This window comes from Methanobacterium spitsbergense (assembly GCF_019931065.1).
Lineage (GTDB): Archaea > Methanobacteriota > Methanobacteria > Methanobacteriales > Methanobacteriaceae > Methanobacterium_B > Methanobacterium_B spitsbergense.
In genome coordinates this window covers 178,969-294,311 of sequence record NZ_JAIOUQ010000007.1, presented here as the reverse complement: position 1 = coordinate 294,311, position 115,343 = coordinate 178,969, and the positions used below count along the sequence as shown (strand labels likewise).

112 protein-coding genes and 3 tRNA genes (1 of these 115 running past the window's edge) are annotated in these 115,343 nt (G+C 32.0%); 55 read left to right on the top strand and 60 right to left on the bottom strand.

The window, feature by feature from the left end; genetic code table 11:
- Positions 1–281, bottom strand: partial view of a M24 family metallopeptidase gene (locus tag K8N75_RS07120; RefSeq protein WP_223791384.1) — the beginning only. It extends 910 nt beyond the left edge of the window; only the first 281 of its 1,191 coding nucleotides appear in the window; the start codon lies at positions 279–281; its stop codon lies beyond the left edge, outside the window.
- Between the two features lie 532 nt (positions 282–813).
- Here K8N75_RS07120 and hisA point away from each other — a divergent pair.
- Together hisA and K8N75_RS07110 are read left to right on the top strand one after the other, a co-directional pair.
- Positions 814–1,536 carry a 1-(5-phosphoribosyl)-5-[(5-phosphoribosylamino)methylideneamino]imidazole-4-carboxamide isomerase gene (gene hisA / locus K8N75_RS07115; RefSeq protein ID WP_223791383.1) on the top strand — a complete coding sequence of 241 codons (723 nt, stop codon included), beginning with the start codon at positions 814–816 and terminating at the stop codon, positions 1,534–1,536.
- A gap of 310 nt (positions 1,537–1,846) precedes the next feature.
- On the top strand, positions 1,847–3,286 hold the full coding sequence (locus K8N75_RS07110) for a Mur ligase family protein (protein WP_223791382.1): 1,440 nt from the start codon (positions 1,847–1,849) through the stop codon (positions 3,284–3,286).
- On the opposite strand, the gene K8N75_RS07105 is transcribed toward K8N75_RS07110, so the two are convergent.
- Entirely contained in the window at positions 3,266–4,825 is a 1,560-nt protein-coding gene (locus K8N75_RS07105; protein WP_223791381.1) for a flippase, read from the bottom strand. The genes K8N75_RS07110 and K8N75_RS07105 overlap by 21 nt on opposite strands.
- Positions 4,826–5,147: 322 nt before the next feature.
- Here K8N75_RS07105 and K8N75_RS07100 point away from each other — a divergent pair, with 322 nt between their 5' ends.
- The 3 genes from K8N75_RS07100 to K8N75_RS07090 all read left to right on the top strand — a co-directional run bounded on the left by K8N75_RS07100 (position 5,148) and on the right by K8N75_RS07090 (position 7,931).
- Complete coding sequence (locus tag K8N75_RS07100) at positions 5,148–5,591, top strand: FAD synthase family protein (protein WP_255590845.1); 444 nt, start codon at positions 5,148–5,150, stop codon at positions 5,589–5,591.
- 233 nt (positions 5,592–5,824) lie between these two features.
- Entirely contained in the window at positions 5,825–6,922 is a 1,098-nt protein-coding gene (locus tag K8N75_RS07095; protein ID WP_223791380.1) for a thiamine-phosphate synthase family protein, read from the top strand.
- A gap of 4 nt (positions 6,923–6,926) precedes the next feature.
- Complete coding sequence (locus K8N75_RS07090) at positions 6,927–7,931, top strand: SIS domain-containing protein (RefSeq protein ID WP_223791379.1); 1,005 nt, start codon at positions 6,927–6,929, stop codon at positions 7,929–7,931.
- 98 nt (positions 7,932–8,029) lie between these two features.
- Here K8N75_RS07090 and K8N75_RS07085 read toward each other — a convergent pair whose 3' ends face one another.
- From K8N75_RS07085 to K8N75_RS07070, 4 genes are all read right to left on the bottom strand, one after another.
- Positions 8,030–8,461 carry an Hsp20/alpha crystallin family protein gene (locus K8N75_RS07085; protein ID WP_223791378.1) on the bottom strand — a complete coding sequence of 144 codons (432 nt, stop codon included), beginning with the start codon at positions 8,459–8,461 and terminating at the stop codon, positions 8,030–8,032.
- On the bottom strand, positions 8,439–9,437 hold the full coding sequence (locus tag K8N75_RS07080) for an NOG1 family protein (RefSeq protein ID WP_223791377.1): 999 nt from the start codon (positions 9,435–9,437) through the stop codon (positions 8,439–8,441). The genes K8N75_RS07085 and K8N75_RS07080 overlap by 23 nt, the downstream gene beginning before the upstream one ends.
- Positions 9,438–9,665: 228 nt before the next feature.
- Positions 9,666–10,226 carry a TIGR00296 family protein gene (locus K8N75_RS07075; protein WP_223791376.1) on the bottom strand — a complete coding sequence of 187 codons (561 nt, stop codon included), beginning with the start codon at positions 10,224–10,226 and terminating at the stop codon, positions 9,666–9,668.
- Between the two features lie 45 nt (positions 10,227–10,271).
- Positions 10,272–11,657, bottom strand: a complete 1,386-nt coding sequence (locus K8N75_RS07070; RefSeq protein ID WP_223791375.1) for a TldD/PmbA family protein — start codon at positions 11,655–11,657, stop codon at positions 10,272–10,274.
- Positions 11,658–12,131: 474 nt separating this feature from the next.
- Here K8N75_RS07070 and K8N75_RS07065 point away from each other — a divergent pair, with 474 nt between their 5' ends.
- Together K8N75_RS07065 and K8N75_RS07060 are read left to right on the top strand one after the other, a co-directional pair.
- Positions 12,132–13,676: a homocysteine biosynthesis protein gene (locus tag K8N75_RS07065; RefSeq protein WP_223791374.1), complete on the top strand. Its 1,545-nt coding sequence runs from the start codon at positions 12,132–12,134 to the stop codon at positions 13,674–13,676.
- A 1-nt stretch (position 13,677) separates the two neighbouring features.
- Positions 13,678–14,064, top strand: a complete 387-nt coding sequence (locus K8N75_RS07060; RefSeq protein ID WP_223791373.1) for a 4Fe-4S dicluster domain-containing protein — start codon at positions 13,678–13,680, stop codon at positions 14,062–14,064.
- Between the two features lie 73 nt (positions 14,065–14,137).
- Here K8N75_RS07060 and K8N75_RS07055 read toward each other — a convergent pair whose 3' ends face one another.
- Genes K8N75_RS07055 through cbiM form a run of 4 tightly spaced genes read right to left on the bottom strand, consistent with a single transcriptional unit; the run spans position 14,138 to position 16,821 of the window.
- Positions 14,138–14,977 (bottom strand): ATP-binding cassette domain-containing protein, encoded by an 840-nt coding sequence (locus K8N75_RS07055; RefSeq protein WP_223791372.1) that lies wholly within the window; start codon positions 14,975–14,977, stop codon positions 14,138–14,140.
- Positions 14,978–15,031: 54 nt separating this feature from the next.
- Entirely contained in the window at positions 15,032–15,808 is a 777-nt protein-coding gene (cbiQ, locus tag K8N75_RS07050) for a cobalt ECF transporter T component CbiQ (protein ID WP_048190100.1), read from the bottom strand.
- Between the two features lie 53 nt (positions 15,809–15,861).
- The gene (locus K8N75_RS07045) at positions 15,862–16,143 is read right to left on the bottom strand and encodes an energy-coupling factor ABC transporter substrate-binding protein (RefSeq protein ID WP_223791371.1); all 282 of its coding nucleotides are present in this window, start codon (positions 16,141–16,143) and stop codon (positions 15,862–15,864) included.
- The gene (cbiM, locus tag K8N75_RS07040; RefSeq protein ID WP_223791370.1) at positions 16,144–16,821 is read right to left on the bottom strand and encodes a cobalt ECF transporter S component CbiM; all 678 of its coding nucleotides are present in this window, start codon (positions 16,819–16,821) and stop codon (positions 16,144–16,146) included.
- A 325-nt stretch (positions 16,822–17,146) separates the two neighbouring features.
- On the opposite strand from cbiM, the gene K8N75_RS07035 reads away from it, so the two are divergent.
- Complete coding sequence (locus K8N75_RS07035) at positions 17,147–17,908, top strand: nitroreductase family protein (protein ID WP_223791369.1); 762 nt, start codon at positions 17,147–17,149, stop codon at positions 17,906–17,908.
- A 106-nt stretch (positions 17,909–18,014) separates the two neighbouring features.
- The gene (locus tag K8N75_RS07030; protein ID WP_048190096.1) at positions 18,015–18,293 is read left to right on the top strand and encodes an ATP cone domain-containing protein; all 279 of its coding nucleotides are present in this window, start codon (positions 18,015–18,017) and stop codon (positions 18,291–18,293) included.
- A gap of 49 nt (positions 18,294–18,342) precedes the next feature.
- On the opposite strand, the gene K8N75_RS07025 is transcribed toward K8N75_RS07030, so the two are convergent.
- Positions 18,343–18,591: a hypothetical protein gene (locus K8N75_RS07025; RefSeq protein ID WP_223791368.1), complete on the bottom strand. Its 249-nt coding sequence runs from the start codon at positions 18,589–18,591 to the stop codon at positions 18,343–18,345.
- Between the two features lie 192 nt (positions 18,592–18,783).
- On the opposite strand from K8N75_RS07025, the gene pyrF reads away from it, so the two are divergent.
- Positions 18,784–19,434, top strand: coding sequence for an orotidine-5'-phosphate decarboxylase (gene pyrF, locus K8N75_RS07020; RefSeq protein ID WP_223791367.1), 651 nt, complete (start codon positions 18,784–18,786; stop codon positions 19,432–19,434).
- Here pyrF and K8N75_RS07015 read toward each other — a convergent pair.
- From K8N75_RS07015 to K8N75_RS07005, 3 genes are all read right to left on the bottom strand, one after another.
- On the bottom strand, positions 19,369–19,974 hold the full coding sequence (locus tag K8N75_RS07015) for a hypothetical protein (protein WP_223791366.1): 606 nt from the start codon (positions 19,972–19,974) through the stop codon (positions 19,369–19,371). The genes pyrF and K8N75_RS07015 overlap by 66 nt on opposite strands.
- 102 nt (positions 19,975–20,076) lie before the next feature.
- Positions 20,077–20,982 carry a deoxyhypusine synthase gene (locus K8N75_RS07010; RefSeq protein ID WP_223791365.1) on the bottom strand — a complete coding sequence of 302 codons (906 nt, stop codon included), beginning with the start codon at positions 20,980–20,982 and terminating at the stop codon, positions 20,077–20,079.
- Positions 20,983–21,229: 247 nt separating this feature from the next.
- Positions 21,230–22,108 (bottom strand): CBS domain-containing protein, encoded by an 879-nt coding sequence (locus K8N75_RS07005; protein WP_223791364.1) that lies wholly within the window; start codon positions 22,106–22,108, stop codon positions 21,230–21,232.
- Positions 22,109–22,752: 644 nt separating this feature from the next.
- On the opposite strand from K8N75_RS07005, the gene K8N75_RS07000 reads away from it, so the two are divergent.
- Together K8N75_RS07000 and K8N75_RS06995 are read left to right on the top strand one after the other, a co-directional pair.
- Positions 22,753–24,738, top strand: a complete 1,986-nt coding sequence (locus K8N75_RS07000; RefSeq protein ID WP_223791363.1) for an FUSC family protein — start codon at positions 22,753–22,755, stop codon at positions 24,736–24,738.
- Between the two features lie 88 nt (positions 24,739–24,826).
- Positions 24,827–25,462, top strand: a complete 636-nt coding sequence (locus K8N75_RS06995) for a DUF998 domain-containing protein (protein WP_223791362.1) — start codon at positions 24,827–24,829, stop codon at positions 25,460–25,462.
- Positions 25,463–25,665: 203 nt separating this feature from the next.
- On the opposite strand, the gene K8N75_RS06990 is transcribed toward K8N75_RS06995, so the two are convergent.
- The 5 genes from K8N75_RS06990 to K8N75_RS06970 all read right to left on the bottom strand — a co-directional run bounded on the left by K8N75_RS06990 (position 25,666) and on the right by K8N75_RS06970 (position 29,821).
- Positions 25,666–26,109 (bottom strand): sensor histidine kinase, encoded by a 444-nt coding sequence (locus tag K8N75_RS06990; RefSeq protein WP_223791361.1) that lies wholly within the window; start codon positions 26,107–26,109, stop codon positions 25,666–25,668.
- A 96-nt stretch (positions 26,110–26,205) separates the two neighbouring features.
- Positions 26,206–27,660: a PAS domain S-box protein gene (locus tag K8N75_RS06985; protein ID WP_223791360.1), complete on the bottom strand. Its 1,455-nt coding sequence runs from the start codon at positions 27,658–27,660 to the stop codon at positions 26,206–26,208.
- A gap of 669 nt (positions 27,661–28,329) precedes the next feature.
- Positions 28,330–29,007, bottom strand: a complete 678-nt coding sequence (locus tag K8N75_RS06980) for a phosphoribosyltransferase (RefSeq protein WP_223791359.1) — start codon at positions 29,005–29,007, stop codon at positions 28,330–28,332.
- 170 nt (positions 29,008–29,177) lie between these two features.
- The gene (locus K8N75_RS06975) at positions 29,178–29,654 is read right to left on the bottom strand and encodes a BPL-N domain-containing protein (RefSeq protein WP_223791358.1); all 477 of its coding nucleotides are present in this window, start codon (positions 29,652–29,654) and stop codon (positions 29,178–29,180) included.
- Between the two features lie 2 nt (positions 29,655–29,656).
- Complete coding sequence (locus K8N75_RS06970) at positions 29,657–29,821, bottom strand: hypothetical protein (RefSeq protein ID WP_223791357.1); 165 nt, start codon at positions 29,819–29,821, stop codon at positions 29,657–29,659.
- Positions 29,822–29,948: 127 nt separating this feature from the next.
- Between K8N75_RS06970 and K8N75_RS06965 the strand changes: the two genes are divergently transcribed.
- Positions 29,949–30,485, top strand: a complete 537-nt coding sequence (locus K8N75_RS06965; RefSeq protein WP_223791356.1) for a CDP-alcohol phosphatidyltransferase family protein — start codon at positions 29,949–29,951, stop codon at positions 30,483–30,485.
- A 115-nt stretch (positions 30,486–30,600) separates the two neighbouring features.
- On the opposite strand, the gene K8N75_RS06960 is transcribed toward K8N75_RS06965, so the two are convergent.
- From K8N75_RS06960 to K8N75_RS06950, 3 genes are all read right to left on the bottom strand, one after another.
- Positions 30,601–30,819, bottom strand: coding sequence for a DUF2769 domain-containing protein (locus K8N75_RS06960; RefSeq protein ID WP_223791355.1), 219 nt, complete (start codon positions 30,817–30,819; stop codon positions 30,601–30,603).
- A 234-nt stretch (positions 30,820–31,053) separates the two neighbouring features.
- Positions 31,054–31,332, bottom strand: coding sequence for a DNA-binding protein Alba (albA, locus tag K8N75_RS06955; RefSeq protein ID WP_048190078.1), 279 nt, complete (start codon positions 31,330–31,332; stop codon positions 31,054–31,056).
- 135 nt (positions 31,333–31,467) lie between these two features.
- Positions 31,468–32,100, bottom strand: a complete 633-nt coding sequence (locus K8N75_RS06950; protein WP_223791354.1) for an exopolysaccharide biosynthesis protein — start codon at positions 32,098–32,100, stop codon at positions 31,468–31,470.
- Between the two features lie 214 nt (positions 32,101–32,314).
- On the opposite strand from K8N75_RS06950, the gene K8N75_RS06945 reads away from it, so the two are divergent.
- On the top strand, positions 32,315–32,947 hold the full coding sequence (locus tag K8N75_RS06945; RefSeq protein ID WP_223791353.1) for a hypothetical protein: 633 nt from the start codon (positions 32,315–32,317) through the stop codon (positions 32,945–32,947).
- A gap of 26 nt (positions 32,948–32,973) precedes the next feature.
- Here K8N75_RS06945 and K8N75_RS06940 read toward each other — a convergent pair whose 3' ends face one another.
- Together K8N75_RS06940 and K8N75_RS06935 are read right to left on the bottom strand one after the other, a co-directional pair.
- On the bottom strand, positions 32,974–33,549 hold the full coding sequence (locus K8N75_RS06940; RefSeq protein ID WP_223791352.1) for a flavin reductase family protein: 576 nt from the start codon (positions 33,547–33,549) through the stop codon (positions 32,974–32,976).
- A gap of 40 nt (positions 33,550–33,589) precedes the next feature.
- A complete protein-coding gene (locus K8N75_RS06935; protein ID WP_223791351.1) occupies positions 33,590–34,255 on the bottom strand; it encodes a nitroreductase family protein in 666 nt (221 codons plus the stop codon).
- Between the two features lie 212 nt (positions 34,256–34,467).
- Between K8N75_RS06935 and K8N75_RS06930 the strand changes: the two genes are divergently transcribed.
- From K8N75_RS06930 to K8N75_RS06910, 5 genes are all read left to right on the top strand, one after another.
- Positions 34,468–35,784 carry an L-cysteine desulfidase family protein gene (locus K8N75_RS06930; protein WP_223791350.1) on the top strand — a complete coding sequence of 439 codons (1,317 nt, stop codon included), beginning with the start codon at positions 34,468–34,470 and terminating at the stop codon, positions 35,782–35,784.
- Between the two features lie 299 nt (positions 35,785–36,083).
- Entirely contained in the window at positions 36,084–36,362 is a 279-nt protein-coding gene (locus K8N75_RS06925; RefSeq protein WP_223791349.1) for an ArsR/SmtB family transcription factor, read from the top strand.
- A 48-nt stretch (positions 36,363–36,410) separates the two neighbouring features.
- Positions 36,411–36,752 carry a DUF8036 family membrane protein gene (locus K8N75_RS06920; RefSeq protein ID WP_223791348.1) on the top strand — a complete coding sequence of 114 codons (342 nt, stop codon included), beginning with the start codon at positions 36,411–36,413 and terminating at the stop codon, positions 36,750–36,752.
- A 307-nt stretch (positions 36,753–37,059) separates the two neighbouring features.
- Positions 37,060–37,341 carry an ArsR/SmtB family transcription factor gene (locus tag K8N75_RS06915; RefSeq protein ID WP_048190071.1) on the top strand — a complete coding sequence of 94 codons (282 nt, stop codon included), beginning with the start codon at positions 37,060–37,062 and terminating at the stop codon, positions 37,339–37,341.
- A gap of 11 nt (positions 37,342–37,352) precedes the next feature.
- Positions 37,353–37,709: a DUF8036 family membrane protein gene (locus K8N75_RS06910; protein WP_223791347.1), complete on the top strand. Its 357-nt coding sequence runs from the start codon at positions 37,353–37,355 to the stop codon at positions 37,707–37,709.
- Positions 37,710–37,761: 52 nt separating this feature from the next.
- On the opposite strand, the gene K8N75_RS06905 is transcribed toward K8N75_RS06910, so the two are convergent.
- Positions 37,762–38,103: a peptidase gene (locus K8N75_RS06905; RefSeq protein ID WP_223791346.1), complete on the bottom strand. Its 342-nt coding sequence runs from the start codon at positions 38,101–38,103 to the stop codon at positions 37,762–37,764.
- A 212-nt stretch (positions 38,104–38,315) separates the two neighbouring features.
- Positions 38,316–38,400 (bottom strand) — tRNA-Ser (locus K8N75_RS06900).
- Positions 38,401–38,556: 156 nt separating this feature from the next.
- On the opposite strand from K8N75_RS06900, the gene K8N75_RS06895 reads away from it, so the two are divergent.
- From K8N75_RS06895 to K8N75_RS06875, 5 genes are all read left to right on the top strand, one after another.
- A complete protein-coding gene (locus K8N75_RS06895) occupies positions 38,557–38,871 on the top strand; it encodes a DUF2769 domain-containing protein (protein WP_223791345.1) in 315 nt (104 codons plus the stop codon).
- Between the two features lie 565 nt (positions 38,872–39,436).
- Complete coding sequence (locus K8N75_RS06890) at positions 39,437–40,120, top strand: nitrite/sulfite reductase domain-containing protein (RefSeq protein ID WP_223791344.1); 684 nt, start codon at positions 39,437–39,439, stop codon at positions 40,118–40,120.
- 108 nt (positions 40,121–40,228) lie between these two features.
- The gene (locus K8N75_RS06885) at positions 40,229–40,588 is read left to right on the top strand and encodes a hypothetical protein (protein WP_223791343.1); all 360 of its coding nucleotides are present in this window, start codon (positions 40,229–40,231) and stop codon (positions 40,586–40,588) included.
- Between the two features lie 71 nt (positions 40,589–40,659).
- Positions 40,660–41,787, top strand: coding sequence for a TIGR04083 family peptide-modifying radical SAM enzyme (locus K8N75_RS06880; RefSeq protein ID WP_223791342.1), 1,128 nt, complete (start codon positions 40,660–40,662; stop codon positions 41,785–41,787).
- Between the two features lie 241 nt (positions 41,788–42,028).
- On the top strand, positions 42,029–42,391 hold the full coding sequence (locus K8N75_RS06875) for a TIGR04165 family Cys-rich peptide (protein WP_223791341.1): 363 nt from the start codon (positions 42,029–42,031) through the stop codon (positions 42,389–42,391).
- Here the strand turns inward: K8N75_RS06875 and K8N75_RS14290 are convergent.
- Positions 42,357–42,452, bottom strand: a complete 96-nt coding sequence (locus K8N75_RS14290) for a carbonic anhydrase (protein WP_420830712.1) — start codon at positions 42,450–42,452, stop codon at positions 42,357–42,359. The genes K8N75_RS06875 and K8N75_RS14290 overlap by 35 nt on opposite strands.
- 554 nt (positions 42,453–43,006) lie before the next feature.
- On the opposite strand from K8N75_RS14290, the gene K8N75_RS06870 reads away from it, so the two are divergent.
- From K8N75_RS06870 to K8N75_RS06860, 3 genes are all read left to right on the top strand, one after another.
- Complete coding sequence (locus K8N75_RS06870) at positions 43,007–43,819, top strand: DUF368 domain-containing protein (protein ID WP_223791340.1); 813 nt, start codon at positions 43,007–43,009, stop codon at positions 43,817–43,819.
- Between the two features lie 190 nt (positions 43,820–44,009).
- The gene (locus K8N75_RS06865; protein ID WP_223791339.1) at positions 44,010–44,876 is read left to right on the top strand and encodes a cation diffusion facilitator family transporter; all 867 of its coding nucleotides are present in this window, start codon (positions 44,010–44,012) and stop codon (positions 44,874–44,876) included.
- Positions 44,877–45,156: 280 nt separating this feature from the next.
- A complete protein-coding gene (locus tag K8N75_RS06860) occupies positions 45,157–45,354 on the top strand; it encodes a hypothetical protein (protein WP_223791338.1) in 198 nt (65 codons plus the stop codon).
- Positions 45,355–45,558: 204 nt separating this feature from the next.
- Here K8N75_RS06860 and K8N75_RS06855 read toward each other — a convergent pair whose 3' ends face one another.
- The 3 genes from K8N75_RS06855 to K8N75_RS06845 form a co-directional block, all read right to left on the bottom strand.
- Complete coding sequence (locus K8N75_RS06855) at positions 45,559–45,732, bottom strand: hypothetical protein (protein ID WP_223791337.1); 174 nt, start codon at positions 45,730–45,732, stop codon at positions 45,559–45,561.
- Positions 45,733–45,995: 263 nt separating this feature from the next.
- Positions 45,996–46,376 (bottom strand): carbonic anhydrase, encoded by a 381-nt coding sequence (locus tag K8N75_RS06850; protein ID WP_223791336.1) that lies wholly within the window; start codon positions 46,374–46,376, stop codon positions 45,996–45,998.
- Positions 46,377–46,535: 159 nt separating this feature from the next.
- A complete protein-coding gene (locus K8N75_RS06845; RefSeq protein WP_223791335.1) occupies positions 46,536–47,942 on the bottom strand; it encodes a peptide MFS transporter in 1,407 nt (468 codons plus the stop codon).
- A gap of 437 nt (positions 47,943–48,379) precedes the next feature.
- Here K8N75_RS06845 and K8N75_RS06840 point away from each other — a divergent pair, with 437 nt between their 5' ends.
- Together K8N75_RS06840 and K8N75_RS06835 are read left to right on the top strand one after the other, a co-directional pair.
- Positions 48,380–48,547 carry a 4Fe-4S binding protein gene (locus K8N75_RS06840; RefSeq protein WP_081882567.1) on the top strand — a complete coding sequence of 56 codons (168 nt, stop codon included), beginning with the start codon at positions 48,380–48,382 and terminating at the stop codon, positions 48,545–48,547.
- A gap of 15 nt (positions 48,548–48,562) precedes the next feature.
- The gene (locus K8N75_RS06835; protein ID WP_223791334.1) at positions 48,563–49,750 is read left to right on the top strand and encodes an NAD(P)/FAD-dependent oxidoreductase; all 1,188 of its coding nucleotides are present in this window, start codon (positions 48,563–48,565) and stop codon (positions 49,748–49,750) included.
- A 27-nt stretch (positions 49,751–49,777) separates the two neighbouring features.
- Here K8N75_RS06835 and K8N75_RS06830 read toward each other — a convergent pair whose 3' ends face one another.
- Together K8N75_RS06830 and K8N75_RS06825 are read right to left on the bottom strand one after the other, a co-directional pair.
- Entirely contained in the window at positions 49,778–50,593 is an 816-nt protein-coding gene (locus K8N75_RS06830) for a UbiA family prenyltransferase (RefSeq protein ID WP_223791333.1), read from the bottom strand.
- Positions 50,594–50,719: 126 nt separating this feature from the next.
- Entirely contained in the window at positions 50,720–51,469 is a 750-nt protein-coding gene (locus K8N75_RS06825) for a P-loop NTPase family protein (RefSeq protein WP_223791332.1), read from the bottom strand.
- A 179-nt stretch (positions 51,470–51,648) separates the two neighbouring features.
- Between K8N75_RS06825 and K8N75_RS06820 the strand changes: the two genes are divergently transcribed.
- The 8 genes from K8N75_RS06820 (at position 51,649) to K8N75_RS06785 (ending at position 63,769) form a co-directional block, all read left to right on the top strand.
- On the top strand, positions 51,649–53,406 hold the full coding sequence (locus K8N75_RS06820) for a thiamine pyrophosphate-dependent enzyme (protein ID WP_223791331.1): 1,758 nt from the start codon (positions 51,649–51,651) through the stop codon (positions 53,404–53,406).
- Positions 53,407–53,448: 42 nt separating this feature from the next.
- Complete coding sequence (locus K8N75_RS06815) at positions 53,449–54,948, top strand: glutamate synthase-related protein (protein ID WP_223791330.1); 1,500 nt, start codon at positions 53,449–53,451, stop codon at positions 54,946–54,948.
- 82 nt (positions 54,949–55,030) lie between these two features.
- The gene (locus tag K8N75_RS06810; RefSeq protein ID WP_223791329.1) at positions 55,031–56,071 is read left to right on the top strand and encodes a histidine kinase dimerization/phosphoacceptor domain -containing protein; all 1,041 of its coding nucleotides are present in this window, start codon (positions 55,031–55,033) and stop codon (positions 56,069–56,071) included.
- A 300-nt stretch (positions 56,072–56,371) separates the two neighbouring features.
- Positions 56,372–61,417, top strand: coding sequence for a DUF3320 domain-containing protein (locus tag K8N75_RS06805; protein ID WP_223791328.1), 5,046 nt, complete (start codon positions 56,372–56,374; stop codon positions 61,415–61,417).
- Positions 61,418–61,577: 160 nt separating this feature from the next.
- The gene (locus K8N75_RS06800; protein ID WP_223791327.1) at positions 61,578–62,489 is read left to right on the top strand and encodes a DUF5591 domain-containing protein; all 912 of its coding nucleotides are present in this window, start codon (positions 61,578–61,580) and stop codon (positions 62,487–62,489) included.
- A 204-nt stretch (positions 62,490–62,693) separates the two neighbouring features.
- Entirely contained in the window at positions 62,694–62,984 is a 291-nt protein-coding gene (locus K8N75_RS06795; protein WP_048190056.1) for a metal-sulfur cluster assembly factor, read from the top strand.
- 2 nt (positions 62,985–62,986) lie between these two features.
- The gene (locus tag K8N75_RS06790) at positions 62,987–63,550 is read left to right on the top strand and encodes an adenylate kinase (protein ID WP_223791326.1); all 564 of its coding nucleotides are present in this window, start codon (positions 62,987–62,989) and stop codon (positions 63,548–63,550) included.
- Positions 63,551–63,696: 146 nt separating this feature from the next.
- A tRNA-Ile gene (locus K8N75_RS06785) sits at positions 63,697–63,769 on the top strand.
- Positions 63,770–64,107: 338 nt separating this feature from the next.
- Here the strand turns inward: K8N75_RS06785 and trpD are convergent.
- From trpD to trpE, 7 genes are read right to left on the bottom strand one after another with little or no spacing between them, the layout of a single operon-like run.
- Entirely contained in the window at positions 64,108–65,154 is a 1,047-nt protein-coding gene (trpD, locus tag K8N75_RS06780; protein WP_223791325.1) for an anthranilate phosphoribosyltransferase, read from the bottom strand.
- A gap of 39 nt (positions 65,155–65,193) precedes the next feature.
- Positions 65,194–66,036: a tryptophan synthase subunit alpha gene (gene trpA, locus K8N75_RS06775; RefSeq protein WP_223791324.1), complete on the bottom strand. Its 843-nt coding sequence runs from the start codon at positions 66,034–66,036 to the stop codon at positions 65,194–65,196.
- Positions 66,033–67,214: a tryptophan synthase subunit beta gene (gene trpB / locus K8N75_RS06770; protein WP_223791323.1), complete on the bottom strand. Its 1,182-nt coding sequence runs from the start codon at positions 67,212–67,214 to the stop codon at positions 66,033–66,035. The genes trpA and trpB overlap by 4 nt, the downstream gene beginning before the upstream one ends.
- A 51-nt stretch (positions 67,215–67,265) precedes the next feature.
- Complete coding sequence (locus tag K8N75_RS06765) at positions 67,266–67,982, bottom strand: phosphoribosylanthranilate isomerase (RefSeq protein ID WP_223791322.1); 717 nt, start codon at positions 67,980–67,982, stop codon at positions 67,266–67,268.
- Positions 67,972–68,841 (bottom strand): indole-3-glycerol phosphate synthase TrpC, encoded by an 870-nt coding sequence (locus K8N75_RS06760; protein ID WP_223791321.1) that lies wholly within the window; start codon positions 68,839–68,841, stop codon positions 67,972–67,974. The genes K8N75_RS06765 and K8N75_RS06760 overlap by 11 nt, the downstream gene beginning before the upstream one ends.
- On the bottom strand, positions 68,838–69,413 hold the full coding sequence (locus tag K8N75_RS06755; RefSeq protein WP_223791320.1) for an anthranilate synthase component II: 576 nt from the start codon (positions 69,411–69,413) through the stop codon (positions 68,838–68,840). Before K8N75_RS06755 ends, K8N75_RS06760 begins: the two co-directional genes overlap by 4 nt.
- Positions 69,410–70,822 (bottom strand): anthranilate synthase component I, encoded by a 1,413-nt coding sequence (gene trpE / locus K8N75_RS06750; RefSeq protein ID WP_223791319.1) that lies wholly within the window; start codon positions 70,820–70,822, stop codon positions 69,410–69,412. Before trpE ends, K8N75_RS06755 begins: the two co-directional genes overlap by 4 nt.
- A 130-nt stretch (positions 70,823–70,952) precedes the next feature.
- On the opposite strand from trpE, the gene K8N75_RS06745 reads away from it, so the two are divergent.
- Positions 70,953–71,456, top strand: coding sequence for a TrpY family transcription regulator (locus K8N75_RS06745; protein ID WP_223791318.1), 504 nt, complete (start codon positions 70,953–70,955; stop codon positions 71,454–71,456).
- Between the two features lie 183 nt (positions 71,457–71,639).
- Here K8N75_RS06745 and K8N75_RS06740 read toward each other — a convergent pair whose 3' ends face one another.
- Positions 71,640–71,891: a HypC/HybG/HupF family hydrogenase formation chaperone gene (locus K8N75_RS06740; protein WP_048190046.1), complete on the bottom strand. Its 252-nt coding sequence runs from the start codon at positions 71,889–71,891 to the stop codon at positions 71,640–71,642.
- A 162-nt stretch (positions 71,892–72,053) separates the two neighbouring features.
- Between K8N75_RS06740 and K8N75_RS06735 the strand changes: the two genes are divergently transcribed.
- Both K8N75_RS06735 and K8N75_RS06730 read left to right on the top strand, forming a co-directional pair.
- Positions 72,054–73,340 carry an FAD-dependent oxidoreductase gene (locus tag K8N75_RS06735; RefSeq protein ID WP_223791317.1) on the top strand — a complete coding sequence of 429 codons (1,287 nt, stop codon included), beginning with the start codon at positions 72,054–72,056 and terminating at the stop codon, positions 73,338–73,340.
- Positions 73,341–73,374: 34 nt separating this feature from the next.
- Positions 73,375–74,007 carry an FmdE family protein gene (locus tag K8N75_RS06730; RefSeq protein WP_223791316.1) on the top strand — a complete coding sequence of 211 codons (633 nt, stop codon included), beginning with the start codon at positions 73,375–73,377 and terminating at the stop codon, positions 74,005–74,007.
- 41 nt (positions 74,008–74,048) lie between these two features.
- Here K8N75_RS06730 and K8N75_RS06725 read toward each other — a convergent pair whose 3' ends face one another.
- From K8N75_RS06725 to K8N75_RS06710, 4 genes are all read right to left on the bottom strand, one after another.
- Entirely contained in the window at positions 74,049–74,213 is a 165-nt protein-coding gene (locus tag K8N75_RS06725) for a hypothetical protein (protein ID WP_223791315.1), read from the bottom strand.
- A gap of 73 nt (positions 74,214–74,286) precedes the next feature.
- Positions 74,287–75,348, bottom strand: a complete 1,062-nt coding sequence (locus tag K8N75_RS06720) for a glycosyltransferase (protein WP_223791314.1) — start codon at positions 75,346–75,348, stop codon at positions 74,287–74,289.
- Between the two features lie 428 nt (positions 75,349–75,776).
- On the bottom strand, positions 75,777–76,673 hold the full coding sequence (locus K8N75_RS06715) for a cell wall biosynthesis protein (RefSeq protein WP_420830714.1): 897 nt from the start codon (positions 76,671–76,673) through the stop codon (positions 75,777–75,779).
- A gap of 41 nt (positions 76,674–76,714) precedes the next feature.
- The gene (locus K8N75_RS06710; protein ID WP_223791312.1) at positions 76,715–77,776 is read right to left on the bottom strand and encodes an mRNA surveillance protein pelota; all 1,062 of its coding nucleotides are present in this window, start codon (positions 77,774–77,776) and stop codon (positions 76,715–76,717) included.
- A 1,176-nt stretch (positions 77,777–78,952) separates the two neighbouring features.
- Between K8N75_RS06710 and K8N75_RS06705 the strand changes: the two genes are divergently transcribed.
- From K8N75_RS06705 to K8N75_RS06675, 7 genes are all read left to right on the top strand, one after another.
- Positions 78,953–79,990, top strand: a complete 1,038-nt coding sequence (locus K8N75_RS06705; RefSeq protein WP_223791311.1) for a TolB family protein — start codon at positions 78,953–78,955, stop codon at positions 79,988–79,990.
- Positions 79,991–80,683: 693 nt separating this feature from the next.
- The gene (locus tag K8N75_RS06700; protein WP_223791310.1) at positions 80,684–81,043 is read left to right on the top strand and encodes a hypothetical protein; all 360 of its coding nucleotides are present in this window, start codon (positions 80,684–80,686) and stop codon (positions 81,041–81,043) included.
- A gap of 544 nt (positions 81,044–81,587) precedes the next feature.
- On the top strand, positions 81,588–81,761 hold the full coding sequence (locus tag K8N75_RS06695) for a hypothetical protein (RefSeq protein ID WP_223791309.1): 174 nt from the start codon (positions 81,588–81,590) through the stop codon (positions 81,759–81,761).
- 561 nt (positions 81,762–82,322) lie between these two features.
- Positions 82,323–83,627, top strand: a complete 1,305-nt coding sequence (locus K8N75_RS06690) for a prephenate dehydrogenase (protein ID WP_223791308.1) — start codon at positions 82,323–82,325, stop codon at positions 83,625–83,627.
- A 298-nt stretch (positions 83,628–83,925) separates the two neighbouring features.
- A complete protein-coding gene (locus K8N75_RS06685; RefSeq protein ID WP_223791307.1) occupies positions 83,926–86,115 on the top strand; it encodes a CDC48 family AAA ATPase in 2,190 nt (729 codons plus the stop codon).
- A gap of 246 nt (positions 86,116–86,361) precedes the next feature.
- Positions 86,362–87,615: an adenosylhomocysteinase gene (gene ahcY, locus K8N75_RS06680; RefSeq protein WP_223791306.1), complete on the top strand. Its 1,254-nt coding sequence runs from the start codon at positions 86,362–86,364 to the stop codon at positions 87,613–87,615.
- A 41-nt stretch (positions 87,616–87,656) separates the two neighbouring features.
- Complete coding sequence (locus K8N75_RS06675) at positions 87,657–88,262, top strand: DUF2119 domain-containing protein (RefSeq protein WP_255590837.1); 606 nt, start codon at positions 87,657–87,659, stop codon at positions 88,260–88,262.
- Positions 88,263–88,295: 33 nt separating this feature from the next.
- On the opposite strand, the gene fen is transcribed toward K8N75_RS06675, so the two are convergent.
- The 6 genes from fen to K8N75_RS06645 all read right to left on the bottom strand — a co-directional run bounded on the left by fen (position 88,296) and on the right by K8N75_RS06645 (position 93,780).
- The gene (gene fen, locus K8N75_RS06670; protein ID WP_223791305.1) at positions 88,296–89,285 is read right to left on the bottom strand and encodes a flap endonuclease-1; all 990 of its coding nucleotides are present in this window, start codon (positions 89,283–89,285) and stop codon (positions 88,296–88,298) included.
- Positions 89,286–89,346: 61 nt separating this feature from the next.
- On the bottom strand, positions 89,347–89,880 hold the full coding sequence (locus K8N75_RS06665) for a chorismate--pyruvate lyase family protein (protein ID WP_223791304.1): 534 nt from the start codon (positions 89,878–89,880) through the stop codon (positions 89,347–89,349).
- Position 89,881: 1 nt separating this feature from the next.
- Positions 89,882–91,126 (bottom strand): homoaconitase large subunit, encoded by a 1,245-nt coding sequence (gene hacA / locus K8N75_RS06660; RefSeq protein WP_223791303.1) that lies wholly within the window; start codon positions 91,124–91,126, stop codon positions 89,882–89,884.
- 89 nt (positions 91,127–91,215) lie between these two features.
- Positions 91,216–92,391, bottom strand: a complete 1,176-nt coding sequence (locus K8N75_RS06655) for a homocitrate synthase family protein (protein WP_223791302.1) — start codon at positions 92,389–92,391, stop codon at positions 91,216–91,218.
- 392 nt (positions 92,392–92,783) lie between these two features.
- Positions 92,784–93,311 (bottom strand): class IV adenylate cyclase, encoded by a 528-nt coding sequence (gene cyaB, locus K8N75_RS06650; RefSeq protein ID WP_338038035.1) that lies wholly within the window; start codon positions 93,309–93,311, stop codon positions 92,784–92,786.
- A gap of 58 nt (positions 93,312–93,369) precedes the next feature.
- Positions 93,370–93,780 (bottom strand): hypothetical protein, encoded by a 411-nt coding sequence (locus K8N75_RS06645; protein ID WP_223791300.1) that lies wholly within the window; start codon positions 93,778–93,780, stop codon positions 93,370–93,372.
- A 650-nt stretch (positions 93,781–94,430) separates the two neighbouring features.
- On the opposite strand from K8N75_RS06645, the gene K8N75_RS06640 reads away from it, so the two are divergent.
- The 3 genes from K8N75_RS06640 to K8N75_RS06630 all read left to right on the top strand — a co-directional run bounded on the left by K8N75_RS06640 (position 94,431) and on the right by K8N75_RS06630 (position 98,313).
- Entirely contained in the window at positions 94,431–94,976 is a 546-nt protein-coding gene (locus K8N75_RS06640) for a TATA-box-binding protein (RefSeq protein WP_048190030.1), read from the top strand.
- A gap of 34 nt (positions 94,977–95,010) precedes the next feature.
- Positions 95,011–96,774, top strand: a complete 1,764-nt coding sequence (gene serB / locus K8N75_RS06635) for a phosphoserine phosphatase SerB (protein ID WP_223791299.1) — start codon at positions 95,011–95,013, stop codon at positions 96,772–96,774.
- Positions 96,775–96,924: 150 nt separating this feature from the next.
- A complete protein-coding gene (locus K8N75_RS06630) occupies positions 96,925–98,313 on the top strand; it encodes an MFS transporter (protein WP_223791298.1) in 1,389 nt (462 codons plus the stop codon).
- Positions 98,314–98,426: 113 nt separating this feature from the next.
- Here the strand turns inward: K8N75_RS06630 and K8N75_RS06625 are convergent, their stop codons facing one another.
- The 7 genes from K8N75_RS06625 to K8N75_RS06595 all read right to left on the bottom strand — a co-directional run bounded on the left by K8N75_RS06625 (position 98,427) and on the right by K8N75_RS06595 (position 108,424).
- Entirely contained in the window at positions 98,427–99,611 is a 1,185-nt protein-coding gene (locus K8N75_RS06625; RefSeq protein WP_223791297.1) for a sensor histidine kinase, read from the bottom strand.
- Positions 99,580–100,023: a response regulator gene (locus K8N75_RS06620; RefSeq protein WP_223791296.1), complete on the bottom strand. Its 444-nt coding sequence runs from the start codon at positions 100,021–100,023 to the stop codon at positions 99,580–99,582. Before K8N75_RS06620 ends, K8N75_RS06625 begins: the two co-directional genes overlap by 32 nt.
- A gap of 18 nt (positions 100,024–100,041) precedes the next feature.
- On the bottom strand, positions 100,042–101,493 hold the full coding sequence (locus K8N75_RS06615) for a sensor histidine kinase (protein WP_223791295.1): 1,452 nt from the start codon (positions 101,491–101,493) through the stop codon (positions 100,042–100,044).
- Positions 101,494–101,972: 479 nt separating this feature from the next.
- Complete coding sequence (locus K8N75_RS06610) at positions 101,973–104,678, bottom strand: AAA family ATPase (RefSeq protein ID WP_223791294.1); 2,706 nt, start codon at positions 104,676–104,678, stop codon at positions 101,973–101,975.
- Positions 104,668–105,813 carry a metallophosphoesterase family protein gene (locus K8N75_RS06605; protein WP_223791483.1) on the bottom strand — a complete coding sequence of 382 codons (1,146 nt, stop codon included), beginning with the start codon at positions 105,811–105,813 and terminating at the stop codon, positions 104,668–104,670. Before K8N75_RS06605 ends, K8N75_RS06610 begins: the two co-directional genes overlap by 11 nt.
- Positions 105,813–107,360, bottom strand: a complete 1,548-nt coding sequence (locus K8N75_RS06600; RefSeq protein WP_223791293.1) for a helicase HerA domain-containing protein — start codon at positions 107,358–107,360, stop codon at positions 105,813–105,815. Before K8N75_RS06600 ends, K8N75_RS06605 begins: the two co-directional genes overlap by 1 nt.
- Positions 107,357–108,424: a DNA double-strand break repair nuclease NurA gene (locus tag K8N75_RS06595; RefSeq protein WP_223791292.1), complete on the bottom strand. Its 1,068-nt coding sequence runs from the start codon at positions 108,422–108,424 to the stop codon at positions 107,357–107,359. The genes K8N75_RS06600 and K8N75_RS06595 overlap by 4 nt, the downstream gene beginning before the upstream one ends.
- Positions 108,425–108,823: 399 nt before the next feature.
- On the opposite strand from K8N75_RS06595, the gene K8N75_RS06590 reads away from it, so the two are divergent.
- Positions 108,824–109,288: a hypothetical protein gene (locus K8N75_RS06590; RefSeq protein WP_048190021.1), complete on the top strand. Its 465-nt coding sequence runs from the start codon at positions 108,824–108,826 to the stop codon at positions 109,286–109,288.
- A gap of 387 nt (positions 109,289–109,675) precedes the next feature.
- Here the strand turns inward: K8N75_RS06590 and K8N75_RS06585 are convergent, their stop codons facing one another.
- The gene (locus K8N75_RS06585) at positions 109,676–109,993 is read right to left on the bottom strand and encodes a DUF2769 domain-containing protein (RefSeq protein ID WP_223791291.1); all 318 of its coding nucleotides are present in this window, start codon (positions 109,991–109,993) and stop codon (positions 109,676–109,678) included.
- Between the two features lie 283 nt (positions 109,994–110,276).
- Between K8N75_RS06585 and K8N75_RS06580 the strand changes: the two genes are divergently transcribed.
- Both K8N75_RS06580 and galE read left to right on the top strand, forming a co-directional pair.
- A complete protein-coding gene (locus tag K8N75_RS06580; protein ID WP_223791290.1) occupies positions 110,277–111,185 on the top strand; it encodes a DNA-3-methyladenine glycosylase family protein in 909 nt (302 codons plus the stop codon).
- A gap of 46 nt (positions 111,186–111,231) precedes the next feature.
- Positions 111,232–112,209 (top strand): UDP-glucose 4-epimerase GalE, encoded by a 978-nt coding sequence (galE, locus tag K8N75_RS06575; RefSeq protein WP_223791289.1) that lies wholly within the window; start codon positions 111,232–111,234, stop codon positions 112,207–112,209.
- 149 nt (positions 112,210–112,358) lie between these two features.
- Here galE and galU read toward each other — a convergent pair whose 3' ends face one another.
- Positions 112,359–113,204, bottom strand: a complete 846-nt coding sequence (gene galU / locus K8N75_RS06570; RefSeq protein ID WP_223791288.1) for a UTP--glucose-1-phosphate uridylyltransferase GalU — start codon at positions 113,202–113,204, stop codon at positions 112,359–112,361.
- A 583-nt stretch (positions 113,205–113,787) separates the two neighbouring features.
- Between galU and rfbB the strand changes: the two genes are divergently transcribed.
- The gene (rfbB, locus tag K8N75_RS06565; RefSeq protein WP_223791287.1) at positions 113,788–114,729 is read left to right on the top strand and encodes a dTDP-glucose 4,6-dehydratase; all 942 of its coding nucleotides are present in this window, start codon (positions 113,788–113,790) and stop codon (positions 114,727–114,729) included.
- Positions 114,730–114,766: 37 nt separating this feature from the next.
- Here rfbB and K8N75_RS06560 read toward each other — a convergent pair whose 3' ends face one another.
- Positions 114,767–115,066: a DUF167 family protein gene (locus tag K8N75_RS06560; protein WP_223791286.1), complete on the bottom strand. Its 300-nt coding sequence runs from the start codon at positions 115,064–115,066 to the stop codon at positions 114,767–114,769.
- A gap of 181 nt (positions 115,067–115,247) precedes the next feature.
- On the opposite strand from K8N75_RS06560, the gene K8N75_RS06555 reads away from it, so the two are divergent.
- Positions 115,248–115,330: transfer RNA gene (locus tag K8N75_RS06555), tRNA-Leu, on the top strand.
- Positions 115,331–115,343 lie beyond the last annotated feature (13 nt).

Genomic DNA, 115,343 nt, shown 5'->3' with positions numbered 1-115,343 from the left:
AGATTTTGAAAACTTTTAACAGCATCTCGGAAACTATTCATTGACTCTATTTTTTGAAATAATGATTCATTAAGCGCTCTTTCATAGCTCCGTCTAACCCAAAAAGTAGCCTCTTTATTCCTTGGTATGATTAGCATACCCTCCTGCATTGTTCCTGTAAAGTAATAGAGGTTTATTTTGCTAAATATAACTGCTATTTCCCATTCAGGATTAAATTCATCCATAAGAGTTCTAAAACGTTCCATACGATTTTCTAATTCTTTTACAGGAGTTTTTATCATAATTTGACCACTTTAGGATTTTAATTCATTTTTATAGAGGTTTAATAAAAGAATTTATTCAATGAGGTATAAAATTTTATTGAAATAATATAATACTAATATTTAATTAATTTTTATAATAATGCTAATAAACTTCTTTTGTGAACTACCCCTCCCTTTCGGAAGGAGTTTCTTCCTTCATTAAATCCACTAATGTGGTTTTTTTCAGAGAAGCTTTAATTTCCGTAGTTCCTACGGTACTGATTAGATTAAGTGTAGTATGCTTGGTTATCGCATACGATAATATTAATTATTGTTAAATTATTATTTATATGTAGTGGTTGGATTCATCCCCACCCTCACACATGGGGTATTCTCCAACATTAAGATAAACGTCGGTCAAGTAATATTACCTATTTAAGATAATTTTCATTGAATAGATTTTTAATATGGGGAATATACCTTTTATAAGAATGTTGTAAAGTCCAGGAGTTATTAGAAAACTTGTTTATATGGTTTAAAATTAGAAAAAATTCATTAGGAGGAATACTCAATGTTTATAATACCTGCTGTGGATATAAAAAACGGTAAATGTGTGCAGTTAGTCCAGGGAATACCAGGCACCGAACAAGTGGTCATTGAAAATCCAGAAATTGTTGCAAAAGACTGGGAAAATAAAGGTGCATCGATCTTACACGTTATTAATCTTGATGGTGCCTTTGGAAACAAATCAAAAAACTTGGAAGTTGTGGAAAAGATTCTTGATACTGTGTCAATACCTGTTCAACTAGGAGGAGGAATCCGTACAGTTCAAGATGCTATGGATCTATTAGATATTGGTGTTGAAAAGGTTATTTTAGGCACCATGGCAGTCGAAAATCCCGAAACAGTAGAGGAGCTATCAAATAAATATGGAAGCAATAGAATCCTTGTGGCACTGGATAGTAAGGATTCAAAGGTTGTTATCAAAGGATGGATGGAAAAAACTGAAAAAAATGCATCTGAACTCGGTGTTTCCCTCCAAAAAAAAGGTGCTGGAGGCATACTTTTCACTAATGTTGATGTTGAAGGAATGATGAGTGGATTTGACATGGATCCACTTTTAGAACTTTTAAATGCTGTTGATATTCCAGTTATTTACTCTGGAGGAGTGACATCTCTTATGGATATTGAAAATCTGAGTAAAACAAAAACATTTGGTGTTGTAATTGGTTCTGCTCTTTACAAAGGAAAAATAGATTTTATAGATGCCCTCAAATATCAAAAAATATTGTAACAGGATTATTAGTTGAGAATTTTACTGGAATTTCTTAAAATAATTTCATTTTCTTTTCTATCAACAAACTTCCTCATCTTAAGTATTTGTCGGATTGGTTGATATAGAACATATTCCATAGTCAACCAATTTATCAAAAATCGTAATTATCAAGAGTTTTAACTTGGCCTACCCCTATATAAGGACTCGAACCTATCCCTTTAAGAATTATCATGCATTTGTTTCTTTATTTTTTGTACTAGAAATATTTTGGGTTTTTTAAGTAGTATTTAGAAGAGTTTAAATACCTCTTAATCACACGTTACAGATCATGGGACTATATGGAAAAATTAGATGTAAAACCGCCAGAATATCGGGAAAATTTGCAAAGAACGTAGTTAAATTAGGTAAAGGTATGGGAAAAAGCTTTCCAGGTTATCTATTCTTAAACATAGGATCAGATGATTGTTTAAGAGAGTTAGCCAAGCAGCCACGCATTGGAAGTATCATAATAACTGGCACTAATGGAAAAACTACCACTACTAAGTTAATTAGTTTATTTTTAGCAAATGATACATCAATATCTTATAATTATGATAGTAACACTTTAAATGCTATTGCAACAGGATTACTTAGCGATAATATTGATTTGGGTGTTTTTGAGTACGGTATACGCGATATTATGCATGCTATTCCAGATGAGGTATGTAAGCTAGTGCAACCTATAGGGGTTGTTTACACCAATGTTTCAAGGGAACATTCCTTCGTAGCCGGGGTTTCAAATCCTTTCAATAGTTATTTAAAAGCTAAAGAACTTTTAAGTGCACCTATGAAAAGGGGAATTGTTATATGTAACGCTGATGATCCAAGAACTGCTTATATTGGGAAAAGAAAAGAAGCAGATACTCATGTGACATATTATGGTCTGGAAATTAACATGAATGATGAATCTTCAAATACTGATATTTATTGCCCATTATGTGGAGAAGTCCTTAATTATACCATTAAATATTCAAATCACAGAGGAGTATTCAGGTGCAGTTGTGGTTTTGAGAGACCCAAACCAGATATGATGCTAACTGAACTTTCAAAAGATTTTGATCAATGGACTGTAAAAATTGAAGGTAATGTATTCAATTACCCAACCGATGAGACTGTTCCTCTCAACTTAACTATAAAAACTCCTGCTTTTGGGCTTTACAATCTCTACAATTTATTATGTGCAGTTACTACCTACGCATCGTTTACACCAACACCTGAAAATGTTGAAAATACAGTTAAAAAAGTATCAAAATCACTTGATTTATCCATTTTACCTCCGGGAAGGTTTGAAATAATGAAAATAGAGGATAAACTTGTAGGAATGGGTCAAGGAGATAATGGAGATGCACTGAAGGCAAATGTCCAATTTATGGAAGACTATGTTAAAGGTGATCTTGGATTTATTTATACCACTCCTGATACTGGAGAAGATGATATCTTTGAAGATCATTTGGATGCATTGATCTCAGCAAAACCTAAAATGGTTTATGTTGTTCCAGGTAGAAGTTCTATTGAAGCAGCTAGGGAATATTATGACAAAATCAGCAAAGTACTTGATGCTGAGTTTTATCCTTTAGCATATGAATATATGCCCAAAAGAAGAGAGAAAATAATTGAAATAATCTACAAATCTCAATACAAGTATATGATTGTAACAGGTTGTGGTCCCGAGCATTATATGTGGGCTGAACTTAAATCTGAACTTAAATCAAACAGCGAATCTTTCTAAAATACCTATTAATTTTTTATATATACCCGAAAATGGCCCTAATTTATTACCGAGTTTGCGCATTATTCTTACATCTTCTAATTTTAATCCTCCAATCACTGCTAGAACTCCGAAATATATGAATGGAGATATTATTAAAGCCAGGAAAAAGAATGATTTAGTCTGTGGAAATGGAATGAAAACAATCCCCATGATTATGGAAGCTATGGTAATTTTAGCAAAATCCATTACAGGTAAACTGATTCTTGCTAGTTGAAGTGTTTTCCATACTAATGTCGACATAATAAATAGAGATGTGATGGTTGTGGCTATTGCAGCACCATTAATTCCATATGGCGGTACGAGAACTATGCTTAATATTATATCTATAGTTGTTCCAATTATCAGTACGTACATAGGTAATCTTGGATGTCCTAATCCTTGTGCAATGCTTGATGAAACAGTATAGATTGTGAAAAAAAGCATTCCCGCCGCTAATATCTGGAGAGCGGCAGATCCCGGTATGTACGCCTGTCCAAATAGTATTGATATGATTGGCGTAGCAAATACAATTGTTCCTATACAGAGTGGTACAACAAATAATGATACATAACGGTAAGATTGTAAAACATATGTTTTAAGAAGTTCCGTATTATTAAGACTCATAGCTTCTGCTGTTGCTGGAAGTACGGAAGTAGCAACTGCCATAGATATTATGAGTGGCAATCTTGCAACAGGACTTGCTGCATTGTAATATCCAACAAATTCACTGGCCATGTAATGACCAATAACTAGTGTCCCCATATCATATAGTGCCAGTTCTGCTAAACCCGTTATAACTACAGGTATTGAAAAGAAAAGTAACATTTTCGCTATTTTTAGCTCATCATTAAAAGTCAAAGTTTTTGATGCTCGTGAAAGTAATTTTTTTGGTTGGGATATTTTTCCTTGCACATCTCTCTGGAAGAGATAAACTGCAACTGCTAATGCTGCCATAAATCCCACTGCAGTACCTATAACTGCACCTGCAACATAAAATCCTGCAAAAACCAATCCCACTGCAAATATGACCATGAAAATAAGTTCAAATGCTCTTGTTATCAGTATATTTGTCATCTGATAAAATCCCTGGAATGTTCCTCTTATCGCCCCTACAATTACACTGAATGGTGTTATTAAAGCGATTAACTGAAATGGTAATATTGCTTCGGGTTTGCCGAATAATCCCATTGCAAGAGGTTCAGCTAAAAAAAATATGATAACACTGAAGATGAGACCAAGTGCAATCATCAACTTAGTGGATATGTTTATAACTGCTTTAACCATTTCAGTATCATTTTTTGCGTAATATTCAGACACATGCTTGGCAATGGCAGGAGGAAGTCCTGCTCCCGCAATTATTATTAAAAAACCCTGAAATGGGAGTGTAAGACCAAGAATACCATATCCTGCAGGCCCTAATAAATTAGCCATAAGAAATCTGTAAATGTAACCCCCTATACGGAATAGGAATGATCCCATTAGTATTACAATACTTCCTTGGGCTATTTTTGAACTCATAACTGTTACCACATTCGGATAAATGAAAAATATTCTAATTATTTATTTGATATAATCCTGTTAATAATTTATTTCTTTATTCCTTGTTTTAGATAATGGAATACTGATAGGAGATTAATATTATTTTAGAGAATTAAGATTTTATAGAATCTTATTAAAATAATAATACCATTAATGTACATATGCACGAGATAGTTTTTATTGTCTTGACAAGTATAAATACATGAACAATATAAAAAATTAACTTAAATATGTTGAAAGATTAATTTTTCATTTATTCACTAAAATAGAATTTAATAGGGGTGTAAACATTAAAATAGTTATGGCAACAGGAACATTTGACATAATACATCCAGGTCATGGATATTACCTTGAAGAATCAAAAAAAGTTGGAGGGAAAGATTCCAAACTTGTGGTAGTAGTTGCAAGGGATTCAACTGTAAGATCAAAGAAAAGAGTACCAGTAGTTGATGAAAAACAGAGATTAGAAGTTGTTAAAATGATAAAATTTGTTAATGAAGCCTATCTTGGAAATGAAAATGATATGTTCAAGATTGTGAAAGAAATTAAACCTGATATAATTACTATAGGTTCAGATCAGAACTATGATATAACCAATCTAAAAAAAGAACTAACAGATAGAGGGATACATACTGAAGTTGTAAAGATTGAAGGATATAAAAAAGGACAACTCGATAGTACTTGTAAAATAATAAAGAAAATTAAAGGAATGGAATTTGATGAAAACATTTTTAAAGAATGTTAATTTAAACAAGCATCATTATTAAATCTATTAAAGATAATATCATGTTGTTATAGAGTTAATATGCTGTTTCTGGAATTTTCAATTATAAAATGTATGTTTCCAATCCTGTTACATGTCTTTTGGTGCAAGAATAATAATATGACATTTATTCTAAGATAATTTCAAAAAAATTATTTTTAATATAACCACAAAAAACCAATATCTTATATCTGATCATGTGAAGATATTGTGCTATGGAAGATATCATGGAGAAAGATAAGGTTCAAAAGGCCGTTAAAATACTGGAAAACTCTTCAGAATTTGCTGAACTAATTCCGGAGGTTCGCAGCAATATAGTAATGGCAATTGAGGATGCTAAAACAATTGACCAAGTCGTAGGCATTCCCGGAAGGATTACAATTGTTAATGGTATGCCTAAAGCTGTAATGCCTCCTGATTTTATGAGTTCGTCCCATATGGCTAGATTAGTACTTACTATCATTAAACACGACCCATCCAAGAGAAGTGCAATAAACTTGAAGTACAACCCAATGATACTTGATATATGCAGAAAACTTGGATTGGAAGTATCATCCTATAACCGGACTCAAGAACCTGCTAAAGTTAAAGAAATTGAAGGCAGTACAATTCCATGGGGAGTTGAAACTGCAATCGAAAAATCAGGAACAGTTCCAGATGTGATATATCATAAGGGTGCTTGGGGAAAGGAACCAATGATATGTCTAATAGGTTCAGATGCTTGCGAAGTTGCGGAGATGGCAGTTTGTATTGCAAAATTATTTGAAATCCGTAAAAATGAAGTTGTTAAATCAACTGAAAAGATTGAAGAATCACTTAATAACTGTCATGATGTTATTTTTGCCCCATCAAGAAAATCCTGGAAGTATAAAAAACATGATGTACCTTGTGTATTTTGTGCAATAGCAGAGGGCAATCCAGATATAAAAGAAATGGTCTTATACAATGATAAAGAAAATATGGTTCTAATGAATATATTTCCATACAGTAGAGGCCATCTAGAGGTTGTACCTGTTAAGCACTTTACAGACTTAAATGAACTGAATTCAGAAGAATTGGAAAAATTGTTCTGTCTTGTTCAAAGATCAATATCACTTATCAGGCAGGTTATTAAACCCGACGGAATCAATGTTGGATTAAACCTTGGAAAAACTGCAGGAGCAAGTATAGAACATCTCCACGTTCACATAGTACCAAGATTTAAAGTTGAATCTGGTTTCATGGAGACAACTGCAGATACTAGGGTAATTGATGAAGATATTAATGTTACCTATAAGAAATTCACTGAAAAGCTTGATATTTTTGAGGGATGAATATATGAAGTATGATATGTACAATGAAGTTTTAGAACAGCCTAAATCACTGAAAAAGACTTTAAATGAAGAAGAATCTCATATGAAAGAGATTGCAGAGAAAATAAATGGAATGGATAGAATTTATTTGGTTGGTTGCGGGAGTTCACTTTCCACTTGTTACTCTGCTAGGGATGCAATTGGTTTTTTATCAGACATGAATATTGAAGTTCATACTGGCTATGAATTTGTGCATCATAAAAACCTTCAAAAATCAAATTCAGTACTAATATTAACATCACAATCAGGTGAAACTGCAGATACTTTAGCAGCACTCAGGAAAGCGCAAGAAAATGGTATTTATACTATTTCAATTACAAACGAACCTGAAAGCAGTATGAATAAAGAATCTGATGATTCAGTACTGACTCGTTGTGGAAGAGAAACCGCAATATTAGGTACAAAAACCTATATGACACAACTTCTATGCCTATATGAAATTCTGTTTTCAATTGAAGGATCAGCGGAAGCTGAAAAGATTTTAAACGATCTAAAACAAATTCCATCCATTATAGAAGAATTGATCAAGAGTACAGAGGAAGAAAATAGAATTTTAGCCAAAAAATATAAAGATGAAGATATCTTTTATTGTATGGGTAGTGGTCCAAACTTTGGTTTGGCCTACAAGGTTGCAATGACCATGTTAATGGAGGGAGCACTAAAACATGCCTGTCCACTTTACTCAGGAGAGTTTAGACATGGTTTAATAGAAAGGGCAGAGAAAAATGTTCCAATAATATTTTTAGATGCAGGTTTCCCTGGTGATGAGCTAACCAGTAAATCCATAGAATTTTCAAATGAAATAGGTGCAAAAACTATCACATTCAATATGAACGATTATTCCAACATACATCCCCTCCTAGCACCATTCATACTGATAATTCCGATTGAATGGTTTATTTACTATTTGTCCCACTACAATGGAGAAGATCCAGGAAGTACAAGGCACATAGGGAAAGTAAGATACTAATTTTCATATTGTTTAATTAAATATTAAAAGGGAATGGAATACTAAAATTGAATTGGGTATAATATTTCTTAATATTAAAAATCTTAATTCTTTGAAGCTCAATCAACTTTGACTTCAAATGTTTCTTTCTTTTCTAATTTAGGTAAAATAACAGTTAGAACGCCATTTTCTAATTTAGCTGATGATTCTGTGCTTCTTACTTTTACGGGAAGATTTATAATTCTATTTACTTTCCCATGATTTCTTTCCTTTTTCAGGAAATTTTTTCCTTCAGCTTCAGTATCTCCATCGAACTGAGCTGTAATTTCAATTGTATCCTCTGTTATGTCTATTGTAATGTCTTGTCTTTTAAAACCAGGTAAGTCTGTCATGACAGTTAACTGTTCTTCATCTTCAACAATATCCATATTGGGCTTTAGAGGCGAATTTGATGTATATTCATTGAGTGTTCGCCCTAAATCGTTTTGTTTTTCTTTAATTGTATAAATAACATCTTTAAACATTTCTTCAGCTGCGTTTCTTCTTTTCATTGTCAAATTCCTCCATTTTAGCTATTATTTCAGTAACACCAATCCCCTCGGATGCTGAGAGCATAAGAGGACTTTCCAATTGGTTAATGTAACCATTTACATATTCAATATTTTCTACAAGGTCCATTTTGTTAAAAATACATTGAATTGGAGTTTTGAAAACATGTTTTATTTCATTGTAAAGGTTTAATTGACTTTCTAATGGATATCCTGATGTTTCAGATGCATCGAATATGTAAAAAACAATATCTGCAAGATGTTCAAGTGCAACCATTGCATTTAATTCTATTTCGTTCATATCCTGTACTGGTCTATCAAGAAGTCCTGGTGTGTCTATGAACTGAAAATGTGTCCATTTATGTTCAAGATGACCAATTTGAATCCCTGTAGTTGTGAATGGATAATCAGCTACTTTTGGCTCTGCTGTAGTTAACTGGCGAAGTAGAGTTGATTTTCCCACATTAGGGAATCCTGCAATAACCGCGGTTGTTGCCTTGAAATCAATAGTTGGCATGTTCCTTAACTTCTGCTTTGCAAAATCCAGAAAATTTAGTTCATCCTCAATACGATATACAACCGATGCTAATCTTCCAAATGCTTCTTTCCTAACCTTTGAAGCATCTTCCGAGCTTGATCTGCGTATTTTGAAAACATATTGATTTTCAAATTTTGATATTAAATCTACTGCCCATTTAAGAGCCCCAAGGGATTTTTTAAATTGATCAACCCCTACCACAACATCTATGTAGTCCTGGTAAAACATATTCAAGGTTGAGATCTTAGGAATCTTTTCAAGTATGCTATTGAATGTTTCTTCAGTTACTTGACAAGCAGTTTTGATCCTTGCCTCTTCTGTCTTCTTTGATTTTTGATGACGAGGAATTTTTGAACTTCTGACTTTATTAGCAGCCTTCTTAGCCCTGCTAAAACTTTTGTCCAGAACCTCTTCTGGTGTTGGAATAGTTGGTATAAACATTTGATCACTTTTTTATAAATTTAATTTGTTATCCTTTTTTTTTAAATATATATCAGATAATATGACGATACGAACTGATATAACGAGTTTTAATGATTGAAACTTTAGTGAAATTTAATTGCACAATTAGAAACTCAGATAGTGTATTAAGGTAAGTATGTTCTATGATATTTAACCTTCGTTTAAATCATAATGTAATAAAAAAATTAATTATTTTGTTTAAATTCTTTATTCCTCAAATATTTGGGATGAAAATTTATAAATTTTTACATCATTGAGTTGCCAGCAATCCGATGAAAGTCCAGCTTTCATACAAGTATTTGAAAGTAGTTCTTCCACATTCCACCCCCAGTCTGTAGCAACTTGAGGCAATAATAATCCTCTGTATGGACCTCTTTCAACAATAAGCCCATCCTGACCAATATTTATCTTTTCAATATATTCTGTGGGATTTTTCACATCAATAAGAACGGGTTTAGTTAGAACACTTACTTCTACATTTATCTGATCAAGTTCAACAGGAGTTACTGGATTAAATCTTGGATCCCTTGTTGCAGCAGATATTGCAGCATCAACCACGGCATTTAAAAGAGGCATTACTGGTTCGGGGTAACCAATACATCCTCTGAGTTGATTTTCATGGTTTAATGTTACAAAAACCCCCATATTGTCCCTTAATTTGGGATCAGCATCTTCAGGAATTTCTATTATTTCTTTATCAACCAAATATGTAACAATTGCCTTTCTTGCAAGTTGAACAAGAAATTTTCCATCTTCTGAAGTTAACATAGGTTTCCTCCTAAATTTTATTCCATGATTCTTGTATAAGAATTATTATGTTGCTCCGCCCACAGTAGCCTTGGAAACTCTCACATGAGGTCCTCCGTCTCCAACAGGAACTGTTTGTCCGGATTTTCCACAGAACCCAACACCCATTTTAAAGTCTGATCCGAGTGCATCCACATTATTAAGAATTTCCATAATACTGCCTGAAAGTGAAACATCCCTGAGAGGATCTCTTATCTCCCCATCCTTTATCATAAAAGATTCAGCTGCATTGAATTGGAATACACCCTTTCCAGTATCTACTTGTCCCCCTCTTGATCCTTTGAGATATATTCCATCTTTCATACCTTCCAATAATTCTTCAAACGATTGATCACCTGGTTTTAAATATGTATTACTCATTCTGACAATTGGTTGTTCACCAACCGAAGATCTAGCATTTCCAGAGGAATTAATTCCAAGTTTTGATGCTGTTTCCCTTGAGCTTAGAAGTGATGTAAGAACACCATTCTTTACCAGAATGTTTTCTGATGTTTTAACACCCTCAGCATCATATGGATAATATCCGAATGCATCCATGCTTGCATCATCAATTATAGTTACTAGATTTGAACCTATCTGGGTTCCGAGCTTATTTTTTAATATCGAATCGTTCTGAAGTATTAGATCTGCTTCAGAGGCATGTCCAAGTGCTTCATGAATAAAAACACCTGTTAATTCCGGATCAAGGACTACTGGAAAACTTCCAGATGATGGTGATTTTGCATTAAGGAGCCTTACTGCTTTTAATGCAGCAGTTCTGCCAAAATTCTCGATATCCTGATCTTTAATAACCTCAAATCCTCTTGAACCACCAATACTTTTATGTCCAAACTGTATACCTTCTTCAGATGCTGCAACTGCATTTATAAACATTGCCACCCTTGATTCTTCCATTGTGAGACAAGTACCTTCAGAGTTTAAGTACAGAGTAGTACCTTCTCCATCAACATAATTTACAGTTGTGCTAACAATTTGTTCGATCTTGGCTGCTGCATCTGCATCGTGTACAATCTCCTTCTTTTCATCTAAAGATACTTTAGAGGGTAAAAGTTTGGCCTTGAATTTAACATTATCTTTGTAGGAATTTACTTCGTTTAATTCTACATCACTTTTTGTTGATTTTGCAAGTTTCAATGCTGATTCAGCCATTTCATTTAGTTTGGATAGCTGAGTGGTATATGCAAATCCCCAAGAACCATTCTTGAGAACCCTTACTGATCCACCGAAATCTGATCCAGAACGTATTTCCTGTATTTTACCATCTTTCATAACAATAACAGTATTTTTACTTTCATTAACTCTTAAATCTACATAATCTGCCATCTTATCGATGGAATCAATAGTTTTTTTAAATACATCGGGATTTAACTTATTTTCAATTGAAGATGACATGTTTAGCACTCCTTTAACTAAATACTAAATTAATGTAACATTTTTATGAAGAGTAATCTTTTCTATTATTTATATTATTTTTGCGTACGAAAAGAAATATTTTGTTATAACAAGCTGTTAAATATTTTTTACAAAAATAATTTCTAACTTAAAATACTAAGTTTTTATTATAATCTTATTGAGTAAATACAAATTTACATAATAAACATAATATTACAATAGAAAAACTAGTTAATCAATAAAGGTATAGTTATATAATCCAAGAAAATCAACCTAGTTGAAAAAGTCCAATCTAACTCGATCTGCAACAAATTCTTTTGTTGACCCCAAATGTTGTGAATTAGAAATTATTACAGTTAAATGGTAAATGCAGAGGGTTAATTTAATTCCTTTTCAAATTTCAACTTTTATTTTCTTTTTATATATTTTTTTGTTAATTGAATAATTATTATAATGGTACGGACGTGACTCATAATGAAGACCATTGAAGAAATAAATGAACGAATCAAAAACGGAGATGCAGTTGTTGTTACTGCTGTTGAAATGACCCAAATTGTTAGGGAAAATGGAGCTGAAAAAGCAGCGGAGGATATTGATGTTGTTACAACTGGTACTTTTGGTGCCATGTGTTCTTCAGGAGCTTTTTTGAACTTCGGTCATACCGATCCTCCAATAAAAATGACCAAAACTTATCTTAATGGAGTTGAAGCTTATTCCGGACTTGCTGCAGTTGATACTTATATTGGTGCCACCCAACCAAGCAGAAATCCTGAAATTGGAATTGATTATGGTGGGGCCCACGTAATTGAGGATCTTATTATGGGCAAAGATGTTGAATTGATTGCAAGTTCCTATGGAACAGATTGTTACCCTTTAACAGACCTTAAAACACATGTTAATATTGAAAACCTCAACGAAGCCATAATGGTAAATCCACGTAATTCCTATCAGAACTATGCTGCCGCTGTGAACTCCACAGATGAAACAATTTACACTTATATGGGCACTCTCTTACCTAACATGGGTAACGTAAGCTTTTCAAGTGCGGGTGGATTGAGTCCCCTTTTAAACGATCCATACTTCCAAACAATAGGTATGGGTACCAAGATATTCCTTTGTGGTGCAGAAGGATATGTAATAGGAGAAGGTACCCAACATAACACCGAAGTTCAAAGAAAAAATGGTGTTCCAACCGATGGAGCAGGTACGCTTATGTTGAAGGGAGATATGAAAGAGATGGATCATGAATATGTTCGTGGTGCAACTATGCCTAAATACGGTTCAACTCTATATGTTGGTGCAGGTATACCGATACCTATTTTAAATAGTGATATAGCTCAAAGAACAGCCATTAGTGACGAAGATATCGTTTGCCATGTCCAAGATTATGGTGTTGCTAAACGTAGCAAGCCAATCATATTAGAAACCAATTATAAAGAGCTTAGAAGTGGTAGTATTGAAATTAATGGCGTTGAAATTGAATCTTCACCATTATCCTCCTATAAAAAGGCCTTGAAAATTGCTGAAGAGCTTAAATCCTGGATCAATAATGGAAATTTCTTACTTACAAATCCTGTTAAATTGTTAGCATCTGAGGGTCGAAGCCCTAGACCTCTTAAGATTAGAAGACAAACGGTTCTGGTAAATGAAATTAAAGGAAAACCATTGATAATAGCAAGTCCTAACGATGATATAACTGATGTTGCTAAAAGATTGGTTCAAAATAATGTCAACCATCTACCTGTAGTTGATTCAGATAATAAGTTATTGGGAATTGTAACCTCATGGGATATTGCCAATGCAGTTGCAAAGGGTGAAAATAGATTAAAGGATGTTATGACCAAAAAAGTCGTGATTGCAAGGGAAGATGAACCTGTTGATGTTATTGCAAGACGTATTGATAAGCATGAAATATCTGGCCTTCCAATAATAGACAAAAATAATCGAGTGAAGGGTATGATAACTGCAGAAGATATTTCAAGGCTTATGTGTGTAAGGAATGTAGAGGAAGGTGTTTAATATGAAAGCCTGGCTTAAATTTTCTCCTAAAATGGTGAACCAAGCTGTAATCACCCATATGATAAAAAAATTTGATGTGAGTTTCAACATTCTCCGTGCAGATATCAATCCAAAGGGCGGTCAGATGCTTATAGAGATATCTGGTCCGGATGCTAAAGAGGGTATTGAATACATAAAAAAGGCAGGAATTGATGTTAGCCCTGTAAAGCGAGTTGTAAAAAAAGATGAAGAACTTTGCATCGATTGTGGTGCTTGCATTTCATTATGCCCGGTTAAGGCCATAGAAATAGAAAAAGACTGGACAGTTGATGTTAAAGATAAAGAGTGTATTGGTTGTAAATTGTGCACCTTTTCTTGCCCAACAAAGGCCATAAAAGTAGTAGAGTAAGATTGAATTATATGGCAGAAAAGCTGCCATTCATTATTCTTTATAAAAATTATTATTAAAAAATTATATTTGATTATTCATCAAATTCTTTTAATATTCGTTTTCTTGCCCCGCCGATTGTAAGAGGATATGGTTTATCAAATGGGAGTTTATCTTCCTTCTCAAGTATTTCCATTAGATGTGCTATTCTTGGTAATCTTAAATTAGCTCCTCTGATTGTTTTAACATCTTCAAACACTTCAGATGCAGTTCCCTGTTTGATTATCTTACCTTCGCTTATTATGTAGACCTTTGATGCGTAAATTGGTACAAGATCAACATCGTGTGTTGATATTACAATAGTCATTCCTTCTGTGTTAAGTTGGTATAGAAGTCTGAGTATCTGTGATGCTCCTTTAGGATCTAAACCACTTGTTGGTTCATCCAGAACCATGATTTTAGGTTTCATTGCAAGAATTCCTGCAATTGCAACACGTTTTTTCTGCCCACCACTTAGATGGTGAGGAGGTTTTTTCTCAAATCCCTCCATCCCAACTCGGGATAAAGCTTCTTTTACTCGTGATTCAACCTCATCTTTAGGAAGACCCATGTTCATTGGTCCAAATGCTACATCTTCAACAACTGTTGGTGCAAATAATTGATCATCAGGGTTTTGGAAAACTATTCCAACCTTCTGTCTTATTTTCATCAATTCTTTTTTGTTGTAGTTAACATTTTCCCCGTCTATAACAACAGCTCCGGAGGAAGGTCTAAGAATACCATTGAAGTGGAGGAAAAGCGTTGATTTTCCTGCACCGTTAGGTCCTAAAAGCGCAACTATTTTACCCTCTTCCGCCATGAAGTTTACCTTTTCAAGGGCTTTTGTACCATCAGGATATTCGTATGTAATGTCCTTAGTTTCAATGACTTTCATTTAAAAACATCTCTTAAGTGTATTATTAAAATTAAAACTATTATTATAAATTGTTCATAATATTTTAAAGCCAGCTGTCAAATATGTCCCGATTATAAGTAAAAACTCAAACGAAACAAGCAACGCCATGTTTTTGGTGCTTATAGAATTTTGAGTCTTAAAAGTTTTAATGGACCCATCATAACATCTTGATTCCATGGATATATAAACTTGTTCTCCCCTCATCCAAGTCCTTATAAATAAATTACTAGCCAGTATACCAAGGGACTTGAAACTTCCTTTGAAGCTTAAATAGCCGAGGCGTGTTTTCTGTGATTGATACATGTTGGTTGCCTCTTCAAGGAATACAAATATATAACGGTACATCATCATTGCAATTTCTAGTATCACCAATGGTATTTTAAATCCTTCAAGTAGCGAAAATATCTCGGTCATGGGAGTTGTAAGGGCTAGAAAACCAAGACAAGAAAATCCACCCAGTATTCTTGCAAAAACTAGGGCTCCTAAATTGAAACCATCTTTATAAACAATTACATTAATTAAATTTATTTTAAACCAGGGATCCACCATACCAAAAAATAATGCCATGAATAAAAAGGTCATAATACCAAAAAATAATGGAATTGATATAAATTTCAAATAGAATTTAAATGGTATTTTGGCCCAGAATATAATTAAAAACATCATTAAAAATGTAATAATGAGAGGTATGACTGGTGATGTTGATATAACACATATTATCATGGTCAAAAGTGCAAATAATACTTTAAATGATGGATTAGTATTTTTAAGACCATTTGAATGGGCGTAATCATCGAGTGTTCTTTCCATTTTCAATCCTCTTAAAGTATAACCTCATTGTGTTTAATAAAACGCAAAAATATTCACTTTCCTTGAATTTTTCTCTTTCCTGTGTAGTATCCCAGGAAGTAACCTATAATAAGTGCACCTATAGCAGCTTGCAGAGCAAAAAGTAGGATTTCCATTTCACTACTCGGTTCCCAAATAGATGAAAACCATGGATGATAACCTGTTTCTTCTATGGCTAAGCTTCCTTTATCATCTGACCCACTGAAGTAGCCCTCACCTTTACCATTATAAAGGAAAAATGGAATTGCAACTATTAAAAGTGCAATCAATAACATTATAACATGCCTTTTTTCCATTTATACTTTCTCCTCAACTTTTTTAGGCCCTATAATCTTCAGTGATCTAAGTATATCTGGTCTGAGTTTCAAAATATATTCAAATATTACGACTGTAAGAATTGCCTCTACAATTGAAAGTGGTATTTGGGTGTATGCAAACACAATCATAAACTTGAAGAATGAAGCACCAAAACTTGGAATTGGAAATGCCAAGGAAAGCTGTGATGCTGTTGTAATATATGTGAATATATCCCCTGCAAAAGCTGCAAAAAATACTGCTATTGATGATGACAAACCTGTTTTCATGATTGATTTATATATTAACCATGCTGCTAGTGGCCCAATAATTCCCATTGAAAAAATATTTGCACCCAATGTTGTGATACCTCCATGGGCCAGGAGAAGTGCCTGAAAAACCAATACAATAGCTGCTAATACGCATGTTACTGCAGGTCCAAAGAGTACTGCACTTAAACCATTACCTGTTGGGTGTGATGAACTACCTGTTACTGAAGGTAGTTTTAAAGAGGAGAGCACAAATATGAATGCTCCTGATACTGCCAGTAGTGGTTTTGATTCGGGATTTTTATCTGTGATTTCTTTGATCTGTTTTATACCGTAGGCAACTACAGGAGCTGCCAGCAGATACCAAAAAAGACACCATTGCCAGGGTAAAAATCCTTCCATTATATGCATTTAAACTCTCCTTGATCTTTATGTATACAATAATATTCTCCTTTAAAGTATTATTGACATATTTATGCTGTGATCAATATTATCTTGTTAAAGAATTGTTAATAGGGGATTATTGTCTATAAATTAGGTTACTGTAATCAAGGTTTATATATATTTCCATTTTGCTTGAGAAAAAATAAAATAAAGTTGATTAATTGTGGTATGAGATCATTTAAAACTTAATTTTTGTATGAGAATAATTATTGAGGTATAATATTATAATATTAATATGAGGAGTAGTTTTAGTTTGAAAGATAATATTGTTTAAGGTAAATGGTGAATTAACATGAAAAAAGATGATTATTATCCAATTATTTTTAAAAGAAAGTCCATTAGAAATTATGATCTCAATCCCCTTGACAATAATATATTAAAAGAGATTTCTGAAGAATTTGATAATTTAATTCCCCTTTACAGTAACATAAATACTGAAATAAAGATCATTTCCACAGAAGATGTTAAACAGAGATTTATGAAAAAAGCACCACATTATCTTGCTGTATTTTCAGACACCTCCGAAGGATACCTAACTAATGTTGGTTTTATGCTTCAACAGATGGATCTTTTTTTCTCGTCAAATGGAATTGGTTCTTGCTGGCAGGGAATTCCAATACCCAAGGCAGAAATATTAAATGGTTCAAATCTTAAATTCATAATATTAATGGCCTTTGGAAAACCTCTAGATCCGTTATACAGAGACAGTATGAATGAATTTAAGAGAAACCCCATTGAAAAGATAAGTAAAGTAACTGGGGCAGATAACTTGTTGGAAGCAGCAAAACTTGCGCCTTCCGCTACAAATAGTCAACCATGGTTTTTTACAGGAAATGATTCTGCAATTAATGTTTATTCTATCAAACCGAACTTTTTAAAGGCCATGGTTGTAAATAAATATATTCCCATTGACGTTGGGATTTCAATTTATCATCTGAAGGTTGCTGCAGAACATTTCGGAAAAACAACCGAAATAATATTTGATAAAGATGAAAAAAAGGATTCTCCAAAGGGTTATACTTACTATGCCACATTAAAGTTTTCTATGGAATAAAATAAATCACATAAGATACAAATATAAAAAGATTAAGGATTTTATAGTATTATGGACTTGTTTATAGTATATCGTTATAAAACCCAATTAATAGGAAGGTGAGTTAATGACCGATGTAATTAAAAGGAAAGGTACAAAAGAACCATTTAATCCAGATAAAATTAAAGGTTCTCTTCAAAAGGCAACTATTAATGCAGGTTATAGTTTAGAAGAAAAAAATGAAATTATAAATGAAGTATTTTCCAATATCAATAAAAAATTAGACGATAAACAAGAGATCAATACTGAAACCATTAGAATGTGTCTTTTAACAGAGTTAGACAAATGCGAGCCTTACATAGCCAAGTCAGTTCGAAGATTTGATAGTAAATACAAGTCAAGATAATTATAGCAAATTTTACGTCTCAATGAAAATTCAAAATAAATAAATAAAATTATTTTTTTTCTTCTTCCCCATCACCGTATAGCCATGATGATTTATCATCCCCTTGAACATAGGTGTAAACATATGAAGCAGCAATTATACCAATTAAAAATCCAATCGCTGCAAGAAACTGGTGTTTTAACATATCAGTTCCTGGTGGGTATCCCTTGAGGTAATACATTGCTTGAACAGCAAGAAGCCCTACAACTATAAATGTTAGAATAGCTGCTACTATGCCCTTTAATTTTTTCTGGTTCATCTTATCATCCTTTAATTTTATGATTTTATTAAATTGAAATTTAGAATATGTTTATTTTATTTATTTGAATTTTTATTGGTATTTGTCCATTTCTTATTTAACTTATTTAATATATGTCAAATCTGACAATTTTACTTCAATATTTATGAATGATTCAAAAACCATTTAAACAAATTCAACTTATTATTATTCATGGAAATAAAAAATCGGATAATACTTGCACTGGACCTTCAAACTATTGAAGAAGCAATGAAAGTTGCAGGATGTGTAAGAGAACATATTGACACTATAAAGATCGGTTATCCTCTTGTACTGGCAGAGGGTTTAAAATCAATATCTATTGTCAAAGAAGAATTTGATTGCAAAGTAATAGCAGATTTTAAAGTTGCAGATATCCCTGAAACTAACACTAAAATTGCAGATCTAACGTTTAAAGCTGGTGCAGATGCACTAATTGTACATGGCTTTGTTGGAGAAGATAGTGTGAAGGCCTGTGTTGATTCTTCACAAAAATTTGATAGAGAAATATTTCTATTAACAGAAATGTCCCATCCTGGAGCATCTAGGTTCCTTCAGATTGCAGCAGAGGAAATTGCTTCTATGGGTGTGGATATGGGTTTGAAAAATTATGTTGCACCGTCAACAAAACTCAATAGATTAAACAAAATAAGATCTATTGTTGGAGAAGATTCTTTCATAATATCTCCAGGTGTTGGTGTACAAGGTGGCGATCCAAATCAGACATTAAAATTTGCAAATGCTATAATAGTTGGACGTTCAATCTACTCTTCGGATAACCCTGAAAAAGCTATTAAGTCCATTATAAATGATATCAAATTTTAAACCTACTAGTTCATAAAACAGATCAAATAATATGAAATAAATAAATGTTTGAAATAAAAAATATTGAACACCAGGAATTCTTAGTGCTGGAAACATGTTTTGAAGAAATCCTAAAACAGCAAAGATCATTACTGTGATCTTAAGGCTAAATCTATATTTAAAAAATCTCTTTATTTTCTTCTTATTTTTGATCCATTTATTATCGTTTCCAATTTCATCAAGGAATGCTGCAAAAGAACAGAACAAAAGTGTTACTATCCCAATATTTGGAATTCCAATATAAACGATTATTAAAACAAATAATAATAAAGCTGCGATATGGTTTAAACTATCAACCTTCAATGATAGTAGTGTACCAATAAGGATTGCTATGAATATACACGCTGCATCTGCACTTGTAACTGCCAAATAGCCAATAAATAAACCACAGAATATCCCTGCAAAAACTGCAAGTGTTATATTCTTTTTCTTATCATAGGCATCATCAGAAAGTTTCATTAAAAATCCTGATAGTGAGTAAAGTATTGGTTCAATGTTCATTTTTTAAATCCCATAATAATATCTTAAAAAAAGATAATTAGCATTATAATGGTTTATGGTTGACCCATAAAGATTTTTTTTGTGTCAAAAATTTTAGGCCAATTATTTTTTGTTCATCTCCAGCGCACCCGCCAGCATCAATGGGAATATTATTGTTGCATCGCCTATAACAGTTACAAGATTTGAACCGGCCTTAGCCTTGGACCATGACTTGGCTTCTTCAAGTGGTGCTCCACTTAAACTTCCTGTCTCTCCTCTGTCCATTGTAATTTGTATGGCTGCATCAACACCACCCTTTAAAAGATTTGATGCCAATGCATAGTGTTTTGGAAGTCCACCACCAAGTATAACTGTTGCAACTTTTTTTGAACCAAAAACTATATCCGATAATTCACTCATATCTCCTGATGCATCCAGATGAAGTTTATTATCTTGTTTAAACATCCATAACTGCAGTCCAAGCATACTATCAATTAATCCTGGAGCATAAATTGGAATATTTCTTTTTGAAGCTGTCCTGAGTATTGAATTTTCATCTGTAATGGAATTTCCAATTTTGGTTAAGAATTCCCGTATGCTAAAATATTTATCTTTTTCTGTTATTTTTGTCAAAATTTCGGTGATTTCGTGTTCAAACACTTCGAAATCTTCAGATTTTGTATAAATATCTCCGATCCGACCTATCCCTTGTTGACATAGTGTTTCATCGTCCTCTTTCGTACCCTTGTAATGTCTTCCTCCAAAAGCTTCGAGAAGATCGTGGGTTATGTTTGCACCACTAGTTATTAGAACATCGATCATTCCATTATTAATCATGTCTCTTATAACTTTTCTAAGTCCTCCAGGCACCATGGGTCCTGCAACGCTCATGAAAACAGCTGTATCCTCATCCTCAAGAACTTCTGCAAGGAGTTTAGTTGCTTGATACATTCTTCCAGCACCAAGAACACCAGACCCTCCCATCTGTTCAATGAGTTCTAATACACTCATTTTCTCCTTAACTTCCATTTGCTCTATTTTCAGTTTTTCACAACCTTAATTTTATGTGTTATATGGAATATTTTCGTTTTCATCCATATCATTAATCTAAATATCGTTAATTTAAAAATTATATCTAGATTGAATCAATAAAATAAGAATATAATTTAAAATTAATTTTATTAAAATGGATTGATAAGACTATTTTGATACATAGAGTATTTAAAATTAATATTTTCAAATGTATCAGTAATTTTAGAAATTGTAGATAATAATCTTATCTGAGTCCAGCTATTTGATCAAGTAAATCTGTTCTTGTAACTATACCAATTGGATTCACATCTTCGTCTACAACAATTAGTCTTCCTATTTTATTTTTATTCATCATTTCAATAGCATCTGCAATCATAACATCTTTTTCTACTGTTATGATATGTTTGGACATTACATTAGAAACAGTGAGATTTTCTTTACTTTCTGCAATACCTCTGGTTATATCTGATAGTGTTAAAATTCCAATAACATGTCCCTCTTCAATTACAGGCGCACCCTCAATACCTTTATCCGTTAATATCTTTGCAGCCTTTTTTATACTGTCAGATCCTTCAAGTTTGATTAGATCTATTGTGGCAACTTCAAGAACTGTCTTTTTTGGTATGCTTCTTATTGCCGTAGTATCTAAAAGAAGAATATTGTCCATATCATCCCTTCCAACAACAACACCATCCACAACAAGTTTGTTGACAGGTGTTGGGCCTATCCTGATTTCATCTCCAAGATCAAGGTATTTAATGTTTCCTACAGCTTTTATTGCTGCTTCACATTCTCCAGGGTGAGTTATACTTGTAAATTCAATTTGGGAGACAGTTATATCTTTAACCTTTTTTCCATCCCTATAAATTGGAACTAATGTTTGATTATCAGATGCTTGAATATTCAAGGTGTGATATGCTTTAATAGTAGGCTTATAACCTCCTCTAGGGCCCGGAACACCTTTTACAAGACCTAAACTTCTTAAAGACTGCATTTGATTTCTTATTGTGCCCGGATTACGGTTCATAATCTCTGCAATTTCTTCTCCCTTAATGGAGGCATCTGCATTCCTGTACAAGTTTATCAAGCTCTGTAATATTTCCTTCTGGACGGATGTGAGCATTCAAATCACCTTTAATAATTTATTATTATTTATAATTATAATTATTTATTTGTTATGTTTATTCATGATATATAGGTTTTACTTTTTTATCTGCAATTATTACTGTGCATTATCGATAACCATGGTCCCACAACCCTCAAGAATACAACTTGTAAAAATTAACATTAATCCAAAGCATTATTCTCAATAAATTTTATTATTATACATTTAAACAATTACAATATCTCCAAAAATAATTCAAAATGTAAATTGACTACTTTTAGTTAATATACTATTCATAAAATAGATATTAATCCATATTTAAAGTTTAAAATATAAAAACATAGTAAATGGAATTATTTGCTTTTTTTTAATTACATTTATGGTTTTAAAGGATTAGTAATTATTATTTTGAAGATTATTGTTATTAATTTATAAATTAATATGTAAAAGTTTATATATTTAAAGATATCTATATGAATATATAATATTTTATTTACCCTCAAAGTTAATTTTAAAGTTTACAATTGATAAAATATATTTCATAACAAGATATATAATTGTATCATGATTATTCTACCCTTAAAATCAACTAATTTTGTTAGAAAGTTATAATAATAATAAAAATGAAAATCCTATTCAGAAAAAGATATTGGAGATTTGAATTGAAGAAAAAAGGATTTTGGAATAGATTTAAAAGACTTTCAAAACCAACAGGCAGACCTCAATGGGGACAAGCCTTCAGGGCCATTTTTTTAATGATCATAGCAGCCATAGTTGCCAAATTTATGGGTTTGGATAATGGTATAATGGCCATAGTGTTTGTAACTCTTATAGCTACAATAATAATTGAAACATCACTCCCACTTAGAAAAGTCGCTATTTTAACAATTTTAGGGTTTTTTATGACTGTACTAGCTTTCGTTAGTGCATCGTTATCGCTTTCAAATATTGGAATATTTATATTCTTTACAGTTATTTGGGCCTTTTTCGGTATTTCACTCTATATTTTTGGAAGCGTTGAAGGCTCTTTGGGTTTTACATTCTTCTTAATATATTTTTTAGCAGTATTATTGGTTAATAATCAATCTAATACTTTTGATTGGACAATATATGCATTATTATCCTATTTAGTTGCATCTGTGCTTTTTATTCCTAAGATATGGTTTGAAAAGAAGAAAATTCGTGAAATGGTGACAATAGGATTCAATCCTGAAACAAATATTCAAAATATTTTTTCTGTAAAAAATATTTTATCTGATATTCCACTTCGTATGGATTATATTAATATTTTTAAATTTGGAAGTTACTTTAAAATTTTAAGGAAATACAGCAATCTTATTGTTACAAGATTAACTCCTAAACAACATAAATACTTCAATAACTTTTTAAATCATTCAGATGAATTTGCTTTTAAAATTGGAGATCATTTCAATAATGATAAAGGTCCAGTCAATTTGAGTGCTATAGATACCGAACTTTTAACTCTTGAATCACAATTTGTAAAAAATAGTGACAATAGTGAAACTGTAATGGATATTTCTCATGGTATCCGGGATATCCTTTTTGAAAGCAATACAATACTATCCGGGGACAGGGGAAGGGAAAAGAAAATAATAAAAGCACATAAAAAATCTCTTAGAGAAGTTTTGGATGCTAATTTTCATTTAAACAATCTATATATTCGCCATGCAATCCGGTTTACTATAGCAATTACTCTTTCACTAATTTTTGTATATTTAACCCGAGAAAGAAGCGCAGTGTGGATAACAATGGGCGTTTTGATCATATTAAAACCCGATATCTCGAGTACAGTTGATAATTTAATTTCAAGAGTTGGATTTAATTTATTGGCCATAATATTGGCCATAATTTTTTCATTCATATTTCCACATAATTTATTAATTTGGCTAGCTTTTATTATGCTATTTTTATTTAGAGCTTTCTATCCTAATTATATGGGATTTTCTGTGATGGCAATTACTGTTTTCATAGTTTTAATATGGCCAACTGGAACTGTATTCGATAATGCAATATCAAGATTAGTGGATATTGCTTTAGGTGGGATTATTGCATTTATATGTGCATACATTATTTTACCCAGCAGAGTTAATGTAAATCTACCAAATCAGTTGTTTCGTACAATTCAATTCAATATAAATACTGCTAATCAAATTTTAATGGCATTTAAAAAGAAAATTAATAATAAAAAAGTCTCTAAATGCTTTAATAATTATATGAAAGAGGAAAATAATTTAGAAGCAGCAGTTAAAAAATTAGAAGATTCCTATAAAGATATAAACGACGATCTAGAGTTATATCAGGAGATTATAGCTTCAAATAATAAATTGGCTGCAGATTTACTTGCTTTATCTGCAATATTTAATAAAAATGAGGATGTATCAACAAGTTTTGAAACTAAGTTTATTGAAATAAAAAATATGCTCCATAACATTGAAAATTTTTTAAATGGCGATTTAGAACCTTTAAAGATATATTTAAATAATTTTTCAAAGGTATATGGCAATATTGAAGTTACTGATCTAGATCAAATTATTAACTGGATAATATCTGATCTACAATTAATACAAAAGGGATTAGAAATAGCTAATGAAACAGGAGCACTCCAAAGATATCGTAAATTAACCTAATATTATAATGTTTTAGGCAAACTAAAAATATATTAAATTAATACCATTAACTATAAACAAATTGTTAAGATATCAAATGGAGTATTCAATGAAAAAAATTTATCCACTATTTGGAATTGTTGGACCTATATTGTATATAATAGCAGTTTTTATTGGTGGGGCAATTAGACATGATTATAGTGCCCTTTATAATGCTATAAGCGAACTTACAATGGCCAATGCTCCAAATAAAATTTTACTAGACATTCTCTTTGGATTTTATAACATATCTCTCTTGATCTTTGGTTCAGGAGCATACCTTGATAGCAGAATTAATAGTAAAAAATATAACAGTGCCACAATCATGCTGGTTATCATAGGAATTCTTGGGTTATTGGTACTTGTTTTTACACAAGATCCGAGAGGTACTCCAGCTACATTATATGGTACTCTGCACATACTATTATCTGGTATAACAGCTGCATTAACAATAATATCAATATTACTTATTGGATTAAGTTTTAAAAAATATTCTAAAATGAAAATATTTACCTGGTATTCTTATACTACATCTATATTGATTTTACTTTCAGGAGGAGCTGGTGCTATTTCACTTGCAAGTAATAATGGCTTTGGAGGGTTATTTGAGAGAATTACCATCTTTTTATTCATGATATGGGTTATAACTTTATCATATATCCTTTATAATAACAAAATTATATTAGATGGTGTTAAAATTCAATGATTTTTTTTTATATTCTTTTTTTATATTTTAGTTCATTGAACACTATTTTGAATTCTGTTCCGATTCTATTATCTAACTCAATTTCTCCATCAATTTGACCTACTAGATTGTTCACTAGTTGCAAGCCTAAAGAATCTGTTTTTTTAAAATCAATATTTGATGGAAACCCAATCCCATTATCTCCAATAATTAACTCATATTTATCATCGTTTGAAGTTTAATGAAATGTAGACTTCTCCATTCTCCCCATTGGGAAATCCATGTTTAAGACTATTTGATACAAGTTCATTTATTATGAGACCACATGGTACTGCTGTTTCAATATTTAACCTTAAATTATCTACATTAATAATTGAGGATATTTCTTCTTGGTCAATAGAATATGAATAAAACAATCCATTAACCAAACTTTCTATATATTCTGTTAGACTAATCCTTGTAAAATCATTTGACTGATAGAGTTTTTCATGTATCATTGCCATTGATTTAACTCTATTCTGACTTTCTTTAAGCACATCTATGGCTTCATCATCTTTAATATATTTAATCTGAAGATTCAAAAGACTAGATATGATCTGCATATTATTTTTTACTCTATGGTGTATTTCTTGAAGTAGAATGTCTTTCTCTTTAATAGATGTTTTCAATTTATTTGTTGCAATTGTTTTTTCTGTTATATCTCTAGCAATTCCCTGAAATCCTTTAGTTTTTCCATTATCATCTGTAACTTTTGCAGAATGGATTTATATAACGATATGTCTACCGTTTCTATGTTCTGCAGGAACTTCAAGTACATTAAATTTCTTTGTCCCTTCAATATGGGTCTGGAATGACTTTCTGATTTTTTGTATATGTTCCGGTCTTATCATTGAAAAAATACTTTTTCCAATAACCTGCTGTGGTGACCATCCTAAAATAGAATTAGATTGCGGACTTATGTATGTGAAGATCCCATGAGTATCAATTTCCCATATAATATCGGGAGTTGTCTCAACCAGGTTTCTGAATTTAGATTCACTTTCCTTTAAAGATTTTTCAGCTAGTTTGCGTTCAGTAATATCTTGAGTTGTTCCAAACATGGATATGGGCTTGCCCTCATGGTTACGGATAATTTCTCCTTCGTCATGGATATAAATTAATGTTCCATCTTGCTTGTTTATTTTGTAATCAATACTGTACGGTGAATTTTTATTTATTGCTGCATCTACAGCTTGTTGGAAACGTTTAAATTCCTTTGGAGGGAATAATTTAGTGACATCAACTAAATTTACATGTGTATTTGGTTCGAAACCCATGATTCTATACATTTCTTCAGACCATAGAAGATCATTGGTTGATAAATCATTTTCCCAAATACCAATTTTAGCAACTCTTTGAGCACGTAGAAGTTTCTTGTTTTCGATGTTAAAATCCATTTCCCTCTTTTTTAAACTTTCTTCTATTTTTTTTCGTTTAGTAATGTCTGTTACAGTTCCCTCAATGGCTATAGGGTTACCTTCATTATCTTTTATGATAGTGTTACGCTGGTTTAACCATTTTTCTTTGCCAGATTTGGTAATTATTTTATATTCATATGCAGACTGTGTTTCGCCATTTACGAGTTTTTTCCATGTTTTCTTGTAGTAATCTCGATGATCAGGATGAATATAACTCTTTAATAGCCGAGTTGATTTATAAAATTCTTCAGGAGAGAATTCTATTATTTTTTCAACGGCTGGATTCACATACAGATAATTTCCATCTGGTATTGACATTACGTAAATCATATCCTTTGAATTTTCAGCTAGCCTTCTATATTTTTCTTCGCTGATCTTCAACTCCATTTCCATTTTATTCTTGTAGATTGCCAGTTCAATCGTATATTTAAGTTCGTTTCGATCGAAGGGTTTTATAATATATCCATAAGGCTCGGTAAGGAGGGCCCTATTAACTTTAGATTCTTCAGAATATGCTGTCAAATAAATTACAGGGATATTTAATTCTTTAATCTTGGCTGCAGCAGCTATGCCATCGGTATTTCCTTTCAGTATTATGTCCATTAAAATTAGATCTGGCTTAATATCTAATGCTAGTTCTACAGCATCTTCGCCACTGGTTGCTATATTGGGAACTTCATATCCAAATGATTCTAAAGCCTGCTTAATATCTAATGCTTCTATACTCTCATCTTCAACAATTAGAATTTTTCCTTTGGACATAACTATTCACATTAATTATTATGTAATTTAATCTATTAATTTTTATATTGACAAAACAAAAATTCTGTATCCAAAAAAATAATATTTCCCAATGGAAATATAACTTTAAAGCATCCCTTTCTTAAATTAACTCATATAAATATTTCATTGGTATTGTTATTTGATTTAATGTATAAAAAAACTCTAAAAAAAATAAAATGGAGAATAAGTAAACTTATTCTTCAGCATCTATCATTTCACCATAAACAATTTCTAGTTCGCACCCTTTAGGACCGCAACAGAAATGTTGTAAATCGAATTTTGCAAGCATTTTTTTCACTCTCGTATATTTAATTTAAACTAAATTTATTTGTTATTTAACAATTTTGATGTTTATTGAAGTAATACGATCATATATACTCCCGAACATCAAATTTATCTTTTGTATTTTATCCCATATAAATGTTCGGTTATTACCAACCTTTTATTTGATCCGAACTATTTTTATAAATGATTGATATGGCTCCTTAAATTATCTGTAGATTTCAAAAAATATTTTTAACAATTATCAGATGAAATTAAAATTTGGTTTAACATCCAATAAAACTGGTATTATACTCCATTATAAAATTAAGTCAAAGGTAAATTATTAATAATTATTAAAAATTGATTTAATTTAATGATAAAATATTACTTTAAAATTTCTATTACATCATCTTCACTTACATCATACCAGTTATGGTAAGCTTCTGCTACAGCAAAACCCCACCCTCCACGAATATTGGGACAGTAAACTAAATCAACCATTCCTGAAACCGTTTTTAATGATTTTAAATGTGCGGTAGGTACAGCAATTATTATTTTATTTGCACCTGTTTTTTTGAGAGCCTCTACCGCCACGAGCATTGTGAAACCTGAAGCAATTCCATCATCAACTAGTATTACTGTATGATTTTCAGTCTCAGGAAAGGGTTTTAGACCTCTGAATGTTTTAATACGTCTCTCAATCTTAAGAGATGTTTTTTCAATTCCTGCTTTGATTTGATCTTTATTGAGTCCTATCTGTGATAGTACATCATGATTTAATTCCACTGTACCATCAAATGCAACTGCCCCATAACCTGCCTCTGTATTCCATGGCAGTGTAATTTTACTTACAACTGCTACATCTAAATTTAGATTCAATTTTGATGCTATTGGCTCGGCAACAGGCACCCCACCCGCCGGAATTCCAAATATAATAGATTTCGTATCCTTGTAATCGATCAACATATCCGCGAGAATATTTCCAGCGTGTTTTCTATCCTTAAATATTCCCGTAACATCTCTGAATTCAGGAATTTCAACGACATTATTTAATTCATCCATTTTAAACACATTATAATCTTTGTTCATTTTGATATTTAATTTTTTTTTAAAAAGTATTAAAAATTAAGATAAAATGAGTGGTTTGATAATGAATCATCAGAAACAACAATAATAAATGCTGTTACTCTCCTATAAATCCATCCTTTAATCTAAGGATATAAATCTTAATTTTATATCCTTTTAGAAATCCATTGTAACATATTTGTTAGAAGTTGAGGGTTTTGAGGATCTGTTTCAGGATGTGGACCACTTAGTATAACCCTTCCAGATCCAAATGTATCGGCTACAATAGCTGCATAATTTTGGTAACCCGTATTATTATCTGCAAAAGTAGCCATTATGACTTGAGTATTGTTCGTATACATTGCAGGACCATTCTGCATATGAATGTTTGTTATAGATCCGTTGATAAGCTTAGATCCAGTTGATGTTGTTGATATCTGTAATAAACCCTCATAATTTTCATTTTTTGTATTTACATCTGATGTAATACCCCATCCCTGATAATATCCGTCTACATAATTGGATGCAGCATATGCCCCTGCACAGATTCCCAAGTAGCCCTTACCTCCTTGGACAAACAATTTTATTGAATTGCCATCAATATCATCATTTTCAAGATAGGTAAGAGAATTACCACCAGGCATTATTAACACATCATAGCCTGATAAGGTATTAGAATTGATCTTACTAGTAATTGAATATTCAAATTTGTTGTTGGAACATCATCTGCAACATTTTCAAAAAATTTGTTATTATCACCCATATGTAGGTAATTGAATAGATTTTCAATTTGTGCCATTGTAATTGACATTAGTTTACCTCCAATGATTTATTTAAAGGATATGATAAAAATAATGAAATAATATTCAAATTTATAATTAATTCATATATACTAATATTTGGTGAACAAAAATAGGTTATATTAACACGGAGTGAACATGCCAAAAAAATCCATCCAAATTTTAATTCCTTCGGGGATCACTTATATCAGGATTATTTTGGCACCTATACTATTTTTCACCGTAATAAATAATTTTATATTATATTCCATATGCATATTTGTTTTGGCAGTTGCAACTGATGCCATCGATGGTTATGTTTCCAGAAAATTGGACTTAGCATCTTCTAAGGGGGCATATTTCGATGTTGTAGCCGATTTTATTTTGATCCTATCTGCTTTTTCTGGACTGGTAATCACAGGTTTGTATCCCTTCTGGCTAATTATAATCATAGTTTTCATGTTTCTACAGTTTATAATCACTTCCAAATTCCAAATTCCTGTTTATGACCCCATAGGCAAATATTATGGTTCTTTCCTTTTCATAGTTATATTCATCAGCTTAATAATAATAAATCCCATTTTAAACCTTTTATTAACAATATTAATTGTTATATTTACCGTTATATCCATTACAAGTCGTTTTTTGTTTATGTTAAAGAATAAAGATGATAAATTAGATAAAAAGATTAGATAGAAGAATAAAAAATTGAATTCTTTAAAGATTAAATAAACAAATTATAATCTTTGATCCATTTCACTACCCCTAAGACAGAAAGTGTTATTTAATAAACCGACATCAAGCGATAGTGCTAATGAACATATAGGACACTCACATCCTTTCGGTTTAGTAATACATTCCACACTTTTCCAGTTACACAAAAAAGTTTTTCATTTGCATCTGCAGCACATTGATCATATGTTGCACAAGTATGACAGATACATGAACCTTTATAATGCTCTATAGCATTATTCCTGTCCCTATCTGACATTTCCATTACTTCTTGAATCTTTTGTTCAAATTTATCCATACTTTCACCTTTTTTTATGGATAATTATATATTCATTATTTTATTAATTTTTTGAAAATTAAAAATTTATGATTAAAAACTATGAAATCAATATAAAGGATTTCAATGTATTAAAACAATATTTTGTTCCTTTGAACTGATAAAGAGGAAAGAATTCTAAAATAATTGTAATTAAGTAAGTTATGGATTATTGAAAAAAATAAAAAAATAAAAAGTGGATTAAATGGATTTTATCTAATTTGTCTTACAAAGCTGTATTTCTATGGCTGAAACATTGCTATTTGATCCTTCTCTACTAGTCATTTCTTCTGTGCAGATATCTATGGAACCTACTTCTAAATCTGTCATAAATCTATTCCTTACGATTTCTGCTACATCCACTGCCCTGCTTATTGCTCTTCCTCTTGCCTTCAACATAACTTCGGGAACTCCACTATTCATCTGAGTTACTACAGCTAATACATAGTTCATTACTGGTTTGTTTCCAATGTATACGACATTTTCCTCTGACATCACTTTAACCTCCAAGAAATCCATTACCTAAATATTATTTTTGATAAAGTATTATATCCAATTATCCATTTGAGTTTTGATCTATTAATCGACTAAAAAAAAGATTAAATGATGATTACTCCATACAACAATATCTCACAGAGGGATCCCTAAAAAGGCTAAAATAGCCTTTATCCCACTTAACCCTAGAAATGCTATTAAAAAGAAGTATATCATGGTAATGGTTGCCATGGAATATCCTGCGAATATAAGATATCCATCACGTTCAATTGAACCAAGAGCCAAAAAAAGAATGCTATATGCTGGTATAAAATCTGTTAGTGGCACAGGTAATGGAAGCATTAATAAAAATGAACACAGTATCATTATTGAACTATTTAAGTTGCCCATCAAAGGTCCATCTATCATCAAAGTTAAACGTTGCTTTGTAATCTTATCTAACCTTGATAAAATACTACTCATCCCATTTAATATCTTTAACATATTATTTTGAGATATTTTGTAATCCATGATTCTTCTAGGAATTAATGGATGTCTTTTAGAAATTATCCCCACATTGATCAATAAAATTGCCAATCCAAATGGTATACTACTTCCAGGAAATGAAACTGGAAATAAAAATGGAGCAACAAGTATTATACATGATAATAACCCCCCTTGTTCCCCTATTAATTCTAAAAAATCTTTAAACGTAATACCTTCATTTGGTATTTCAGAAGATAATCTAGAAACAGTGGCTGAAGCTCTATCGGTCCGGTATTCTGTCATATGATAAACCTATTTAATTAATAATTAATTTCTTGTTCATAAATACGAGATTTCTGAGGATTCACAGTTTTAATAAATGTTATTGGAACTTTAAATATAACTACTGAAATTTAAGTTTTTTTTATAATTCCTTTGAAAATTTTTAATAAAAAGTTGCAACTTACATATTAATATAGAAATTGTCGATTTGTCATTAATATAAATGGGGTTTCATATGCAAGAAAATGAGAACATTGCTGGTGGAATGTCCTATAGAACTATGAAAGGAATTAATTTCAATCAAATAGGGAAATACTTAGATGGTAATGATAATATTTCTTCTACTGAAATATTAGAAAAAAACAAGAATTATTTCATTGCAAGTGCCAACAAAATCATAGCTCGAATAAAACTTGCTAAAAAAAGATCAGAATATGGATTGAATAATAATGACCATGTTAGATTGATTAATTTGAAGATTTCCGCTTCTCTAAGATGGCTCGAGAAATTAAAAAAAGATATAAAATCTGATATAAACTCTGAATTTCTGAATGTAAAACAGTACAAAAAATGGCACGCTGTTAAATTATTACCCTCTGCCATAGAAGGCATCATAATAACAAGCAAAATAAAATATAAACTGTTAAATATTGATTCATGTTACAGTGGATCAAGTAAACAAAATATTGAAGAAGCTAAAAAATATATAGAAAACGCGGAAATTAAATTTTTAAGGCTATTAAATTTAAATGAAAACTCTGATTTTAAACAAGCCGAAAGTATTCGCATATTGGCTTATAATGAATCTATTCTAGCAGATAAAAAGTTAGAATCATTTATAAAAAAAAAATGTAAATCAAAAATTTAACTTCAGTTAAATTCAGTATTTGTGTTTTATTGTTTTTTTATCTTTTTTCCAATATTGAATGCAGGACCAAGATTATTTCCTATACCATAGTAAGCCATACCTGCAGGATCAAATGTGAAAGGTTTAATTTTAGTAATATCTGGAAGCCCATTTGTGTCAGTTGCTTTTTCGTCAACCTTAACATCCATTATTTCACCTGTAAACTGAGTATGCCTGCCCAAATCAACTGTGTGAACCAACTTACACTCGAGTATAAGCGGAAATTCTTTGACATATGGTGCATCCACAATTTTAGATTTCACATGTGTAAGTCCACTTTCTAAGAATTTGTCTTCATCCTTTCCTGAAACAATTCCAAAATAATCTGATTCAGCTACATATTCCTCGGATGGAATACTTATTGTAAATGCCTCTCTCTCAACAATGTTTTTAAGGGTGTATCTCTGTTTTTGAAGTGAAATTGAAACACATGGAGGTTGTGAACATGAAATACCTCCCCATGCAGCTGCCATTACATCTGGTTTTTCATTCTTATCGTATGTTCCCACTATAAAAACAGGGGTTGGGTATACAATTGTTTTTGCTCCTAAAGATTTTTTCATAGCTAGTTCCTCTTAATTTTTTTTTAAACAAATTTATTTTTCATTTATCACCCATCCAAATTGTAACATCTTTGACTTCTGGACGATTTACAGAGGGTGTTTCAATTGCAGGATAACCCACAGCACATCCATTAATACTGTACTTACCTGCAGGTATGTTAAGAAGTGTGAGGAACTCGTTATCCTCCGCCATTTGTGATGTTAAAGAAACTAGATGAAATCCAAGTTTTAAGGCTGTTGCTTTAAGCCACATATTTTCAAGACAATGCGCAATAGATTCCTGTTCAACAGGCGGAATTCCCCTTACTTCAGCAACAACTATAAAATACGGTGCTGTTCCCACACCAAGAACACCATTATCTACGGTCATCTGAAGTTTATCCATGAATGGTTGGACTTTTGGTTTTAAAAAGGGTTTTTCTTTAAGTATACTCTTAAAATGATTTAACCCTTCCACCGCTTTATTTTTCATGAGTTTTTCAGCGATTTCGATACTGGGGGTGTCATTTTCAAATACAAAAAAGCGTCTGAAATCTTTAATTTCTCCAACAGCCTGCGCAGCAAATGGGGCCAACATTCCTGCATTTAAAATATCTTCAATATTCTCCTTTGGAGGTGATTGTTTCTTAAAAGATCTAACTGAACGTCTTGATTTTATAACTTCATCCAATAATTCATTAGTTTGTTTATCGATATTAATCTCCATATTAATGCTCCAAATTTTTTTTTAACTTGATATTTTAATGTAAAATAATCTATTTATGTTTTAGTTTTGTTAATTCTCTTAATTAGTTTTTTTCTTAACAAAATATTATTTATAAATTTAAAATATCCAAATGTTTATATGATTTAAATTTTACATGAAACATTAATTGGAATATAACTCATTTTATAAATTAATTATAAAAGTGGATTACAATGTACGATGAAAAATTCTTGGATCTTTTAGAAAGGGAGCTTGTTGTTGCATTAGGATGCACAGAACCTAATTCTATTGCATATGCAGCAGCTCTTGCTAAAAAATATGCAAAAGGAAATAAGATAAATAAAGTTGAAGTAATTGCATCTCGTAATGTTATTAAAAATGCTATGTCTGTTGGAATCCCTGGAACAGATAGCTGTGGTATAAATCTAGCAGCAGCATTAGGTATTTTTGCTAAGGATCTAGACAAAAATCTAGAGGTACTTGCTAATCTTAAAGATCATGACATTGAAAATGCCCAAAAAATGATCGAAATGGGTTTGGTTACTGTTCAGTTAGCCAATTCTCCTAAAAAGTTATATGTAGAAGTCATTGTTGAAACTGAGGACTCTAATTCCCGGGTAATTATTGAAGATATACATAACAATGTTGTTTTGATTGAAGTTAACGGGAAAAATATTGTAGATATTCAAAAGAGTACTGATAAGCAAATATTCAATTATGACCTGACCGAAGAAAATCTGGATTTTCTGAGTGTTGATTCAATATGGGAATTTGTTAATCATGTTAACATAAAAAAACTTGATTTAATTAGAGAAAGCATTAAACTGAATATGGAAATTTGTTTAGAAGGCCTGGATAAACCTTATGGTCTTCATGTCGGTAGGAGTATCAAATCAAATATGGAAAATGGATTTATTGCAGATGATGCGGCAAATTATGCAACAGCATTAACAGCAGCAGGATCTGATGCCCGTATGGCTGGTAGTATTTTACCGGTTATGAGTAATTCTGGAAGTGGAAATCAAGGAATTTCTGCCACAATTCCTGTTGTTGCATTTGCAGAGAAATTAGATTCTAATGAAGATACATTAATACGAGGAGTAGTTCTCAGTAATCTAATAACCATCTACATTAAAGCAATTTTAGGACGTTTATCCTCTTTGTGTGGTGCAACTATCTCCGCTACAGGTGCATGTTGTGGAATCACTTATTTGATGGGTGGTGGTGAAGGAGAAATAAAATCATCAATACAGAACATATTGGGAAATATAACAGGGATGATCTGTGATGGTGCAAAAGCAGGATGTGCCCTTAAAGTAGCAACTTGCACTACAGCAGCCATACAATCCACCATTGTTACATTAGAAGGGAATTCAATAAAATCAACAGAGGGTATAATTGAAAAAAATCCTGATGACACAATAAAAAATTTTTGCAGAGTAGGAAATGATGGTATGAAAGATGCTGACAAAATAATACTGGATATAATGCTTCAAAAAAGTAACAACAACTCTAAAACAATACTTTGAACACTCTAAGTTTATAGAAAATTTGATGTTTATTTTTTTATCCAATATTATTTTTTTAAGAAATTTTTATAAATGGAATAACGACTGTATGTTAATCCAAATTAAAGTTTAGGCTTTGATTTTTTGTAAAGTAGCCAGAATCTTATTGTAATATATGTGATCATTATTATTATACCTAACAAAGCAATTATTACTCCAATACTCATAAAACACCGCCCATAAAAGTTAACATATTATATTTATAGTTTTAAATTATAACTTAATAAAGTTTCAAGAGTTCAAAAGTTGGGATGTTTAATATGAGAAAACTGATTTGGTGGGTATTTGCTGGAACAGCAGGAGGGCCTAATCGAGCTAGAATTATTATGGCTTTGAAAGAAAGACCTTATAACGCCCATCAGCTCGCAGAAAAACTTGAACTCAACTATAAAACAGTGCGACATCATTTGAAAATATTAAACGAAAACAATATGATAACTTCTACAGGTAAAAATAAGTATGGGGAATTGTATTTTCTTTCACCAAAAATGGAAGAAAATTATGATATTTTCAGAGACATTTGGAAGGAATTGGTTTAAAATTATATATCAAGTTATTAGGGACAAAATTGGTAAGAGGATATAAAAATGGTAACCGAAGTAATAGGGCCTACAATATTAATAGTAATTTATCTTGCAGTGGCAATTGGAATTGCAAACGTTTGTTTGTTAGTAGGATTGCTGTATACTTATTGGAAAACATATAAAGAAGTAAAATCTAAATTCACTATAGGTCTTTTGTATTTTGCAACCTTCCTTCTTATCCAGAATATATTAGTAACTATAGCACTCATCATTCCATTAATACTTCCAGTTATACCATCTGAAATATCTCATTCTGATTTTGGAATGCCACATATTGCGTTGTTCTTCATAAATTTGATTCAATTGGTTGCTCTATCAATATTATATAAAATAACCAATGAATAATAACTATAACCTCTTTTTATTCTTTTATCAATGCAACCAGGATTTATTTCTTTTTCATTTTATTAAAACGTATTCTCGTTAAAATAATTTATTGTAATATTATAGATTTAAGTGTAAATGGAAAATTACTCTGTTATTTGTAGAACAATTAGCACATATCTGAACTAGGTTTACAAAAAATTTGTATGTTATTCTATATGGCTATAATAATACGAATACATGAAAATGGATCGATAAGTATATTTTTGCTGGTTATAAAACTAAAATATGATACTATAATAACTTCATAACCTATTTGGTGATGCCCATGAAGAAAATACTTTGGTGGCTTATTGCTGGTACAAAAGGAGGAGTTAATAGGGCCAGGATAATACACCTACTAAATCAAAGGCCTTATAACGCCCATCAGCTTGCTGAAAAATTAGAACTAGATTATAAAACAGTTAGGCATCACATCAAGGTTTTAGAGGATAATAACATAATAACAGCATCTGGAGAAAAATATGGAACCATGTATTTTCTCTCATCCTCGATGGAAGAAAATTATGAACTTTTCCAGCAGATATGGAAGGAAATTAGTGAAAATTAGAAGGTGATCATGTGAGTAATGAATTAGTTCCAGGAACAGGAAGTTTTAATGGGAATAAATTAGAAAGGGGACCCCCACTAGACGATCCTAATTTGGCTATTATTGCTGCCCTAGTTTGTGCTGCCAATATTTTACTGCTTCTAATACTTTTATTCACATATGTTGGAAGTTACAGGAAACTTAAATCCCAGTTCAGTCTAGGGTTAGCCATATTTGCAACATTATTAATAGTCCAAAACATCATGTTCCTAATTTTTTTACTAGTTGCAGAAGGGTTTCATGGTCCTGGAATGGGATTTCCAGTATTAAGTTTGAGTATTATTGAATTTGGTGCGCTTTTAGTACTTTTAAAGATTACATGGATTTGAATCATGCCCTCAGATAAAAAAATATGTTACAAAAAAAATTAAAAAAAATCTATTATTGAACTCTTTTACCTGTATCTGCATTGATGTATATATTGTCAACCGGTTTATTCAATCCGCTGGTTGAAACAGGCACTTTCCATACCTTAACACCTTTAAATGTTGTTAATGTAGGAGTTCCCAAAGTGACACCAATTCCTGTATATTGTGTTGCGAGTTCTTTGGCTTTATCAGCACTGATATCTGTTGTTGTATTCACATTATCGGTGTTATTCTTTTCAGTGATATTAGTTGTGTTGTTGGTTGTATTGTTCGATATACTTGTACATCCGCTTACTGCAATTAATATTGCCATTATAAAAACTACAGCAATCACATTCTTAAACTCTAATTCCATTAATAACCCCCCCCCCCCTTCATTTCCAAATATAATATTTAAAGAATATAATAGGGTTTTTATGATTAAATTTGATTTAAATTTTAATCAATTTTAACAACTTAGTATTAAAATATCTGAATCAAACAAATTCAGTGTTTATCTTACTGAATAATATCGATAATCAACAATTAATATTATCTATGAAAAACAATTACAATAAAAAAAATCTACGCCGGGACTGGGATTTGAACCCAGGACGAGCAGAGCTCAACAGGATTTCGAATCCTGCGCCTTACCTGGCTAGACTATCCCGGCAATTATGAATTAGTATAATTCATTATCTCTATAGTAAATTTGTAATGGAATATAATTATTGGTTTTATCAACAAAACATGTTGGTTCTGTTAGAAAAATTCAATAGTTTGATACTCCATAATTATTCTTGTTAATATTAAAATAGAGGAGGATAACATGGAAAATATAGATTTCAGCATGGAAAACATTAAAAAATGTCTTTGCATGCAATGTGCTGTCCAGATTGAAAGTCAGTGTGTGAAAGATAAACAACAAATCATGTTATTAATAAAAAATCAGGATTTAGATAGTCCTATGATGATGGGTCCAGATAGAGTGCCCGGACTATACTGTTCTACTGGTAAAGCTATTTGCAAAGATATAAATACCAAAAAAGTTTGTAAATGTAATGAATGTTTAATTTGGAACCAAAAATCCCTTAAAAGTTGCATACCTGGCCGTTATTTCTGTAAAGATGGGAAGGCCCATTAAAATTAAATTAAAAAAATTGATTGTATATATAGATTTATTAATTAGTAGATAATAATACCTCAATTAAACTTGATTTTATAGCATGAGCCTATAGTAATTATAATAAGTCCATATATCCTTTTAAACAGATTTAAATATACTTAATGTAAGTATTTTCAAGAAACTTTTAAAAAATTTTAATATTTATTGAATATCTTTTCCCTTGCAGGTCATGAATTTAATTTAAAATAATTTTGTTAATTATTTGTTTGGGTATTAAAAAACAATCCAGAAGAGCAGATTTAATCTAAATGGAAAAAATGTAGCTCATTTAATGTTTTTGGTTTACTTTTTGATCATAATATTTTTATGTTATCCACTGAAATGTTATGCTAGAGTGTCTGAAAGGAGGCGGTTATTACAGTGTTAATACCTTTCTATATCTCTATTTACAGGGGTTTGATGGCCATTTAACCAAATAATATCCCCTGTAATACTTTAATTTTATATTTTATCATTATAGATTGTTTATTAATTATATTTTAAACAGTTCTTTTAAATAAAAAAAATTACTAAATTTATAAAGGTGATCTTATTGGCGGAAAATATACCTGAAAAGGGAGCTTCACTTCAAAAAGACATGAAAACTTATGCAATCATTCCTTACATAGCTGGAGGTATAATAGATCCAGATGAATTAAGAAAGATTGCAGATATAGCAGATAAATATTATGTCAAAACATTGAAAATGACTTCAAGTCAAAGAATAGCAATGATTGGTATAAAACCTGAAGATATTGACAACATATGGGATGATCTAGATATGAAACCCGGAGGTTTTACTGGCGCTAGGGTGAGACCATCCAAATTATGTCCTGGATCATTGTACTGTAAAAAAGGTGTGCAAGATACAATTGAAATGGGTATGAAAATTGATGACATTTATTGTGGACTTAAAACACCTAAAAAATTAAAAATTGGAGTTTCAGGCTGTGTAAATTCATGTGCTGAACCTGCTATTAAAGATATTGGATTAATAGGAACTCCAAAAGGATGGAAACTATTAGTCGGAGGGAATGCAGGAATAAAACCTAGAATAGGCAGTTTAATGGCTAAAAATTTATCAGATGAAGATGCTTTAAATCTAATAGGCGGGATTATAGATTATTATAAAGCCAACTCTAATGAAAAACGTTTAAGTTCATTTATAGCAGAAATAAACTTTGATAATTTCATGAATGACATATTAAATAACCATAACTCTTCATAACTTATATGTTTAAGTTCAAGTATAACATTTATAATATTAAATAAATTTGGGGCTGATCCCATTTTAGATCAAAAAAAGGATGAAATAATTAATAAACTTGAAAGCGATTTGAAAACATTGGAAACCAAAAATCTTGAGTTAAAGTTCACAAACAAGAATCTAATTTCCACACTTTCAGAACAAAAAGTAATGTTGAAGACACTTAAAACTAAAATCAGTACACTTGAGTCTTCAAAAGATACATTAAATGAGTATGAACAGTTAAATCTAAAATATGAAAAACTGGTTGATGAACATAAGGAACTTATGATCAAATACAACAAATCTCTGGAAGAAATATCCAAGTTAAAAGAGTTGATTCCTAAATCTAAATCAGATAATAGTTTGTTTGGAAGGTTTTTGAAAAGAAAGAATTTGGATGATGATAAAACAGTTGATGATCCTGGAGAAGATAAACAGAAGAAATAATTTTTGAAGTAATTACTATCACATAAATAAACCTTGATTAAATTATTTATTAACTAAAAAATGGTGTTTTAATGGTTTTTCATGTTATGCTAGTCCCTACACTTGGTTGTCCTTCTAACTGCAGTTATTGCTGGAGTTCCGAGGTAGATTCAGATCTGATGAGCATTGAAACTGTGGAAGAAGTTGTTAAATGGCTTAAAAACTTCAGAGATGACACAGTTACATTCACTTTTCATGGTGGTGAACCTTTACTTGCTGGTTTTGATTTTTATAAAAAAGCTCTTCCACTAATAAAAAAAGGTTTAGAACATTTAAAACCTGCTCTTGCTCTTCAAACCAATTTATGGAATCTTACCCCTGAAATGGCAGAATTATTTAGTGAATATAATATTCCAATAGGTTCGAGTATTGATGGTCCAGAAGAACTGAACAACTACCAAAGGGGTGAAGGATACTATAAAAAGACTATGAAAGGTTATGAAATAGCAAAATCACATAATCTGAAAGTTAGTTTTATATGTACATTTACTTCACATTCAATTAATTATAAAGAAGATATCCTAAATTACTTCATTGAAAATGGATTAACACTTAAATTACATCCTTCACTACCTTCCATGAGAGATGAAAATCCTGAGGAATGGGCTCTTTCACCAGAAGAATATGGAGAACTTTTGGTTTACCTTCTTGATCAATACTTGGAACATATGGATGAAATTGAAATCATGAACATTGATAACCTTGCTAAAAGTGTTTTCCGGCGCAGAGGTACTGTTTGTACCTTCGTTGATTGTATGGGAGACACATTTGCCATCGGACCAGATGGTAGTATATATCCATGCTATCGTTTCGTTGGTATGCTAGAATATGTAATGGGCAATGTTTATGACCATCCTACCATGGATGATCTGGCCAAATCTCAACCATGGAAACTTTTACAAGAATTCAAGGAATATGTAGATGTTGAATGTAAAAAATGTACATATATCAAGTTTTGTAGGGGCGGATGTCCATATAATGCATTGGCAATTACAGATGCGGAAGTGGAAGGTGTAGATCCTCATTGCACAGCATATAAACGTATTTTTAAGGAGATTACTGACAGGGCAACAGTGGAAATGCTCTCTGGATCTGGTATGGTTGGTAATTCTAAAAGAAATAAAAATAGTATAATGTCTTTAATGCTCAAAGGTTCTTAAATTTTACATAAGATTGTTATATTTTATTTTTTTTGATTTCACTAAATGATACTTGAAAAAAAAATTATTTTTTAACTCACACTTTCATTTATTACAATAACATGCATTTTCAGCTTTATCATGATCATTTTGAATGTAAAAATCGTTTTTTCCATTTTTTTAAAGCCTAAATATTAAAAACATTTTTTTAATGTAAACATCATAAAATAATCAATGTAATATTATACTTGGAGGATTTATTGTGAACCTGGGTAAATTAGATGAAAAATGTCCTAAATGTGGTTGTAAGGATAAAATTCTCAAAAGAGATATTGAATCCGAACATCATGCACATGCCAAAACAGGAGCACTTCTGTGTAGTGAATGTGGATATGTATTTAAAAGCAGAGAAGATGAAGAAAGACTGATCTATCATTTAATAAAACTAAATTTCATACTTTTTTATAAATTTCATGAACAATTTGAATCTTTGATCTACTATCAACCCAAAGTCCTATCACATTGCAATTTAAATTTAATTTTTAATACGATAAACCGATTCAATTATCTGTTCTTTATGACTTCACTAGTTAAGAATTTGCTAAACAGTTATGATGGCCTATAATAAATATAAATGAAGTTGAATGTCCTTCATTTGATACTTTTACCTTTTTTCTGAATATCATCTATGTTAAAAGTCTCATCAGGAAATATCCCATCCATTCAAGGAGTAGTTATCAGTCCACATATTTCACCCCATAATTCTCCATGATCCATTTGATAACGGGTAACTGAACCATTCTATCATAAAGAAATAGAAAAACATTACTAAACTGGACTTATTCGTCATAATATCATACTTATTTTTAAATATATAATAATAAAATAATGTTAAAATCCGTTATTGAAACTTTATAAAAAAATGAAAAATCGATTAAAAATTTTAGATAAAAAAAATGTAATATGATTTATTTGGTTTGGAAAAATGTTTTTTCATAAGACAACAATATTCCAACGTTACACTGATTTCCCATTATATCTAATAAAATTGTTCAAGCCTCAATAATGGTTATATATAAATTGTATATATTTAAATTAACTAATATTATTGATTAAGACAATCCTTGAATTTAATTTCAAAACTATTAATTAAAAACATATTATTAGGAAAATGATTTTAATGACAAACAACTATGCTAAATTTAGAAATTTTTTTGCCATTTTTTTTAGAGGACTATTTATGGGAACAGCTGATGTGATGCCTGGGGTTTCTGGAGGCACAATAGCCCTAATAACAGGAATATATGAGCGATTAGTACACTCCATTAGTAAAATAAACTTTAAATTTTTAAAACCCCTATTTAAAGCCCAATTTAAAGAGTCATGGCAAATATTTCGAAAAGAAGTTGATTTAGAATTATTTATTCCTTTATTAATGGGAATAGGAATAGCCGTATTAACCTTATCTCGTTTAATGAGCTTTTTGTTGGCAAACTACGTAGCTTTTACCTATGCATTCTTTGCAGGTTTGATTATAGCATCAACGTATATTGTTTACAAAGAAATTGATGGTTTTTCAGTTAAATATTTCAGTTTTGGTATTGTTGGATTTGTATTTGCATTTATTTTTGTAGGTTTAAACCCAATTCAGGCTAATCACACATTGCCCATAATTTTCTTTTCTGGTATGCTTGCAATATGTGCTATGATACTGCCGGGAATATCTGGAGCATTCATTTTACTACTTATTAACCAATACGAATACATGATCAATGCCCTGAACAGTGTTTCAATTAGTGAAATCATAACCTTCATCCTGGGAGCACTGGTAGGGATAATTTCCTTCTCAAGATTACTAGATTATCTTTTACAGCATCATGAACATGTTACAATGTCTTTCCTTGTAGGATTGATGTTAGGTACATTAAGATTACCTTATCAAAAAATTGCTGTAACCGAAACCAACTCTATCATCGTTTCAGCTGTATTAGGATTAATAGCATTTGGAATAGTGATTATAATGGAGAAAAAATTCCGATATATTGACTATTAACTCTCGACAGTAGACTATAGTATTTTCAAATTAATATCCCATTGAAATTTCTCTTAAGATAAAACCTATTAATAAAAATTTAGACAGGTAATGCACTCAACATCACACAAGGACAATAACTTAAAAATATAAACTTTAAAATAAATTAATACATATTCAATAACTTAAAATTTTATATGGGTAAATTTTCATGAATGAATATTATCGTACTGTTCGGAAAGTTCTTATTATTATTTTGGTACTGAATATAGCTGTGGCTTTAGTTAAGGTTCTGTATGGGTGGTATTCAAATTCTTTAAGTATGATGACCGATGGGTTTCATTCATTTTTCGATGGGACTTCTAATGTTGTAGGAATTATTGGGATCACATTAGCATCAAGACCTGCAGATAAAGAACATCATTATGGGCATTGGAAAATTGAGACATTTGCATCAATAATAATAGCAGTACTCCTTTTTGTCGTATGTTTAGAGATCATTCAATCAGCAGTAAACAGATTTTTCAATCCCTCCCTGCCTGAAATAACTACAATCAGTTTTTTAGTTATGGGAGTTACCATATTGATAAACATAGGAGTTTCATGGTATGAATATAAAAAAGGAAGAGAAATAGACAGTAAAATACTTGTTGCAGATTCTTTGCACACTAGAAGCGATATATATGCTTCAATTGCAGTTATTATAGGATTCTTTGCAATTAAAGCCGGATATGTTTTCATAGATCCTGTTATTGCATTGGCAATAGCAGTATTAATCGCCAAAACCGGTATTGACATAATTAAAGAAAGTTCTGAAGTTCTGTTGGATAAATCGACTATTAGTAAGGAAACAATATCAAACATTGTAAACACCGTACCGGGTGTTATTCAAACTCATAAGATCAGAACTAGGGGTAAAAAATCCAAAACATACATAGATTTACATATAACAGTTGATCCTTCTTTTTCTATAGATAAAGCACATAATATCGGGAATGAAGTAGAATCAAAACTAAAAAAATCTTTCCCAGGAATAAAAGAGGTTCTAATTCATATAGAACCCGATAACGAAGATTAATCCAAAATTTTTAAAAAATTTCCACAATAAATGGAAAAAAAGCAGAAATTATAAAAAAAGTAAAGATTCACTTGTTTAATTTTTATCATTAGTTAATAATTCTATCTGTTCAAAAGAAGCTTGAAATATATTTAATTATATTATAAATATCTAAATATTCTTTATTTTCATTAATTCAGTTGTTAAAATCCTTTCCATTAGCGATGATAGCTAACTAATATAATAAGATAAATCAGGAAATTACACAATTGCGATAAAATATGGGTAGGTCGATACATATATGGGCGGAAATAGAAAGGTATACCCTAATATTAATCCTGAAAATATAATTAAACAAATTAAAATTGGAGGATTTAATATTTTAACATATTTGGTTTTACTGAATATGATTAAAAAAAAAACTGCTGTAGATCCCCATATCCAAGCTGATGGATTCCCTGTCCATGAAATAATTATAATTGATAAAAAAAACCAATAGCAAGGATAATGTGATACGCATAATCCCTGTAAATTTCAGAATAGTTCATGTATACACTTTTTATTAATTTATTAAATCCTCTAAACACGAATTATTAAATCTCATTCTAATAACTATTATTTTATTATATACTCTGTTATTTCAATTTTAATTAGGTTTTATTTAATAACATTACCGCATTGCATTAAATAGGCTTTCAAATCTTCAAATAAAATTAAATCCAAATAAAATCTCTAATATTCCCAATACAACGAATAAAAACATAATTATCATGTTGAATGTTGTTCTTTTAGCTTTATTTTGATGGATTTGATATAAATTTATAAAACCAATACCTATGAACGCTATTCCAAGTATAACAAATACCACATTATTCATATAATTTCTCCTTTCAATCAAATTACATTTATTACTGGGTTTTTTCATGTTTTTGAAATACAGTAAAGAAATAGAAAAAAATGACCTGACTTATTCGTTATAATATCATACTTATTTAAAATATTTAATAATAAAATATTGTTAAAATCACTTATTGAAACTTTACAAAAAAATGAAAAAATCTATTAAAAATTTAGATAAAAAAAATATAAATTTTTACGACATTACTAAGTTACAAAAAGATTTTCAATCTTAATTTGATACTAAAGTTCATAAACTACTTGGACATTGAATTTACTGTCTACCCATAGTCCTATTACATTACAAGGAGAATATGATTCTTTAATACGATCAACTGAATCAATTATCTGTTGATTATGTGTTTCATCTTTTACAGGATTTGCTAAACAATCATGATGCCCAACAATGAATAATTGATTTGTTAAATGTACATTTTTTGAAATACTTATCTTTTCAAGAATATCCTTAATATTAGTGCCCATATCTGCCATTAGACCATCTATTCCAGGAGCAGTTATCATGTCAACATATTTCACATCATAATTTGTTATTATCCAGTTGATTACAGGGAGTTGAACTCTACCATCAATACAGTTTAGGCATGTAACAAATTTTGTTTTCATATTTTTTCTCCAGAGTCTATCATTTTAACATTAAGTTACAAGTTTAACAGGACTTATTATTATGAACAACTTGATAAGAAATAGAACATTTTCCTTTTATTCTCATAGTAAAAATCAATATTTAAATGTTCCTACATTTCCTATTTTGGCCCTCAATTTTTATTCTATTCCATGCATCATAGTTTCTAATCTTTTCCTCATAAGGAATAATATCAAAGCAGCTATAATGGACATTACAACAAATATCATGAAAAATGATGTAAAGCTGTTAATTGGTATTCCAAGAATATATGGTGTTGGCTGTGTTGGATCTGGATAGAGTGCACTTAACTGTCCAGCAAGTATATTAGCAAAGGCGTTTGTCAAAAACCAAATCCCCATTAGCAGACATGTGAATCTTGCAGGTGAAAGTTTAGATACCATTGACAATCCAATTGGAGATATACATAGTTCGCCAAAGGTGAAAAGCACATAAGCAACAATAAGCCATAGCGGACTAATACTAGCACCACCATCCAGTGTTTTTGAAGCAAAAACAAGGATCATAAACCCTACGGACAGCATGAATAAACCACCTGACATCTTTAGAGGGATTGATGGTTCTTTTCCCTTATCTTTTAACTTTAACCATAGTGCTGCAAAAAATGGCGCAAATAACAGGATTGCAAGGGGATTTACAGACTGGAACCATGGAGCAGGTATTGTAAAGTTAATTGCAGTTATAACCCTATCAACATGTTGTTCGGCCAGGAAAGTTAAAGATACTCCTGCTTGTTCAAACGCCGCCCAGAAGAATATTCCAAAGAATGCCAGTATAACAATTACCATTATTCTCTGCTTTTCGACCCAAGTTAAAGTTTGATCATTACAGTTATCCGGGCCATACTGATGATTAGGAACATCCCCCACAGCACCACCCTCTGGATCTACCAAATACTTATTCTTACCCAATATGAAGATAAAAAGTCCCAGCAACATTCCAATTCCCGCAGCTAAAAATCCATACATGTAATAAGCAGGGTTATTTCCACCTACTAATAATCCAATGATAATTGGAGAAATCAATGCCCCTAAATTTATGCCCATATAAAATATTGTAAATGCTGAATCTCTTCGTCCATCATTATCTGAATATAAAAATCCAACCATCGATGATATGTTAGGTTTAAAAAATCCATTTCCCAATACAAGCAAAAATAACCCCAACAAGAAAAATACTGTCTGATTATTGAATACAAAAAATGAATTCGTTATAGCTACAGATTGGGGAGAATATAAATAACTGCTTGTTGCAAGTGAAAACTGCCCCAATGCCATCAATAAACCTCCGAAGATAATGGATTTTCGATTACCCCAATATCTATCGGCAATATAACCACCAATAAGTGGTGTTAAATATACCATGCCAGTGTAATAACCGTAAATACTTGATGTAAAGGCAGTACTGAAAAACATAGCTTTAATCATATAAAGCGATAAAATAGCCCTCATACCATAGTAACTGAAACGTTCCCACATTTCTGTTGTGAAAAGGAGATATAATCCTTTAGGATGTTGTTTAAGCATATTAGACTCCATTAAATCATAATAATTATAGAACTAATTAAAAATCATTAAGAATACTATTAATTAAAGTATAATGGAAAAATTAAAATATATAAACTTATTTATTATCAATCAATGACTTCATATTAATTTAATAGCGATTTTGGAATAATATTCTTGAAATTAACAGTGAAAACATATCTTGTTTCAAATATCATTGTCTTAAACTCTCAATACTATTATAGATGAGATTTATCTGGAGAATCCTGAACAATTTTAACTTGAAAATCACTGAATATTTATAAAATTTATTAAAAAATTAGTCATTTAATTATAAAAAATGATTCTACCATTCATTTAATCAAATGGTATTATATTTATCTGCTATGAATCTATAAATAGTAAGAAAGTTTAAAGAACTTAATCTGAATTAAAAATAATTTGTAGGTTGGTAAAATATGATAGTTAATGAATGGTGCATGTACTGCGGGGAATGTGCAGGTGTTTGCCCTCGCTGTTTAATCGAAGTCCGCGAGACAAGTTTAATTTTCAACGAAGAAGGATGTAAAGACTGCAGGATATGTGTTCAAGTATGTCCTGTCAATGCTTTAGCCAAAGAGGAATAAAAGGGAGATGTGGTTATGAAGTTAATAGAGACAGATGTGCTTGTAATAGGAGCAGGTCCTGCTGGATCATCCACTGCAAAACATGCTGCTTTAAACGGGGCAGATGTTATTCTGATGGATAAAAAATCTGAAATAGGAGCACCTAAAAGATGTGCTGAAGGTGTTTCGAAAGATGGCCTTAAAAAACTTGGAATTGAACCAAGTAGTAGATGGGTTACAAAAGAACTTAGTGGAGTAAGATTAGTTTCTCCAAATGGTACTGACGTCTGGATGAGGGAAGACCAAGTGAAACTTCCTGAGGCAGGTTACATACTTGAGAGGAAAGTTTTTGACAAGTTCATGGCAATGGACGCTGCAAGAGCAGGTGCAACCATAATGATTAAAACTCTTGCAAGGGGTATGAGAAAGGACTTTGATAGCTATGTTGTGAGCTGCGAGAGTATGGGAGAGGACTTTGAGATCAAAGCTAAGATAGTTGTAGGTGCAGACGGGCCAGAATCCCGGGTTGGAAGATGGGGTGGTCTAAAAACTGCTGTTAAACCTAAAAATATGGAATCTGGAATTCAATTTGAAATGGTTGGTCTTGAAATGGAAGATCCTGACTGTATCGAATTCTACTTTGGAAGTGTTGCACCCGGTGGATACGCTTGGATCTTTCCAAAGGGCGATGATATAGCAAATGTTGGTCTTGGAATAGTATCAACAGAAACAGATAAAAGCGCCTATGAACATCTACTAGAATTTGTTGCCAACTGTCCTGCAACCAAAAATGCACAACCGGTTGAACTTAACATTGGCGGAGATCCAGTGGGCGGAATGCTAAAAACACTGGTTTCAGATAATTTAATTATAGTAGGAGATGCTGCAGGACATGTAAACCCACTAACAGGTGGAGGAATCATTACCGCACTTGAAGCAGGTATGTACGCAGGAGAAGTAGCTGCAGCTGCTGTTAAAGAAGGAGATTATTCTGAAAAAAGATTAAAGGAATATCAGGATAAATGCAAGAAAGAAATTGGAGACTCCTTTGAGAAATACTTGAAAACAAAGGATTACATGCTAAGCCTTTCAGATTCTGATCTTGATTCAATAGCAGAAGCATTTAAAGATACAGAATTTGAAAATATAAGCACCACTGAACTAGTAAAATTACTTATAAAAGTATCTCCAAAGGCTCTTCTAAAATTAGGAAAACTTTTCTAGATACTTACTTATTTTATATTTATTTTTTTATAATGGAATGTTGTGGAAGAAAAGTATGTAAATTATACTGATCAAGAAAAACAGCATTGCTATTTGATGATAGAGAATATCTGCTATATCAAACATCTTATCCTTTTGTGTGAATAGAGAAAGATAAAGTGGTATGGTTGCCAAAAATGCGGGTAAAACTGCTACTGCAAACTGTATTAAATTCATATCTCCTACTAAAAATGCATAAACCAATATGACTCCTGAAATAAGTGTAAGGGCACTTGCTGCAGTTTGTTTAGATTTGTACATAATGTAAGTGCCCATGCTTGCTGTATACATAAAAATGTAAACACTCAATGGAACAATGAAAATATTTCCTAACAGCACTGCACAAGAAGCCATTCTGAGTATAGAATTGGTTGCAGTACTCGAAAAAGGAGCAAATATTGTATCTTTAAGTCTTATTGGTGGAACAGTATAAAGTAATTGATTCAGTAGCATTAATCCTAATATAATTGTAAATGAAAATCTGAGAGTTGTCACAGCAATAACAAATACAGAGGATATAATAATTGTACAGAAAAGTATTATCCATTTTTTTTCAACATGTTCCTGAATAAATGGTCTTTTCTGCTTTTCTTTATCCTTTCTGTCATATTCCAAGTCAGTAAGATCATTTAGACTGTATAAAGCTCCCCAAAGTGCAGATACCAGGATAAGACCTTCGAGTATTTCAAATGGATTGTTTATAAATATATCTGCAAAATAAGCATAGGTAAGAACCAAAAGATACATATTAAGGTTTTTAGCAGCCCATGATATTCTTGTGGACTTTATTAAAGTTTTTATCATTATTCTCCCTTGATAATTCTTTACAACTCATTAACGAACTTTTTTTAGAAATATTGCTCTGCATTAATTAATCAGTATCATTATTGGTACATTACCTTAAAATAAACCTATCTAATCATTAAAGTGCTATTCATTATTTTCCAATGCCTCACAAATGAATCTGGGTTTAGATCCATATTTATGAATGTATTGCACAATGAGCTTTTCATCAACATCAAAATGTTCTTTTACTATTTTAAGTGTTTCTTGGGAGGAGTAGGATATTTCTACCACTTCAAATAATATTTTCATAAAAGCAACAATAATACGTGACAGAATTCCTAAGTCTGTGAAAATATCGTATTTTTTCCCCAGGATATAAACCCTCCACGCTGTTTGCAATACTATGTTAATTTCTTTAAAAGATTTTCTTTCGTTAATATATTCCCATATACAATAAAGATAGAATTTTGTTGAGTTGAATCCTGCATGTTCAGTCCATATACTAAAACCTACATTATTGTCATTCAGTAAATGGGAATCATGAAACCTGTCTGCGAAAAGTACAACATCAAACTTTGATAAATTTTTATATACTTCTTCCTTAGATTTTGCATTGGTGTTCATCTTTAAAAAGTTGTAGATCTCTTTGAAAACTTCTTCTGAATTAGAATCAACATCTTTGATGGTGAATTCTACATCATAAACATTTAACCCCAATTCATCCATTGCAGCATATATGTTTGCAGATTTACCAGTACCAGGAGCCCCAATCACATGAATTATTCTTCCCCTACTATTTTTAAGGCTTTTGAATTTGTTGTACAAATTTTTATAGGATTCTGTAACAACAAATACACCATTGTCCGAGATAGAGTTAATCTTGTACTTTCCCATAGCTATTGATTGGACTTTTAAATATAATAATTAAACCAAATTCTGTTACAGTATAATCCTAAATTTTTATTTTAAACTAGAAAAGTAATGAGCTTACAAATTTGATACAATGATTTATTAACTTTAAATACCATAATTAACGAATATCGAAGTTTAAACAATTATAAGTAGGTGTTTAAATGGCTAAATATAGGTGTACTGTCTGTAATTATTTATATGATGAAGATGAAGAGGGTAAAAAATTTAAAGAACTGCCTGATGATTGGAGGTGTCCAGTTTGTAACTCTCCTAAGAGTGTTTTTGTTTTGCTTACAGAAGAAATTGAAGAATATGAAAAGGGTGGTACAACAGTTTCTGATATTCTTGTAAAACAGATGGTTGAATTGGGCCTCAAACATGTATTTGGTATTCCAGGAACCTCAATTTTAGGAGTGGTTGATGCAATCAAAAAGAATGATAAACTTGAATTTATTCAAGTGAGGCATGAACAGACAGCTGCATTTATGGCATCAGCATATGGTAAGCTTACAGGAAATTTTGCAGTTTGTTTAAGTGTTGCTGGACCAGGGTCAACCAACCTTGCCACAGGACTATACGATGCAAAGCTCGATAATTCTCCTGTAGTTGCATTAACAGGTATGGTTCAAAGGCAGCTGATTGGGCCAGGTTCTTTCCAGGAAATTGATCAGTACTCTTTTTTCGAGCCATTCACCGTTTTTAATAAGATTCTCATGTCAAAGGAACAGACAACAACTCTTTCTACACTGGCAATTAAACATGCAATTGTTGAACATGGTGTTTCACATATTGGAATTCCCAATGATGTGCAAAAACAATATTATTCTTCAAAAATTGTACCATTCCGGGGAAATTTTCCAAGTAGAGCAACCAAACCAGCAGAATTTATGATCAACAGGGCAGGAAGAGTAATTGATCATTCCAGTAGACCTGTGATTATTGCAGGTTTAGGTGCCCTTGATCAGGGCGAAATTTTATTAAAATTTGCAAATAAAATAAATGCTCCTATTACAACAACTTTCAAGGGAAAGGGAGTTGTTGATGAAGATGAACCTCTTTATGTTGGAAGTCACGGAGGTATAGGTTCAACAGCTTCAACTATACTTGTTGATAAAGCAGATCTAATTATTGTAGTGGGATCTTCATTTTCTGATATGACTCAAATACCCGAAAAGAAAACAATTCAAATAGACTTCAATCCAATGATGATAGCACGAAGGTTTCCAGTAGAAGTGGGATTGGTTGGAAACAGTTCTGAAATTCTCCCGGCATTGAATGATGTTGTCCAGAAAAGGGAAAGGGGAGAATATCTCATGGAAATTAAAAGTTTAAAGGATGAGTGGGTACAACTTTTAAATGAAGAATTTGATGATATAAAATCTCCTTTAAGGGCACCTTACATTATTAATGTTCTAAACAACATGATAGCCAAAGATGCCATTATAACTTTAGATGTTGGAGAACACTGCTGGTGGTTTGGAAGGAATTTTTGGATGAAAAATTCACAGAAGATTTTAATGTCTGGTAGCCTTGCTACAATGGGTTTTGGACTTCCAGCAGCCCTTGCATCACAGATTGTATTTCCTGATAGACAAGTTATCTGTATAACTGGTGATGGTGGCTTTTCAATGGTAATGGCAGATTTTTTAACCGCAGTTAAATACAGTCTTCCCATTAAGGTATTTATTTTTAATAACCAACAGTTAGGTATGATAATGCAGGAACAGAAAATGGAAGGATATCCAAATTGGCAGACAGAACTCCAAAACATGGACTATGCAACATTTGCCCGGGAATGTGGAGGGGTAGGAATAAGTGTCAAAAATCCAGATGAACTTCCAGATGCAGTATCTAAGGCTCTTTCATCTGATAAACCAGTAATTGTAGATATTGATACAGATCCTATGCGATTTGTCTAATAAGTTATTTGTAAAGGATAATAATTGAATTGGAGAAATAAAATGGTTCAGGATTCTGAAGAAAAATTAATCAACATTAAAAACACCCCTGAAAATCGTGATAAATGCCATTGTAAGGTGTGTCCAAGTTATCCCTATAAATGTAGTGGAGAGTCTCTTTACTGTAGTAAAGGACCCAGTAAATGTGATATTGATCCCGAAGTCTGTATATGCAATACCTGTCCAATTTTCTTTGAATATAAACTGAAGGGTATTTACTTCTGTAACAAGGATATGGTTGGTGAAAGCAGAAGTTTCATGCGTAAAAAGAAAATAAATGAAAATGATTCAATATACCAGACAATTGTGGATATTAAAGATTCCAGTGCCATGGATAAGAGTGTTATAGGATCTATGGGTTCCCTTAAGGAATTGCCATTCTCACTTGAAGATCTTTTCTTTGTGCCTGCACAAGTAAAGCATATTCCACTAAATCTGGAGGATCATGTTAATACTGAAATTTCTATTGGTGTTGAAGCAACTAAACCATTGAAGATAAAAAGCCCTATTATGATTTCTGGTCTTAGCTTTGGTGCAGTATCTAGAATAACCAGGTTAGTAATATCAGGAACCGCTTCAAAATTGAAAATTGGGTTTAATTCAGGAGAAGGAGGAGTTTTGACCGAAGAAATTGAAGATAGTATGGGAAATATTATTGTACAATATTCGACAGGACGCTTTGGTGTAGATGAAAAAATACTGAAAAATGCAGGTGCAATTGAAATAAGATTTGGACAAGGTGCATATCCTGGTAAAGGCAGTTACCTGCCAGCTGAAAAGATAACAGCAGAAATTGCAGAGAAGAGAGGTCTTGAAAAAGGTGAAGCATCCTACTCCCCCGCCCACCATCCAGACATTCTTAATCCTGATGATCTTAAAAATAAAGTATCTTGGCTTAAAAAAATCAGTTCAGGAGTACCAGTAGGGGCTAAAATTGGTTGCGGGAATGTAGAAGAAGATGTTAAAATATTAGTGGAATCCAGAGTTGATTTTATAGCTTTAGACGGTTTTGGTGGAGGAACAGGGGCCACAGATAAATATGTAAGGGATAATGTAGGAATCCCCATATTCATTGCCATCCCCAGAGCATTTAAACTGCTTAAAGACCTTGGAGTGAAGAAGAGTGTTTCACTAATTGCAGGAGGAAGGTTGCTTAGTTCAGCAGACTTTGCTAAATGTCTTGCATTAGGTGCTGATGCTGTTTATATTGGAACAGCTGCTTTAATAGCAATTAACTGTGAACAGTATCGTATCTGTAATACAGGAAGATGTCCAACTGGAATTACAACCCAAAATCCACAGCTTATTAAACAAGTTGATCATGAAGAAAGTGTTAAAAAACTAAGCAATTTCATTGGAATATCAACCAAAGAAATTGCCAACTTAACAAGGATTGTTGGTAAAAATGATGTGTCCAAGCTGGATAAAGAAGACATTGTCAGTATCAACAGAGATCTTGCAAGGGCAAGTGGGGTAAAATGGGTTAATGGTGAGTACTTGTAAAAATATTTATAACCCCTTTTTCTCAATCTTTAATTGAAAATGATACACTAACAAATATTTTTCAAATCAAAAAGGAGATTACATGTACAGAGAAAGGAATTTAATAATAGAAAAAAGCATTTTAGGTTCAGAAAAAGGATGCGAACTCATATTTGATGCAATTCCTGATTTAATTGCTATACTTGATACTGATCATAGGATTGTCAAAGTTAACAAGGCAATGGCAGATAAGGTTAATAAATCCCCCAATACACTGATGGGGACCATATGTTACCATGCAGTACATAACTCTGAAAAACCACCCGCTAACTGTCCACATGCACAGCTCCTAAAAGATGGGTTGGAACATTCCTCGGAAATTTATGAGGAAAATCTTGGAGGCTACTTCATTGTTACTGCATCTCCAATTAGTGACAATGATGGTAAATTAATTGGAAGTATTCATATTGCACATGATATCACCAAACGAAAAGAAATAGAAGAAAAACTTGAAAAAACACTTCAGGAAAAGGATATCCTGATGAAAGAAATATACCACAGGGTAAAAAATAATCTTATGGTAATATCAAGCCTTCTAAGCCTTCAATCTAGATATATTAAAGATAAAGACACCAAGGAAATTTTCAGGGAAAGTCAAAACAGAGCCAAATCAATGGCATTGATACATGAAAAGCTCTATAAATCAGAGGATCTTAAACATATAAATTTCACTGAGTACCTTCAAAAACTTTCAAATGACCTGTATAACACATACACCACCGATAAAAATCTTGTGAAACTTGTTTTAGATGTGGATAATATCATATTAGATGTTGAAATTTCAATTCCTCTTGGATTAATCCTAAATGAATTACTAACCAACTCCTTGAAGCATGCATTTCCAGATGGTAGAAATGGCGAAATAAAGGTAGAACTGCACTTGGAAGAGGATAGTCGATATTATCTTTCTGTAGCGGATAATGGAATTGGTCTTCCTAAAGATCTGAATCTCCAAAAAACAGGAACACTGGGAATGCAAATAATAAACAGTTTAACAGAGCAGATAAATGGGAAACTAGTCCTCGACTCAAATATGGGTACTAAATTTACCATATTTTTCAATGATCAAGAAGAAATTGATTAATTGGAATAATACAAATTCATGTTCTAATTTTTTATATCAAAAATAGATTTTTTTATGAATTCTTAGTTGATTAATATTGTTTTTGATCATAAACAAAATTCAGTCTTTTTCCAATATTATTCCATATATTCAAATAAAATATATTAGACTTCTTCATTTTGAAATATTGATATATTTAACTTTAGAACAATTACAAATTGGAAAGAATATGAGATAATTAATAGAAAAACTTATTCAATATGAGAGCAAGATACTTTTTTAAGAATATTATATCATCAAATGTGTTTTTGAGGTATCAAAATGGAAGAATCTGCAAATGTGAACATAGAGGTTAAGATAGGGGCACTTAGAAAAAATTTGTTAGATTTGACCATGAGAAACAAGCTTCTTAACTTCAAACCTCAAGCCAGATCAATAAGGGTAGTTGATGAAATTCCAACAGAGATATACCAGTTAATGGTTTTAGAAGACAAAAAATTACGATTCATGCCCAGACAGGCCAATGAATCCAATAAAAAAACAATTGTCAAAAATCTTGAGGAAAAAAATAACTTTGATCAAAATGCAATAGATGAAAATAATGTTGATATCGATAGCACCGATGAAACTCCAGTAAAATTAGACTCTGAAAGAATTGACAAAGAAGAATTAAAACTTAAAAAATTGGATATCAGTGATAAAGAAGCTTCATTATTATGGAAATTACCACTACCCAATCAAAAGGTAGGAAAAAAACATAGAAATCTACTTTTACAAACCAATCATGAAGCTGAAGAACTTCAAAAACGTCTTTTTTACATTAATCAACAGTCAAAATCTATGCTTGAAGAACAGGGATATAATATACTGTATCTGGCATTAGGATTCCTTGAATGGAATGAAAATAATGAACCTGATGTTATGAGGAGAGCACCTTTGATCCTCATACCTGTAACACTTGAGCGTAAAAAAGTAAGGGGCTCTTTCAAATTAGTTTGGACTGGTGAAGATATCATACCAAACATTTCTCTCCAAGAAAAACTACTTGAACATGGAATAGAATTACCTGATTTTGAAATGCCCGAACAAAAAGAAGGGATATATCATTACTTTGAATCAGTTGTTGAAGCTATAGAACCAATGAAAAACTGGAAGATTATTTATGATATATACTTGAACTTCTTCAGTTTCACTAAGTTTGTTATGTACAAGGATCTTGACCCTGAAAGCTGGTATGGGTTGTCAATTACAGAAAATAGTATTATTAGAGCTTTATTTGATCATCCTGAAGATTTGAATGGATCAGAGTTCCATGAAGAGGATGTGGATAAAAGACTTAGATCAGATAAAATTTATCATGTAGTTGATGCGGATTCTTCTCAGATAGCTGTTATAGAAGAGTCAAAATCTGGAAAAAACATGGTTGTAGAGGGTCCTCCAGGCACAGGAAAATCCCAGACAATTGTGAATCTTATTTCTGAGTTAATAGCCAATGACAAGACAGTTCTATTTGTTAGTGAAAAAATGGCTGCTTTAGAAGTAGTTAAAAATCGTTTAGACAATATTGGATTGGGAGAGTTTTGTCTTGAACTTCATAGCCATAAATCCAACAAGAAAAATGTTTTAAAAGGCCTTGAAAGAAGCATTTATAGTCATCAGGAGCCTCTTCGTTCTCTTGACGAGGAATTTGACGAACTTGAGAGACTGAAAATGGAACTGAATCAGTACAATCATGTACTGCATACACCTCTTGGAAAATCTGGTTTTTCACCTTTCAAGCTATTTGGTATGAAGGAAGAAGCAATTCAACACTTCAAAAAAGTTAAACGGAATATTCCAAGGGCACATATCATAAACCCTGAACAGCACAGCTCCAAAGAATGGAAAAGTGCTATTTCAACACTTAAAAATGTATCAGAAGTTATTAAACCCCTTAAACCCATTTCAAAAAATCCATGGTACAATACAGAACCAGGAACCATTCTTCCAACAGATAAGGAAGATATTATCGAACTTCTAAAAAATTGTGTTTCAACATTGAACGATGTTGAAGCTGATCTCTACGAACTGGTGGAATTGACAGGTATCAGAAAACCATTAAATAAAAGCGAAATGGATAATTCAATTAAAATAGCTGTTTTAATTGCTTCACCTGTCACAACAGACCCAGAAGTACTTAACAATCCACTCTGGGAAATTGGAAGAAGCGACATTATTAAGATTATAGATTTACTAGACGTTTTTAACTCCAACAATGAAAAACTTAAAAAAAGGTTTAAAAATGGAGTTTTAAATACAGATATCCAACATTTGATTGATGAATACATGGAAACCTCTACAAAATTCCTAAAAACATTTAGAGGCAGATATAAAAAATCCAAAGACAAAATTGCACAACTTTACAATGATACTGTTCCTGAAGAAGACCAGATTATAATTAGCGATCTGGAATCGTTGAAAGAATGTCAGCAAATTCTTAAAAAGATAGATGAACTTGATGCTGAAGCTAGAGAAGTATTTGGAAAAGAGTGGAAGGGACATAAAACAGATCTTGAAAAAATAAAAGAACTTGCTGAATGGGTATTGACTCTTAAAAAACTATTAAAAACGGGTAAAATAACAGAAAGAACCTTTGATATAATTACAAATGAACCAGATTCCGCTAAGATCAATGGTTCTATTCAAAAACTTTCCAAGGACTATAATAAATTTCTAAATGTTTACAATGAAATTAAAAAGTATATTAAAATAGATGAAGAACTGGTGTTTGGACGCAAATCAAGATTGGTCCAATTCCATGCATTAGAATCTAAAATGGAAGATTACCAAAAAGGAATGCCACTTCTACAAAAATGGTCTCAATTAACAGCAATTTTAGCTGAAAAACCTAGTGAGATTGTTAATCCTATAATAGAACTGATAAAAGCAGATAAAATTGAAATTGAAGATATAATTCCCTGTTTAAAGGCCAACTTTGCAGACGATCTTCTGAGAAATGCTTTCCTAAACAATCCTGTTCTAGCCAATTTCATTGGGGAAATTCACGAGCGCAAGATCAGCAGGTTCATTGATCTTGACAGGAATGTTATTTCCCTTAACCGAAGAAGAATAGCCAATATAATATCTGGACATAGACCCCAAATAAATAGTGTTGCTTCTCGTAATTCTGAATTAGGAATTCTTTTAAGTGAATTCAACAGGAAAAGGGGGCACATGCCCATTAGGAAACTTTTATCCAATGCAGGTGGACTAATACAGAGGATTAAACCCTGCTTTATGATGAGTCCTCTTTCTGTTGCACAGTTCATTGATCCAAAGAATTCGCAGGATCTGCGCTTCGATGTAGTGATTTTTGATGAAGCAAGTCAAGTAAAACCCGAAGATGCTCTTGGAGCATTTTTAAGAGCCAATCAAGCCGTTGTAATGGGTGATACTCGTCAGCTGCCACCAACATCATTTTTTGATATAATGTTAGAGACAGATGAAAATGAAGATTATGAAATTGCATCGCTTTCAGATATGGAAAGTATACTCCATCTCTGTAAGGGAAGATTTCCTACAAAAATGTTGAGGTGGCACTACAGAAGCAGACATGAATCACTCATAGCTTTATCAAATCAAGAATTCTATGATAATAATTTATTGATTTATCCTTCACCATGTCATGAAACAACTACCCTTGGTTTGAAGTTTGAGTATATGGAAGATACAGTATATGATCGAGGAAGAAGTTCATCTAATAGACAAGAAGCAAGAAGGGTTGTTGAAGCTGCAGGTGATCACTACAAAAAGTATGGTGAAAGTAAGAGCCTAGGTATAGGAACTTTCAATATTAAACAACAGCAAGCAATTCTTGAAGAAGTTGAACTTTACCTTAGAAAACATCCTAAACTCGAAAAGTATTTTTCAAGTGATATGGACGAACATTTCTTTGTTAAAAATCTTGAAACAATTCAAGGTGATGAAAGAGATGTAATATTTATTAGTGTAGGGTATGGGAAAGATGAAAATGGACATTTGAGTTTAAACTTCGGGCCTTTAAATAGAGAGGGCGGTGAAAGACGTTTAAATGTTTTAATTACACGTGCACGGGAAAAATGCATTGTATTCTCAAATTTCAGACACTCAGAAATGAATTTGAATGAAAATGCTGCCTTTGGACTCAGGGCACTGAAATCATTCCTTAAATATTCGGAAACTAAAAGACTGGAAAGCACTTATCAATCAGGAGAAGATACTGAAACTGCATTCGAAGATTCACTCTTCCAGTTTTTAAAAGCACACAAATATGATGTTCATAAACAGGTTGGTTGTGCAGGTTTCAGAATAGATCTTGCAGTTTTAGATCCTTCTGATAATGGGAGATATTTACTTGGAATTGAATGTGATGGAGAAAGTTATCATAGTTCACCTGTTTCAAGGGATAGGGACAGACTCCGCCAGCAGATACTTGAGGGATTAGGATGGCATATATACAGAGTATGGTCCACAGATTGGTACAGAAATCGTGCTGAATCAGAAAAAAGACTTTTAAAAGCTGTTGAGAATGCTAAGAATCTGAAACCCATTGTGAGTAATGTTGATGAAAAATCTGAGGTCTCGCTTGAAGATAGGTTATCAGAAGAATATGAACCAGCATATGAAAAGAATATTCCTGATCAAAAGAAACCAACAACAATAATCAATGAGCTATCCAATGAATTACCAGTTTTTGATGAAACCTACAACAAAGTAAATGAAATATCAGAAGACACATTGAATGAAAATCGAGAAGTAGCTGAAAACCTAATTGATAATAATGATTCCATGGAAGACCCCGATCCTGTTAAGGATTATACTACTTGTGTAGAACTTGGAATCCCTATAAGTGGCCAGATACATGAAAAATCAAATTCTGAACTTGCAAATGTGGTGTGTCAAATAGTTGATGTTGAAGGACCAGTTCATATAAGCGAAGTTGTAAGACGTATAAGGATAGCATGGGGGCTTAAAAGAGCAGGGAAAAGAATTCAAGATGCCATAATGGAAGGCATAATGCAAGCACAGGAAAATGGAGTTGTGACAGTTAAAGATGAATTTTTATACCCTAATAATCGTCCCATAATTGTACGTCGCCGCTCTGGAGATCCACCTGCAAAAATAAATCTGATATGTGATGATGAAATTGCTGAAGCAGCAAAAATTGTTATCAAAACTCAATATGCATCACCAATGGACGAAATAGTAAGACAAACCTCCAGACTATTTGGAATCAAAGTAACTCGAGGAGCAACAGCAAAGCGCATTGAAATAGTGGTTCAAAAACTTATTGATGAAGGTGAACTGGAAATGCAATCTAATAATATGGTAAATCTTTCAAAATCATAACATATAAGCTCATTTCTTAATATTTTAACTAATTTTTTTTATTCCAGAATTATAATATATCGTAAAAATAATAGAATTGATTTATAATGAAAATTAAAAGTAACAACATAATTAAGTTATATTTATTCTAAAAATATTTCTTTAAAATTGAGGAAATCTTATGAAAATCCCATGTATTACAGATGAATCACTTTATAGACCAGAAGCAGTTAGATGGAGAGAAAGAATGAACTTGCTCCAACCAGTTGGAGATGTAGTTGTTGTATTACCATGCAGTATGCGAAAACCCTATTCTTCGTCTAAATCCCACACCATTTTTATGAGAGCAACAAAAAATATTCAGGAAGCTATTTTAACCTCTCCGTTTGGTGTTTGTCCCCGTGAAATGGAACGTACATATCCTATACAATCATATGATACATCAACAACAGGAGACTGGTCAAAGGAAGAAATAGACGTAACAGGAGAATGTTTAAAAAATTATGTAGCAGGAAAAAATGTTATAGCCCATGTTTCTGGTGGTTACAAAGATGTGTGCGAAGCATATTTGGATGATGCAGTATACACCTGCAATGATGGGAGAACAACATCATGGGATTCTATGGATAATCTTAAAATGGAAGTTAAAAAATATCCCCGGGTTAAAACCAAAGAAAAACGATTAAAAGGATTCAGATCCATTGCAAGATACCAGTTTAGAACCTCCAAAGCAGATTTATTAATTCCCGAAGGAACCAAAGCTGTTGGAAGATTCACCAGGAGAATGTTATATGAAAAAGAACAATTAGCCACATTATCCTTTGAAACCGGTTTATATTCGCTTAATTTAAAAGGCGGTGAGAAATTAAAGGAAATTGGTGTAAACTGGGTGGAAATTGATTTTGATATGAAAACGAATACACTCTTCAATCCCGGTGTAATTAATGCAGACCCCAATATAATACCCAAAGATGAAGTTGTAATCTTAAGAGACAACGATGTGGTGGGAGTTGGTAAAGCTGTATTAAGTGGTGAAGAAATGATAAAATCAACCAAAGGTGTTGGTGTCCGTGTTAGGCACAGAGTTAAATAGTTAGATCTATAACCATTAATTTTATAAATTTTATAACATATGGATTGTACAAAGTATAAATAGCATAAATGTGAAAAAATAGAAATACTTTATTTTATGTTGAATAAATGTGTAACAAAAATATATATTTATAATGTACGTTTATTCTGTAATATATCATTGAAATTGAATGTTAAAAGTATAAATAAATTTTCGAGGGATAAAATGTCAGAAGAACTAGTAGAAAAATTAAGAACAGCACTTTCATCAGTGGCAGATCCCCACATGGGAGTCAGCATTGTTGAAATGGGACTTGTAACCGGAATTGAAGTTGATGAAGAAGCAAAAACAGCTAAGATTACAATTACACCTACTAACCCAGGATGCATGAGCGCAGCAAATATGGCCATGCAGGCAAGAACCGCTGCAGAAGGTCTTGATGAAATAGATAAGGCAGAAATTATTGTCGAAGGACACATGATGGCTGATGCAATCTGCGACATGGTAAACAAATAAAAATGATCCATTGGAACATCGCAGCCATTGTTGGTGTTCCCGGTGTTGGTAAAACATCACTCTGCATAAGCGCAGCAGGGGTTCTTGGATATAGATATGTGAACTATGGAGAGTTAATGCTGGATGTGGCCAAGTCTCGAAATCTTGCTACAAACCGGGATGAAATGTTCAATCTGAGTATTGAAGTCCAAGAATACCTCTGGAAAACTGCAGCAATCAAAATTAAGGACATGCAAGTATCTTCCAATAAGATACTTGTTGATCTCCATGGTGTGGACCGATCTAATATTGGTTATATCATATCTCTTCCAATTGGAATAATTTCTCCAGATATAATAATTGTAGTTGAATCATCTTACGAGAATATCATTCAAAGACGAAAATCTGATAAATTTAGAGAGCGTAAATTGGATAATTTGGAAAGCATCACTGAATATATGAATATACTAAGAATGTCTATGGTAGCATATTCAGTAATCTACGGATCTCACTTAACTTTACTTGAAAATGATGATTTCGAAAAATGTTTGAATGAACTGATTAAAGTTCTCAGTGAATCTTATTAATAATGATAGGATTAATGCTTCATAAATTCCTTGAAAATTAAATTTAGAGAAAAGGATATATATGATGAAGTTTAAATCTTGAATCTACCCGCATATTCCTTTGGACTATTTTGATTATAGTACAAAAACCCCTTTTTATAATAGAGGGGCCCGTGGCTCAGGCGGTAGAGCGCACGGCTGATAACCGTGAGGTCCTGGGTTCGAATCCCAGCGGGCCCATTAAAATTTTAAATACTAATTTTTGATCACAAATCAAAGAATATCTTTGTAAAATTGTAAACCTAAAAACTATCTAAATTATTTCAAAAAATTTATATTTGAGTAAAAAAAATAGTTGAATTGGAGCAATTGTTAGAATTAGGTAAATAGGTAAGTATTAATTACCCCATTTTTTTACCCCATTTTTCCTTATTTTTTTATTTGTAAATCAAAATACAAGTATTTTAACTTTCAATATAACATAAATTTTTATTTAGACTTATTAAGGCAAATTCAATCTTAAATTGAATATATAGCTTTATTTCTAATTACTATGATATTTTGATTGATACATAAATTCAAGAGTTACTTACATCAATCAATTTTAATAGTTTTTCTAATGCCATTCCAGATTCAATAGAATTCATTGCTATTTTAACCCCTTCTTCTAGGTTTTTGGCTTTTCCAGCTAAAAATAAAATGGCTGCAGTATTAACAAGACAAATTTCAAGCCGTGCATTATCTTCATTTGAACTATTTTTGCCATTCAAAACTGATTTAACTACTTCTAGATTTTCTTCAATTGTTTCCGGAGCTTTAATAAATTTAGGGTTGCATCTTTTTAAACCAAAGTCTTCGGGATAAATTTCTTCAACTTTTATATGGCCTTTTTCTAAAAAGGCAACTCTAGTCTTTCCAATTGTTGAAATTTCATCCATCGCAGGCTCATCATTTTCATCATAACCATGCACAACCATAGCACGCTTCACACCAAGATTTTTAAGTACTTGTGCAATTATATCAACATATTCCGGGTCAAATACGCCTAACAACTGTATATCTGCATTTGCAGGCGATGTTAAAGGACCTAAAATGTTAAAGACAGTTCTAATACCAAGCTTCTTTCTAATTGGCATCATTTTTTTCATTGCAGGATGGAAGTTAGGAGCAAACATGAACCCCATTCCTGCATTTTCAAGGCACAGTTCAACTTCTGCAGCATTACAATTAATGTTAACTCCCAGAGCTTCGAGAATATCTGCTCCCCCGCATTTACTTGTTATGCTTCTGTTTCCATGTTTTGCAATTGCAACACCTGCCGAAGCCGCAATTATAGCAGAGGTAGTGCTAACATTGAAGGTTTTAAATATGTCTCCACCAGTTCCACATGTATCTACCAGTGGACAATCTAATCTAGGCGATATTTCTATGCAAACACTTCTCATGGCTTTGACAAAACCTGTAATTTCTTCTGCAGATTCTCCCTTTATTGATAGTGCTGTTAAAAAAGCAGCGGATTGTATTTCTTCAGCTTCTCCACTCACCATTTCTAACATACAATTATACGCTTCATACTCGCCCAAATTGGTGTTTGACACAACTTTAGTAATACATTTCTCAATCATCTATTCCACTATCCTTCAATAAGATTTTATGCAGAATTTTTATTTAATAGTTGATTCCTTTAATTCGCGACAGAATTTACCTATCTTATCTTTGGCAAGATCCATATTATCCTGATTTTCGGTTATAATATCAATTATAGCACTTGCAACAATTGCCCCATCTGAACCCGATTTTATCACATCTTTAACATGTTCAGGCTTTGAAATTCCAAATCCTACCGCCAATGGAAGATCTGTATGGTTCCTAACACGTTTAATAAGGTCCACAGTACTTTTTTTAATATCTGATCTTGCACCAGTAACTCCCATAACTGCTACAACGTACAAAAATCCAGAACACAATTTAACTATTTTAGCTAATCTTTCATTGCTAGTTGTTTGGGCAACCATGAATATCTGATCTATATTATTTTTATGTGCCGCTACAATAACTTCTTCAGCCTCTTCGGGAGGTAAATCTGCTGCTAAAATACCATTAACACCACTTATACTGGCATTTTTATAGAATTCTTCTATTCCCATTTTGTAGATGAGATTGTAGTATACCAATAAACCTATTGGAATGTCTGTAAATTTCCTTATTCTTCTAATAAATTCAAAACATTTTTCAGTTGTCATTCCAGAATTCAAAGACCTTATATCCGCAGCTTGAACACTTGGTCCATCAGCAACAGGATCGCTGAATGGAAATCCTATTTCAAGTGCATCTGCTCCGTTATCAACGTACTTTTTAACAATTTCAATGGATGAATCAAAGTCAGGATCACCTGCAACTGCAAATGGTATGAATGCACCCTCTCCCTTATTTTTCAGTTCATGAAACATGTCTGAATAACTCTGTACCTTATTGTTACAGTCACACTCATTTTTATTAAATTTCATATTTCCACTCCCATTTCCTTAGCAACTAAGAACATATCCTTGTCACCCCTGCCTGAAAGATTAATAATAATAGTTTTTCCCTTGGTTTCTTCGATTTTAGCATATTTTTCAGCGTATGCTACTGCATGGGAACTTTCTAGTGCAGGTATTATTCCTTCGTATCTTGAAAGCAGTTCAAATCCTCTTAAAGCTTCTTCATTTGTTACTGCAACATAGTCAGCACGTCCAGTTACTTTGAGATGTGCATGCTCTGGACCAACTCCAGGATAATCAAGTCCTGCAGAAACAGAATGTGCTTCTGATATTTGGCCATCATTATTCTGTAGCACGAAGGATAATGAACCATGGAGTACTCCTTCTGTACCTTTGCATAGTGTTGCTCCTGTTCTTTTTGTTTCTACACCGTCGCCGCCACCTTCAACACCTATGAGAGAAACATTTTCATCATCCACGAACCCTGAAAATATGCCCATTGCATTACTTCCGCCACCTACACATGCAATAACTGCATCAGGAAGTTTTTCTTCTTTTTCAAGGATTTGTCTTCTTGCTTCTTTACCAATCACACTCTGGAAATGTTTAACCATTGTTGGGTAAGGATGCGGTCCCATTGTTGAGCCAATGAGGTAATGCGTTGTTTCAATATTTGTGATCCAATCTCTGAAAGCTTCATTTATAGCATCTTTAAGAGTTTTTGAACCTGATTCAACCGGTATAACATTGCCTCCAGATAATTCCATTCTGAAAACATTGAGTTTCTGTCTTTCAATATCTTCACTTCCCATGTAAATTTCACTTGGAATAGAGAGCATTGCTCCAACAACTGCAGTTGCAATTCCATGTTGCCCAGCACCAGTTTCTGCTATCAAACGCTTTTTACCCATATATTTAGCTAAAAGCCCCTGTCCTAGAGTATTGTTTATTTTATGGGCCCCTGTATGGAGCATGTCCTCTCTCTTCAAATATATTTTACATCCAAACTTTTTTGATAGGTTTTTTGCTAAATATAGAGAAGTGGGTCTTCCTGCAAATTCTTTAAGATAAAATTCAAGTTCCTCTTTGAATTTTTCATCATCCTTGTACCTTAAAAAAGCCTCTTCCAGTTCTTCAAGTGCTGGAATTATGAGTTCTGGCACAAATGTTCCACCGTATTTCCCAAATTTACCATTTGTTATCATAGAAATCACATCCTTATACTGTATTCTTAAATTATAAATTAGATTTGTTAATCAAATTTTAGCTCTTATTTCCATTAATTCATCCACAAGTTCTGGATTTTTAATTCCGGGTTTATCTTCAACCCCTGAATTTACATCAAAATAATCCAAAACATTTTCTTGTAATTCTATATCATTTTTAATTCTTTCTGAGTTCATTCCGCCAGCTAAGAATATTTTTATATCATGATTGACATTTTTAGAAATTTTAACAGCTTTTAATACCATTTTTGTAGGAATTTGGAGTCCTGTACCTCCGCTTTTCCCTTTAACTTGGTAATCAAAAAGTAATGCATCGCATATTTTCGCAAAGTTTTCTATCTCTTTTACTTTAGAACTGGAAAATTTGAGCTCATCATCCTTCATTTCCAGTGATTCATTAGATATTCCAATAGCCCGTATAACAGTGATATTTCTTTCAAGGAGTGTTCTTTGAAAACCTTCTATCCATTTTAAATATTTTATTTGGTTTTTTGAAAGAGAATGTAGTTGAACAATTCTTATCCCTGTTTTTTTCATTTTCATTATAACTTCTTCAGGATTATCGGGTTCCAATACAAGAACTGCCTTATTTTTATCCTTCATACTGGAAACCAAAGTTTTGATCTCTTGTAGCGTTACAAATCTCTTGGATCGTTTAATGTTAATAAATCCAATAAGATTGGCTCCAGATTCTTCACACTTAGAAACATCTTCAAACCGCGTGATACCACAGATTTTAATCTTCATTTCTAACAATCCTTGATCCTTTCACAGAACTTATTATATTGGTTGCTGCGTTTAACATGCCATCATATCCCTTGACACCCATTATAGATGTCCCTATAAGAAGCGCATCAACCCCAAAACTTGATAGATAATTAGCATCTTTGGGACCTTTAATTCCGCTTTCTGATACTAAAATAACATCTGAAGGCACATATTTGGCAAGTTTTGCAGTTGTTTTCAGGTTGACATTGAAATCATCGAAGTTTCTATTGTTTATACCAATAATATCTGCACCAACCTTCAAAGAATGAAATATTTCCTCTTTGTTTTTACATTCAACAAGAGGGTTCATATCAAGTTCTCTGCAAATTGAAATTCCCTTCTCAAGATCTGGATAAATATTATTCATCAACAGTACTGAACTTGCACCTTCAATTTTTGCTTGATATATTTGATACTCATTAATTAGGAAGTCCTTTCTTATAATTGGAAGTTTTGTTAAGTTATAAGCTGATCTAAGATTATCTAAACTTCCCTTGAAGTGCCGATTTTCTGTTAGAATTGATACTGCAGATGCACCCGATTTTTCAAATATTTCCAGTGCATTCTCAAGATTAGAATTTGATATATCTCCCATTGATGGTGAAGCTGGTTTAAATTCACATATAACAGCAACATCGTTACCTTGATCCAGCGATTGTTTAAGATCTTTAACATCTGTTTGAGTATTTGAATCAGGATTTGTGTTCTTAGATAATCTGTAAGATTCAATTTCATCTTTAAGTATATTTAATGGTTTTAATTCCATTTCTCTTTGAAGATCTTGCCTTCTATATTTTATTATGTCCTCAAATTGTACCCTGTTATTTTGAGTGTTCATACAAGGATCTCCACAAAGTTTTCTAGTAATTTCATACCTTGTGATGTCCCAATGGATTCCGGGTGGAATTGAAGACCAAAAATAGGTTTATCTCGGTGTTTAATTCCCATTATCATGCCATCGTTGGTTCTTGCAATAATTTCCATGCATTCTGGTTTTGTTTCATCTTTGCAGAATAATGAGTGGTACCTTGCAGCAGGAAGTGGATTTTCAACTCCTTTGAAAATCCCATCTTCAGTATGGAATATATTACTCTGTTTACCATGAACAGGTTCATTTCGTGTGATTTCACCACCAAATGCCACAAATATCCCCTGATGTCCCAGGCATACTCCCAAGATTGGTATTTCAGATCCCAGTTCTTTAATTACATTCATTGATATTCCAAAGTCCCTGCTGTTTTCAGGAGTACCAGGACCAGGTGAAATTATTATTCCCTGAGGTTTAAGGATTTTTATCTGTTCTACTGTTATTTCATCGTTTCTTTTAACTACTATATCACTATAAATTTCTCCAACCATCTGGAATAAGTTATAAGTAAATGAATCGTAGTTGTCAATGATCAATATCATTTAATTTGCCTCCTTTTGCTAGAGGTGTTTTCTGATTCTAAATTTTCATGACTTGCATCATTAAGTGCACTTATTAAAGCTCCTGCTTTGTTTTCACATTCAATGTATTCCTCTTCAGGTATGGAATCATGTACTATTCCTGCACCTGCCTGTATTTTGGCATTGTTTCCTTCACATACCATTGTCCTTATGGTTATTGCAAAATCTGCATTTCCGTTTAAAGAGAAATATCCTACTGCTCCTGCGTATGGACCCCTGGGTAAGTTTTCCAGTTCATCAATAATTTCCATAGCCCTTATTTTAGGGGCACCACTGAGTGTTCCAGCCGGAAACATTGCTTCAAAAGCATCTACCGCAGTTTTATCTCTTCTAAGCTTTCCCTGAACACGCGATACAATATGTTGTACATGGGAGAATTTTTTCACGCCCATATACTCTGGTACCATTACAGTTCCAAATTCACTTACCTTCCCTACATCATTTCTAGCAAGATCAACCAGCATCAGATGTTCTGCTCTTTCTTTATCATCTTGAAGGAGTTCTTTTTTGAGTTTCTCATCTTCAATTAATGTTTTTCCCCTCTTTCTGGTCCCAGCTATTGGAAACGTCTCAACCATTCTATTCTCCACTCTCACCAGCATTTCAGGACTTGAACCAATTATTTCGTTTTCTCCAAGTTTTAGATGGTACATGTATGGTGAGGGATTTATTCTTCTGAGGCTGTCATAGAAAGATAATTTATTCCCTTTTAATTCATATTCCCGTGCATTTGATATTACACCCTGGAATATTTCACCTGCTTTTATTCTTTCTTTTACTTCTAAAACCATCGATTCAAATTCCTGCCTTGAGAAGTGATGATTTTTTTCCCTGTATTGTAAACCCTCTATTTCGTATTCTTGCTTTGAAATATTTTCAATTTCTTCTAATCTGTTTTCACCCAGAGTTACGTATTCACATTTATTTCGTATTCTGTCGAATATTATCCCATCCAAAAACAGCCCAAACTCAAAATCTGGTTTTTCACCTTGCTGTAGCGGGATTGGTTGGAAGTGTCTTGCAGCCTCGTAGGAAACATATCCTACCAAACCTCCTCTAAATCCTTTTTTACCTGTTGCATTGGAGGTAAGTTTTCTTATTTCATCAAAGGGGTTTCCAATCTCTATTTCGTCTATTTGTCCATCCTTTTCTATTTCAAGGATGTTTCCCCGTGCCCTTAATATGGCTGATGGTTTAAATCCTAAAACTGAAAATCTTGCAAGTCCACTATCACTTTCCATTGATTCCAATAGAAATGTACTGGAATAATTTGAGTATAAATTCTTGAATAATTCAAAAGGAGAATCAAAATTAAGATCCATACTTTTAGGTTCGTTTATTTTTATATTATATTCGCCAAAAACATTCACTGCCTATCATAGTTGTCACCTTATATTACTATAAATAACTATACAACAAAGTACTATTTAAAGCTTTAGAGTACAAATATGTACATATATTTATATAGGTTAAAGTATTATACAAATTAATTGTGAGACAATGTGGGACAGAATAAAACATAACTTTGATAAATTCCCTGCACGTATGGCTGTAGCAAGGAAAATAGTTGAACTAGGATTGAGAGTAGGAGATAAAGGTAAAATATATTGTGGAGACGTGGAGATAAGCGATGTTGCCCTTGCTAGATCAGTCAACGTTGATAGAAGAGCCATAAAGTCAACTGTTGATGTCATACTTGCAGATCCCCAGTTATCTGGAATATTTCAGAATATATTTCCCGCAGGAACTTTGTTGAAAAACATTGCAAAGAATCTTGGATTTGGTGTTGTGGAAATTGAAGCAGAAGCTGGAAATTCCGGAATACTTGCTAGATCAACCGAACTCATATCAAGAGAAGGAATCAGTATAAGACAAGCACACGCTGGAGACCCCGAACTTGAAGAAAACCCCAGATTAACAATAATAACAGAAAAACCTATTCAAGGAGAACTTATAAATGAATTTTTGAATATTCCTGGTGTTAAAAGAGTATCAATCTACTGAAAATCTCTTTATTCAACTTATAATTAATTTTAAATATACAAGAATTATACCTGGAATTATTAATTTTTCGTTAAATGGAATATGAAATTTAGTTAATCTAAAAAATTTATAGAATAAAAAAAAAATAATATTTAGTATACTACTTTTAAAATAAAAAAAATAGGATTAAGGAATCAAAATTGATTAAGTTCCTTTTGCTAACTCTTTATCTTCTTCATCTAGAACTTTTAAGAGTTCATCCCATGCTTCGAGTGATTCTTTAGCTTCTTGATCTGATAAAACTTCTATAGCATATCCTGAATGTACCAAGACATATCTGCCTATATCCAAGTCTCCAACTAAGTCTAATTTGGCTTGTTGCCTTACTCCGCCAAAGTCAACTGTTGCCACGTTATCTGTGATATCAACTATTTGTGCTGGTGCTGCAATACACATATCAATCTCCTCTGTTAATTTGATCTACAATAATCCCATTTCTAAATCTTAATTTAAACAAATTAAATTTAGAATACTGAATAAAATTTAAATATTCTATTTAAATTTAATAGTTTTATTATGTGCTTTAACCATATAAACAATATGTTCTGGAGGGAGAATATGAATGTGGTAATAGTTGGCGGAGGATCAGCAGGTAGAACAGCTGCCATTGAAGCAGCTACAATAGGTGAAAACGTTACCCTAATAGAAATGGATAAAATTGGGGGAAAATGCCTTAACACCGGATGTATGGTGGTATGCGGCCTTAATGATGTTGCTAGATTTATAAAAAATGCCCAGAAATTTAATCAAATGGAGATCACAAATTCAAACTTCAAAATAGACTTTGAAAAGGTAGCAGAAGGAATAATAAATACTACAGGGAAAATAAGGAGAGTTCTTACTTCTGAAACAAAAAAAGCAGGAGTTAATATTGTTTATGGTAATGCCGATATAAAGGAAGGACTAGTATCTGTTGATAGTAAAGAATACCCCTACGATAAATTGATCATCGCAACGGGTTCATATGCATTTATTCCACCAATAAAGGGAGCAAAATATGCCAAAATATATAAAGATGTGTTAGATTACAAAGATGTTCCCAGAAAATTGATCATTATTGGAAGCGGGACTATAGCAACAGAATTTGCAGGTATTTTCTCTGCAATGGGCTCTGAAGTCCATATATTATCCCGTGGGAGTTTCTTGAAACAAGTTGACCAAGATATTAAAGATTATATTGTTAAAAAACTCCTTAAAGGAGTAGAAATACATGAAAATCTTACTGCAACTGAAATTTATCCCGATGGTGTTTTAACAAAATCAGGACGCTTGGATGGAGATGTTCTTCTGGCAGTGGGTATGATCCCAAACTCTGAACTTGTAAAAGAACTAGTTGAAACAGGAAAAAGGGGAGAAATAATTGTAAATAAAAGGATGGAAACAAGTCACCCCAATATTTATGCTGCAGGGGATGTTGTCGGAGGTATAGGAACTACTCCTGTGGCTAGAATGGAGGGTGTTGTTGCTGCTCGTAATGCATGTGGAATTGCTGCTCAAGTGGATTACAGATTTATTCCTTCTTCCATATCATTATACTATGATGTGAGTTATATAAATTCAAACGAAAATGGAGTTGAGGGCCATATACCCGGATCAGCTGGTCCTGGCGCCTTTTGGAATGTTCTTGATAGAGAAACAGGAATAACAAAGGCTGTTGTCGATGCTGAAAAGGGAGATATTAAAGGTGTTTCTTCTATATCTCCATCCTCCCGTACTGTGTTGGCTTACACTTCCAAATTTATGAGGGATGGTAAAAAAACGTATGATTTCGATGATTTTGTTGAAGCTCATCCATCAACAGATGCTGTATACAAATTAATGAGATTCTTCTCCAAGTTTGGATAAAATATTATTTTGAATTAGATACCAAGGTGATCAAATGTCTGAAAATGATTCTTTTAAAAATAATAAAAATAGAATAGCTTTAAAACCATTCAGTGAAGTAACAGAGTTCCATGGCCATGTTTGTCCAGGTTCTGCCATTGGATATAAAGCTTCTGAAGCAGGGTTAAATGAACTTAAATCTAATATATCACAAGAAGAAGAGATTATTGCCATTGTTGAAAATGACAGTTGTGCAGTTGATGCTGTACAGGTAATCACAGGTTGCACATTTGGTAAAGGTAACTTATTATTTATGGACCATGGTAAACAGGTTTATACATTCATTAACAGGACAACCAACGATGTAGTCAGAGTATCTTTAATGGATTCATTCAGTGTAGATACTTTGGCCCCCAAACTTGGTAAATTAAGATCCAAAGTAAATTCTGGAATTGCAAACGAACTTGAAAAGGCAGATTTAAAGGAAATGATCAATGAAGTTTCCAATGAGATTCTTGAAATTCCATACAATGAAATGTTCCATATAGAGCATGTTAAAGTGGATATACCCGAAAAAGCAAGAATTTTTACATCACTCAAATGTTCACAATGTGGTGAAATGGTTTCAGAACACAGATCCAGAGTAAAAAATGGACAAATTGTTTGTATACCATGTTTTAGAGAATAAAATAGCCATATCCCATAAAAAAAAATAGATTAATAGTTTTTTTATTTTTTATTCATTCTTTTTAGCAAGAAAAATGCTATGACTGCAATAACAATTATTACAACTATTACAAGGACCAATATTCCAAAAAGCCCTATTAATCCAAGTTTTCCCAAAAATCCTATTTTTCCTATGGCCAGTCCTTTTAATATAGGTACGCTAAACATAAAACACCTCCATTTTTATTTTGCCATTCTATTACTTTTCATAGAGTATATATATTACTTGAGAAAAAAAAGGTTATTTCTTTTTTGCACGAGTACATATTATTCTGGCAATCTTGTCAGATGATTTTAGAACTTCTTCACCATATTTTACAGCATTATCCTTCATCTTGTCCATGTTTGCAAATGCATCGCCAAGAACATCTTCCAAATTTTCCAGTTCACTTTCAAGTACTGCTCCTTCAAAAACTGCTGCGAGATTATGATAACGACCATATTTCACTTTAAGGAGGGCTATAACAGGTATGCCCCATGTCATGGCCTCATGTATCATCATACCATCGTCAGTAACCACTGCAATATCAACGATCTTATAAAGATCGTTTATCCAGTTAATGTATCCGAGATAGATAAGTTTGTTGTTATCAATTTTGTTATCAAAATACTTATTGTACTCTTCTTCAAGAGGTTCACCAACCAGTATTATGTTCGCTTTTATCCCACTTTTACCCAATTTTGAAGCTGCAACTGCCATTTTTTCAAAGATTGTTGAACCCGATGATAAGAGTATGGTTGGTAAGTTTTCATCAAAGGCATCAGGCATATTTTTCAATGCATTTTCTCTATTTCCAACTATTATTTCTGGATCTACAGGAGAATATGCTTTATTTATATTTTTATTTTGCAACTCAGTTTGGAAGAGATTGGATTCTGGAAGTGCTACTGTGGTTGTTATTTTTGTACAGACTTTTGCATCAGTAGGTGTATTCAGAATACCTATGGATGGTATGTTGGTAAGTTTGGCTGTTAAACATCCTACAACCGCACCTCCCCCTATAACTCCCACAACTATGTCTGGATTGATCTTCCTGAACATTTTCGCAGTTTCAATCACAGCCTTCCCTGTCTTAAATCCTGCATTTACAAGTGTTTTTTTGGTTGCGGCATGTCCTCCTGCTTGTGGAATGCTGGTTTTATGCCATTCAATTCCTTTCTTTTTAAATAGTAAACCTGGTGCAGTGTGGTCGAGTGCAAATTCACTTTGGAAATCATACTTCGATAAAGCCTTTGCAATGTTAATGGCTATAACAGCATCTCCGCCTATTCCTCTACCTGTAACTACGAATAATGCCTTCATATTAAATCACCTATTATAAATAATCTTAAAACTTCGTTACGAATTCATTAGAATTTGATGAAATATATTAGAATTTTATTTTAATGAAAATAGGGCTATCAACAAACTTTATAATTACCTCTAGATAATCAATTACTTTTTATTGTTATATTTAAGTTTTCTTAAAATATTTTGCATTTTCCAATCACGTCAACATAATGGCTTGAAAATCTAATATCTGAACTTAAAAATATAATCTTTAACTAATACATATCTGACATCTTATTGTTTAGATAAAAAGATAGATCAACAACTATCCAATGTTGTGGTCAGGAATTAATTGTTTTATGGTGTTTAACTTAGTTTAAATTGGGCATTAATATGATTAAATTGTGTTGTAACTATAGAATTAAAAATGATTTTCTGATAATACTAAAACATAGAAAAATTTAGATGGAATATGGATTGTACACGAGTCTTCTAAATCCTATATGTATTAAAAACCTATTTTTTATAGTTATAACTCTTTTTTTCAGGATAAGTCTGCGTAGAAGATCACCTAATCCTCCTCCAGTTAAAACATCCATGAAATAATCCCCATAATTGGGATTTTTTATATTTAAATTCTTTTTTAAGAATTGATTCAGATTTTTTCTGCGTATAAATGCAATTAGCATCACTGTAACTAAAATTAAAATGATGGTGATGATAAGTGTCCCATATACTCCTGTTCCAGTTAAATTCCCAATAATGCTACCTAAAAATGCAAAAGATATACCTAAACCCACTGCAAATGAATGATTACCTATTTCACCCATCATAATCTTTCCTTTATAATCCAATGGTGCGTAACCAATACATACTGCAAGCAAAAGGAGCACAGGATAATAGATGGTTGATGTAAGTGCGAAAATTGCAATGAGGACAGTTAAACACATTAATATAATTGTTGAACAAGCTGAGCCAGGTTGCATGTCTGCTATGTTTAAAGGTTGTATCATAAGAGCTATGAGTATTGATACGGGGCCGAAATAGAAATAACCTATAATCATTACCATTAACATTCCAATGCCCCTTGAAAGTTGACCAATTTCTATTTTTAATTCTTTAATCCGTTTTCTGCCAATAAGATCATCTATAAATGCAAATATTCCTATCGTTGCAATTAGATAGTTGCCTGGAACCGGGAAAAATAGAATCAGAATTAAAAATGGTGCAATTCCAACAGCTCTTGGTGTTCCTCCTCTAATAGATGTGTATAGGTTTCTTCCGTACCTTGTAAACAGTTCTTTAAAAATTATGGTGAGAACCGCTGAAAGTAAGAAAAGTATCAGTATGTCAATCATAGTAATATCCAAATTTACACCTTTCCTTCATCGATAGTGAATTAATTTAAGCTATATCTCAATAATGCTGCTATACCACCAAGTGCTGAGAGCTGTTTCCCACCGTCGTGTTCACTACTTATTATCATTACTTTACCACCCATGTTTTCAACTTGATCCATGAGATTCTCAATATTCCTTTCACGTACCAGCTCATCAATAACAAGCAGATTTTCTATAGCCCCGGATTGTGCTGCTTTTTTGACCTCTTTTTTACCGTATGTAACCATCTTAGAGGATTTACCTATTTCTTCTAACACATCTTCAACTAATCTAATTTCATGTGCTATCCTTCCTTCTGTTGCCATTTTTTCAATTAAACCCTTTTTAAGTACTTCAGCTATGCCTGCTCTTCCTCCAGCTCCTGTACTTTCAAGAAGGGATATTTTGGCAAGATCAGAATATTTCTGGTTTAAAAATTCAAAAAATTCACCCCTTGTAAATCCGGGTCCTGCAAGTACAATGACTTGTACATCATTAAATCCTTTAATTGTCTCTGCTAACTCTGTAAAAAAGTCATTTATTGCCTGTTTACGGTTTTTTTGGACAATTCTCTTCCCAGATACACTTCCCATTATAGGACCCACATAATCTATCCCATACTGCCTTATAATACCAATGTCTGCAATATCATCTTCAATGGCAACAATAAGTGCAGATGGTTTTTTAGATGCCTTCATTGCATCTTTTAGTCGTTTAATATTCCATTTAGACCATCTTTCTTTTTTTATCTTTACAGAATTTTTAAGTTTCAAATCTAGTGTATGATGTGATCCCAATGGAACCAGATCTTCAGGTCCCTGTTCTATAGTGCCTGTGGCCCTGAGTTTTCCAGTGTATTTATGAAAACTTATTTCTTCAACCCTTACACCCATGAAGAATGTTTTTTTAATTCCCCTGTCACTTCTTAATCTTTCACCAGTTGAATCTTGAATCCTTCTGCTAGTTAATGATGAAACTAAGTCTCCTTCCTCTATTATATGTGATAAGTGCCATAAATCATCCAGTGTTTCTGGAACAACTTCAATAACACCTTTTTTAGTATCCTGATAAACAATACGCACTTTAAACACCACAGTTAAATTTGAATGAGTAGTAATTTTAATTTCTTTTATTACACACAGTTATTTTTATTGTAAAATTTCTATTTATCTACTAAATTTTAAAACACCTTATTTAATATATTTCATTTGAAATGTCCTAACTTTTTTTTATTTCTTTTTATTAAATAACTAATGTATTACTAATTTATTAAAAATGATTAATTTTTATAATACTTCAAACATAAGATTAATTGGAGGAGATAAAAAATGGTTAATGAAATAGAAGTAAGGATAAAAAAGCTTTAAATGGAGTAAAAGCCTGGCAAAGGGTCACTACATTAGTTAATGGGATTTTTTTGTTAATCTATATCTAAAAAAGAGAGTATTTTTATAATAATGACATAATAATTATAAGATTAGTATTAATAATAATTGATCAATAATTAACTAATTCATTTATTATTGATTTAATTTATAATTTTCTATTTGATTGGTGATAATAAAGAATATTATTGGGATTTAGCAGATTGTACTAATGAAAATAAATTAATTCAGTTTTTAATTGGATATAAATGATAATAATATGTATTTTATTATGGGAAGGGTTGATATTATGATGAAAAAAATAACTCTTATTTTTATTTCACTTTTCTTTCTTTGATACTTTGTGGTGCTACATCAGCAACTGATATAATAAGTATAAATGATTCTGGAAAAATTGGGAATGGACCCAGTGGTTGTGGATAATTATTAATGGGTCATAGCATGGCACAAACAACATTCAGCTCGATATTAATGGAACAATTAAAATGGGAATTAGAGTTTTTAGAAGCTTTGCTAAGATTTTTTATTTAGATTTTGGATCAAAAGACATTTTTTACTGACTATTTTGAATAAATGGAAAAAGTATAATATAAATCTCTGTCTATTTGTAATAATTAGTAAATTATATTATAATTAGTTAAATAAAAATAAAATTAAGTTAAGGAAATTTCAAAAAAAAAATTCCTAATACAATTTTGTTATATACTTACATTTACTTTGAAAAGTTCCGTTTAATATGGTGAAATTTTTCTACTTCATACAATTTTTTATTTTGAAGTGCAATCACCTCCACCCAAAAAATACAATGAACAACTAAAGATCTCAATTTTTTTTGGAATTTCAGTATTAAAAATTAATTGGAGGGTGATTAAAATGCAAAAGAAGATTCTTTTATTGTTAACAACTTTAGTTGTTGCATTTGTATTCTGCGGAGCAGCATCAGCTGCAACAGTCAAAACCAACCATATAAACACTTCTAAAATAAGTAATGTTGGGACTGCAATGTATGATCAGCGTGACCCTGCCATTGACGGTACAAGAATAGTCTGGGAGCAGAGAAGTTCATCAGGATATAATAATGTCTACTATAAAAATCTTGCAACAGGACATAGTGGCAGAGTACTACCTGCAGCAACAGACCAGTACCACGCAGATATTTCAGGTACAAGAATAGTTTGGACACAAATGACTGCAAAAGGTGCAGTTATCTACTATAAAAACCTTGCAACTGGATACAGTGGCAGATTATTCACAACTTCAATGGGAAAACAGACCCATGCTTCTATCGATGGTACCAGGGTCGTTTGGATCCAAGATACTAATTCCCAGGACTATGTGATTTACTATAAAAATTTTGCAACAGGATATGTTGGCAAAGTAAAATCATCATCATATAGGCAATTCAATCCTGAGATTTCAGGTACCCGGGTCGTCTGGAGACAATACGAATTAAACGGACACCACGTAATGTATGTGAAAAACATGGCCACTGGAGCGTATGGAAGATTATTAACATCCACACAATCCCAGGGTGTGGCAGCTATAGATGGTACCAGGGTTATCTGGACGCAATATGATTCATACGGCCATGAATCTATCTATTATAAAAACTTAGCTACAGGATCATATTACAGAGTAATACAAACATCAGATTATCAAAATATCTATAGCCCTGCTATTTCAGGTACAAGAATAGTATGGATGCAGGAGGATTCATTTGGCCACCAATCTATTTATTATAAAAATCTGGCAACTGGAACATATTTCAGAATATTACCATCAACACAAAACCAGGGATTTCCTAGAATTTCAGGAACAAGAATTGTGTGGCAAAAGCAAGATTCTGGCTCAAACTACTCAATCTATATATTAAATCTTGCAACAGGACAAAGCGGTAGGTTAACACCATGAAATAAGAGGAAAATTTAAAAAATTATGCAGATAATTTTAATATTTTTTAACTCTCTAAATTTTCCTTTTTTTGGTTAATCCAGATCTAAAATCAGGAGTTTTTTACCATGTATTACATAATAAATTAAGTATTAATAATATTTGAATCCTAATTTATTTTTTAATTGAATATTTGCTATCCAACAATTTTGACTGGATGTTTGCTAATTTTGAGGTCTGTATGTCTCCTATAATGCCAATGTTGCTAAAAGACTGTAAAAATATGTATAAACCTTTTATAAAGATTAATATTGCCAACAATATACATCCCAAGCTATAGCTGATCGACAAATAGAGAGGAATTTGATATATTAAATTAGAAATGAGAAAAATATCAGTATATGTTAAAACAGCTAAAAAAATTCCTAAAAATAAAATTCCTAATATTAATAGTATCGTACTCATGAAAAAAAATTCACCAGATTTTTTTATCAACTTGGTACGATAATACTCATCGGATAATGTAATTTCGATTTGCTTATCTATTAACAATTTAATTTTTTCTTTAATTTTATTTATTATCGTTTCTGTACTTTATTATTGGTTCATATATAATTAAATCTTATTGGAATAGCAATTACTGAATACTTGATGAAATATAATGACTTATTAGAGTAGTATTCTAAAGGTTGTATGAAACGGAGTTGTTATTTTATGAAAAGATATTCCACACTTAGTGCTATAATAGGAGGAATTTTTTTAGTTGGTTTTTTACTATTTATTTTACCGGCAAATATTCCAGGTTCGGGCATATTAGTATTTCTTATTTATATTGTGGGAGGTTTCACTGCAACATACTTATCTAAAACAAACAAAGCAATATTTGGATTTTATGAAGGTTTAGCAGGTTCTATATTCGGATATTTACCTGTAATTCTAATTTTTAGATCTGTAACATCCATAGTGATAATACTGATGATTATTAATCCAATATTGGGATTTTTAGGAGGATACATCGCAAAATCATTAAGATTACACTTAAATACTGAAAATAATCAGGATAGCAATAACTGAATATATAATGAAATATAAGGAGTTATTAGAATGAAATTAATAATTCATGTTTAGAGGATTTTGTTAAATTAATAAAAAGTGAATACATGAACTATTCTGAAATTTACAGGGTTTACGTGTATCCTATTATCATTGCTTTTTGTTCTTTATTATCATTTATAGTTATTTCATGGACGGGGAATCCATCAGCTTGGATATGGGGTTCGATGGCGATTTTTTTTATTCTACCTGTTTTTAGAAGATATAAATATTTTATAAAGATATATTCTCTGGTAGTGTTAGGTCTAATTGTATTTTCAGGATTAATATTAGTTTATACATATCTATATTATCCTACATATGTCTCAAATTACCCGTATTATTCCGCAATTGGGATTTTCCTGTTGTATTTGATTATGTTTGCTTATTACTATCCTCGCAAATGGAAAGGATTCCTACCAAAGATATAATCAACAATTTCACCATCAGAATAGATATAACAGAGCATATAATGAAATATAATGAGTTATTATAATAAATGTAATTTGATTGAAGGGGAAATTATATGAATAATGTGTTATTTGTTATAGTTGGAATAGCTTTCATAGGTATTGGGGTTGTAAATTTATATCAAATCCATAAAAATAAAGCTAAAAGAACAACATTCAACATGATAATTATGTTTTTATTCTTTGTATTCGGAATATTAGAGATTTTATTTGGTTTTAATTTTATTTGAAGATTTGAAAGCCTATTTAATGCAATGGGTAAGTAAGTAAATCAAACTTGATTAGAATAGCAATAACTGAATGTATTATGGATTTATCGAAGTTAAAAAGTTATATTAAATAATACAACTATTAAGATAAATATAACTAAAAAGATAGCAAAACCGAGCATTATATAACTAGCAATCATTAAAAACTTGTAAATGGGATGTTTTTTATATTTTTCCCGAGCTTTCTTCATTTCTGGGTGTTTAATTAAAGTATATTTGGAGTAGATATAGCTCATAATAGTAATTATAAACACTGATAATATTATTAGACCAATATGATCCGTAATGGCACTTATAATAGAAATAATTCCTAAAATAAATGGAAACAAAGTAGATATCACAGCCCCTTTTTTTCAGGATGTAGTCTCTTAACATAATCGATATCTACATTCTAATTTATTATGTTTGAATTCTAAGTAATAAACCGTATTTTTTTATATCTTGATGTTAATAGACATATCAAGAATTATGGGATTAAGTAAATTGTAACATTCTTAAAATTAATTAATGGGGAACATTCTTTTGAAAATAGCCGTAATTGGAGGCACTAGAGGCCTTGGAAAGTGGATAGCTACGTTTTTAAGTAGAAAAGGTTTAGACATAGTTGTTACTGGAAGAAACGAAGTTACTGGCGAATCTGTGTCTAAGAAATTAGGTGTAGAGTATATTCAAGATAATATTAAGGCAGCATCCATTGCAGATATTGTTATTATATCCGTACCCATTGATGCTACACCAGACACTATTAGAGAGATTGGACCTGTAATGAAAGAAGGATCCTTAATTATGGATGTTACGTCTGTAAAAAAGGAACCCTCAGAAATAATGCAGGAATATGCAGCTAAAGGTGTTGAAGTTCTCCCTTGCCATCCCATGTTTGGTCCTAGAATTAGAACTCTTGATGGGCAGGTAATTGTGCTGACACCTATTAAAACTGGGGAATGGTATGATAAAGTATTTCAATTTCTTGAATCAGAAAATGCTAGGATTATCGTTACAACTCCAGATATACATGATAGGATGATGAGCATAGTACAGGGACTCACTCATTTTGCATATATTAGTATTGCAAGGACAATTGAAAAACTAGATATAGATATTAAAGAATCTAGAAAATTCGCAAGCCCAATTTACAATTTAATGTTAGATACAATTGCTAGAATAACTGCACAAAATCCTTATTTAGTGTATTCTATACAGACTAAGAACATTTATATCAAAGAAACACATGAAACTTTCCTAAACACATTCACCGAACTTAAAGATCTGATCGCTACTGAAAATCAGGAAGAGTTTGTTAGTTCAATGAGTTCTGCAGCAAAACATCTTGATGATCTTGAATCTGCTCTGGGAAGATCAGATAAAGCTATATCTGTTCTTACTGAAGAGGTGAGTACCCTCAAAAAACAGATGGGCCGAGAAGTAGGTTTGAGACATATCTACTCAGGAAAAGTACACATAGGGATTTTAGATAAACTTACACCAGATTTTTTAACATTAACAAAAAACAAAACCTCTACTCGTCTTAAATTATCTAATGTAGAAGTTTTAAACAATGAGGAACTCCTCCAATGGAAGTTGGACAATTACACAAAAAAAAGTTACGATATTTCTGGGACTTTCCCAAAAGGATGCAATCCAGATATTATAGCCAATACAGTCAACAGTTTACAGGACGTAGTTGATGCTAAAGTAATAGACACTTACCAAGGCAATCAGATTGCCCAGGGAAATGTAAGCGTTACAATAAGATATTCTATAATAAATGAAAATGCATCCATTGCAGTAGAAAAATTGTTAATGGGATTTGGAAGCCAAATACGTTAGGATTACACCTATTCCAAGACTATTCATTATAATTTTAGTTATTTTTAGTTAATTTTGGATTTACTAAGTTTAAGTTAATTTTTTGTTCTATAAACCTATTAGAATGTTAATATTTTTTTATTATTACTAATTATAACATTCGACAAATTTTTTAACACTAAAACACAATATATATATGTTAGAAAAAACAAGGTTATAGTAACATAAGTTAACTAAAATATGAATAGAAGTTAAAATCTTTTTTATACGATTATAAGTATTCAACCTGACATACGGATAGTAAATGGAGGGGTTTTATATGGAAAATAAAGAAATGAAATTAAAAGTAGCAGAAGCCTTTTCACAGGCAGATGTTGGAAGGTCAATTGCAAGAATTGATCCTGCATGTATGCAGAAACTCGATCTCCTTGATGGAGATATTATTGAAATAGAAGGTAAAAAATTAACCGCCACCAGAGTCGCATCTTCACAATCAGATATAGGCCTGGGAATTATAAGAATAGATGGGTACATAAGAAAAAATTCAGGTACCTCAATAGGCGAAGAAGTAACTGTTAGACGTGCAGATTATAAAGAAGCCAAAAAAGTTGTGTTAGCACCAGTCGAACAACAGATCATGATAAGAGGAGAAGTAAAACCAGCATTTCTAGGAAGAGTGCTCACAATGGGAGACATGATCATAACAGGTGTGAGACAACAACAACAGCAAACAATGAGGACAGGAGGACTGTTCGATGAATTCTTCCGAGATGTAGCACCTATGGGTGAGATAAAACTCGCAGTTGTTTCAACAAAACCAGCAGGTGTAGTCCAAATAACAGATTTAACCGATGTAGAGATTCAAACCGAACCAGTTGACGTTTCAAAGCTTGAAGGAGTAAAAAATGTAGTTGATGTAACCTACGAAGATATAGGCGGCCTCAAAGAGGAAGTTAAAAAAGTAAGAGAAATGATAGAAATTCCCCTAAAAAGACCAGAACTCTTTGAAAGACTGGGAATATCCCCACCTAAAGGCGTTTTAATGCATGGACCGCCAGGAACAGGAAAAACACTCCTTGCAAAGGCAGTTGCAAACGAAAGCGATGCACATTTCATAACCATTAATGGGCCAGAAATAATGAGCAAGTATGTTGGAGGATCCGAAGAGAGGTTAAGGGAATTATTTGAAGAAGCTGAAGAAAATGCCCCATCAATCATATTCATAGACGAAATCGATGCCATAGCTCCTAAAAGAGAAGAAGTATCCGGAGAAGTTGAAAGAAGAACAGTTGCACAGCTACTCACACTTATGGATGGTCTTAAATCAAGAGGACAAGTGGTTGTAATAGGTGCAACCAACAGACCAGATGCACTTGACCAAGCAATAAGAAGGGGCGGAAGATTCGACAGAGAGATCGAAATCGGAGTTCCAGATAAGGATGGACGAGGAGAAGTTTTACAAATACACACAAGAGGAATGCCACTTGATGATAATGTTGACCTCGAGGAAATGGCAGACACAACCCATGGATTTGTTGGAGCAGATCTTGAATCACTGTGTAAAGAAGCTGCAATGAGAGTTCTAAGAAGGGTAATGCCCGATATAAAGGGAGATGAAGAAATATCTTCTGAAACTCTTAAGAAAATTATTGTAACCAAATCTGATTTCAAAGAAGCTCTTAAAGAAGTACAGCCATCAGCCCTGCGTGAAGTACTTGTACAGGTCCCTGATATAAAATGGGATGATATAGGAGGACTTGAAAGTGCAAAACAGGAGCTTCAAGAAGCTGTTGAATGGCCTCTCAAATATCCTGAGAGTTTTGAGAAGTTTGGTGTAAGACCTCCAAGGGGAGTTTTGATCTATGGACCACCAGGAACAGGGAAAACACTCCTTGCAAAGGCAGTAGCAAACGAAAGTGATGCCAATTTCATAGCAGTAAAAGGACCTGAATTACTTTCAAAATGGGTTGGAGAATCTGAAAAGGGTATTCGTGAAGTATTCAGAAAGGCTCGACAGACAGCACCAACAGTTATATTCTTTGATGAAATAGATTCAATAGCATCCACTAGGGGAGGATCCAGCACAGATTCAGGTGTTACACAGCGTGTTGTTAATCAACTATTAACAGAAATAGATGGACTCGAAGAGCTTCAAGATGTTTCTGTTATAGCCGCAACCAACCGTGTGGATATACTTGATCCGGCATTAACTAGACCTGGCAGATTTGACAGACATGTTAAAGTTGATGATCCAGATGAAAATGCTAGAATAGCCATATTCAAAGTACACACCGCCAAAATGCCATTAGCAGATGATGTTGAACTTGAGGTATTAGCAAAAAGAACAGATGGATTTGTAGGGGCAGATATAGAAGCGGTTTGTCGTGAAGCTGTAATGCTTACCCTTAGGGATAACCTTGAATCTGAAAATGTAAATATGAAACATTTCCAGGATGCAATGAAAAAGGTTAAACCCAAAAACGAAGCAGATCTTAGCCATTACAGATAAACATCTAAATAAATTATTCAACAAAATCAATTGAATTAGGGGGAATTCCCCTAATATTTCTATTTTTAATCATATATTTCCAATTTAGAGTTCATTCCAAATTTAATAAATATTTTTTATGCTAATTAAAAAGTTTAAATATACACAGATCATATATTAAATTTAATTGAAAAAAAAATTACTATCCATTTTTAAACTCATTTAGATATTTTATTTACTTGAATAACAATTTTGAAGGATGAAACCATGAGTTACAATGTAAAGGATATATCATTAGCACCGGAAGGTAAAAGGAAGATTGAATGGGTTCAAAGACACATGCCAGTTCTTGAACATATAAAAAAAGAATTTCAAGAAGAAAAACCATTTGAAGGCATTACAATTGCATCTTGCTTACACTTAGAACCAAAAACAATTAATCTGGGTTTAACTCTCCATGAAGGAGGTGCTGAAGTTGCAATGACCGGTTGTAACCCGCTTTCAACTCAAGACGATGCAACTGCAGCTGGTGCGGCATTAGGACTTCATATGTATGGTTGGAGAGGCGAAACAAATGAAGAATATTATGAAAACATTAACAAAGTACTTGATCACGAACCAGACATCTTGATTGATGATGGTGCAGATATGATATTCCTCGTTCATAGAGAAAGGAAAGAACTGATGGATAAGATAATTGGGGCTTGTGAGGAAACAACAACCGGAATACATAGACTGAAATCAATGCACCAAGATAAAGCATTGAAATTCCCCGTAATGGCTGTAAATGATTCTTATATGAAGTACCTTTTTGACAATCGTTATGGTACAGGACAATCTACTTTTGACTCCATAATGGGCTCAACCAATGTATTGATTGCAGGAAAAACCATTGTAGTCTGTGGATATGGATGGTGCGGTCGTGGAGTAGCCATGAGAGCAGATGGTTTAGGTGCCAACGTTATTGTAACAGAAATAGATCCAATAAGAGCACTTGAAGCTAGGATGGATGGTTACAGAGTGATGACAATTAGAGAAGCTGTTAAAGAAGCAGATATGCTTGTAACAGTTACTGGAAACGTTGATGTTGTATCTGGAGATGATTTCAAATATATGAAAGATGGTTGCATACTAGCCAACTCAGGACACTTCAATGTAGAGATCAACAAAGAAGACCTTGAAAAGATGTCTAAATCAACTAAAATGTTGAAACCAGATATAAAAGAATTTGTAATGGAAGATGGCAGGAAACTATACCTCTTAGCTGATGGAAGATTAGTTAACCTTGCAGGCGAACGTGGACAGGGGCATCCAGCAGAAATAATGGACATGAGCTTTGCAATGCAAACCCTCGCAGCCAAATATCTTTTAAACAACAAACTTGACGTAGGAGTCTATAAAACATTAGATGAAACAGATATTCATGTAGCAAAACTTAAATTAAAAGCCATGGACATTAACATAGATAGTTTAACCACTGAACAGGTTGCTTATCTCAAAAATTGGGAAGAAGGAACATAATAAAAATTGATTTTACCCTAAAATTAAGAATTCGGGATATTATGTTCTCAAAGGTAATTGATAAAGGATCAGGGCCTACACGTGTTTTTGTAGGAGGAGTTCATGGAAAAGAGGGTTTAACCACCCTAAATCTAATTCAACTTCTTGATGAAAACGATGTTAAAGATGGAAAACTCCTTCTTTACAATTGTCCTGAAACCAAATATATTAGCACATTAAACCCCCTCTATTATCATTCTCCAATGGGTGAAAAGATATTAAAACTTATAAAAACCCATAAGCCTGAGATATACGTTGAATTACACTGTTATAAACCTGAGAGTTACCTTAAACTCATAGACATAGAAAGGAAAAAAAAGGTAGGTGTACCTCCGTTAATAGAGCTGGAGCACAATGTTCTAATAAGTTCTGTGGCACCATATTTAAGAACCAATTTTTTTAAAAGGAATGATGTATGTATTACTCTTGAAATGCCATGCAGACCAACAGAAAATTCAACAAATGTTTATCTTGAAGTGATGAAGGCAATAGCAGGTTCAAGGAATAGATCAGAATTTGAAGATAAACTTAAAATTAAATATCCTTCACAAGTAATAAGAGCCCAGAGATATGCTGCAGAGTTTTTTGGAGAATATCCTGCTTTTTAACTATTTTACTTAAAAAAATAAAAATTATAAATTTTATCCAAACCAGTCCTTTAGACTCTTCTGTTTGTTGTCTATTTTTTTGAATTTATCAAGAGCACTCAAAACCCTGACCTCTGAAAAGTCATGATCACCACATAAAAAGCGAACAACTCCCTCAGTATCCGGGGACTTCCATTTCAAACTATAATCTGGTTCAACCTCATGTTTAAGGAATATATTCCTTAAAATTTCTGGTTCAACTTCCATTTCAATGTCAAGCTTATTTATTACATTAAAAATATTTTCATGTTCTTTGATAAGTTTTAATCCTGTTTTTGCACCTATTCCTTTAACTCCCAGATTAAAATCTGTTCCAACAAGTATTGCAATATCAACGAGTTGTTCCCTAGTTATTCCAAGATTTTCTAATACCTTTTTTAAGTCAATTAATTCAAGATTCGACTTTCCACCGGTTATAGTTAGGTTTCTAACCATTTTTGTGGCTCCGAATAGTATACAATCGTAATCCTGTGATCCAACACACCATGCATCCCCATTTTCAACCATATACGATGCTTGAGCTTCACCTTCACCCCTAGCTTGTATATATGGAACTCCTAATAATTCCAGAAGTTTTTTAGACCCTTCAACAATTTTTGGAGACATCCTTGATGTTCTAACAGCATATTTTCTTGCATCTTCTATTCTACCCTCTTCAAGAGCCTTTTCCATTTTTTTCTGAGATTCTTCCTTTACTTCTCTTCGTTTATCCTGAGTACCCTTTTTCAATATATCCGAAGTACCATCAAAGATATAAACCGGCCTGATACCCTTTTCAATGAGTGATGAAGTTCTGTAAAGTATTCCACTAAAATGTGATGTGATGTTACCATTTTGATCCATTAATGGTGTTCCATCAACCTGTCTTATACTTGAAAGAAATTGATAGATTATATTTGCTGCATCTAATGCAACAATTTTAGATTCTAATTGTTCAAATTTTATACTTTCAGGGGATATTATATCTCTGAATTTTACGCCCATTTTAACCACTTGTATCCAGTTTAATTTCTTGAATAAACTTTATCAAAATTAAATCTATAATTCAATCTCTGAAATGTTTATATGGAAATGTCTCTTTCAACCAAATCAAAATTTCATTGTTATGAATTATGTTGTAGGTCCTAGTAAGCATTGTAGAATCTTCTTTGAATATCTTTTTAAGCTCGGGTTCTTGTTCCTCATAATAAACAGATTTAATTTCTCTACGAGATTCAATATTATGTTTCCGGAGTATCCTACCAATTGGCATGTCTGCCCTTATTAAATCCTCTTTAAATTCATTTTCAAGTCTGTCAACAGCTATAAGTGAAATTGCATAGATTAATGGCTCTTGAGTTTCGATAACAACAACCCTATAATTTACTGTGTCTCCCACTTCAATATTTAGTAATTGAGCCATTTTAGAATCTGCTTCAATAAATTTCTGTTCTAGTGTTTCTATCCTAACATGGCCCCGTATTACATCGAGTATGGTTGTTACAGAACCATCTGTGGTTAAAAGTATTTTCTGGGCGTTTGAAAGTTTTCCCACTTCTTTTTCAATTTTCAGGATACCATCAAGAATATTTTGTTCCATTTTAACCTCTAGGATCTTTAATTTCGCCATAAATTGCTGAAACAGCCACAACAGCAGGATTTGCTAAGAAAACTTCAGATTCAGGGTCACCCATTCTTCCTAAGAAGTTTCTATTGGTAGTTGCTATACATACTTCCTTTGATCCAAGAACACCCATATGACCTCCAAGACACGGCCCGCATCCAGGGTTACATATTATTGCTCCAGAATCCATAAAAGTATCTATGAGACCATTATGAAGAGCTTGTCTGTAGATTTCAGCTGAAGCAGGTATTATAATAAGTCTTACATCTTCATGTACCTTTTTTCCCTTAAGTACTTCTCCAGCTTGTACCAAATCTTCTAAACGACCATTTGTACATGAGCCTATAAACGCCTGATTAATTGTTTTGCCCTCAACTTTGGAAATATTTTCAACATTGTCAACATTGTGCGGACAGGCGATTTGTGGTTCCATATCGTCTACTTGAAATTCATATTCTTTTTCGTAGACATAGTCTTTATCAGATTTTACAACATCAAATGATTTAACGTTTCTATCCTGTAAATACTGTAGAATCGCTTTGTTAGGCTCCATTATACCATTCTTTGCGCCGCTCTCAATTGCCATATTGCACATGGTCATTCTACCAGATACATCCATTTGTTCAATTGTACTTCCCTGAAATTCTAGTGTCTTGTAAGTTGCACCAAATGTGCCTATTTCCCCGATTATATTGAGTATAACATCTTTAGCTGTGATATATTTGCCTAATTTACCTTCAACATTGATTTTAAAAGCTTCAGGTACTCGAAACCATGTTTTACCCGTTGCAAAAACAAATGCCATATCAGTTGCACCCATTCCAGTTGCAAATGCTCCAAATGCGCCGTGTGTACATGTGTGTGAATCAGCACCTACAACGATGGAACCTGGTTTTATAAATCCAAATTCTGGAAGTACTTGATGGCATATCCCTTCCCCATGATTAAAATATTTTTTTATACCCTGTTCTCTGGCAAACTTTCTTGTAACTTTATGGAATTCTGCTGATCCAATAGTATTTGGAGGTACAGTATGATCGCAGATTATAACAATTTTGTCAGGATCCCACACTTTATCAGAAATTTTTTTGAAAGTGTTAATGGTGGGTGGAGATGTTCCATCGTGTGACATTGCCAGATCAACATCAACCTCAATTATTTCACCAGGATTGACTGTTTTCTTATTTGCTCCCTTTGCAAGAATTTTTTCGGTTATGTTCATAGTGATTAATCCTTTAGAAGTTTTTAAAACATTATTTATACATTAAGATTATTTTTGATAAGAATGTTTAATAACCTCTTATAATTTAATTAAAGTTCAAAAGGCCCCCTAACTGACCGAACAATGGTGTTAAATATCTCATCATTGATGTATTTACCTTCTTCCCTCTTATTTTTAACCTGTTCAACAATTTTACAAAGTTCATCCTTAGTAACATCTATTCCACACTCATCAAGCTTCGCTCTGACAGCTCTGCAGCCTGAATGTTTTCCAAGAACAATTCTACGTTGATGTCCTATTAATTCTGGTAAAAATGGTTCATAGGTTAAAGGTTCTTCAATAACAGCATCAACATGTATTCCTGACTCGTGGCGGAATATATTTTTGCCAACTATGGGTTTGTTGTATGGTATTTTCATATGGGTTAGTGATTCAACGAGTTTTGAAAGTTCATAGAATTTGCTAATATCAAAATCTAAATCAACACCATATATGATTTTTAAAGACATGATCAATTCTTCTAATGAAGTATTCCCTGCCCTCTCACCAATTCCGTTAACAGTTGTTGAAACTGCATTTGCACCTGCCAGTAATCCTGCTATTGAATTAGAAAGAGCCATTCCAAAGTCGTTATGACAATGAAGTGCAATATCCGCTTTGATTGTAGACCTTACTTCCTTTACAAGATAATCCATCCCATATGGACTAATGGCTCCTACAGTATCTGCAATATGAACTCTATCTACACCAAAATCATCTGCACGTTTGTATATTTTTTTCAAAAAATCAAGATCTGTTCTGGTTGCATCTTCAGCAGAGAATGCAACAAATAATCCATGATCCTTAGCATGTTCAATTGAATTCATACAAACATTCAGTATTTCTTCCCGACTCATCTTTATTTTGTGTTTCAAATGTAGATCCGATGTTCCCATGAAGGTTATAACACCATCGACATCGCAGTCAATAGCAGTGTCAATATCTGATTTTTTAGTACGTGACAGACAAAGTATCTTTGCGTTTAAACCTTCTTTAACAATAGCTTGAACAGATCTCTTTTCTTCATTGGATACCACAGGAAATCCTGCTTCAATTTGATGTATTCCTACTTCATCAAGCTTATTAGCAATTTTAAGCTTTTCTGGAGTTCTTAAACACACACCGGGAGTTTGTTCACCATCTCTTAATGTTGTATCATATACAGTTATCTCTTCTGGAAACTTTATTTTTGCTTCTTTATTGAACGGGCTTACCAAGTATTTCACAGATTCCCACCTTACTTTGTTTAATTATCTAAAAGAAAACATTGTCTCTAATTGATTTTAGGGAAATATTCGATGGTATCAAGTTTCATCAGATTTATACCCATATAACAAAATTAATATTTATTCCCTATTGTTGAAGAGTATTTTCTTCTATTAATCTTTATCATTATTTTAACATTGATTATTTGTTAAATGTTTTTAGATCATTAAGCTTAAATAGATTTACTTTTCCGTTAATCATACTTAATAATAATATAAAATAAGTTAATCATAAAAAAGAGTTTTATCCTGTTTGTATTCAATAAATATTATATGTTTTTTTAGTTTAAAAGAAAATATTGTAAAATAAGTTATTGATGGTTTAAGAATTTTTTATAATCATTTTTGAAAATTTATAGTTCCATAAGTTCTAGATATGATCTTCTCTCAAATCCCTCTTCTATGCCTAGTTTTTTATATGTTTCAAATATTTTCTTAAGTGGAATACTTGTATCCTCATTTTCTTGGGCTTCAATTTCGATTTCAACAAATTTCCCAACTTTGTATACTGTGTCTAATGTAATTATAAACTCATCCAAATGATAAATATCTCTATCTTTTTTAACTGTTGCAGCACTTCTAAAATCAAGATTTTCTAGTATCAAACCCATATTTTCAGCATCAAATACTTCAACTTCAATTTCTTTACGAGTTTTACTCACATCATCCATTTTAGCACCTTTATATGTAAGTATAACCTTATTTTCTCCATTTTCAGGAATTTCCCTAATTCTCAATGCTTCATCAGTTTCAACGAAGTCTTTATGTGGAGCATTATAATAAACATCTCTTTGATGCTCATTTTTTATTTTGATAGCACCAATTTTAATTAAATTCTTTTTAACATCTGTAAAATCCTTAACACTTGCCTTGACTTCCACTTCTATCAAAATTAATACCTCCAAAAGGGAATAATATCTTATAACAAACAGTATTTATTTAACCCACCCTTCGTTGTATTGAATTCTTTATATAATATCTTGAATTTTCTATCTGATCAAGATAGTCATCTATAGTATTTTCTACAACATCATAAGTAGCAATTGTAAGGTTTCTCTCCTTTGTCAGCATCTTTTTTTCTTGAACTATTTTAGAAACTGATTTCTTCCGACCAAAAAGTCCAGATTTTTTATTGGCAGATTTATCTACTTCTTGCAATTTAGCCATATAATCTAGTCTGATTCTTCGTATATCTGTACGAACATTGTACCTGATCTTTTTTAAAACCTTTTCAATCTCATTTAATTTATTTAAAGTATCCATTGCATTATCAATGGTTGAAACATCAATTTCCATGCCTTCGATGCCTAAATCAAATAATTGTTTACGGTATTTTTTAGGGCCTATCATAATTTCACACCATTAAACCAAAAAAACCTTTAAAACTTACGCAATACTATTAAAAATTGCAATAAATATATTTTAGTATACTAATTTTTTATTTGAATGTTATTATATATACATATAATTTTTTTTTATACTTTACAGGCTTTATTGAACTTATATTCTTACATTCATTATATTATTCAACTTTTTAATGTTCAATTTGTTCTATATAGTAATTTTTATCAGATTAACAATAACTTTCATTTTCAAACAATTTAATAATAACCAATTTAATAATAAATATTAATTGTTATTTTCTGATAATAAAAACTAATAGATAATTATATTCAAAATTTTAGACTTTAATCAAATTTCATAAATACGCTATGGTTATGATTATTTAATGAACAATAATGGGAATGATATACAAAATTCTACAATCAAAAATTCTTATAAATTATACTCGAGGCTATATTCCTACAAAAGATCACATATTAATTTAAAGAAATCTATTGAGATCAAAAATTTCATTTAAAAGTATTGAAAAACAATATATAAGTACTGAAATTGTGGCAAAAAAAAGCATCTTTATATAAGTTGAATTATTAATTAACAATTTATAGAATATTAAACTAAATTCTGATTATAAATTAAATACATCTGGAGGAAATTTAATGACAACTGTAGAAATTAAAGTTGAAAACATCGTGGCGTCTGCCGCGCTTGGAAAGTCGCTAGACCTTCCACAAGTTGCTCCTGCCCTGGAAGGAGTTGAATATAACTCAGAACAATTCCCAGGATTGGTTTACAAACTAAAGGAACCAAAAACAGCTGCACTCATATTCGGATCAGGTAAACTGGTTTGTACAGGTGCAAAATCAATAGAAGACTCAAAGAAAGCTATACACATAGCTGTTGATAAAATGAGAGCTCTTGATACAGAAATCCCCCACGAATTTGAAATTAAAGTCCAAAATATAGTTGCTTCAGCAAATCTCGGGAAAACATTAAACTTGGAATCCGTTGCTCTGGATCTTGAAAACACTGAATACGAACCAGAACAATTCCCCGGATTGGTTTACAGACTTGACGACCCCAAAGTTGTTTTACTTTTATTCGGTTCAGGAAAAGTAGTCTGTACCGGTGCAAAAACTAATGCAGATGCTCAACTCGGTGTAGAGAAAACAAAAGAACGACTAGCTGAACTGGATTTGATATAATTTTAACCTTTACTCGATTTAACTCGGTGATCTTTTGATTAAACTCATAGCATTCGATCTTGATAACGTTCTTATTGATGGGGAAGCCATAGATGAAATAGGCAAATTAATGGACGTTGAAGCAGAAATCTCAGAGATAACTAAAAAAGCAATGGAAGGCGATCTAGATTTTGAAACTGCTCTCAAAGAGAGAGTTGCACTATTAAAAGGTGCTTCAGTTGAAGATATTAAAGATGTCGTTTCAAAAATCCCCTTCATGGAAGGGGCAGAAGAAACTATTGCAGAACTCAAAAAAAGAGGATATAAAATCGCAACCATAACCGGTAGTTTTGAAATCATCGCCAATCGGATGAAAGATGACCTTGGTTTGGATTACGCATTTTCAAATGTTCTCCATGAAAAAGAGGGAAAATTAACAGGAGAAGTCAGCGGCCCACTAGTAAAAGGCTCAAAGGCAGAAGTCCTGAAGGAGATAATGGAAATGGAAAAAATAAAAGCAGAAGAATCTGCAGCAGTAGGAGACGGTGCAAACGATGTGTCAATGCTTGAAGAAGCAGGTTTAGGAATAGCATTCAATGCAAAACCAGTTTTAAAAGAAAAAGCAGATGTTGTTGTTGAAAAAAGAGATTTAAAAGAAGTTCTTGAAGTATTCAATAAAGAAGAAAAAGAAAACGAAACCTCAGATGAAACAACCCCAGAAAAGGCTGAAGACACAGCACCAGAAGAAACAATAGCAGAAACTAAAAAAGAAGAAACACCATTAGAAACCGAAGAACCTGCAAAGGAAGAAACCCCAGCAGAAACCGAAGAACCTGCAAAGGAAGAAACACCAGCAGAAACCGAAGAACCTGCAAAGGAAGAAACAGAAAAAACAACCAAAGAACCATCAGAAGCATCTAAAAAGGAATCACCAGCCAAAAAATCATCTCCAGATGTAAAAGCTGAAGTGAAATCTGAACCTAATCCTGATGCCGGGAAAAGCTTTGGTGAACTACTTTCAAACAAAAAAGATCTCGAAAAGAGACTTAAGGTGCTTACAAAAGAACGTGACGACTTAAATGAAAATGCACGTGAATTCAAAAAGGTAAGAGACGAATTAAACGCCAGTATTAAAGAAAATCTGGATAAAGCTCTCAAATACCGGGATGAACGTGACAATATCAACAAAGAAGTCCGTAAGTATAAGAAACTTCGGGACGAAACCAATCAGGAACTGAAAAAGATGGAATATGCCTCTGGAAGAAGGGACATACTTAAAATTCAGGGTGAGATTGATAAACTAGAGAAAACAATAGAAACCAAAGTTCTTGACATGAGAAAAGAGAACGAACTAGTTAAAAAAGTTCAAGATCTAAGTAAAACTCTTTCAGAGATGAAAGAAGATGAAAAGGTTCAGACCGAAGCAGTAGCACTTAAAGAGGTTTCAGAAGCTCATCATGCTAAAGTTGTTGAATTTTCTGACAAAGCTCAGGAAACACATGAAAGCATGCTTGAATACTTCAAAAACATTGATGAAGTAAGAGCAAAGGCAGATCTTGCACATAATCAGTTCATAGAAACTCGTGAAACAGCCTCCGCAAAACATGAAGAGGTAAAAGCTGTTCTTAATGAAATTAGAAGGAAAAATAAAGGTCTTGACAAAGTCAAAGCCAAAGAACGGAATATGGAAAGCGAGAAAAGTAAAAAGAAAAACATGGCTGAAAAGGAAATTGCAAGGGATATATACGAGAAATTCAAAGAGGGTAAAAAACTCTCAACTGAAGAACTCAGGCTCCTGCAGAAGCATAATATTGTTTGATTATTCAATCAAACACTTCTAAATTTTTTTTATATTACTTTTTTTTATTTGTTTTAAACTTGTATTCATTTAATGGACAAAATCCAAAGTTTATTAATATTTGATTATTTAAAGAGATAATTGAATTCACTTTACTGGAGAACATTATTCATGGAACAAGCACAGACAGCCAGTTCAATTAGGATTGCAGCATTGTTAGTGGCAACTTTAGCCAACTTTTTAACACCATTTATGAGTTCAGCAGTTAACATTGCACTTCCAGTTATAGGGTCAGAATTTGCTTCAAGTGCAATCCTATTAAGTTGGGTTCCAACTTCATTTTTATTAGCAGCAGCCATGTTTGCAGTTCCATTCGGCAGAATATCAGACATTTATGGCATGAAAAAAATATTCAGCTATGGAATAATCATATTCACTGTAGCTTCGTTTCTGTCTGCGGTTGCACCATCAACTGAATCTCTGATTATATTCAGAATACTTCAGGGAATTGGTGGAGCTATGATATTTGTTACAGGCCTTGCAATCATAACTTCGGTCTATCCCCCACAGGAAAGAGGTAAAGCCATAGGAATAAACATAGCAACTGTTTATATAGCTCTATCCCTTGGACCAGTTTTAGGAGGGATAATGACCCAATATTTTGGATGGAGAAGTTTATTCTATGCAATGATCCCACTCGGTATTTTGATTCTCATTTTGACTTATTGGAAATTAAATGATGAATGGGCAGAATGTAAAGGAGAAAAATTCGATATTAAAGGTTCTATATTTTATAGTATAGTGCTTGTAATGGTTATGTACGGATTTTCAACACTCCCCCATATAACAGGAATTATTCTGGTTATAGGTGGAATTATAGGATTTATAGGATTTTTAATGTATGAGTTGAAGCTTGAGAGCCCAGTACTTAATGTTAAATTGTTTAAGAATAGAACATTTGCATTTTCAAATCTTGCTGCTCTAATTAACTACAGTGCAACCTTTGCAGTAACATTTCTTTTAAGCCTGTACTTACAGTACATTAAGGCATTGGATCCATTATCTGCAGGTTTAATATTAGTTGCACAGCCAGTTATGATGGCAATATTTGCACCTATAGCTGGAAGACTTTCGGACAAGTTCGTTCCACAAAAATTAGCTGCTTTAGGGATGGCATTATCAACTATTGGTCTTTTCTTGTTTGCTTTTATCAATGCACAAACAAGTATAGCATTTATTACTGTTGGTTTGATAATTATTGGAACGGGATTTGGATTTTTCTCATCACCAAACACCAATGCAATTATGGGTTCTGTTGAAAGAAAGTTTTATGGAGTTGCATCTGCCATGGTAAGTACAATGCGACTTTTAGGTCAAACATTCAGTATGGGACTTGCACTAATGGTGTTTGCAATATTCATTGGAAATGTTCAAATCACTACTTTACAGTATCCTGCACTTCTTAATAGTATACACACGGTATTCTTAATCTGTACTGTTTTATGCTTTATTGGTATTTTTGCGGCTCTAATAAAACAAAAAAATAAATCATCTATTTAAAATAATTTTCCATCCAAATTCAATAAAATTATTGAAAAAAAATGAATTACAAAGAATTTAAAAAATAATTATTTATTTTAATTTTTTACCTCAATAAACCAATTTAATGATTTTTAGTTATTGTAAGGAATTGTGAAGTATATAATAGTACCTTCTCCAGGTTCAGATTCTGCCCATATCTGTCCTCCATGCTGTTGAACAATTTTTTGTGCAATTGCAAGTCCAATTCCTGTTCCTTCATATTCTTCTCGAGTATGGAGTCGTTGAAAAATAGTAAAGATTCTTTCCAAATGTTTTGTAGAGATTCCAATACCATTATCCTTAAATAAGAATATGAAATGATTCATTTCATTATTAACAGATATTTGAATTATAGGATTTTCTTTACTTCGATACTTAATGGAATTACTAATAAGGTTTTGGAACAGTTGAACAAGTAATTGTTCATCACCGGATAAAGTAGGTAATTTATTAGCAATTATTTCTGCATTATTATCGTCAATGGCTAATTTTAAATTTAAATTAGTACGTTCTAACACTTCATTAAGATCTACATCGTTAAATTTTCTCTTTTTATTGGCCACTCTAGAATACTCTAAAAGGTCTTTAATCATTGAATCTAAACGCTTAGCTCCATCAACAGCAAATTCTATGAATTCATTTGCATCTTCATCTAACTGTTCATTATACCGTCTTTCCAGTAATTGAAGGAAACTCGAAATCATACGCAGAGGTTCTCTAAGATCATGGGAGGCAACATATGCAAACTGTTGTAACTCTTTATTAGATTGTTCTAGTTCTTTTGTTCGTTCTTTAACTTTATCTTCAAGATTTGACTTATAATTTTGAAGTTCACTTTCAATTTTTTTTCGTTCAATAGAATACCTTATAGAACGTTTTAAAAGCTTGCTATCAATTTCTTTTTTAATTAAATAATCTTGAGCACCAATTTTAACCGCAAATATACCTATTTCTTCTTTGTTTAACCCAGTTAATACGATTATAGGAGTTTTCGTGGAAATTTTATGAACATCTATTAATGTATCAATTCCATCACTATCTGGTAATCCTAAGTCCAAAAGAATAATATCAAAAAAACTATCTTTTAGAAGAACCAACCCTTCTTCCAGAGTTTCAACTACTTCTAGATGGTATACTCCATCAGACTCTTCTAGCATTTCCTCTATTAAACCCGCATCTCCAAGATTATCCTCAAAAAGCAATAGTTCAATTGGTTTGTTACTGGAGTTATACATGAATTTACCTTTAATACTCTTTAGAATTTGGTAGTTTAACAACTTCCAACCAAAAGTCTTCAATAGATTTAACAACTTTTATAAACTGGTCAAAGTCAACTGGTTTAGTTATGTATGAATTAGCATGAAGATCATAGGATTTGATAATATCTTCCTCTGCCTTTGAAGTGGTTAAAACAACAACCGGAATCGATTTAAGTTTGTTGTCTTTTTTTATTTCTTCAAGTACTTCTCGACCATCTTTTCCAGGCAAATTTAGATCCAATAGGATTAAATCGGGTGTAGGGGCATTATCAAATTTTTTTTCTTTATTTAAAAACTCCATTGCCTCTTCACCATCTTCGGCTACATGGATAATATTCCTAATTCTAGCATCTTCAAATACTTCTTCAACTAATCCAACATCTCCTTCATTGTCTTCCACTAAAAGAATTTCTATCGGGTTTGTGTCCATATAATCATACTCCTGTTATTAATTATCCAAATTTGCCAATGTAAAATAAAAAGTGGAACCTTTACCAAGCTCAGATTCCACCCATATTCCGCCTCCATGTCTTTCAATAATCTTTTTACATATGGAAAGACCTATTCCTGTACCAGGGTAATCCTTTTTTTTGTGAAGTCTTTTGAAAACATCAAAGATTCTGTCTGAATGTTTAGGGTCAATTCCAATTCCATTATCCTTAATTCCAAATAACCAGTCATTTTTTCTTTTTTCAACAGATATTTTAATTTCTGATTGAGATTCACTTCTGAATTTCAGTGCATTACTGATTAAATTTTGAAATACTTGAGTTATTTGTGTTTTATCTGCCATAATGGTGGGTAAAGGATCGTGAGATATCAATGCATTATTCTCTTTAATAGAGATTTCTAGATTGGACTGTACCTGTGCGAATATTGATTCAAGATCTGTTGGTTTAAATTCTTGTGCATGTGTTGTTACGCGTGAAAACTCTAAAAGATCATCTATTAGTTTTTGCATACGAGTTGCACCATCAACTGAAAATCGTATATATTTATCTGCTTTTGAATCCAGATTACCTTTATATTTCCGTTCTAAAAGTTGTAAGTAACTCGCTATCATTCTCAAAGGTTCTTGTAGATCATGGGATGATACATAAGCAAACTGTTCCAGTTCAGCATTTGAACGAGTTAACTCATCTAATTTTAATTTCAATATTTTTTCAGCTTCTTTAAGTTCAGTTATGTCACGTGCAGATGCAAAAACACCTATAACCCTATTAGAATCGTCCCTATATACTGATGCATTATAAAGAACTGGTGTGATATGTCCATTTTTGTGTTTGATTTCTAGTGCATAATCTCGGACACTACCTTCTTTGAACACCTTTTGGTATCCTTCCCTAGCCTTTTTAGGTTCAGTGAAATAATCCAAGAAGTCTGTGCCAATAAGTTCATCTCTTGAATAACCTGTAACTTTCTCTGTAGCCCTATTAACATCGGTAATATTACCCTCAGCCCCAATAGTAACTAATGGATCCAAACTGGCCTCAATTAAACTACGATTATATAGGCTGGCAAATCTAAGTTCATCTTGAACTTTTTTAAGTTTAGAGATGTCACGTGCCGCTGCGAAAACTCCAATAACCTCCCCTGATTCATCCCGGTATACCGATGCATTGTAAAGTACAGGTATGATATTTCCATCTTTATTATGGACCTCTAGAGGATAGTCCCTAACAAAACCATCACGAAATACTTGCAGATAACCTTTTTTTGCCTTTTCAGGTTCAGTAAAATAATCAGAAAAATCAGTACCTATAAGATCCTGCCTCAAATAACCTGTAACTTTCTCTGTAGCCTCATTAACATCTGTAATCTTCCCTTCTCTACCAATTGTTACTAATGGATCCAAACTAGCCTCAATTAAACTACGATTATAAACATTGGATTTTTTCAATTATTCCCCCACCAATCTTTATGCAAATTAATGATTACATCAATAATATATTGATTTTTGAACTTCTACTCAATAAAAAATTAAAAAAAATTTGGAGTAAGAGTAACAAAGTATAATGGTAATATTGGATTAAGCACATAAAAATTTATTTATTTAAAATATGGACTAAAGTATTAAGTCAAAAACGAATTGAATAAAAATAAAATTTATAAAGAGACATATATGTGGGCATTATCATAAATTTGGACTTTAAATATCAGTTCAGTTTTGAATTTGTTTTATATCTCATTTTATCTTGTGATTAACTTATATTTCAAATATTTATAGGAAATTTCATTAACTATGGATTAATGTCTGTTTTTAGAACTAAAAAGCCTTGTACTTTTGGATATTGGATTATTAAAAAAAGATGATGAATAAAAAATAATTAATAATTTTTAATTGCCCTATAATTGGAATTAAGTATAAGACGCAAAATATTAGAAATCAGATACTTTTGATTCGCCATCTTCTTTAATTACCCTTAAAATATTGTCTGCAGCATCTTCCAAGTCTGAATCATGGGTTACAATTATCATTTGAGGAATTATAGACATTCTCTTTAATAAATCTATTAGCTCTTGACGTCTGTATGCATCTAGATGTATGGTGGGCTCATCAAGCATAATCAATTCTAGATTACCTCCAGATAGTGTTTGGGTAATTCCAAGTCTTAATGCTAGGGCAACAGCAATTTTTTCACCGCCACTTATCATATCTAAATTACTTTCCCCTGCAGGGCCATACACAGTTACATCATAATCATTGTCAAGTTTTATATCAGAATATTCAAAGTTGAACTTTTCAAAGAACTCCCTTGTATTCTGTTCAATGAGAGGTCTTGAAATATTTCTGAGATCTTTTTGAACTCCATCTTTACTGTAAATGTCGCGTATATAATTTAAAAGTTTGATAAAGTCTTTAAGTTTTTTAACTTCATTTTGATAGCTTTTGTATGATACTAATTTATTTTGAAGGTCTGTTAATACAGTTACTATCCCACTTTCCTTTCCAATTAACTCCTGTTTTTTGCCTTTTAAATCTACTAATTCTTGGTTTTTAGACTCCCTATCCTGAATTAATTTATTATGAAGTAATTTATCAAATGATATCTCTTCTATTTGTAGTTTAAGATCTTGGATCTGTAATTCAAGTTCATTTATACTATTTTGAACATGTTTCATTCTGTTTAATGAAGATTCTTTCAATGCTATAGCACCTAAAAGATTTTGATATTTATTTTTTGTACCTTCTAGTTCTTTTATTTCATCGTCCAGATTTTCTATGCTTTCTCCAGTAGCTTCAATTAAATTGCTGATCTGCTCTTTAATGGAGAATATATTCTCTTGTATCTCTTTCAGATCATTTTTTTGTACTTCATAATCTCCCAAAGATTTCAATGAACCATTTGCACTTAAATATTCTTCATATTTAGGTTTCAACTCTTTTAAAGCTTCTTTTTTCTCATGAATTTTTTCATCTATCTGATTTAATGTTAAAACTTGAATTTCCAATTTTTTTATGTTATCATTTATCAATTTTATATCGTGTTGACCTTCTTCTAAAGTTCCAAGCTGTTCTTTTAATACATCTATATTAATTAAAGAGATATCAGAATATTTATTCGCCATAACCAGCTTATCTTTTGATAAAACTTCAACTGCACTGTTTAAACTGGATATTTTATTTTTATTTGATTCTATTTTAGAAGAGTAATCTTGAATTAATTCATCTCGTTTAACAGAGTCAATTGGCGACTTACAAATCGGACATTTTTCTTTTACGTATTCTAATTCAGAAATTGGTTTTTTAAGGTCTTGATTTTGAGTTTTTAGATTAGATATTTCCTCTTTAAATTTGTTTATTTTAATGTCAAACTCTTCAATTAGTTTCTCAATAACAGGTTTTTCAGATTTAATATACGATTCAAATTCTTCAATTAAACTAAAATTTGTTCCAAGGGTTTTATTGCTTTCTTTTAAAATTTTTACTATTTTATCATGGGATCTTCCCATTTTTTCAATAGTTTGTTGCTTCCTATTCAAGTTCTGTTCAAGCAAAGCCCTTGATCCTTCAAAATTTGTTCTTTCTTTTTCAATTTTGTTAATTTGATCCTCTAAATCAGAATAATCTAAGTAATACTTCTCATTTTTTTCTATTTGATCTTTGAAAAAGTGGATCTTTTCAATTATGTTACTGATTTGAGTTTCATCTCTCTGTGTTCTTCTTAAATTTTCTAATGAATCTCTAAGCTTTATTAAAAGTTCAAGTTTTGGTAATTTAGGTAATATTGCTTCAATTTCATTTTCCTTATTTTTAATATCATTTAATTGTATTTTAAGATGAGATTCATCTTCCTTTAAATTTTCTAAAATCAGTTTTTTTGATTCCAAAGTAGATTTCGTAGCATCAAATACTGTTTTATCATTATCCAGTTTTTCTTTCTCTTTAGTGATTAAATCCAATTGAGATTGAAATTGTTCTATTTTTGAGAATAGTTCCTGAATATCTTTATTTATCTGTAATTTTTCAGCATTTTTGAGGTTTATTTCATTTTTTAAACCATCTAATGTTTCCAATTTACCTTCTAATTTTATTTTTTCCATTTCATAGTTATTAACTAAAGGCAGCATATTTTTCCATGCTTTTTCTAGAGATTCTAAACCTAAAAGTTTTCCAATGACTTGTTTCTTTTCAGCAGGAGTTTTATCAACAAGATCAGCAATTTCTCCCTGTCTAACGTAGACGGCATTAAGAAATAAATCGCCATCCATCTCAAGAATGCTTTGAATCTCTCTTGTAACCTGGTTATCGCCAGAAGCCAGTTGATGAAAACTTTGACCTTCTTTGATCATTATATTGGCTTTTGAGGAGGTTCTACTGCGTTCCCTTGTAACACTGTATTTTCTCCCACTTGATGTGAATTCAAGTGTCACAGACATCTTGTTATTATTGTTGCCAATTGTAATGAGCTGGTCTATTTTTTTACTTGAATGCTGTTTGAAAAGTGCAAAGCTTACAGCTTCGAGAATACTGGATTTTCCCGCTCCATTTCCTCCCATTATTATGGAAATTCCCGTGTTAAAATCTATTTGGGTGTCTGTATGTGATTTGAAATTCTTCATATGTATACTTTCAATTATCATTGAGTCCCTCGTAGAAATTTTTGGTCATATCCTCTGCTTTGTCAAATTCTCCCTCTGACATTTCTTTAAGTAATCCTGTTGCTAGATCAGATACTTTTTCGTCGTTAAAATCTTTTAAATGTTCTTTTATCATTCTTTTTATGTTGAGGGCATCTCTCTCCATATTGGCAATATTAAGATTTTCGTCAAGTATATCTGGGACGTATTTCGACCTAACAGAAAGGCATTCGTTTGAAAACGCTTGGTTAATAATTTCATAGACTTCAGATCTGCTGAAGTTTCCACCTGTAACTATTATATTTAGTACGGGTTTTTCTTTTAATTTCATTATAATCGCATTTATACGGGCTATTTCTTCTTGTAGTTGAGTATATTGTATTGTTTCTTTTAAAAACTCACGTGGCAATTTAATATCTATCTTTTCAATTTCAGGTAGATCTCCACCAATATCTACCAAATAAAAGCCTTTACCATTCTTTTTATATCCTTCAACTTCATTTGATCGCCATATTTCAGTTGAACCAGGATATGCGAGTTTTCCTTCTCCAAAATCATCCACTATTCTCTCGTGAATATGTCCAAAGGCACAGTAGTTGAAGCTCTGTGGAACTTCCCCTATCTTAATTTCATATTCATAGGGCATATAACGGTCAATTCCTTGATGGAGTACTAGTATAGTTTTTTTATATTCACCAGATGCTTTTTCTATAGTTTGAAGCCGTTCAACTAGATGTTTTGAAGTATATTTAGATGAGTAGGGTGCCCCTCCTATAAACACATCTTTTTCTATGAAAAATGGATTTTTTGGACTTATGATCTTTAAGCCAAAATCTTTGTACAATATTTGGGGAGGAATAGCATTTTTTTTCATTACAACATCATGATTACCGGCTATTGCATATATTGGAATTTTTTCATTTTTTAACCTTGAAATACCATTTTGTGCCGTTAACAATGCTTTGGTTGGAGGTCTTGAATATTCGAAGAAATCCCCCGAATGTATAATAAAGTCTGGTCTCTCATTTACAACCTCGTCGATTGCATGATTGAAAACATTAAGAAAATCATTTTCACGTTCTGATAATCCATACTGTCTGTAACCAAGATGAGTATCCGCCATATGGACAAACTGCATCAATAATCTCCTCCAAGTTCTTCATATTCCTGTTTTTGCTGTTTCAGGGTCTTTTTTTCTTTTTTTGCAGATTTTGACCATTCCTCAACTATGTTGAGATCTCCACCTGTTATTTTTCCCTTGAATTCATCTATCTTTACTAATGTGGGTATTTTAGTCATGAGCCCTAAAACTATGGCTTCTCCAATGTTCAATGAAGGTAACTGTGCTATGAGGTCATCGCTTAGATTTTCACTAGCCCGTTGAACATGGTTTTGATCTGTGGGTTCAACTAACCTTAGTATTATCATATTATTTGCCTGTGATAGAGCATCTGAATCCAAGGATTTTGGACTCTGACTTACCATACAAAGTCCAACAGAAAATTTACGTCCTTCTCTTGCAATTCTACTTATCCAAAGTTTTGATTCTGTGGTCCTGTTTTGAGGTGCTAAAATATGTGCTTCTTCTAATATAAGGAATATTGGAAAACCTAATCCGGTTCCTGTTCTCAAAAATTCTTTTCTGCTCTTTAGAACTGTTCTTAATATGTGACTTACAACTACATCCGATGCAAATTCATCAACTGAACCAAGATCCAGTATGTTTGCTTTACCCACCTTTAAATTATCAATAACATCGCTGGCTTCTAAGCTTAATATGTTACCATATTTATCCTGCATATGTTCAACTTTGTTTAAAACATCTGTTATTGATTTTCTATCAGATGCATTGGATGATTTACCTTCAGATTCATCCGATTCTTCTAAAAGCCATGATTCAAGTCTATTGATAATAAGTCCTATAAAATCCTTTCCATATACCGAACCTTTGGAAAGATCCTTCTGAGCAAGCCTATAAGCCTTTCTAAAGTATCTTTCTTGTACATAGGCATTTGAAGGTATGTTTGAAAGTTTTTTTATCTCTCCAAATGACATGTAAATCGGATTTATTAATGGCTTTATTATATTAACTCTACCTTCTCCAAACTCTGTATTCACATATTCGGAGTGCATGTCAAAAATTAAAACACTCCCATTAACCTTTAAAAGACCATCAACAAGCACGGATACGGTGTTAGATTTACCTGCCCCAGTCATTGCTAGAACTGCAAGATGTCTGGAAACCATTTTGTTTATATCAATCTCAACTGATACCTGATCCTGTGTAATAAGATTTCCAAGTTTTAAACCATAATTTCCTACCTGGAATATTTCACTTAAAACAGCAGAATCTGCTGCTTTTATTTCTGTTCCAGGTGGTGCAGGTGTTCTTGGAATTCTAAGATCATTGTCAATATCTCCCAATATTCTAACCTTACCCCTTATGTAATGGTCGTCACCCTCGATCATTCTTATTTTTTCTATGGTTTTAGGGTCATATATCTCATTATTTATTGATACACTCCCTCTTACAAGGGCTTCTATCATTCCCAGTACATTTTTTCCGTCGTATTCCAACGAAACATACTCCCCCACTTTGGGCATTTCTTTGGAGATGAAACTCACATCAACTAGGGATGTTTCTCCTATACACCTTCCTATAACTCCATCAGTATCATCATTCATAACATCTCCCTCCCGCTTTTCTCCATGAATCCTATGATTTTTGAAAGCCTCTCCAGATCAACTTTTCTTATGACCACATCATTATGAGCCTTTTTAAGAAGCAAAGGATATCCTTCTGCACTCTTACTTTTAACAATCTTTAGAATATCTTTTATTTTATCTTCAGATGCATAATATGGAAGTTCAAATTTCAGAATATTTTTATGATCCTCAAGCCTTGCATAGAATATTGTAAAGGTTAAACTTCGGAAGAAATCATTTTTAATGGGAAATTCTCTTTTAACCTGTGTAGAAATAATGATATATTTAGGTGTAGAATATCCCTCTTTTCTACTGTATCTGTCAAATATTGCCATGTCTGGTATCTCAGATTCGAAATATTCATTACTGGTTGAAGTTTTGGATATCGCAACTACCGGCCCTTCATTTTTTATTAGTTCGCTTATCACCATTAGATTTTCAAGATTCTCCAGATAGATCATTGCTTCTGTTTTTTTCTCAAAATCTCCAATTATTTCATCAAATTTAGAAGAAGTTATTCCAACTATTGAATGTTCTAATTCCTTTTTCAACTCTTTTTCGAGTCCAGGTAGACATCTGATCTTAATTTCTTCTTTTACATCATTAGTAATTTTTTTTTCCAATGGAAATGGTCTTATTAGGTTTCCGAGGATAGATCCATCAAAAAGAAAAACATCAATATCATGTTTTTCAAATGCATTCAAAGCATTTTTAATCTCAAATATACCCATATAACTCCTCAAACGATCATCAACATAATGATGGTGTGGTATGATATCTATTTCAGAACTTTCAATAATCTGAAGCTTTTTGTTGTATATCAAACATTCGGCATCGATTACATAAAAAATAAAGCCCATAAAATTCTTTTTGTTGATACTCCCATCACCAGCACATATTGTTAATTCCCTGTTATCTTCCTTCAATCGATAGTTTCTCCAGAATTTTGATGGATCAAATTTAGGATCATCAAAATCACTTTTGATACGTGCGTTTATGTTATTTTTCTTTACAAGAGCCTTTTCATAGAGAGAATCTATCATTATGAGAACCATCCATCATTTTAATTCTAAAGTAAAACATTATCAATATTACATAAGTTTTAGGGATATTTATTTTTATTAGAGACAATTCAATTTAAAAAAAGTGATTATGTTGAAAGAAATTATGTGTTTTCATTTTTTTTCAAGAGTTCTTCAAATGAACCTTAAAGATCAACAAATCATTCTATTTTGTAATAATATCTTTTTTTTATACATATCTAACTGATGTAATAGTTGTGTTTACTTATCTGGAAGTTTTGCTTGCAGATACTTAAGATTTTTTTTATCAATACAAATCATATGTATATAATTTGAACATTAGGGTGTTAAATCCATGGAATTCATTAAAAATCCCACATCGGAAACTCTTTAATATATTGTTAACATACCATTCTTAGTATGCTTCACATAACACGTAAGGAAAATATAGTTTTAAATCAGATAAAATACTATCAGAATGAATACAAGAATGGTATTCCATATAGGATACTCAAATTAGAACTTGATTTATCTGAAATGGATCTTAAAGATATCTTGATGATGTTGGATAGTAAGAATATCATATCTTACCAGGATGGAACAGTTAAACTTCTTGAAACAGGCAACATTAATGTATGGGAATCAAAAGAAGCTGTTAAAAAAGAAGAACTTAATCAGACAGAAGAAAAAGCATTTGAAATCATCAAAGAAGTGGCAGGAGAATCTGGACTGATATCAAAAACTCTTCTTGAGGGCCATATGCTTTATGGTGGACTAAAACTCACAAGCCTAAAAACCTACAGCCTTATCATAGCATTGGAAAATAAAGGGTTGATAAAGAAAATACAACTTCATGATGGCGAGTATTACACACTAAACTTTTAACATTCTCCATTTATTATTTTAAAAACATATAAAATATTTAATATCATAAAGACGAGTTTTATAATTTTTATTTGAATCAAAACATGTCAATATAAGTGTTTTCATCTGATTGTAGTTGTGTTATATAGGGTTTTATATCTTTGATTGTTGAGTTCGTATAAGTGCCATCATAAAGTTAAGGTTTGCTCAATTATACATGAAGTTAATGTAATATCATTTAAAATTACATGAGCTAATTTGATTTAAATTGGCACTAATTCATAATGAGATTTCTATTGGAAATATTCATGAATTGAAAATTTTAATAGAAATAACTAATTTTAATGGAAGTTAATAATGGAAATTTATTAAATTGGGGAGTATACATAAAAAAAATTTTAAATATTTTTACTTTGGTGCACCATCAATACAGAAATATTCTATTGGTTCGGTATTAGCTAAATTATTATCCAACCACACATTGCATTGTGTACATTTACACAATTCCATGCTTGCAAGGTCAGTACATGTAGCCTTTCCAAATGAACAGTAAACAAGTGGAAGTTCTTCTTCTGGTTTAATAATATCTTTAATATCACCTTCTTGCTTCAATTTCTCATTTATAATGTCCAGTTTATCCTTAGAACACTTGCTGTCAGTTTGAACTGGACATGTTTTGCACAGACATTTGTTAATGTTTTCCTTGTTTATTTCAACTTTTCCCAATTTTTCATCCCCCTGTATTATATTTATTATGTCCAAATTTCTATATAAAATTATTGAAAAGGCAATATAAAGGTTAAAAATCTAAAATTAGTTAAAAAACTTGTTATAACTGATTTAAGTGCATGTATATCGACATCAAGAGTTAAAGGAGCATTGAACTATTGTTAAATTAAATAATAAAATTCAAAAATCTATTTGAATTATTGAATTCAATATATAATCAAGAAAAAATTTTTGGCAAAAAAAATAGTAATTAAAAGAAATGTAATTTCTGGTGATGTAATTGATCATAAAAATACGCCCCCAATCTCCATTTAACTTTGAATTAAGCGCAATTATATTTTCTGATGGAGATCCTCAAATTCAGAAATATGAAAACGGGATTTATTGGCAGGTAATCAATATAAATAAGCATTTATTCCTGATCGAGGTACAATCATTGGGATCTGTTGATGAACCAGAATTATCTGTAACTATAAAACCTGATAATGAGCTGAGTAAAGGAGATATTGAACTTGTTAGAGATGAAGTAATCTCGATTTTCAATCTAAACTCCAACCTCAAAGATTTTTATGATTATATAAAGAATGAAAATGTATTGTCGAAGCTTATTTTAAAGCTTAAAGGTCTCAACAGCCCTACAACACCCACATTCTTTGAGGCCATTGTTACATCAATAATCGAACAGCAGATATCATTAAAGGCAGCACGTAGTATCGAAACAAAGATGGTAAAAAAATATGGAGAAAAACTAAAAATAAAACCCAAAACTTACTACTTATTTCCAACGCCTGAAACGATTTCTAAATTAAAAAAACAAGATTTAAGAGACGTAGGCTTGAGTTTCAGAAAGGCAGAATATGTAATTGGATTATCAAAGAATATTAAAGAAGGCAAAATAGATTTAAATAGTTTAAAAACTCAAGAAACTTCAGAAATTATCCAACAACTCATGAAAATACGTGGAATTGGAGTCTGGACCGCAGAACTTGCTGTAATTAGGGGATTGCATAGAATGGTTGCGCTGCCTGCTGATGATATCGGACTTAGAAGGGTTGTATCACATTATTATACAGGTGGAAAACCAATTACAAGCCATCAACTAAGAACAATTGCTAAAAATTGGGGTAACTGGAGTGGTCTTGTAGTTTTCTATTTGATAATTGCAGATTTAATGTCAATTAAAATATAATTTAGGATAGATACTTTTTTTTATAGGGATTACCATACTTTTAAATATGATTCTTATAGTTGGTGGCGCCGGATATATAGGTGCACACATTAACAAACAGCTTAATAATAATGGATATGAAACCATTGTTTTCGATAATTTGAGTTATGGCCATGAAGATTTTGTTAAATGGGGAATATTTGAACGTGGAGATCTTGGAAATATCAATGAAATACGGAAGATATTCCAAAAATATCCAATAACTGCTGTAATGCAGTTTGCTGCATTCACCTATGTTGGTGAATCAGTTGAAGACCCCCAGAAATATTATATAAACAATGTTTGCAATACTCTAAACCTAATTAAGGTAATGCTAGAATTTGATGTAAAAACACTGGTGTTTTCATCTACCTGTGCAACCTATGGAAATCCCATTGAGATTCCAATCACTGAAACTCATCCACAAAATCCTATAAGTCCATATGGATATGGAAAATTGATGGTTGAAACTATTTTATCAGATTATAGCAATGCATACAATTTAAGATATGTTTCTTTGAGATATTTCAATGCTGCAGGTGCAGATCCTGATTCTGAGATAGGTGAACTTCATAATCCTGAAACCCATCTGATACCGTTGATATTAGATGCAGCGAGTGGAAAAAGGAGTGATATTAAGATATTTGGTACAGATTATGATACTCCTGATGGTACATGTGTAAGAGATTACATACACGTGACAGATTTAGCTGATGCCCATTTAAAAGCTCTCCAATACCTCGAGAATGGAGGTAAAAGTGATTATTTTAATCTTGGAAATGGTAATGGATTTTCTGTTTTGGAAGTTATAGAAAAAGCTAGGGAAATTACAAGAAAAGAAATAAATGCAGTTGAAGATAAAAGAAGGCATGGAGATCCACCAATTCTTATTGGAAGCTCGGATAAAGTTCGCAATATATTAAAATGGGAACCAAAATACCATGATCTTTCCCAGATTGTAGAAACTGCATGGAAATGGCATAAAAAAATATCAAATAAATTTTAACTAGAATTTTTTAACTAATCTTAACTAATTTTTATTGCATAATCTTAACAAGATTAAGTCCAATAATAGTAAAAAAAGAAAAAATGAGATTATGTAAATTTTATATCAATTATTAGTATAAATAGTCAAATTGAAAGAAGTTATGGTAATTATTTCACAATTTCCGCCATATAACTCCTTAAATCTTCTCCTACCTCGGGATCTTCAAGTGCAAATTCAATTGAGCTCTTAAGCCATTCAACTGTATTTCCAATATCATATATTTTACCATCAAATACATGGCCATATATCTTCTCAAGTGATTTCATTGCATCAGTTAGTTGTATTTCTCCTCCAACACCAGGAGTTAGATTTTCTATATGATCAAATATTTCTGATGTTAAAATATATCTACCTGTAATTGCAAGATTTGAGGGAGCATCACGCAGTTTTGGCTTCTCAACTAAATCTTCTATTTCATATAAAGATTCAGAAACTTTATTTCCTTTAATTATTCCATATCTTTCTATCTTTTCATCCGGAACCTTCTCTATGGCTATTGTAGATGATCCATACTGGTTATAGATGTCCATAAGCTGCTTTGTACATGGTACACTTGATCTTCCTATAGTATCACCTAATAAAACAGCAAATGCATCACCATCAACATGTTTTTTTGCACATAAAATAGCATCTCCAAGTCCCCTCTGTTTTTTCTGTCTAACATAATAAATATCTGCCATTTCTGATATAGCTTCTATTTCATGGAGATTGTCCATTTTACCACAGTTTCTAAGGAAATATTCAAGTTCAAAAGATTTATCAAAGTGATCTTCGATTGATCTCTTTCCTTTACCAGTTACTATTAAAATATCGTCAATGCCCGAAGCAACTGCCTCTTCAACAACATACTGAATGGTTGGTTTGTTGAAGACAGGTAACATCTCCTTAGGTTGTGCTTTAGTAGCCGGTAAAAATCTCGTACCGAGCCCTGCAGCAGGTATTACAGCTTTCATATTAAATCACCACTAATTTTTGATTTAAGTTATATTAAAACATCATTATAAAGACCTATTTATTCTATATATTAATTAATTATTAAATTAAGCAGATCAATGGTATAATTTAATAGGAATGGAATATATAAAATTTTTGAGAATTAATGGTTTTGGAATAATAGAATGATTAAAAACCAAAATCTAATGGTGATCCCTACTAGAAAAGCTGGTTGTTGGAAATATTAAGGCGCAACAAAGATCTTTTTATAAAATTTGACCAGACATACTTTAAAACCACTATCATGTCTCAAATGCATTGTATTGTAATATGTATACATAAATCTTCAATTTACGGTCCAAATAAATGAATTTTTCATTTAAGATAAAATTCATGCAAATCAAATCATTATGTATCAGAAATAAAACATTGGTATCGATACTGCTTTGCGTTAACGTGCCAACTAACTTAAAACTATGATAATCTGATGTTAAATACCCTAGATTGGTATATAAAATACTCCAATATGGGATATTTAAGGAAAAATACTTATGATTTACACTGAAAAAATTTGAATAATAAAACAAAATATTGGTGAAAAAAATGAAAATGCTTATTACAGGAGGAGCAGGCTTTATAGGCTGTAACTTCGTGCATCAAATGGTTGAGAAACAAGATCACGAGATAGTAATATTTGACAAACTAACTTATGCAGCCAATCCAGATTATCTCAATGATATAAAAAGTAAAATAGAATTCATTAAAGGAGATATTGGAGACTCGGAAGCAGTTAAAAATGTGATGAAAGATTGTGATATGGTTGTGAACTTCGCTGCTGAAACACACGTAGACAGGTCAATTGAAGATCCAGGGGTATTTGTTAAAACAGATGTCATTGGTACATACAATCTTCTTGAAAATGTTAGAAAATATGATGTTGAAAAATATCTACAGATATCTACAGACGAAGTTTATGGAAGTATAGATAATGGTTCTTTCACTGAAAAAAGTAACATTGATCCTTCAAGCCCATATTCTGCAAGCAAAGCCGGAGCTGATGTACTTGTAAGTGCTTATCATAAAACATACGGCGCTCCTGTAATAATTACAAGAAGCAGTAATAACTTCGGCCCATATCAGTTTCCTGAAAAACTCATTCCCCTGTTCATATTAAATGCAATACAAAATAAGGAATTACCTGTATATGGTGATGGTAAAAATGTTCGAGATTGGATATATGCGCCCGACAACTGTGCAGGAGTTTACACCGCCCTAATGAAAGGGAAGTTAGGAGAAGTTTATAATATAGGTGGTGGAAATGAGAAAAATAATCTTGAAATTACACATATGATACTGGATACTCTTGGAAAACCAGATAACCTCATAAAGTTTGTTGAAGATCGTCTCGGTCATGACAGAAGATATTCCCTTGATTCAACTAAAATAATGAAACTTGGATGGAAACCAGAACATAAATTTGAGGATGCTATTAAACAAACCATAAACTGGTATAAGGATAATATAACTCTTTTTTCAAAGTTTTAAATTAGATTTACCTTTTTTTTAATTTTTAATTAATTAATTAGAAATAATGTTTTAAAATATTTAGAAGTTCTTTTTCATCCATATCATATATTTTCAAGGTTTTATGATGACTTTTATGTCCCGACATAATTTCAACATGATGTTGTGTGATTTTTGAAAATTCGTTAATTATTTCCTTGTTAGCTTTACCTTTCTGTGGAACTGACTTTATTTTAACTTCCAATGCTTTTCTCCATTCATTATATCCAGATATTCTAAATTTGTCAGATTTTGGTGAGACCTCTACTTCAAGAAGTATTCCATCCTTTGTAGGTGTTATAGCATCCAAACAAATCATAAAATATCTATCCTTTAATTTAAGAGATTAGTTGATAATATGGTTAAATAGTTCTTATTTTGTATCACATCTTTATTAAGTTAATATTGAGTTTTTAGAGTCCAGCTAAAACAAGGAAAACATTTAAATAGTGAGAGTTAAAGAAGTTGGTATGCTCAAATGTTTATAAATATTTGATCACGCAGGGGTGGTCGAGCGGTCAAAGGCGCTAGGTTGAGGGCCTAGTGGGGTAGCCCTTCGCGGGTTCGAATCCCGTCCCCTGCACTTAAATTATTTA

Coding starts and splice junctions, on each gene's coding strand:
- K8N75_RS06760 (WP_223791321.1), bottom strand. CDS start 68,841: ATGAACACTCAAAATAACAGGGTACAATTTGAGGACATAATAAAATAT.
- K8N75_RS06960 (WP_223791355.1), bottom strand. CDS start 30,819: ATGGATAAATTTGAACAAAAGATTCAAGAAGTAATGGAAATGTCAGAT.
- K8N75_RS06795 (WP_048190056.1), top strand. CDS start 62,694: ATGTCAGAAGAACTAGTAGAAAAATTAAGAACAGCACTTTCATCAGTG.
- K8N75_RS06610 (WP_223791294.1), bottom strand. CDS start 104,678: ATGATAATTGAAAGTATACATATGAAGAATTTCAAATCACATACAGAC.
- K8N75_RS06590 (WP_048190021.1), top strand. CDS start 108,824: ATGCTTCACATAACACGTAAGGAAAATATAGTTTTAAATCAGATAAAA.
- trpA (WP_223791324.1), bottom strand. CDS start 66,036: ATGAAATTTAATAAAAATGAGTGTGACTGTAACAATAAGGTACAGAGT.
- K8N75_RS06600 (WP_223791293.1), bottom strand. CDS start 107,360: ATGAATGATGATACTGATGGAGTTATAGGAAGGTGTATAGGAGAAACA.
- K8N75_RS07060 (WP_223791373.1), top strand. CDS start 13,678: ATGAAAGCCTGGCTTAAATTTTCTCCTAAAATGGTGAACCAAGCTGTA.
- K8N75_RS06700 (WP_223791310.1), top strand. CDS start 80,684: ATGAAAAGATATTCCACACTTAGTGCTATAATAGGAGGAATTTTTTTA.
- K8N75_RS06970 (WP_223791357.1), bottom strand. CDS start 29,821: ATGTCAATTACAATGGCACAAATTGAAAATCTATTCAATTACCTACAT.
- K8N75_RS06850 (WP_223791336.1), bottom strand. CDS start 46,376: ATGAAAACAAAATTTGTTACATGCCTAAACTGTATTGATGGTAGAGTT.
- K8N75_RS06995 (WP_223791362.1), top strand. CDS start 24,827: ATGAAAAAAATTTATCCACTATTTGGAATTGTTGGACCTATATTGTAT.
- K8N75_RS06825 (WP_223791332.1), bottom strand. CDS start 51,469: ATGGGAAAGTACAAGATTAACTCTATCTCGGACAATGGTGTATTTGTT.
- K8N75_RS06920 (WP_223791348.1), top strand. CDS start 36,411: ATGGTAACCGAAGTAATAGGGCCTACAATATTAATAGTAATTTATCTT.
- K8N75_RS06980 (WP_223791359.1), bottom strand. CDS start 29,007: ATGGATGAATTAAATAATGTCGTTGAAATTCCTGAATTCAGAGATGTT.
- K8N75_RS06605 (WP_223791483.1), bottom strand. CDS start 105,813: ATGCAGTTTGTCCATATGGCGGATACTCATCTTGGTTACAGACAGTAT.
- K8N75_RS06905 (WP_223791346.1), bottom strand. CDS start 38,103: ATGGAATTAGAGTTTAAGAATGTGATTGCTGTAGTTTTTATAATGGCA.
- K8N75_RS06560 (WP_223791286.1), bottom strand. CDS start 115,066: ATGATTTGTTTGGATGCTATAACACCTACAAAGGATGGAATACTTCTT.
- K8N75_RS06830 (WP_223791333.1), bottom strand. CDS start 50,593: ATGATAAAAACTTTAATAAAGTCCACAAGAATATCATGGGCTGCTAAA.
- rfbB (WP_223791287.1), top strand. CDS start 113,788: ATGAAAATGCTTATTACAGGAGGAGCAGGCTTTATAGGCTGTAACTTC.
- galE (WP_223791289.1), top strand. CDS start 111,232: ATGATTCTTATAGTTGGTGGCGCCGGATATATAGGTGCACACATTAAC.
- trpB (WP_223791323.1), bottom strand. CDS start 67,214: ATGATAACAAATGGTAAATTTGGGAAATACGGTGGAACATTTGTGCCA.
- K8N75_RS06940 (WP_223791352.1), bottom strand. CDS start 33,549: ATGAAAAAATCTTTAGGAGCAAAAACAATTGTATACCCAACCCCTGTT.
- K8N75_RS06985 (WP_223791360.1), bottom strand. CDS start 27,660: ATGTCCAAAGGAAAAATTCTAATTGTTGAAGATGAGAGTATAGAAGCA.
- K8N75_RS06810 (WP_223791329.1), top strand. CDS start 55,031: ATGTACAGAGAAAGGAATTTAATAATAGAAAAAAGCATTTTAGGTTCA.
- cbiQ (WP_048190100.1), bottom strand. CDS start 15,808: ATGGAAAGAACACTCGATGATTACGCCCATTCAAATGGTCTTAAAAAT.
- K8N75_RS06880 (WP_223791342.1), top strand. CDS start 40,660: ATGGTTTTTCATGTTATGCTAGTCCCTACACTTGGTTGTCCTTCTAAC.
- K8N75_RS06935 (WP_223791351.1), bottom strand. CDS start 34,255: ATGGAGATTAATATCGATAAACAAACTAATGAATTATTGGATGAAGTT.
- K8N75_RS06805 (WP_223791328.1), top strand. CDS start 56,372: ATGGAAGAATCTGCAAATGTGAACATAGAGGTTAAGATAGGGGCACTT.
- K8N75_RS07035 (WP_223791369.1), top strand. CDS start 17,147: ATGAAAAAAGATGATTATTATCCAATTATTTTTAAAAGAAAGTCCATT.
- K8N75_RS06720 (WP_223791314.1), bottom strand. CDS start 75,348: ATGAAGGCATTATTCGTAGTTACAGGTAGAGGAATAGGCGGAGATGCT.
- K8N75_RS06835 (WP_223791334.1), top strand. CDS start 48,563: ATGAAGTTAATAGAGACAGATGTGCTTGTAATAGGAGCAGGTCCTGCT.
- hacA (WP_223791303.1), bottom strand. CDS start 91,126: ATGAACATAACCGAAAAAATTCTTGCAAAGGGAGCAAATAAGAAAACA.
- K8N75_RS07065 (WP_223791374.1), top strand. CDS start 12,132: ATGAAGACCATTGAAGAAATAAATGAACGAATCAAAAACGGAGATGCA.
- K8N75_RS06620 (WP_223791296.1), bottom strand. CDS start 100,023: ATGGACACAAACCCGATAGAAATTCTTTTAGTGGAAGACAATGAAGGA.
- cbiM (WP_223791370.1), bottom strand. CDS start 16,821: ATGCATATAATGGAAGGATTTTTACCCTGGCAATGGTGTCTTTTTTGG.
- K8N75_RS06820 (WP_223791331.1), top strand. CDS start 51,649: ATGGCTAAATATAGGTGTACTGTCTGTAATTATTTATATGATGAAGAT.
- K8N75_RS06735 (WP_223791317.1), top strand. CDS start 72,054: ATGAATGTGGTAATAGTTGGCGGAGGATCAGCAGGTAGAACAGCTGCC.
- K8N75_RS07010 (WP_223791365.1), bottom strand. CDS start 20,982: ATGGAAGTTAAGGAGAAAATGAGTGTATTAGAACTCATTGAACAGATG.
- K8N75_RS06645 (WP_223791300.1), bottom strand. CDS start 93,780: ATGATAGGCCCTAAAAAATACCGTAAACAATTATTTGATTTAGGCATC.
- K8N75_RS07025 (WP_223791368.1), bottom strand. CDS start 18,591: ATGAACCAGAAAAAATTAAAGGGCATAGTAGCAGCTATTCTAACATTT.
- K8N75_RS06815 (WP_223791330.1), top strand. CDS start 53,449: ATGGTTCAGGATTCTGAAGAAAAATTAATCAACATTAAAAACACCCCT.
- K8N75_RS06695 (WP_223791309.1), top strand. CDS start 81,588: ATGAATAATGTGTTATTTGTTATAGTTGGAATAGCTTTCATAGGTATT.
- K8N75_RS06595 (WP_223791292.1), bottom strand. CDS start 108,424: ATGATAGATTCTCTCTATGAAAAGGCTCTTGTAAAGAAAAATAACATA.
- K8N75_RS07015 (WP_223791366.1), bottom strand. CDS start 19,974: ATGAACATTGAACCAATACTTTACTCACTATCAGGATTTTTAATGAAA.
- K8N75_RS07085 (WP_223791378.1), bottom strand. CDS start 8,461: ATGAAAAGAAGAAACGCAGCTGAAGAAATGTTTAAAGATGTTATTTAT.
- K8N75_RS06640 (WP_048190030.1), top strand. CDS start 94,431: ATGACAACTGTAGAAATTAAAGTTGAAAACATCGTGGCGTCTGCCGCG.
- K8N75_RS06870 (WP_223791340.1), top strand. CDS start 43,007: ATGGGAACAGCTGATGTGATGCCTGGGGTTTCTGGAGGCACAATAGCC.
- K8N75_RS06740 (WP_048190046.1), bottom strand. CDS start 71,891: ATGTGTATTGCAGCACCAGCACAAATAGTTGATATCACAGATAACGTG.
- fen (WP_223791305.1), bottom strand. CDS start 89,285: ATGGGCGTAAAATTCAGAGATATAATATCCCCTGAAAGTATAAAATTT.
- K8N75_RS06730 (WP_223791316.1), top strand. CDS start 73,375: ATGTCTGAAAATGATTCTTTTAAAAATAATAAAAATAGAATAGCTTTA.
- K8N75_RS07005 (WP_223791364.1), bottom strand. CDS start 22,108: ATGCTCACATCCGTCCAGAAGGAAATATTACAGAGCTTGATAAACTTG.
- K8N75_RS06630 (WP_223791298.1), top strand. CDS start 96,925: ATGGAACAAGCACAGACAGCCAGTTCAATTAGGATTGCAGCATTGTTA.
- K8N75_RS06705 (WP_223791311.1), top strand. CDS start 78,953: ATGCAAAAGAAGATTCTTTTATTGTTAACAACTTTAGTTGTTGCATTT.
- K8N75_RS06675 (WP_255590837.1), top strand. CDS start 87,657: ATGTTCTCAAAGGTAATTGATAAAGGATCAGGGCCTACACGTGTTTTT.
- K8N75_RS06965 (WP_223791356.1), top strand. CDS start 29,949: ATGCCAAAAAAATCCATCCAAATTTTAATTCCTTCGGGGATCACTTAT.
- K8N75_RS06865 (WP_223791339.1), top strand. CDS start 44,010: ATGAATGAATATTATCGTACTGTTCGGAAAGTTCTTATTATTATTTTG.
- K8N75_RS06930 (WP_223791350.1), top strand. CDS start 34,468: ATGTACGATGAAAAATTCTTGGATCTTTTAGAAAGGGAGCTTGTTGTT.
- K8N75_RS07070 (WP_223791375.1), bottom strand. CDS start 11,657: ATGTCATCTTCAATTGAAAATAAGTTAAATCCCGATGTATTTAAAAAA.
- K8N75_RS06925 (WP_223791349.1), top strand. CDS start 36,084: ATGAGAAAACTGATTTGGTGGGTATTTGCTGGAACAGCAGGAGGGCCT.
- K8N75_RS07100 (WP_255590845.1), top strand. CDS start 5,148: ATGGCAACAGGAACATTTGACATAATACATCCAGGTCATGGATATTAC.
- K8N75_RS06895 (WP_223791345.1), top strand. CDS start 38,557: ATGGAAAATATAGATTTCAGCATGGAAAACATTAAAAAATGTCTTTGC.
- K8N75_RS07110 (WP_223791382.1), top strand. CDS start 1,847: ATGGGACTATATGGAAAAATTAGATGTAAAACCGCCAGAATATCGGGA.
- pyrF (WP_223791367.1), top strand. CDS start 18,784: ATGGAAATAAAAAATCGGATAATACTTGCACTGGACCTTCAAACTATT.
- K8N75_RS14290 (WP_420830712.1), bottom strand. CDS start 42,452: ATGATATTCAGAAAAAAGGTAAAAGTATCAAATGAAGGACATTCAACT.
- K8N75_RS07080 (WP_223791377.1), bottom strand. CDS start 9,437: ATGTTTATACCAACTATTCCAACACCAGAAGAGGTTCTGGACAAAAGT.
- K8N75_RS07090 (WP_223791379.1), top strand. CDS start 6,927: ATGAAGTATGATATGTACAATGAAGTTTTAGAACAGCCTAAATCACTG.
- K8N75_RS06975 (WP_223791358.1), bottom strand. CDS start 29,654: ATGCCTGGTGGTAATTCTCTTACCTATCTTGAAAATGATGATATTGAT.
- galU (WP_223791288.1), bottom strand. CDS start 113,204: ATGAAAGCTGTAATACCTGCTGCAGGGCTCGGTACGAGATTTTTACCG.
- K8N75_RS06755 (WP_223791320.1), bottom strand. CDS start 69,413: ATGATATTGATCATTGACAACTACGATTCATTTACTTATAACTTATTC.
- trpD (WP_223791325.1), bottom strand. CDS start 65,154: ATGATTGAGAAATGTATTACTAAAGTTGTGTCAAACACCAATTTGGGC.
- K8N75_RS06725 (WP_223791315.1), bottom strand. CDS start 74,213: ATGTTTAGCGTACCTATATTAAAAGGACTGGCCATAGGAAAAATAGGA.
- K8N75_RS07030 (WP_048190096.1), top strand. CDS start 18,015: ATGACCGATGTAATTAAAAGGAAAGGTACAAAAGAACCATTTAATCCA.
- K8N75_RS06860 (WP_223791338.1), top strand. CDS start 45,157: ATGGGCGGAAATAGAAAGGTATACCCTAATATTAATCCTGAAAATATA.
- albA (WP_048190078.1), bottom strand. CDS start 31,332: ATGTCAGAGGAAAATGTCGTATACATTGGAAACAAACCAGTAATGAAC.
- hisA (WP_223791383.1), top strand. CDS start 814: ATGTTTATAATACCTGCTGTGGATATAAAAAACGGTAAATGTGTGCAG.
- K8N75_RS06945 (WP_223791353.1), top strand. CDS start 32,315: ATGCAAGAAAATGAGAACATTGCTGGTGGAATGTCCTATAGAACTATG.
- K8N75_RS06855 (WP_223791337.1), bottom strand. CDS start 45,732: ATGAATAATGTGGTATTTGTTATACTTGGAATAGCGTTCATAGGTATT.
- K8N75_RS07075 (WP_223791376.1), bottom strand. CDS start 10,226: ATGTTAACTTCAGAAGATGGAAAATTTCTTGTTCAACTTGCAAGAAAG.
- K8N75_RS06665 (WP_223791304.1), bottom strand. CDS start 89,880: ATGGAACAAAATATTCTTGATGGTATCCTGAAAATTGAAAAAGAAGTG.
- K8N75_RS07045 (WP_223791371.1), bottom strand. CDS start 16,143: ATGGAAAAAAGGCATGTTATAATGTTATTGATTGCACTTTTAATAGTT.
- K8N75_RS06790 (WP_223791326.1), top strand. CDS start 62,987: ATGATCCATTGGAACATCGCAGCCATTGTTGGTGTTCCCGGTGTTGGT.
- K8N75_RS06745 (WP_223791318.1), top strand. CDS start 70,953: ATGTGGGACAGAATAAAACATAACTTTGATAAATTCCCTGCACGTATG.
- K8N75_RS07105 (WP_223791381.1), bottom strand. CDS start 4,825: ATGAGTTCAAAAATAGCCCAAGGAAGTATTGTAATACTAATGGGATCA.
- K8N75_RS06840 (WP_081882567.1), top strand. CDS start 48,380: ATGATAGTTAATGAATGGTGCATGTACTGCGGGGAATGTGCAGGTGTT.
- ahcY (WP_223791306.1), top strand. CDS start 86,362: ATGAGTTACAATGTAAAGGATATATCATTAGCACCGGAAGGTAAAAGG.
- K8N75_RS07095 (WP_223791380.1), top strand. CDS start 5,825: ATGGAAGATATCATGGAGAAAGATAAGGTTCAAAAGGCCGTTAAAATA.
- K8N75_RS06915 (WP_048190071.1), top strand. CDS start 37,060: ATGAAGAAAATACTTTGGTGGCTTATTGCTGGTACAAAAGGAGGAGTT.
- K8N75_RS06800 (WP_223791327.1), top strand. CDS start 61,578: ATGAAAATCCCATGTATTACAGATGAATCACTTTATAGACCAGAAGCA.
- K8N75_RS06765 (WP_223791322.1), bottom strand. CDS start 67,982: ATGAAGATTAAAATCTGTGGTATCACGCGGTTTGAAGATGTTTCTAAG.
- K8N75_RS06685 (WP_223791307.1), top strand. CDS start 83,926: ATGGAAAATAAAGAAATGAAATTAAAAGTAGCAGAAGCCTTTTCACAG.
- K8N75_RS06950 (WP_223791354.1), bottom strand. CDS start 32,100: ATGACAGAATACCGGACCGATAGAGCTTCAGCCACTGTTTCTAGATTA.
- K8N75_RS06845 (WP_223791335.1), bottom strand. CDS start 47,942: ATGCTTAAACAACATCCTAAAGGATTATATCTCCTTTTCACAACAGAA.
- K8N75_RS07055 (WP_223791372.1), bottom strand. CDS start 14,977: ATGAAAGTCATTGAAACTAAGGACATTACATACGAATATCCTGATGGT.
- K8N75_RS06715 (WP_420830714.1), bottom strand. CDS start 76,673: ATGATTGACATACTGATACTTTTCTTACTTTCAGCGGTTCTCACCATA.